The sequence below is a fragment of the Brevibacillus reuszeri genome (assembly GCF_001187725.1).
GTDB lineage: Bacteria > Bacillota > Bacilli > Brevibacillales > Brevibacillaceae > Brevibacillus > Brevibacillus reuszeri.
Map to the genome: position 1 here is coordinate 1,093,972 of NZ_LGIQ01000005.1, position 106,757 is coordinate 1,200,728.

Annotated in this window: 112 protein-coding genes, 1 rRNA gene, 1 pseudogene, 1 riboswitch and 1 other annotated feature (1 of these 116 running past the window's edge); of the genes and pseudogenes, 88 read left to right on the forward strand and 26 right to left on the reverse strand. The window is 47.2% G+C overall.

What is annotated here, in order from left to right; translation table 11 throughout:
• From ADS79_RS08855 to ADS79_RS08870, 4 genes are all read left to right on the forward strand, one after another.
• Positions 1–511: the 3' portion of a gamma-glutamyl-gamma-aminobutyrate hydrolase family protein gene (locus ADS79_RS08855; RefSeq protein ID WP_049738031.1), read on the forward strand. Its footprint begins 224 nt before the window's first position; 511 of the gene's 735 nt are visible here — the last part of the coding sequence; the start codon falls outside the window, past its left edge; the stop codon is at positions 509–511.
• Between the two features lie 132 nt (positions 512–643).
• Positions 644–1,084, forward strand: a complete 441-nt coding sequence (locus ADS79_RS08860; RefSeq protein WP_049738184.1) for a peroxiredoxin — start codon at positions 644–646, stop codon at positions 1,082–1,084.
• Positions 1,085–1,179: 95 nt separating this feature from the next.
• Entirely contained in the window at positions 1,180–2,232 is a 1,053-nt protein-coding gene (locus tag ADS79_RS08865) for a DNA polymerase IV (RefSeq protein WP_049738032.1), read from the forward strand.
• An 11-nt stretch (positions 2,233–2,243) separates the two neighbouring features.
• The gene (locus ADS79_RS08870) at positions 2,244–2,435 is read left to right on the forward strand and encodes a hypothetical protein (protein ID WP_049738033.1); all 192 of its coding nucleotides are present in this window, start codon (positions 2,244–2,246) and stop codon (positions 2,433–2,435) included.
• Between the two features lie 58 nt (positions 2,436–2,493).
• Here ADS79_RS08870 and ADS79_RS36615 read toward each other — a convergent pair whose 3' ends face one another.
• The 4 genes from ADS79_RS36615 to ADS79_RS08885 all read right to left on the reverse strand — a co-directional run bounded on the left by ADS79_RS36615 (position 2,494) and on the right by ADS79_RS08885 (position 4,735).
• Positions 2,494–2,667 carry a GNAT family protein gene (locus tag ADS79_RS36615; protein ID WP_328136133.1) on the reverse strand — a complete coding sequence of 58 codons (174 nt, stop codon included), beginning with the start codon at positions 2,665–2,667 and terminating at the stop codon, positions 2,494–2,496.
• Complete coding sequence (locus tag ADS79_RS08875) at positions 2,600–2,902, reverse strand: GNAT family N-acetyltransferase (protein ID WP_236699919.1); 303 nt, start codon at positions 2,900–2,902, stop codon at positions 2,600–2,602. The genes ADS79_RS36615 and ADS79_RS08875 overlap by 68 nt, the downstream gene beginning before the upstream one ends.
• A complete protein-coding gene (locus ADS79_RS08880; protein WP_049738034.1) occupies positions 2,899–4,116 on the reverse strand; it encodes an MFS transporter in 1,218 nt (405 codons plus the stop codon). The genes ADS79_RS08875 and ADS79_RS08880 overlap by 4 nt, the downstream gene beginning before the upstream one ends.
• Before the next feature lie 70 nt (positions 4,117–4,186).
• The gene (locus ADS79_RS08885) at positions 4,187–4,735 is read right to left on the reverse strand and encodes a TetR/AcrR family transcriptional regulator (RefSeq protein WP_236699920.1); all 549 of its coding nucleotides are present in this window, start codon (positions 4,733–4,735) and stop codon (positions 4,187–4,189) included.
• Positions 4,736–4,911: 176 nt separating this feature from the next.
• Here ADS79_RS08885 and ADS79_RS08890 point away from each other — a divergent pair, with 176 nt between their 5' ends.
• The 9 genes from ADS79_RS08890 to leuS all read left to right on the forward strand — a co-directional run bounded on the left by ADS79_RS08890 (position 4,912) and on the right by leuS (position 12,913).
• Entirely contained in the window at positions 4,912–5,475 is a 564-nt protein-coding gene (locus tag ADS79_RS08890; protein WP_255323692.1) for a YqeG family HAD IIIA-type phosphatase, read from the forward strand.
• The gene (gene yqeH, locus ADS79_RS08895) at positions 5,472–6,593 is read left to right on the forward strand and encodes a ribosome biogenesis GTPase YqeH (protein ID WP_049738036.1); all 1,122 of its coding nucleotides are present in this window, start codon (positions 5,472–5,474) and stop codon (positions 6,591–6,593) included. The genes ADS79_RS08890 and yqeH overlap by 4 nt, the downstream gene beginning before the upstream one ends.
• Positions 6,594–6,669: 76 nt before the next feature.
• Complete coding sequence (locus tag ADS79_RS08900) at positions 6,670–7,521, forward strand: shikimate dehydrogenase (RefSeq protein WP_049738037.1); 852 nt, start codon at positions 6,670–6,672, stop codon at positions 7,519–7,521.
• Positions 7,522–7,558: 37 nt separating this feature from the next.
• Positions 7,559–7,849: a ribosome assembly RNA-binding protein YhbY gene (yhbY, locus tag ADS79_RS08905; protein WP_049738038.1), complete on the forward strand. Its 291-nt coding sequence runs from the start codon at positions 7,559–7,561 to the stop codon at positions 7,847–7,849.
• Between the two features lie 16 nt (positions 7,850–7,865).
• Positions 7,866–8,462 (forward strand): nicotinate-nucleotide adenylyltransferase, encoded by a 597-nt coding sequence (locus ADS79_RS08910; RefSeq protein ID WP_049738039.1) that lies wholly within the window; start codon positions 7,866–7,868, stop codon positions 8,460–8,462.
• Positions 8,446–9,042 (forward strand): bis(5'-nucleosyl)-tetraphosphatase (symmetrical) YqeK, encoded by a 597-nt coding sequence (yqeK, locus tag ADS79_RS08915; protein ID WP_084765723.1) that lies wholly within the window; start codon positions 8,446–8,448, stop codon positions 9,040–9,042. Before ADS79_RS08910 ends, yqeK begins: the two co-directional genes overlap by 17 nt.
• A complete protein-coding gene (rsfS, locus tag ADS79_RS08920) occupies positions 9,035–9,391 on the forward strand; it encodes a ribosome silencing factor (RefSeq protein ID WP_049738040.1) in 357 nt (118 codons plus the stop codon). The genes yqeK and rsfS overlap by 8 nt, the downstream gene beginning before the upstream one ends.
• A 6-nt stretch (positions 9,392–9,397) precedes the next feature.
• Positions 9,398–10,147 carry a class I SAM-dependent DNA methyltransferase gene (locus ADS79_RS08925; protein WP_049738041.1) on the forward strand — a complete coding sequence of 250 codons (750 nt, stop codon included), beginning with the start codon at positions 9,398–9,400 and terminating at the stop codon, positions 10,145–10,147.
• A gap of 39 nt (positions 10,148–10,186) precedes the next feature.
• Positions 10,187–10,421 (forward strand) — a binding site (T-box leader).
• Positions 10,422–10,495: 74 nt separating this feature from the next.
• The gene (leuS, locus tag ADS79_RS08930; RefSeq protein ID WP_049738042.1) at positions 10,496–12,913 is read left to right on the forward strand and encodes a leucine--tRNA ligase; all 2,418 of its coding nucleotides are present in this window, start codon (positions 10,496–10,498) and stop codon (positions 12,911–12,913) included.
• A 118-nt stretch (positions 12,914–13,031) separates the two neighbouring features.
• Here leuS and comER read toward each other — a convergent pair whose 3' ends face one another.
• From comER to asnB, 3 genes are all read right to left on the reverse strand, one after another.
• Complete coding sequence (gene comER, locus ADS79_RS08935; RefSeq protein ID WP_049738043.1) at positions 13,032–13,871, reverse strand: late competence protein ComER; 840 nt, start codon at positions 13,869–13,871, stop codon at positions 13,032–13,034.
• 75 nt (positions 13,872–13,946) lie between these two features.
• Positions 13,947–14,657 carry a helix-hairpin-helix domain-containing protein gene (locus ADS79_RS08940; protein WP_049738044.1) on the reverse strand — a complete coding sequence of 237 codons (711 nt, stop codon included), beginning with the start codon at positions 14,655–14,657 and terminating at the stop codon, positions 13,947–13,949.
• A gap of 119 nt (positions 14,658–14,776) precedes the next feature.
• The gene (gene asnB, locus ADS79_RS08945) at positions 14,777–16,702 is read right to left on the reverse strand and encodes an asparagine synthase (glutamine-hydrolyzing) (protein WP_049738045.1); all 1,926 of its coding nucleotides are present in this window, start codon (positions 16,700–16,702) and stop codon (positions 14,777–14,779) included.
• 225 nt (positions 16,703–16,927) lie between these two features.
• On the opposite strand from asnB, the gene ADS79_RS08950 reads away from it, so the two are divergent.
• From ADS79_RS08950 to holA, 4 genes are all read left to right on the forward strand, one after another.
• Entirely contained in the window at positions 16,928–19,300 is a 2,373-nt protein-coding gene (locus tag ADS79_RS08950; protein WP_049738187.1) for a DNA internalization-related competence protein ComEC/Rec2, read from the forward strand.
• A 55-nt stretch (positions 19,301–19,355) separates the two neighbouring features.
• The gene (locus ADS79_RS08955; RefSeq protein ID WP_049738046.1) at positions 19,356–19,901 is read left to right on the forward strand and encodes an RNA polymerase sigma factor; all 546 of its coding nucleotides are present in this window, start codon (positions 19,356–19,358) and stop codon (positions 19,899–19,901) included.
• The gene (locus tag ADS79_RS08960; RefSeq protein WP_049738047.1) at positions 19,901–20,752 is read left to right on the forward strand and encodes an anti-sigma factor; all 852 of its coding nucleotides are present in this window, start codon (positions 19,901–19,903) and stop codon (positions 20,750–20,752) included. Before ADS79_RS08955 ends, ADS79_RS08960 begins: the two co-directional genes overlap by 1 nt.
• A gap of 269 nt (positions 20,753–21,021) precedes the next feature.
• A complete protein-coding gene (gene holA / locus ADS79_RS08965) occupies positions 21,022–22,062 on the forward strand; it encodes a DNA polymerase III subunit delta (RefSeq protein ID WP_049738048.1) in 1,041 nt (346 codons plus the stop codon).
• 51 nt (positions 22,063–22,113) lie between these two features.
• Here holA and rpsT read toward each other — a convergent pair whose 3' ends face one another.
• A complete protein-coding gene (rpsT, locus tag ADS79_RS08970; protein ID WP_049738049.1) occupies positions 22,114–22,389 on the reverse strand; it encodes a 30S ribosomal protein S20 in 276 nt (91 codons plus the stop codon).
• Between the two features lie 156 nt (positions 22,390–22,545).
• Between rpsT and gpr the strand changes: the two genes are divergently transcribed.
• From gpr to ADS79_RS09010, 8 genes are all read left to right on the forward strand, one after another.
• Positions 22,546–23,646: a GPR endopeptidase gene (gene gpr, locus ADS79_RS08975; RefSeq protein WP_049738050.1), complete on the forward strand. Its 1,101-nt coding sequence runs from the start codon at positions 22,546–22,548 to the stop codon at positions 23,644–23,646.
• A 154-nt stretch (positions 23,647–23,800) separates the two neighbouring features.
• The gene (gene spoIIP, locus ADS79_RS08980) at positions 23,801–24,976 is read left to right on the forward strand and encodes a stage II sporulation protein P (protein WP_049738051.1); all 1,176 of its coding nucleotides are present in this window, start codon (positions 23,801–23,803) and stop codon (positions 24,974–24,976) included.
• Positions 24,977–24,981: 5 nt separating this feature from the next.
• A complete protein-coding gene (locus ADS79_RS08985) occupies positions 24,982–25,290 on the forward strand; it encodes a DUF3679 domain-containing protein (protein ID WP_049738052.1) in 309 nt (102 codons plus the stop codon).
• A 313-nt stretch (positions 25,291–25,603) separates the two neighbouring features.
• Positions 25,604–26,572, forward strand: a complete 969-nt coding sequence (locus ADS79_RS08990) for an ABC transporter ATP-binding protein (protein ID WP_049738053.1) — start codon at positions 25,604–25,606, stop codon at positions 26,570–26,572.
• Between the two features lie 18 nt (positions 26,573–26,590).
• A complete protein-coding gene (locus ADS79_RS08995; protein WP_049738054.1) occupies positions 26,591–27,562 on the forward strand; it encodes an ABC transporter ATP-binding protein in 972 nt (323 codons plus the stop codon).
• 112 nt (positions 27,563–27,674) lie between these two features.
• The gene (locus ADS79_RS09000) at positions 27,675–29,342 is read left to right on the forward strand and encodes an ABC transporter substrate-binding protein (protein WP_049738055.1); all 1,668 of its coding nucleotides are present in this window, start codon (positions 27,675–27,677) and stop codon (positions 29,340–29,342) included.
• A 107-nt stretch (positions 29,343–29,449) separates the two neighbouring features.
• The gene (locus ADS79_RS09005) at positions 29,450–30,460 is read left to right on the forward strand and encodes an ABC transporter permease (protein WP_049738056.1); all 1,011 of its coding nucleotides are present in this window, start codon (positions 29,450–29,452) and stop codon (positions 30,458–30,460) included.
• Between the two features lie 15 nt (positions 30,461–30,475).
• Positions 30,476–31,369, forward strand: a complete 894-nt coding sequence (locus ADS79_RS09010) for an ABC transporter permease (protein WP_049738057.1) — start codon at positions 30,476–30,478, stop codon at positions 31,367–31,369.
• 50 nt (positions 31,370–31,419) lie between these two features.
• Here the strand turns inward: ADS79_RS09010 and ADS79_RS09015 are convergent, their stop codons facing one another.
• On the reverse strand, positions 31,420–32,184 hold the full coding sequence (locus ADS79_RS09015) for an alpha/beta fold hydrolase (protein WP_049738058.1): 765 nt from the start codon (positions 32,182–32,184) through the stop codon (positions 31,420–31,422).
• A gap of 126 nt (positions 32,185–32,310) precedes the next feature.
• On the opposite strand from ADS79_RS09015, the gene ADS79_RS09020 reads away from it, so the two are divergent.
• The 7 genes from ADS79_RS09020 to ADS79_RS09050 all read left to right on the forward strand — a co-directional run bounded on the left by ADS79_RS09020 (position 32,311) and on the right by ADS79_RS09050 (position 39,390).
• The gene (locus tag ADS79_RS09020; RefSeq protein ID WP_049738059.1) at positions 32,311–33,411 is read left to right on the forward strand and encodes a M24 family metallopeptidase; all 1,101 of its coding nucleotides are present in this window, start codon (positions 32,311–32,313) and stop codon (positions 33,409–33,411) included.
• A gap of 16 nt (positions 33,412–33,427) precedes the next feature.
• A riboswitch (cobalamin riboswitch) is annotated at positions 33,428–33,633 on the forward strand.
• Positions 33,634–33,903: 270 nt separating this feature from the next.
• Positions 33,904–34,932, forward strand: coding sequence for an ABC transporter substrate-binding protein (locus ADS79_RS09025; protein ID WP_049738060.1), 1,029 nt, complete (start codon positions 33,904–33,906; stop codon positions 34,930–34,932).
• A 42-nt stretch (positions 34,933–34,974) separates the two neighbouring features.
• Positions 34,975–36,012 carry a FecCD family ABC transporter permease gene (locus ADS79_RS09030; protein WP_049738188.1) on the forward strand — a complete coding sequence of 346 codons (1,038 nt, stop codon included), beginning with the start codon at positions 34,975–34,977 and terminating at the stop codon, positions 36,010–36,012.
• Positions 36,009–36,818: a heme ABC transporter ATP-binding protein gene (locus tag ADS79_RS09035; RefSeq protein ID WP_049738061.1), complete on the forward strand. Its 810-nt coding sequence runs from the start codon at positions 36,009–36,011 to the stop codon at positions 36,816–36,818. The genes ADS79_RS09030 and ADS79_RS09035 overlap by 4 nt, the downstream gene beginning before the upstream one ends.
• Complete coding sequence (locus tag ADS79_RS09040) at positions 36,815–37,807, forward strand: methyltransferase domain-containing protein (RefSeq protein WP_049738062.1); 993 nt, start codon at positions 36,815–36,817, stop codon at positions 37,805–37,807. The genes ADS79_RS09035 and ADS79_RS09040 overlap by 4 nt, the downstream gene beginning before the upstream one ends.
• Before the next feature lie 75 nt (positions 37,808–37,882).
• Positions 37,883–38,431, forward strand: coding sequence for a sigma-70 family RNA polymerase sigma factor (locus ADS79_RS09045; RefSeq protein ID WP_049738063.1), 549 nt, complete (start codon positions 37,883–37,885; stop codon positions 38,429–38,431).
• Positions 38,401–39,390 carry a hypothetical protein gene (locus tag ADS79_RS09050; RefSeq protein WP_049738064.1) on the forward strand — a complete coding sequence of 330 codons (990 nt, stop codon included), beginning with the start codon at positions 38,401–38,403 and terminating at the stop codon, positions 39,388–39,390. The genes ADS79_RS09045 and ADS79_RS09050 overlap by 31 nt, the downstream gene beginning before the upstream one ends.
• 76 nt (positions 39,391–39,466) lie before the next feature.
• Here ADS79_RS09050 and ADS79_RS09055 read toward each other — a convergent pair whose 3' ends face one another.
• Together ADS79_RS09055 and ADS79_RS09060 are read right to left on the reverse strand one after the other, a co-directional pair.
• Positions 39,467–40,333, reverse strand: a complete 867-nt coding sequence (locus tag ADS79_RS09055; RefSeq protein WP_049738065.1) for a GNAT family N-acetyltransferase — start codon at positions 40,331–40,333, stop codon at positions 39,467–39,469.
• Positions 40,330–40,776, reverse strand: coding sequence for an HIT family protein (locus tag ADS79_RS09060; protein ID WP_049738066.1), 447 nt, complete (start codon positions 40,774–40,776; stop codon positions 40,330–40,332). The genes ADS79_RS09055 and ADS79_RS09060 overlap by 4 nt, the downstream gene beginning before the upstream one ends.
• A 189-nt stretch (positions 40,777–40,965) precedes the next feature.
• Here ADS79_RS09060 and lepA point away from each other — a divergent pair, with 189 nt between their 5' ends.
• Positions 40,966–42,783 (forward strand): translation elongation factor 4, encoded by a 1,818-nt coding sequence (gene lepA, locus ADS79_RS09065; protein ID WP_049738067.1) that lies wholly within the window; start codon positions 40,966–40,968, stop codon positions 42,781–42,783.
• 686 nt (positions 42,784–43,469) lie between these two features.
• On the opposite strand, the gene ADS79_RS09070 is transcribed toward lepA, so the two are convergent.
• The 3 genes from ADS79_RS09070 to ADS79_RS35230 all read right to left on the reverse strand — a co-directional run bounded on the left by ADS79_RS09070 (position 43,470) and on the right by ADS79_RS35230 (position 45,362).
• Entirely contained in the window at positions 43,470–43,934 is a 465-nt protein-coding gene (locus tag ADS79_RS09070; protein WP_049738068.1) for a hypothetical protein, read from the reverse strand.
• Positions 43,935–44,620: 686 nt separating this feature from the next.
• Positions 44,621–44,914 (reverse strand): DUF3951 domain-containing protein, encoded by a 294-nt coding sequence (locus ADS79_RS09075; RefSeq protein WP_236699921.1) that lies wholly within the window; start codon positions 44,912–44,914, stop codon positions 44,621–44,623.
• Positions 44,915–45,014: 100 nt separating this feature from the next.
• Entirely contained in the window at positions 45,015–45,362 is a 348-nt protein-coding gene (locus tag ADS79_RS35230) for a BclA C-terminal domain-containing protein (protein WP_201783401.1), read from the reverse strand.
• 537 nt (positions 45,363–45,899) lie between these two features.
• On the opposite strand from ADS79_RS35230, the gene ADS79_RS36620 reads away from it, so the two are divergent.
• The 4 genes from ADS79_RS36620 (at position 45,900) to ADS79_RS09085 (ending at position 47,128) form a co-directional block, all read left to right on the forward strand.
• Positions 45,900–45,992, forward strand: coding sequence for an Imm53 family immunity protein (locus ADS79_RS36620; RefSeq protein WP_201783398.1), 93 nt, complete (start codon positions 45,900–45,902; stop codon positions 45,990–45,992).
• 16 nt (positions 45,993–46,008) lie between these two features.
• Positions 46,009–46,191, forward strand: a complete 183-nt coding sequence (locus tag ADS79_RS36625; protein WP_409362443.1) for an Imm53 family immunity protein — start codon at positions 46,009–46,011, stop codon at positions 46,189–46,191.
• A gap of 100 nt (positions 46,192–46,291) precedes the next feature.
• Positions 46,292–46,669 (forward strand): ASCH domain-containing protein, encoded by a 378-nt coding sequence (locus tag ADS79_RS09080; protein WP_049738069.1) that lies wholly within the window; start codon positions 46,292–46,294, stop codon positions 46,667–46,669.
• A gap of 120 nt (positions 46,670–46,789) precedes the next feature.
• Complete coding sequence (locus ADS79_RS09085; RefSeq protein ID WP_049738070.1) at positions 46,790–47,128, forward strand: DNA methyltransferase; 339 nt, start codon at positions 46,790–46,792, stop codon at positions 47,126–47,128.
• A gap of 79 nt (positions 47,129–47,207) precedes the next feature.
• Here ADS79_RS09085 and ADS79_RS36025 read toward each other — a convergent pair whose 3' ends face one another.
• Both ADS79_RS36025 and ADS79_RS09090 read right to left on the reverse strand, forming a co-directional pair.
• Positions 47,208–47,432 carry a hypothetical protein gene (locus ADS79_RS36025; RefSeq protein ID WP_141261215.1) on the reverse strand — a complete coding sequence of 75 codons (225 nt, stop codon included), beginning with the start codon at positions 47,430–47,432 and terminating at the stop codon, positions 47,208–47,210.
• Between the two features lie 107 nt (positions 47,433–47,539).
• Entirely contained in the window at positions 47,540–48,262 is a 723-nt protein-coding gene (locus tag ADS79_RS09090; protein WP_049738071.1) for a YheC/YheD family protein, read from the reverse strand.
• A gap of 1,161 nt (positions 48,263–49,423) precedes the next feature.
• Here ADS79_RS09090 and ADS79_RS09095 point away from each other — a divergent pair.
• Positions 49,424–50,320 (forward strand): annotated as a pseudogene (locus ADS79_RS09095) (IS110 family transposase).
• Between the two features lie 311 nt (positions 50,321–50,631).
• Here the strand turns inward: ADS79_RS09095 and ADS79_RS09100 are convergent.
• Positions 50,632–50,889, reverse strand: a complete 258-nt coding sequence (locus ADS79_RS09100) for a hypothetical protein (protein WP_049738072.1) — start codon at positions 50,887–50,889, stop codon at positions 50,632–50,634.
• Positions 50,890–51,514: 625 nt separating this feature from the next.
• Between ADS79_RS09100 and ADS79_RS34905 the strand changes: the two genes are divergently transcribed.
• Complete coding sequence (locus ADS79_RS34905; RefSeq protein ID WP_141261170.1) at positions 51,515–51,709, forward strand: hypothetical protein; 195 nt, start codon at positions 51,515–51,517, stop codon at positions 51,707–51,709.
• Between the two features lie 199 nt (positions 51,710–51,908).
• Here the strand turns inward: ADS79_RS34905 and ADS79_RS09105 are convergent, their stop codons facing one another.
• Positions 51,909–53,372, reverse strand: a complete 1,464-nt coding sequence (locus ADS79_RS09105) for an FMN-binding glutamate synthase family protein (protein ID WP_049738190.1) — start codon at positions 53,370–53,372, stop codon at positions 51,909–51,911.
• A 290-nt stretch (positions 53,373–53,662) separates the two neighbouring features.
• Between ADS79_RS09105 and ADS79_RS09110 the strand changes: the two genes are divergently transcribed.
• Positions 53,663–53,929 (forward strand): hypothetical protein, encoded by a 267-nt coding sequence (locus tag ADS79_RS09110; RefSeq protein ID WP_049738073.1) that lies wholly within the window; start codon positions 53,663–53,665, stop codon positions 53,927–53,929.
• A gap of 1,198 nt (positions 53,930–55,127) precedes the next feature.
• Here ADS79_RS09110 and ADS79_RS34210 read toward each other — a convergent pair.
• Both ADS79_RS34210 and ADS79_RS09120 read right to left on the reverse strand, forming a co-directional pair.
• Complete coding sequence (locus ADS79_RS34210; RefSeq protein WP_084765727.1) at positions 55,128–55,211, reverse strand: YjcZ family sporulation protein; 84 nt, start codon at positions 55,209–55,211, stop codon at positions 55,128–55,130.
• A 232-nt stretch (positions 55,212–55,443) separates the two neighbouring features.
• Positions 55,444–55,719: a hypothetical protein gene (locus ADS79_RS09120; protein WP_049738075.1), complete on the reverse strand. Its 276-nt coding sequence runs from the start codon at positions 55,717–55,719 to the stop codon at positions 55,444–55,446.
• Positions 55,720–56,170: 451 nt separating this feature from the next.
• On the opposite strand from ADS79_RS09120, the gene ADS79_RS34215 reads away from it, so the two are divergent.
• The 3 genes from ADS79_RS34215 to ADS79_RS09130 all read left to right on the forward strand — a co-directional run bounded on the left by ADS79_RS34215 (position 56,171) and on the right by ADS79_RS09130 (position 57,618).
• Positions 56,171–56,263 (forward strand): YjcZ family sporulation protein, encoded by a 93-nt coding sequence (locus tag ADS79_RS34215; RefSeq protein ID WP_084765729.1) that lies wholly within the window; start codon positions 56,171–56,173, stop codon positions 56,261–56,263.
• Between the two features lie 96 nt (positions 56,264–56,359).
• Positions 56,360–56,653, forward strand: a complete 294-nt coding sequence (locus tag ADS79_RS09125; protein WP_049738076.1) for a hypothetical protein — start codon at positions 56,360–56,362, stop codon at positions 56,651–56,653.
• A gap of 272 nt (positions 56,654–56,925) precedes the next feature.
• Positions 56,926–57,618, forward strand: coding sequence for a hypothetical protein (locus ADS79_RS09130; protein WP_049738077.1), 693 nt, complete (start codon positions 56,926–56,928; stop codon positions 57,616–57,618).
• A 94-nt stretch (positions 57,619–57,712) separates the two neighbouring features.
• On the opposite strand, the gene ADS79_RS09135 is transcribed toward ADS79_RS09130, so the two are convergent.
• Positions 57,713–58,108, reverse strand: coding sequence for a hypothetical protein (locus ADS79_RS09135; RefSeq protein ID WP_049738078.1), 396 nt, complete (start codon positions 58,106–58,108; stop codon positions 57,713–57,715).
• Positions 58,109–58,892: 784 nt separating this feature from the next.
• On the opposite strand from ADS79_RS09135, the gene hemW reads away from it, so the two are divergent.
• The 12 genes from hemW (at position 58,893) to ADS79_RS09195 (ending at position 70,430) form a co-directional block, all read left to right on the forward strand.
• Positions 58,893–60,035, forward strand: a complete 1,143-nt coding sequence (gene hemW / locus ADS79_RS09140; RefSeq protein WP_049738079.1) for a radical SAM family heme chaperone HemW — start codon at positions 58,893–58,895, stop codon at positions 60,033–60,035.
• A gap of 178 nt (positions 60,036–60,213) precedes the next feature.
• Positions 60,214–61,239, forward strand: coding sequence for a heat-inducible transcriptional repressor HrcA (gene hrcA / locus ADS79_RS09145; RefSeq protein WP_049738080.1), 1,026 nt, complete (start codon positions 60,214–60,216; stop codon positions 61,237–61,239).
• Between the two features lie 57 nt (positions 61,240–61,296).
• The gene (grpE, locus tag ADS79_RS09150; protein ID WP_084765732.1) at positions 61,297–61,839 is read left to right on the forward strand and encodes a nucleotide exchange factor GrpE; all 543 of its coding nucleotides are present in this window, start codon (positions 61,297–61,299) and stop codon (positions 61,837–61,839) included.
• A gap of 52 nt (positions 61,840–61,891) precedes the next feature.
• On the forward strand, positions 61,892–63,721 hold the full coding sequence (gene dnaK / locus ADS79_RS09155) for a molecular chaperone DnaK (RefSeq protein WP_049738082.1): 1,830 nt from the start codon (positions 61,892–61,894) through the stop codon (positions 63,719–63,721).
• Between the two features lie 155 nt (positions 63,722–63,876).
• Complete coding sequence (dnaJ, locus tag ADS79_RS09160; RefSeq protein WP_049738083.1) at positions 63,877–65,004, forward strand: molecular chaperone DnaJ; 1,128 nt, start codon at positions 63,877–63,879, stop codon at positions 65,002–65,004.
• A 68-nt stretch (positions 65,005–65,072) separates the two neighbouring features.
• Positions 65,073–66,014 carry a 50S ribosomal protein L11 methyltransferase gene (gene prmA, locus ADS79_RS09165; RefSeq protein WP_049738084.1) on the forward strand — a complete coding sequence of 314 codons (942 nt, stop codon included), beginning with the start codon at positions 65,073–65,075 and terminating at the stop codon, positions 66,012–66,014.
• A gap of 18 nt (positions 66,015–66,032) precedes the next feature.
• Positions 66,033–66,785 (forward strand): 16S rRNA (uracil(1498)-N(3))-methyltransferase, encoded by a 753-nt coding sequence (locus ADS79_RS09170; protein ID WP_049738085.1) that lies wholly within the window; start codon positions 66,033–66,035, stop codon positions 66,783–66,785.
• A 31-nt stretch (positions 66,786–66,816) separates the two neighbouring features.
• Positions 66,817–68,175 (forward strand): tRNA (N(6)-L-threonylcarbamoyladenosine(37)-C(2))-methylthiotransferase MtaB, encoded by a 1,359-nt coding sequence (mtaB, locus tag ADS79_RS09175; RefSeq protein ID WP_049738086.1) that lies wholly within the window; start codon positions 66,817–66,819, stop codon positions 68,173–68,175.
• Complete coding sequence (locus ADS79_RS09180) at positions 68,172–68,600, forward strand: NUDIX hydrolase (protein WP_049738087.1); 429 nt, start codon at positions 68,172–68,174, stop codon at positions 68,598–68,600. The genes mtaB and ADS79_RS09180 overlap by 4 nt, the downstream gene beginning before the upstream one ends.
• 3 nt (positions 68,601–68,603) lie before the next feature.
• Entirely contained in the window at positions 68,604–69,269 is a 666-nt protein-coding gene (gene deoC, locus ADS79_RS09185) for a deoxyribose-phosphate aldolase (RefSeq protein ID WP_049738088.1), read from the forward strand.
• Between the two features lie 107 nt (positions 69,270–69,376).
• Positions 69,377–69,772, forward strand: a complete 396-nt coding sequence (locus ADS79_RS09190) for a CidA/LrgA family protein (RefSeq protein WP_049738089.1) — start codon at positions 69,377–69,379, stop codon at positions 69,770–69,772.
• On the forward strand, positions 69,765–70,430 hold the full coding sequence (locus tag ADS79_RS09195; protein WP_049738090.1) for an LrgB family protein: 666 nt from the start codon (positions 69,765–69,767) through the stop codon (positions 70,428–70,430). The genes ADS79_RS09190 and ADS79_RS09195 overlap by 8 nt, the downstream gene beginning before the upstream one ends.
• A 7-nt stretch (positions 70,431–70,437) precedes the next feature.
• On the opposite strand, the gene ADS79_RS09200 is transcribed toward ADS79_RS09195, so the two are convergent.
• Positions 70,438–71,382 (reverse strand): Na/Pi cotransporter family protein, encoded by a 945-nt coding sequence (locus ADS79_RS09200; RefSeq protein WP_049738091.1) that lies wholly within the window; start codon positions 71,380–71,382, stop codon positions 70,438–70,440.
• A gap of 139 nt (positions 71,383–71,521) precedes the next feature.
• Here ADS79_RS09200 and ADS79_RS09205 point away from each other — a divergent pair, with 139 nt between their 5' ends.
• Entirely contained in the window at positions 71,522–72,817 is a 1,296-nt protein-coding gene (locus tag ADS79_RS09205) for a class I SAM-dependent rRNA methyltransferase (RefSeq protein WP_049738092.1), read from the forward strand.
• Between the two features lie 48 nt (positions 72,818–72,865).
• On the opposite strand, the gene ADS79_RS09210 is transcribed toward ADS79_RS09205, so the two are convergent.
• Together ADS79_RS09210 and ADS79_RS09215 are read right to left on the reverse strand one after the other, a co-directional pair.
• The gene (locus tag ADS79_RS09210) at positions 72,866–73,057 is read right to left on the reverse strand and encodes a DUF4177 domain-containing protein (protein ID WP_049738093.1); all 192 of its coding nucleotides are present in this window, start codon (positions 73,055–73,057) and stop codon (positions 72,866–72,868) included.
• 103 nt (positions 73,058–73,160) lie between these two features.
• Complete coding sequence (locus ADS79_RS09215) at positions 73,161–73,652, reverse strand: hypothetical protein (protein ID WP_049738094.1); 492 nt, start codon at positions 73,650–73,652, stop codon at positions 73,161–73,163.
• Positions 73,653–73,881: 229 nt separating this feature from the next.
• Here ADS79_RS09215 and ADS79_RS09220 point away from each other — a divergent pair, with 229 nt between their 5' ends.
• Positions 73,882–75,018, forward strand: coding sequence for a D-alanine--D-alanine ligase (locus ADS79_RS09220; protein WP_162839515.1), 1,137 nt, complete (start codon positions 73,882–73,884; stop codon positions 75,016–75,018).
• 221 nt (positions 75,019–75,239) lie between these two features.
• On the forward strand, positions 75,240–75,689 hold the full coding sequence (locus tag ADS79_RS09225; RefSeq protein ID WP_049738095.1) for a histidine phosphatase family protein: 450 nt from the start codon (positions 75,240–75,242) through the stop codon (positions 75,687–75,689).
• 44 nt (positions 75,690–75,733) lie between these two features.
• Here the strand turns inward: ADS79_RS09225 and ADS79_RS09230 are convergent, their stop codons facing one another.
• The gene (locus ADS79_RS09230; RefSeq protein ID WP_049738096.1) at positions 75,734–77,116 is read right to left on the reverse strand and encodes a UDP-N-acetylmuramoyl-tripeptide--D-alanyl-D-alanine ligase; all 1,383 of its coding nucleotides are present in this window, start codon (positions 77,114–77,116) and stop codon (positions 75,734–75,736) included.
• A 191-nt stretch (positions 77,117–77,307) separates the two neighbouring features.
• Between ADS79_RS09230 and ADS79_RS09235 the strand changes: the two genes are divergently transcribed.
• The 29 genes from ADS79_RS09235 (at position 77,308) to ADS79_RS09370 (ending at position 105,746) form a co-directional block, all read left to right on the forward strand.
• Positions 77,308–77,631 carry a histidine triad nucleotide-binding protein gene (locus ADS79_RS09235; protein WP_049738097.1) on the forward strand — a complete coding sequence of 108 codons (324 nt, stop codon included), beginning with the start codon at positions 77,308–77,310 and terminating at the stop codon, positions 77,629–77,631.
• 113 nt (positions 77,632–77,744) lie between these two features.
• Complete coding sequence (gene rpsU / locus ADS79_RS09240; RefSeq protein ID WP_007727630.1) at positions 77,745–77,918, forward strand: 30S ribosomal protein S21; 174 nt, start codon at positions 77,745–77,747, stop codon at positions 77,916–77,918.
• A 17-nt stretch (positions 77,919–77,935) separates the two neighbouring features.
• Positions 77,936–78,382, forward strand: coding sequence for a GatB/YqeY domain-containing protein (locus ADS79_RS09245; protein WP_049738098.1), 447 nt, complete (start codon positions 77,936–77,938; stop codon positions 78,380–78,382).
• Positions 78,383–78,538: 156 nt separating this feature from the next.
• Positions 78,539–79,885 carry an NfeD family protein gene (locus ADS79_RS09250; RefSeq protein WP_049738099.1) on the forward strand — a complete coding sequence of 449 codons (1,347 nt, stop codon included), beginning with the start codon at positions 78,539–78,541 and terminating at the stop codon, positions 79,883–79,885.
• Between the two features lie 7 nt (positions 79,886–79,892).
• Positions 79,893–80,897 carry a flotillin-like protein FloA gene (floA, locus tag ADS79_RS09255; RefSeq protein WP_049738100.1) on the forward strand — a complete coding sequence of 335 codons (1,005 nt, stop codon included), beginning with the start codon at positions 79,893–79,895 and terminating at the stop codon, positions 80,895–80,897.
• An 11-nt stretch (positions 80,898–80,908) separates the two neighbouring features.
• A complete protein-coding gene (locus tag ADS79_RS09260; RefSeq protein ID WP_049738101.1) occupies positions 80,909–81,409 on the forward strand; it encodes a hypothetical protein in 501 nt (166 codons plus the stop codon).
• 517 nt (positions 81,410–81,926) lie between these two features.
• Positions 81,927–82,223, forward strand: coding sequence for a sporulation protein YqfC (gene yqfC / locus ADS79_RS09270; protein WP_049738103.1), 297 nt, complete (start codon positions 81,927–81,929; stop codon positions 82,221–82,223).
• Positions 82,224–82,248: 25 nt separating this feature from the next.
• Positions 82,249–83,463, forward strand: coding sequence for a sporulation protein YqfD (gene yqfD, locus ADS79_RS09275; RefSeq protein WP_049738104.1), 1,215 nt, complete (start codon positions 82,249–82,251; stop codon positions 83,461–83,463).
• A gap of 38 nt (positions 83,464–83,501) precedes the next feature.
• On the forward strand, positions 83,502–84,473 hold the full coding sequence (locus ADS79_RS09280) for a PhoH family protein (protein ID WP_049738105.1): 972 nt from the start codon (positions 83,502–83,504) through the stop codon (positions 84,471–84,473).
• Positions 84,474–84,482: 9 nt separating this feature from the next.
• Positions 84,483–84,986: an rRNA maturation RNase YbeY gene (gene ybeY, locus ADS79_RS09285; RefSeq protein ID WP_174769654.1), complete on the forward strand. Its 504-nt coding sequence runs from the start codon at positions 84,483–84,485 to the stop codon at positions 84,984–84,986.
• Positions 84,987–84,995: 9 nt separating this feature from the next.
• Positions 84,996–85,373, forward strand: a complete 378-nt coding sequence (locus ADS79_RS09290; protein ID WP_049738107.1) for a diacylglycerol kinase family protein — start codon at positions 84,996–84,998, stop codon at positions 85,371–85,373.
• Between the two features lie 69 nt (positions 85,374–85,442).
• On the forward strand, positions 85,443–85,841 hold the full coding sequence (locus ADS79_RS09295; RefSeq protein WP_049738108.1) for a cytidine deaminase: 399 nt from the start codon (positions 85,443–85,445) through the stop codon (positions 85,839–85,841).
• On the forward strand, positions 85,834–86,751 hold the full coding sequence (gene era / locus ADS79_RS09300; protein ID WP_049738109.1) for a GTPase Era: 918 nt from the start codon (positions 85,834–85,836) through the stop codon (positions 86,749–86,751). The genes ADS79_RS09295 and era overlap by 8 nt, the downstream gene beginning before the upstream one ends.
• A 100-nt stretch (positions 86,752–86,851) precedes the next feature.
• On the forward strand, positions 86,852–87,007 hold the full coding sequence (locus tag ADS79_RS34220; protein WP_084765734.1) for a YqzL family protein: 156 nt from the start codon (positions 86,852–86,854) through the stop codon (positions 87,005–87,007).
• A complete protein-coding gene (gene recO / locus ADS79_RS09305; protein ID WP_049738110.1) occupies positions 86,998–87,774 on the forward strand; it encodes a DNA repair protein RecO in 777 nt (258 codons plus the stop codon). The genes ADS79_RS34220 and recO overlap by 10 nt, the downstream gene beginning before the upstream one ends.
• Before the next feature lie 435 nt (positions 87,775–88,209).
• Entirely contained in the window at positions 88,210–89,142 is a 933-nt protein-coding gene (gene glyQ / locus ADS79_RS09310; RefSeq protein ID WP_084765736.1) for a glycine--tRNA ligase subunit alpha, read from the forward strand.
• The gene (gene glyS, locus ADS79_RS09315; protein WP_049738111.1) at positions 89,135–91,204 is read left to right on the forward strand and encodes a glycine--tRNA ligase subunit beta; all 2,070 of its coding nucleotides are present in this window, start codon (positions 89,135–89,137) and stop codon (positions 91,202–91,204) included. The genes glyQ and glyS overlap by 8 nt, the downstream gene beginning before the upstream one ends.
• 121 nt (positions 91,205–91,325) lie before the next feature.
• Positions 91,326–91,970, forward strand: coding sequence for a transcriptional regulator CcpN (ccpN, locus tag ADS79_RS09320; protein WP_049738112.1), 645 nt, complete (start codon positions 91,326–91,328; stop codon positions 91,968–91,970).
• A gap of 11 nt (positions 91,971–91,981) precedes the next feature.
• Positions 91,982–92,818, forward strand: a complete 837-nt coding sequence (locus ADS79_RS09325) for a pyruvate, water dikinase regulatory protein (RefSeq protein WP_049738113.1) — start codon at positions 91,982–91,984, stop codon at positions 92,816–92,818.
• A gap of 201 nt (positions 92,819–93,019) precedes the next feature.
• Complete coding sequence (gene dnaG, locus ADS79_RS09330) at positions 93,020–94,882, forward strand: DNA primase (protein ID WP_049738114.1); 1,863 nt, start codon at positions 93,020–93,022, stop codon at positions 94,880–94,882.
• Between the two features lie 34 nt (positions 94,883–94,916).
• A complete protein-coding gene (rpoD, locus tag ADS79_RS09335; protein WP_049738115.1) occupies positions 94,917–96,047 on the forward strand; it encodes an RNA polymerase sigma factor RpoD in 1,131 nt (376 codons plus the stop codon).
• An 89-nt stretch (positions 96,048–96,136) separates the two neighbouring features.
• Entirely contained in the window at positions 96,137–97,060 is a 924-nt protein-coding gene (locus tag ADS79_RS09340) for a hypothetical protein (RefSeq protein ID WP_049738116.1), read from the forward strand.
• Positions 97,061–97,142: 82 nt separating this feature from the next.
• Positions 97,143–97,307, forward strand: a complete 165-nt coding sequence (locus ADS79_RS35600) for a hypothetical protein (protein ID WP_162839516.1) — start codon at positions 97,143–97,145, stop codon at positions 97,305–97,307.
• Between the two features lie 192 nt (positions 97,308–97,499).
• Positions 97,500–98,639 (forward strand): acyl-CoA dehydrogenase, encoded by a 1,140-nt coding sequence (locus tag ADS79_RS09345; protein ID WP_049738117.1) that lies wholly within the window; start codon positions 97,500–97,502, stop codon positions 98,637–98,639.
• A gap of 137 nt (positions 98,640–98,776) precedes the next feature.
• Positions 98,777–99,511, forward strand: coding sequence for a tRNA (adenine(22)-N(1))-methyltransferase (locus ADS79_RS09350; protein WP_049738118.1), 735 nt, complete (start codon positions 98,777–98,779; stop codon positions 99,509–99,511).
• Complete coding sequence (locus ADS79_RS09355; RefSeq protein ID WP_049738119.1) at positions 99,487–100,602, forward strand: Nif3-like dinuclear metal center hexameric protein; 1,116 nt, start codon at positions 99,487–99,489, stop codon at positions 100,600–100,602. Before ADS79_RS09350 ends, ADS79_RS09355 begins: the two co-directional genes overlap by 25 nt.
• A 46-nt stretch (positions 100,603–100,648) precedes the next feature.
• Positions 100,649–102,649: an S-layer homology domain-containing protein gene (locus tag ADS79_RS09360; protein ID WP_049738120.1), complete on the forward strand. Its 2,001-nt coding sequence runs from the start codon at positions 100,649–100,651 to the stop codon at positions 102,647–102,649.
• Positions 102,646–104,139 carry a S41 family peptidase gene (locus tag ADS79_RS09365; RefSeq protein WP_049738121.1) on the forward strand — a complete coding sequence of 498 codons (1,494 nt, stop codon included), beginning with the start codon at positions 102,646–102,648 and terminating at the stop codon, positions 104,137–104,139. Before ADS79_RS09360 ends, ADS79_RS09365 begins: the two co-directional genes overlap by 4 nt.
• 122 nt (positions 104,140–104,261) lie before the next feature.
• Positions 104,262–105,746: an alkaline phosphatase family protein gene (locus ADS79_RS09370; protein WP_049738122.1), complete on the forward strand. Its 1,485-nt coding sequence runs from the start codon at positions 104,262–104,264 to the stop codon at positions 105,744–105,746.
• Here ADS79_RS09370 and ADS79_RS09375 read toward each other — a convergent pair.
• Positions 105,700–106,389, reverse strand: a complete 690-nt coding sequence (locus ADS79_RS09375; RefSeq protein ID WP_307725647.1) for an endonuclease/exonuclease/phosphatase family protein — start codon at positions 106,387–106,389, stop codon at positions 105,700–105,702. The genes ADS79_RS09370 and ADS79_RS09375 overlap by 47 nt on opposite strands.
• 308 nt (positions 106,390–106,697) lie before the next feature.
• Here ADS79_RS09375 and ADS79_RS09380 point away from each other — a divergent pair.
• Positions 106,698–106,757, forward strand: a 16S ribosomal RNA gene (locus ADS79_RS09380); the annotation flags it as partial.

Genomic DNA, 106,757 nt, shown 5'->3' on the forward strand with positions numbered 1-106,757 from the left:
GTACGGTGAAGAACCGTTGCAGGGCTTGGGAGAGATTGAATACGAGCGAGACCTGGCAGAGCTTGAGATCATCAAGCTGGCAATGGAGCTGAAAAAGCCGATGTTAGGTATTTGTCGTGGTATGCAAATCATGAACGTTGCTTGTGGCGGCACGCTCGTTCAGGATATTCCGAGACAGGTTCCAGGGGCATTGCAGCATGCGCAAAAAGGATCGCGCCAATATGGGGCACACAAGATCGTGCTGCAGCCGGGCTTCGTGGCTGATGCACTCGGCAAGACTGAAGTGCTGGTCAATACTTCTCATCATCAATCTGTAAAAGATGTGGCACCAAGCTTTAAAATGACTGGATGCGCGGCTGACGGTGTGATCGAGGCGATCGAGAGCCTCGACGGGCTGCACGTAGGGTTGCAATGGCATCCAGAGCGTATGTGGGCGCATGACAGCGACATGTTGAGGATCGCGGAGGCATTCATTGCCCGTGTCAAACAGCAGAAGCTGCAGGCGACCTAGGCGGATAAATAGCGAATAGCGTAAAAGTGGAGAAACCGTTCTGTCATGAGCAGGACGGTTTTTTCGTCTTCTCAGCAACAGCCTGAGATTTTCGCGACTGTTCATGTATACTTGTGGAAAGAGGTGATTGACATGTTAAAAGTGGGAACGGAAGCTCCAGCATTTATAGCAACGAGCACCAAGGGACCGGTGGACCTCAAAAACTATTTGGGCAAGAACCACATTGTCCTGATTTTTTATCCGGGAGATGACACGCCTGTATGCACGAAGCAGCTGTGTGCCATCCAGGACAACTATGCCTCAATCGAGCAGGCTGACACGGTCGTGTTTGGAGTGAACCCGGGGGAAATGGGCAAGAAGCAGTCGTTTGCAGAGAGATTTGGTTATGACTTTCCGCTGATTGTGGATTCCAATGAATCCATTCGCTCCGCATATGATGTGGGCAAAATTTTTGGTCTGTTCTTTCAACAGCGCATCGTTTATATCATTGGAAAAGACAAGAAAATCATGTATGCGAAAAAGGGGAATCCACCTGTTTCGGAGCTTCTTTCCGTGATCGCACAGTATTCCTGAAAAAACAAGCTCAGCCGAGGCAGATCCATCGCTTGCAACCATGGCGAAAAACAGGGATAATACAAATGAGAATGTATGTTTGGTGGTTATCCGACATGAGAAAAATCCTTCACATGGATATTGACGCCTTTTTCGCAAGTGTAGAACAACTGGATCGACCGGAATTGCGGGGTAAACCGATTATTGTGGGAGGCACGGGAAACCGTGGCGTTGTCTCTACCTGTAGCTACGAGGCACGTAAATTCGGTGTCCGTTCGGCTATGCCCATTGCGATGGCGCGAAAAAAATGTCCACAAGGTGTTTATTTGCCCGTTCGTTACAGTCGCTATATAGAAAAATCTGCCGAGGTCCGAGAGATTTTTTCGGCCTACGCAGAGCGTTATCAAACAGTTGGATTGGACGAGGCGTATTTGGACGTCTCTCATTACGACAATGCGGTTCCTGTCGCTCGTGAAATAAAACGGCGGGTCAAGCGGGAGACTGGGCTGACCTGCAGTATTGGACTTTCGTATAATATGTCACTAGCCAAAATTGCCAGTGACCTGAAAAAACCGGATGCTTTTGTGATTATTCGCCCGGAGCAAGCGCTAGAGGTACTTCGAACACTCCCGATTGGCACACTGCACGGAGTCGGGAAAAAGTCGCAGGAGGTGCTCGCCAAGAAAGGGATTGTGACGGTAGAGGATTTTTGGCAGCTTTCATTGGATGAGGTAGTCGGCTTGTTCGGCAAGTTCGGAAAATCGCTCTACCATCGTGCACGTGGAGAAGATAGCCGGGAGATCGAAATGGATCGTACGCCTAAATCGACGAGCCGGGAAACGACGTTGCCGTTTGATCTGTATGATCGGGAATCGATTGAGCCGATTGCTACTTCACTGCTCCGCGAGGTAGAGGAGGACGTCCGCCAAGAAGGGGTAGAGCCGCAAACCATTACGTTGAAGATCAAGTACGCGGATTTTACCCAGCGGACCAAGCAGCATAAAGCCATGGCAGGAGCGAATTGGCAGGATCTGCTGGATGATCTGCTCGATGCCTTTGATTATTCTGCCGGGGTAAGGCTGGTCGGAGTTGGCTTTTCCAATTTTGCTGATCAACAGGTAGAGCGTTATGAGCAGCTTACGATGTTTTCGTGGAAGCTGCGGCAATAGGAGGGAGAGCGATGGAGGAAGCAGGTGCGTTTCATTGCTGTGCGACCTGTATTCATTTTCGCGTGGAAAAAGGGATGAGCGGGGTCAGCTATCGCTGCTCGCGTCTTACGTACGAGACACGTCCTGATTATCGCTTCCAATGCTGGACTCCGACAGAACGAGTCAAGCGGCTGATGGAGGCGAGACAGAAGCGAGCAGAATAAATGAATCTATGAATAAACAGCAGCACCCCCTTGCCGACGAGCGCAAAGGGGTGCTGTTTTACATACTTGGTTTCCTATCGAGAATCATCACTTCTTCAGCCCCATCCATCTCTTTGCTTGCATAAAAGCCCATTCTTGCGTAAAGGCCGCGAGCATGCTCGTTCTCAGGATGAATACTGAGATAAATTCGATTGCAGGCGTAGCGGATACCCTCTTCCCTGATGTCTGCCATCAATCATGAAGCGGTCCAACCAGACTTGGCCGTTCTCTAAATCGACACCGTGAATGGCATAACCGACCGCCGTATCGCCATCATACAATCCGACGGAGATCCATTCAGTCTCAAAGCCGGATTGTGCAAGCGAATAGGAATTATTCTCTACAAAAGACGTTTGGTTCTCGTTGACAGCCAGCATGGCAATTTGCCGCCAGTTGTCTCTTGTGATCGGACGCAGGTTTAATTTCAAAATTTCAGCTCGCTTTCTTTGCGCGAGATACGAACGGTTTTGCTTGCTCGCAATTGAACAAATAGCAGAATGCCAAAACCGAGCACAGCTGCTGCTACGACAGGAATGGCACTGGACACTGGCAACAGATCCGTCAAAATTCCGCCAAGCAATGGACCTGCTACCATGCCGACACCATGGAACATGTTAAAGAGCGAATACGCGGTACCATAAGCCCCGCTACCGCCTTCGTCAATGATTCCGCCTAATGTGGCAAGTGTCGGCGACAGAGTGAAGCCTACGCCTGCGCCAACGAGTGCCATGGCGATGGCTGCTTGCCAAAGCGATCCAGACCATACGAGGAAAGGCATGAAGATTGCTAGTGCGAGAATGCCGGCAAACATGAGTTTGTACGGATTATAGCGGCTGGAGAGCGAGCCTGCTACAGGAGCTATCATCCCGTATGCCAGAGTCATCACAGCAAATAAGAGACCAATTGTGGTTGGCGTGGTTCCCAGCTTTTCCGTAAAGAAGAGAGGGAGAGTCGGCTCCAGCAAGCAGAGGGATACTTCTGCCAAGAGCACGATCCCGGCAATAAAGACGACCTGCGGATTGCGGATAAAGCCACCCATCTCCAACTTTTTGCTGGCAGTCCGATTGGTTTCTTCTTTTAAAAACAAGAAAACTAGAACGATGTTGAGTAATGTAAATGCCGCAGCGGCGAGAAATGGCATCCGGTGGTCACTAATCTCAAACAGCCAGCCGCCAATGGGAGCTCCAAGCAGGGTACCAGTAGAAATGGCAGTCAAAGCCGTACCCATGACGGCTCCACGTTTTTGCGGAGGAAACAGGTCAGCGAGCAAGGCAAGAGCAGTAGGCCACGTCGCTGCTGCCGAGATCCCCTGTACAAATCGTGCAGTAATCAAAAGCGTCATGGACTCGGAGAAAGCAAACAGGAGCGTAGAGGCAGCGAGTCCAAGCAAACCGATCAAAAGCATGATGCGTCTGCCGATCCGGTCAGAGATCGGGCCGAAAATCGGAGTGGCCACGAGCATGGCAACCGCATAGCTGCTAAATAGGACCCCCATCATCGTAGAAGAAGGCTTCAGTGTTTCCGAAAAATAAGGAACAATCGGAATCAACAAGCTGTACAATAGCATGTCGATAAATAAAATCAGAATGACGAACAGAAGACCTGTTCGTTGTGGTTTTGTCATTTGTGTGAAGAACGACATGGTGAACACCTCATAACTGTGAAAACTATTTTTGTTTTATTGGTTTTATTAAAAAAAGGGAATAAAAGGGTTACCTTTTATCCACTGGTACCAGCCCGAACAAAAGCACATCGACAATGGCAGAAAGGGCTTGCGACACGGTAATTTGATTTTGCATGTAAAAACGTTGGTCAAGCGTCGAGTTTACGGCATCGATGATCAGCTTCATCAGGAGTGTGACGTTCATATTCACAATCTGACCTTCGCGAATTCCCTGCTCGATAAGCTCACGCAGTGTTTGCCAATCGTCTGACAGAGACGAGTCGACCATGACCCATTGCTCAGGGTAATAGCGCTTCATCTGTTCAAGTACACGTAAATCGTATAACTCATAATGTGTAGGTAAAACCATCATGACCCCTTTGATCTTATCGATGAGAGAGAGAGAGTCGTCATCAATGATTTGCTGAGCTTTTTCATCGCCTTCTGCAAATGTTTGCTTAATGATTGCTTCTAAAATTTCAACCTTGGATGAGAAGTGCTCATACAGTGTGCGCTTGCTGATTCCGAGTCGGTGAGCCAAATCATCCATAGAAAATTTCATGCCCTTGTCTCTGATCTCTTCAATAAAACCTTTCATGATCCGGTCTTTTATGTCAATCAACCCCCTGACAAAACTACTTGAGGGAAAACTGTTTAAACAAAAGTAGTTTTCTTAGTATCTCCATTTTACTCAAACGGTTTGCCGAACGCAAGGGGCCTCTGTGCTTTTTCTTTTGCAACAGAGTGGTCGATTATGGTATAGTAGGTGCCGAAATCGCGGTTGATTGCTTCACATCATTTGGAGGTGCCCCCGTGTTTTTAAAGAAGCTGATGCCCAGTCAGTTCGTGGATTCGATCCACCATATCGATATAGATCAATTGAAGCGAAATAAGGTACGGGCCATCATTACAGACCTTGACAATACCTTGGTTGAATGGGACAGGCCGCTGGCCACCCCCGAGGTAGAAAACTGGCTAAAACGCTTGCAAGAAGCGGAAATTCAGGTAACGGTAGTCTCTAACAACAACAAGGAACGTGTGGACCGTTTCTGTTCACCTCTCGATATCGAATTTATTTGCTCGGCTCGTAAGCCTACGAACCGGGCTTTCCTGCAAGCGGTACGGCAAATGAATGTAACGATTGCCGAGACCGTTGTTATTGGCGATCAATTGTTTACAGATGTGCTGGGCGGAAACCGGCTCGGGTTCCATACCATCTTGGTAGTACCTGTAGCCCAAACGGACGGTTTCTGGACGCGTTTCAATCGGCAGTTGGAGCGTGTGGCCCTTAATTGGATGGAGCGGAAAGGAATGGTTTCGTGGAGGAGAAAAGCATGACAGAACAAACGTCTGGTTCCTGCGCCGGCTGTGGGATCACGATTCAGACGGAGGATGCGAAACGGCCAGGCTATGCCCCGGCGTCTGCGCTCGGTAGAAAAGTCGTGATTTGCCAGCGCTGCTATCGCATCAAGCATTATAATGAAGTGGCGCCTGTAGGAATGGGCGACGATGATTTCCTGCGGATTTTGGATGGAATCGGATCGACTGAATCTCTGGTGGTTATGGTTGTTGATATTTTTGACTTCCAGGGGTCATGGCTGAGAGGCTTGCCTCGTTTTGTCGGAAAAAATCCCATCCTGCTCGTCGGAAACAAAGTCGATTTGCTTCCGCGCAACATCAATTTGAATCGCGTGCGCAACTGGATGCAGCACGAAGCAAAAGAACGCGGCTTGCGTCCAGAAGACGTCGTGTTGATCAGCGCCGCAAAAGGCGATCACATCGATGAACTGCTGAACCGGATCGGCGAGCTGCGCAAAGGGCGAGATGTTTATATCGTAGGAGTTACCAACGTAGGCAAGTCAACGATGATTAATCGGATTTTGCATGATTACGGCTCTACGGATATGGAAATTACTACATCGCCGTTTCCAGGAACGACTCTCGACAAGATTGAGATCCCACTGGAAGACGGTCGTTCCATTTTTGATACACCTGGAATTATTAACCGTGATCAGATCGGACATATGGTTTCTCCAGCTGACCTGCGAAAAATTACGCCAAGAAGTCGAATCAATTCCAAGGTATATCAATTAGATGATGGTCAATCGCTCTTTTTGGGTGGGCTTGCACGAATTGATTTTGTTCGTGGACCGCGTCAGCCCCTCGTTGTTTATGTTGACAATGATCTGTACATCCATCGGACGAAGCTGGAAAAAGCAGATGAAGTGCTGGCTAAGCATCACGGAACCCTTCTTGTGCCTCCAACGGGAGAAGAAGCGGTCAAAGCATTGCCTCCATTCGCCAAGCATTCCTTCAAAATTAAACCGACCGAGACGACAACCGATATTGTAATTTCCGGCTTGGGCTGGGTCAGTCTCCAAGGAAAGCATGAAGCGAGCATTGTGGTTCATGCGCCGAAGGGTGTCAGTGTCGGGATGCGCAAAGGGCTGATCTAGTCGCAATTCGAAGAAGAAAAATAGCACCTTTTTTCCGTGCCATACGCTAGAGAGACATAACGGGGAGGATATCTTCATGATTACAAGCAAAACACAACTGGTTGGTTTGTTTGGACATCCGGTTTCTCATTCGCAGTCGCCGATGATGCATAATGCGGCTTTTGCTGAGATGGGCTTGGGGTTCGCCTATGTTGCGTTTGATGTTGAGCCTGCCAATCTGGAAGACGCTGTTGCCGGCATTCGTGCCCTTGGGCTGAAAGGGATTAATGTAACGATCCCGCACAAGGTAGCTATTATGCCGATGCTGGACGAAATTGATCCACTTGCCAAACGAATTGGGGCTGTCAATACAGTCGTCATCAACGAAGGGCGATTGATCGGTTACAATACGGATGGAATGGGGTACGTCCGCTCGCTTGTAGAGGAGACAGGAATTGTTCTGGATCAACAAACCGTAACGATGGTCGGAGCGGGTGGAGCTGCCAGAGCAGTTGCGTTTACTCTAGCTGAAAAAGGTGTGAAAGAAATTCGAATCATCAACCGCTCAAGGGAAAGAGCTGCGGTTCTGGCAGAGCATGTAGGCACAATTGTCCCTACCAAAATCGTAGAGCAGGGGGAAGGGAAAGACGCGATTGCTGATTCTTCGCTCCTCATCAATACGACCTCTATCGGGATGCTCCCCCATGTACAGGAAACGCCTGTACCGACTGAGTGGCTGCATAACCAATTAACAGTAAGCGATCTCATCTACAATCCGTTAGAAACGCGCCTGCTTAGCGAAGCACGTGCGATTGGAGCCACTGTTCATTCCGGCGTAGGCATGTTCGTGAATCAAGGGGCATTGGCCTTCGAGCTGTGGACAGGTCAACTGGCTCCGACTGAGATCATGCGTGAGATCGTCTTGCAACAACTACAGAAAACAACCTGATCGATAACGATTGCAGGATAAAGAAGGAGGCATGCCGATGTTAACCGGCAAGCAAAAACGATTTTTACGTGCAGAAGCTCATCATCTCACCCCTATTTTCCAAGTAGGAAAAGGTGGAGTAAATGAAAACATGATTACCCAGATCAAAGAAGCGCTGGAAGTGCGCGAGCTGATCAAGGTATCCATCCTGCAAAACAACAGTGACGATAAACACGAAGTGGCAGAAGACCTGGCGGCAGGTGCTGGAGCGGAACTGGTGCAACTGATTGGACATACGGTTGTACTGTACAAAGAGTCCCGGGAGCACAAGACGATCAAGTTGCCGTAGATGGCAGGCGATCGCCATGGACGAACAACAAAAGCATATTGGCATCATGGGCGGTACATTTGATCCGATACACTGCGGTCATTTGCTGGCAGCTGAACAGGCGAGGGAACAGGCAGGACTGGACGAGGTGTGGTTTATGCCAACGCATATTCCCCCTCATAAAAAAAGAAACAGCCTTACCCTGGCAAAGCATCGCCTGCAAATGGTAGAGCTGGCTGTAGCTGATCACGAATCTTTTTTCGTGACGGATATAGAGCTTAGGCGTGAAGGCCCCTCATACACTTACGACACGATCGTTGATCTTGTTTCGCAGTATCCAAATTACCGATTCTCCTTTATTATTGGGGGAGACATGGTGCAGATTCTTTCCGAATGGTACCAGTACAAAGAACTGATTCGTATGATACACTTTATTGGTCTGGCTCGGCCGGGAGCTGAGCTGGACAAAGGCAATAACGATGAAGTCGTGACATTTGTCGAGATGCCGGTGTGGGATATTTCTTCTACACTCATCCGGAATAAAGCAGCTGCCGGCAAGAGTATTCGTTATCTTGTGCCCGATGCAGTCGAACGCTATATAAAGGAGAACCGATTCTATGAACATGTGGAGTAATCGGGAGGCTCTGCTCGAAAAGATACGGGCGCAAATGCACGACAAGCGTTACCAGCATACGCTCGGAGTAGCTGCGTCGGCAAAGCAGCTTGCAGAGCGATTTGGGGCAGATCCTGAAAAAGCAGAGCTGGCTGGATTCTTGCACGACTACTGCAAATGCTGGCCTGTTGAAAAAATGCTTGAGATTCTGGTTCGCCATGACATGCCTACTGAGCTTTTGGAAGGAGAAAAGGAGCTGTGGCACGCATTTGCCGCGGCGATCGTCATCCAAACGGAGCTGGGCGTCACCGACACGGAGATTTTGCAAGCCGTGCGCTACCATACGACGGGCCGGGCAGGTATGTCGATGTTAGAAAAAGTGGTTTGTGTGGCAGACTATATAGAACCGAACCGTAACTATCCAGGTGTGGAAGAAATTCGCACGCTGGCACAGCATGATTTGGATGCTGCCCTCGCCCATGCTTTGGGAGGGACGATCCGCTTCTTGATAGAAAAGCAGAAGACGGTTTTTCCGTTGACGCTGATTGCATACAACGATTTGGTATCCCAAAAAGGGAGAGCAGGAGGGTTTAATGGTTAATACAGTAGATGATTTGGCACGTTTGGTAGTGACGGCTGCAGCAGATAAAAAGGCAGAAAACTTCAAGGTTCTGGATATCAAGAAACTGTCCGTTATTGCAGACTACTTCATGATTTGCCACGGTAACAACGAACGTCAGGTGCAGGCGATCGTCAGAGAAATTCGGGATCAGGCACACAAAAATGGTTTTACGGTACGCGGCATCGAGGGTGCGGACGAAGGACGCTGGGTTCTCGTTGACCTCGGCGATATCGTAATCCATGTCTTCCACCGTGAAGATCGTGAATTTTATAATTTGGAGCGTCTGTGGAAGGATGCAGAGGAAGTTTCCTTCGCAGAGCAAGGGTAAATACAGATGGCGTATGCACATATGGCAGCTGTGTACGACAGGCTGATGGCGGACACTCCCTATGACCAATGGTTGGACTGGGTAGAGCGCATGTGGGCAAAGGGAGAGAAGCCGCAGCATGTCATAGATCTTGGCTGTGGTACGGGCACGATTGCCATCCCGCTTGCCAAGCGTGGATATCGTGTTACGGGAGTCGATTTGTCGGCGGAAATGCTGGCAATCGCATACGACAAGATGAGGCAAGCGCAGGCCGATGTTTCCTGGGTGGAGCAGGACATGCGCGAGCTGGAATTGCCTGTGGCAGACGCAGTCATCTCGCTATGTGATTCACTCAGCTATTTGACCGAGGAAGCTGATGTTCAGGAGACCTTTCAGCGTGTTTTTGCTCATCTGGCGCCCGGAGGAAGCTTTCTGTTTGACGTACACAGTCCTTATAAAATGCTGCATATTTTTGGCGACGAGACGTTCACACACGTGGAGGATGAAGTTTCGTACATTTGGCAATGTTTTTGCGACCCGCTCCGTTTGGAGGTAGAGCATCAGCTGACTTTCTTCCTTTTGCAGCCAAATGGCTTGTACGAGCGAATGGAGGAAGAGCACTGGCAGCGTGCCTACCAGCCGATTCAATTGATGCGCTGGCTCACGGAAGCAGGGTTCACGGATATTGTGATCACTGCTGATTACACGGATTTGCCTCCACAGGAATCAAGCGAACGCCTATTTTTTTCAGCACGCAAACCGAAAGATTTGACATGATTGGTTCTCATTTACTATAATCGTGTTATAACAGCAAATTTCGACGCGTCTATGAGGAATAGTAGGAAACGACTTCGTGAATCTAGAGAGTTGACGGCTGGTGCAAGTCAACCCGGAGCATTCTGAACTCACCTCCCAGCACTCACCCTGAATGCCTTCTGGCTGTGTAAGGGAGAGCGACTCATCCATGATACGGATGTAACAAGTGGGTGAATGTTTGACATTCGCCAATCTGGGTGGTACCGCGGGATAAACACAACCTCTCGTCCCTTTTTCGTTGAACGACAAGGGACGTGGGGTTTTTTTATTTTTTCACCTTTTACCTAGTGAAGATGGGAGTGCTCTACCATGGTTTTTAGTCATCGCAATATTGAAAAGAAGTGGCAGCAATACTGGGAGCAAAACAAAACATTCAAAACGTCTGAGGACGAAGGCAAAAAGAAATTTTATGCACTTGACATGTTCCCGTATCCATCTGGTGCAGGACTGCACGTAGGTCACCCGGAAGGCTACACGGCTACCGATATTTTGTCTCGCATGAAGCGGATGCAAGGATACAATGTTTTGCACCCAATGGGCTGGGACGCTTTCGGTTTGCCAGCAGAGCAGTACGCGCTGGATACAGGGAATGACCCTGCGGAATTTACGGAGCACAACATCAACAACTTCCGTCGCCAAATTAAGGCACTGGGCTTTTCTTATGACTGGGACAGAGAAATGAATACGACTGACCCGCACTACTACAAATGGACACAATGGATTTTCACCAAGCTGTATGAGCATGGCTTGGCTTACGTTGACGAGGTAGCTGTTAACTGGTGCCCGGCGCTAGGAACTGTACTGGCAAACGAAGAAGTCATCGATGGCAAAAGTGAGCGCGGAGGACATCCGGTTGAGCGTCGTCCAATGCGACAATGGGTACTGAAAATTACCGCCTACGCGGAAAGATTGCTGTCTGATCTGGAAGAGCTCGACTGGCCAGAGAGCATCAAGGAAATGCAGCGCAACTGGATCGGCCGTTCGGAAGGGGCAGAAGTGACTTTTGCCATTGACGGACATGACCAATCCTTTACCGTCTTCACCACACGTCCTGATACCTTGTATGGAGCAACGTATGCTGTATTGGCGCCAGAGCACAAGCTGGTTGACGTCATTACTGTACCTGCACAAAGAGAAGCAGTCGATGCCTATCTGGAGCAAGCAAAACGCAAGAGTGATTTGGAACGCACTGATCTGGCAAAAGAAAAAACGGGGGTATTTACAGGAGCCTATGCCATTAACCCAGTGAATGGCGAACGCCTGCCAATCTGGATCGCCGATTACGTACTCATCAGCTATGGAACAGGCTCGATCATGGCGGTTCCAGCACACGATGAGCGCGACTATGAGTTTGCCAAGACCTTTGATCTGCCAATCAAGCAAGTCATCGCAGGTGGCGACATCTCCAAGGAAGCGTACGCAGGTGATGGAGAGCATATCAACTCCGGCATTTTGGATGGCCTGAACAAAGAACAAGCGATCAGTAAAATGATCGAATGGCTGGAGTCAGAGGGCAAAGGCAATCGCAAGGTAACGTACCGTCTGCGTGACTGGTTGTTCAGTCGTCAACGCTACTGGGGTGAGCCGATTCCAATTCTGCATCTGGAGGATGGCACGATGAAGGTCGTTCCAGAATCCGAACTGCCGATCATCCTGCCAAAAACAAAAGAAATCAAGCCGTCCGGTACAGGTGAGTCACCGCTTGCTAATATCACTGACTGGGTTAACACCGTTGATTCGGAAACTGGCATGAAAGCACGTCGTGAAACGAACACCATGCCACAATGGGCGGGTAGCTGCTGGTACTTCCTGCGCTTTATTGATCCGCATAACGATAAAGCCATGGCGGATCCGGAAAAGCTGAAGGAATGGCTGCCGATCGATATTTACATCGGTGGAGCCGAGCATGCGGTTCTTCACTTGCTCTACTCCCGTTTCTGGCACAAATTCTTGTACGATATCGGCGTAGTTCCAACCAAAGAACCATTCCAAAAGCTGTTTAACCAAGGGATGATCCTGGGCGAGAACAATGAGAAAATGAGTAAATCCAAAGGGAATGTCGTAAACCCTGACGATATCGTGAACAGCCACGGTGCGGATACGCTTCGTATGTACGAAATGTTCATGGGACCTTTGGATGCTTCCATCGCTTGGTCCACAAAAGGTCTGGATGGATCACGCCGCTTTATAGATCGTGTATACCGCTTGTTCGTTAACGAAAGCGGAGAGCCAAGCGACAAAATCGTGGACACCGCCAAAGCTACCAGCATGGAACGCGTGTACCACCAAACTGTGAAAAAAGTAACAGAAGACTACGAAGGTCTGCGCTTCAACACGGGTATTTCCCAGCTGATGGTCTTCATCAACGAAGCGTACAAAGCTGACGTACTGCCGAAGAAATACATGGAAGACTTCGTGAAAATGCTCTCTCCAATCACACCGCATATCGCCGAAGAGCTGTGGGAGAAGCTCGGTCATAGCGAAACGATCGCGTACGAAGCATGGCCGACCTATGACGAATCCAAGCTGGTTGATGACGAGGTAGAAATCGTCCTCCAGATAAATGGAAAAAACAAAGAAAAGCTGCTCATCGCAGCTGATGCAACCAAAGAACAAATGGAAGAGCTAGCTTTGGCAAACGAGGTCATCAAAGAATTGATCGAGGGCAAGACCATTGTCAAAAAGATCGCGGTACCTGGCAAGCTGGTTAACATCGTTATTCGTTAAGAGAATAAAAGACAGTGAGAAAAGAAGTGGAGCCTGTATCTAACGGGTCTCCACTTCTTTTTATGCAATCGAAAAAGGGCTCAACGCGGATAGGCATCCCGAGTTTGTAATGATGACCTTACGTAGGTTTTTGGGTCTTCATCCAGGACCGCTCAAGCATATCCTGATCCTCAGCAAATTTGGCATGAGTCCGCCGAAACACCTCGGAGAACAGACCAGGAATGCCATTTTGCAACGGTATCAATCCTTCGCCGGTTACACCACCTGGGACGCAAACACGCTTTTGCAGGGAAGGAAGGGTAAAGGCCTCTTTTCGCAGTAGCTCTGCCATGCCGATAAACATTTGTGTCGTCAAATAAGTAGCGGCATCTTCAGAGATACCCGTTTCTGAAACCGCATCATGAATCATCTGCTGGAGGATATAGCTGAGAAAAGCAGGACCGCAGCTGACGAGATCAGAGGTGATCCGCAGGAATGGTTCCGTTACCTCGATTGGTGTGCTGATATGCGAAAATAAAGCACGGATGAATTGCCGCTGCTCCCCCTGGATTCGCGTCCCAAACTCGCACAGGCACACGCCACCTTGAGCGGCATTAGTAATGCTGGGAACGACGCGGGCAACTCTGCTTGGAACCGATGCTTCCAACTGTTCCAGCTTGATTGGGCTCGTGATCGTAATCAGTAGATGCTCAGCAGTTAAAGCAGGAGCAATTTGCTCTAGCATCACACGATATTCCATTGGCTTGACGCATAGCAGCAAGATTTTGGCGGTCTGAGCCAACTCCAGATTATTTTTGGCAACAACAAGACCGGGATGCCGATGAGCCAGCAGCTCCGCTTTGGCGGGAGTACGATTGCTAATAATGATGTGGCCGGGGGACAGGGCTTTGGCGGACAGCAGCGACTCAATCAAAATGCTGCCCATACTGCCCGTGCCGATAAACCCAATTTTATCCATGGGCATACCTCCCTCCAATATTCTTACCCCATTCTATGAGGAGGGAGAGAGGAACATGACCAAAGAAGTTCGCGTCTAACGAATACGGATACGGTCCTTGATACGCTCAAACATTTTGTCACCGATTCCTTCGATTTCTTTTAACTCATCAACTGTGCGGAACCCGCCTTTATCCGAGCGATACTGAAGAATGGCTCTAGCGCGTGCTTGGCCGATGCCGGGGAGCGTAGTGAGCTCTTCTGCGGATGCGGTGTTCACATTGATGCTGGATTCTATGCCACCCTGATTGGTTGACGAACCTGGGCTGACTCCCGAAGCAAGGGGAGAGATGGCCTGTTGTCCTGGAACCGTAGTCGCAATAGTCCCCTTAGTGGGGACGACAATAGCGCTGCCATCGGAGAGAGGCTGTGCGAGATTGATTTGCTCAAGGTCCGCCTCAGGCAATGTGCCGCCTGCTTTCGTAATGGCGTCTGCCACTCTCATTCCAGCATCAAATCGGTACATGCCGGGCTGTTTGACCTGTCCCTTCACATCGATATACAGTGGGGCAGCAGGAGGTTCTGTATTTTTCGTTATAGGAGCTTCTGCGGGTATGGCAGCCTCCTCTTTCCCAGCATTTTTTGTATTCGGCAACGGAGCTTTTGCAAAGGCTGGCGTTTCCAGCGGAAGCTCTGACCTCCCGTTTCCCCGGTCAGCCTGGTAGAGCCAGACGCTGCTGCCGACAAAGAGAATGGCACCTGCAAGTAATACATATCGGCGATAGTGTTCCCATAAATCCAACAGCATAGTAAAAAACCCTCCCTTACCTTGTACGCGAATCGTAATAGAGACGATGCGTTCTCTATCAACATGCTACGAAAAGTAAGAGAGGGCTTGCAAATTTTATTTTTGTTAGTCTACAAGACCTAGCCAATATGTTGCAGCGAATTTTTCTTGCGACGCACGTCTACATTTGGACTGACATACGGATCGAAGTTATAACGCTGCTCGATAAATATTTGATGCCACAGCATGAAGACCAAAATGGTCCAGATTTTACGGCTGTAATCGGCATTTCCTTCGCGGTGTTCATCAAGCATGTAGAGGACGTATGCCTTATTGATCAAATGATCGACCTTGGATTCAAAAATGATCTCTTTGGCCCATTTGTAGAACTCATTTTTCAACCAGTGACGAGTTGGAACCGGGAAGCCCAGTTTTTTACGCGTTTTGATTTCAGGCGGCAAAAAGTCTTTCATCGCTTCACGCAGCACATGCTTGGTAGTGCCATTGGCGATTTTGTACTTCGTTGGAATCGTAGCCGCAAACTCGAAAACCTTGGTATCAATGAAAGGAACGCGAAGCTCCAGTGAATTGGCCATGGTCATTTTGTCAGCCTTCATCAGGATATTTCCGCGCAGCCACGTGTGAATGTCCAGATACTGCATTTTTGTCACATCATCATACTGGGAAGCTCGTTTGTATATATCCTCCGTGATCGTAAAAGGAGAGACATAGGAGCTGGAGTGTGCAATATCTTCCATCACGACACGTTTTTTCATCTCTTCACTAAAGATCAGTGCATTTCCGAAAAAGCGTTCTTCAACGGTTTTGGAGCCACGAATTAGGAAGTTTTTTCCTTTAACCTGATCTGGGAGAAGCTGAGCCAGATTACCTATGGAGCTTCTCATCCATGATGGCATTCCCGAGAACATTTTCAAAGAGCTAGGCTCTCGGTAAATGTTGTAGCCCCCGAAAAATTCATCAGCACCTTCGCCAGAAAGGACCACTGTCACATGTTCACTTGCCATTTGGGCAACGAAATACAGCAGAATCGCTGAAGGGTCAGCGACGGGTTCATCCTGGTGCCAGATCAGGCGAGGCAGTTCATTCATATACTGCTGGGCATTGATGACACGCTCGTAGTGCTCAGAGCCTAAATATTCAGCGGTCCGTTTTGCGTAATCAAGCTCACTGTAACCGGGAATATCCGAACCTACTGAAAAGGTTTTGACAGGCTCAAACGTCCGCAGCATACCAACGATACTGCTCGAATCAACACCGCTGGAGAGGAATGCTCCGCGGGACACCTCGCTGATCCGGTGCTTCTCAACAGATTCCAAGAGCACACTACGAGTTCCCTCCACAAAATGGGAAAACGACTTGCTCTCGTCTGGCTTAAATTCTACGTCCCAGTAACGCTCCAGCTTGATCACATCGTTTTCGATGATAAAGGAATGGGCTGGAGGGATGCGATATATCCCACGGTACATGGTTTCAGGGTCTGGCACATACTGGAAAGTCAAGTAATGATAAAAGGCGTTTTCATTCACTTCTCTGGTCAAACCGGGAAGCTCTAAAAGGCTTTTGATTTCACTTGCCACCCCGATAGAGTCACCCGTTTCTACATAGTAGAGGGGCTTGATCCCGAAATGGTCACGGGCACCGAACATTCGCTTCTTGCGAGAGTCGTAAATCGTAAACCCGAACATGCCACGCAGATGCTTGGGCGCCTCTGTACCTACTTCCTCATAAAGATGAAGAATGGTTTCAATATCAGAATCGGTGTGAAAAACATGACCAATGTCCTTCAACCATTGCTGGAGCTCTTTGTAGTTGTAGATTTCTCCGTTACCGATAATCCAGATGTCTCGTGTTTCATTGAACAGCGGCTGGTGTCCGCCTTCCACGTCAATAATGCTTAAACGGCGAAAGCCCAGGGCGATGTTGTCTTCGAGATGAAAACCATCGTCATCTGGACCACGGTGCAGGATGACACCTGTCATCGCACTAATCGCTTCTTGCCCAACAGGCACTTGCCGTTTGTTGTAGAGTGATACGATTCCACACATATGAAATGACTCTTCCTCTCACTGGATTGCTCCTGCTAACTCTATCACGTATCGACAGTCAGCGCAATCTCTACTGAATGCCTATCCTTCCATCCCAAAACGTTGCTCCACCAACGAAAACGCTCACTTTCTCTCTTCTATTTTTGTCCGCAAGCTAAGAGATATACTCCCTGTTAATGAAGAAAGAGAACGCGACAAAATAGATTGGGGGAAATACACGTGACAATGCTTGGTGCCAGTATTTTGATGATGGCAGGCTATCTGCTTTCCGCCTATTTACATCCTGCCTGGCTTCTGGCTGCAGCTGGCCTGAGTGCGGCCCTCGCCGTAGTAATACCCCAAGCTTTGCGAAAACAATGCGTTTTTTATGCGCTTATTCTCATTCTAGCAGGTCTGTATTTTAATGGGTACGAGTTTCTCCATCGCTCTGAAATGAAGCAATTGGCAGAAACAGAGGAGACGATTCGGATCCGGGCAATGATAGCCTCTCCGGTTAAAAGAGATGGTGATGTAGCGCGATTTTTTGTGGATGTACAACAGATAGAGGACCGATATGGCGTTGAACAAAGGCTGCAACATACCGAGCGAATTGTCCTGCGTGTAAAGCTGGCGACGTTCGAGCAGGCAGGCTTAATCGAGAAGTGGAGGAGCGGTAGTGTGGTGACTGCAAAAATCAAGCTGTCACTCCCATCACCCGCCCGCAATCCTCATGCTTTCGATTATGCACAATACCTTTACTGGCAAGGCGTTCATGTGACAGGAGAAGCAGAGTTTAAAGGCATGGAGCATCAGACGCAAAATACGATTATGGCTCGATTTCAGGAGTGGCAAGGTGACGGAGCGAATCGGATCGAGCGGCTTTTTCCTGATCCTGAGGTAGCAGGATATATGAAATCGCTACTCCTTGGTCTGGGGCAGGAAGTGACTCCAGAGCTTTCTGACATGTACTCTTTTTTAGGGCTAAGCCATATACTCGCTATCTCAGGTCTCCATGTGACACTGGTCAGTAGCATGTTTATGTGGACACTGGAACGAACAGGAATCAGACGTAAAACAGCGTTAATCACTACGATCTGTATGTTGATTGGTTATGTGCTTCTTGTTGGAGCCAGTGCTTCAGCTGTGCGCTCAGGGATCATGGGAGGTGTGGGATTGGCTTGCCAAATCCTGGGGAAAAGGCTGGATGGCAGAGAGGTTTGGGCCGGTGCCTTGTTGGTCATGCTGCTATTTAATCCTTACCAGCTTTGGCATATCGGCTTTCAACTGTCTTTTGCAGTAACGCTCGGCCTTATTATTTATGTGCCTTTTAGCTTGCAAATGTGGAGTTGGGGACCAGTCTGGCTGCGTTCCCTGATCGCGGTTACTCTTGTGGCACAAGTGGTTTCATTCCCTTTTCTTATTTACCATTTCCATCAGTTCTCTCCTTTATCTTGGCTTGTTAATCTGCTTGTAACACCGCTCCTTTCCATTATTGTACTTCCTCTCGGCTATATTGCGATTATTTTGGGCATGGTCCATCCAGCATTAGCCATGTGGCCAGTAAAGCTGTCGAGCCTGATTTTAGACGGGGTTCATCAGCCCTTGTTCGGCTTGCAGAAGCTGGAAATTCCCTTCACTTATTGGCAGCATCCTCCGTGGTGGTTGTTATTTTTGTACACCATATTTTTGATTGTGATACCCTTTTTGTGGAAGAGGGGGTTTCATCGCAGGAGAGACACAATCCTGTATATAGCCATATTTTTTGCGCTATTGCTAGCGGCAAGGCAACCTTTTTCAGGTGAAAAGGAAGTGCGAATTACTTTCCTAGATGTCGGCCAGGGAGATTCCATCGTTGTCGAAATTGCTAATCAGAAGGTATACTTAATTGATGCTGGTGGGACGATTTCGTTCGCCGCACGTGAGCCATGGCGAGAAAAGAGGAACCCATTTGAAGTAGGAAAGGATGTCGTTCTTCCATTTTTGATGGCGCGTGGTATCGAGAAAATAGACAGAGTAGTAATGACCCATGGGGATATGGATCACATTGGAGGTCTTGCTGCACTGGTGCCGCGGTTTGCTATCGGAGAAGTAATTGTAAATGGTAGCACGCCTAAAGGGTATGAACAGGAGATTTTACAGCTTGTACGAGAAAAGCGTGTTCCGATCGTTACAGGCAGCCCAGGGCAAACATGGTCTGATGCTCCGGGAATCGAGTGGAAATGGCTTCATCCGGGACAAACATCGGCTTACACTGGTAACGATTCGTCAGTTGTGTTACAGTTGACAGCTTACGAGACAATCGTACTATTTACCGGAGATGTGGAACGTAATGGGGAGTTTAGGCTGGTGAAGGGTGGTTTGCCCCCTGTGGATGTGTTGAAGGTAGCGCATCATGGCAGTAAGACGTCTAGCACGGAGGCATTGCTTTCGGCGATTCAACCAAAAGCAGCTGTCATTTCGGCAGGAGCAAACAATCGCTACGGACATCCATCACCAGAAGTTTTGACACGCTTAAAAAATGCAGGCTCTAGCGTATACAGGACAGATCAGCAAGGAGCTGTTACGCTGATCATTACGACTTCAGGCATGAGCTGGAAGACGCAATTAACAGATACATAAATTATAATTGCAACCTTTTTATTGAGCGAACCGTCTGTAGGGGGGAGAGGAGCATATGCAGGAAGCAGACCTGATCAGGATGGCGCAATCAGGAGATCACGACGCATTAGTCGAACTGCTTCGATCCATCGAGACCTCCGTTTACCGCAGCGCTTATTATATTCTAGGGAACGAACAAGATGCGCTTGATGCAGCTCAGGAAGTGCTGATTCGTATCTATCGCAAATTGGACACGTATCAGGAAAAGGCGAAATTTTCCACGTGGGTCCAACGAATTGTGAGTAACGTCTGTATGGATAAATTTCGCGCGAAGAAGGAAACGGTCTCAATAGACGAGCATGAACTGATCATTCCTGATCGTAACAACGTAGAGGATGAGATTCTTCTCACTGGACTGTCGAATGACATCCAGGAAGCCATTGGAAGACTGCCCAAGCAGTATCGAATGGTAGTAATACTCCGTTATCTGGAGGATTTATCCTACCAGGAAATTGCGGAAGCTTTGGATTTGCCACTGAACACGGTCAAGTCGTATTTGTTTCGGGCGAGACAGCAGCTTCAGGAACTACTGTACGACTACCAGAAAGGGGGGATCGGTTGATGACCAATGATGAGATTTGGGAATGGATGCAGCGGGATCTGGATGGAGATCTGTCTTCGGGAGAGCAGCAAATGCTATACAGTCTCCTGCAAAAGGATCCTGATCTGCAGCTAAAGTACAACCGTTTGAAACATGTTTCAGAGCAGCTAGAAAAGCTACCCCCTGTCGTACCCTCATTCAGTATTGTAGATTCCATACTGCCTAGACTGGAATCTGCGGCATCAAAGCCTGCAGCCATGTCGAGTCAAAATGAGGAAATCTTGCCCACTCTGGAAGTAAAGCACAAGTCGTCTTCACCGGTTACATCGAAAAAATGGAAGCGGACAAAAGTCTGGCTTGCAAGCATTGGAAGCACAGCAGCAGCAGCCTGCTTGATGATTGGGTTGTTGTATACTGGCAGTGACGGGAAAAATCATGAAATCGTTGATTCGAACCAAGGCGCTGTAGTTGCCCCTCCGATCGAAGAGGAGGAGACTACTGGATTTATTGGACCACCTGCTCCGACTCCAAGCACTAATACATCCCAATCCATTAATGCGGAGGAAGAGAAGAAGCCTGCTAAGCAGCCGCCGGCCAAAAAGCATAGCACAAAACCGCCTGCAAATCCAGTTACGCAAAAACAACAACAGGATTCCAAGCCGATTGTGAATGCGACCGATAACAAGCCGAAAGCTCCTCCAACGCCTGTACGCCAAGAGGAAAAACCACCAGCATTCCCTATCGGGCTGAAAGATAACCCGGACCGCGAAGAGAAGACATCTGCTAACGAGAAGGACAACGACGGGGACAAGAGCAAAAGCAACAAAAACAAAAAACAGAAAAATGACGATGACGATGATGATAACGAATAAACCGCTACTTGCCACGTGACAAATGCGGCTTTTTCGAAAAGGACTGGCACCGAGCAGGAGCTTCATGCGTATTGTACAGTATCAAGCACCCCCTGCTTACCGTTTGGGGAGGAGGAATCCCGGGGCTTTTCCCTGAACGTTTACATAGAGGTGCCGTTGTATAGAGAAACCGCTGCTGATTATGGTAGCGGTTTTTTTCTTTTCAAACGCGCTTTGGAACATGTGCTATAATAACGCAGGTAAGGAAAGGGAAAGGGAGAGAGTAACTCATGCCACTACTGTCGGCCATTAGGGAAATACGTCAAAAACAATTTTCGCCGATCTATGTCCTCTACGGTCCGGAGAGCTTTCGTGCAGAAGAGTTCTTGGCATTGGCGAGAAGAGAAATGATCGCTCCCGAGTTTAGTGATCTTAACTTGAGTGTGTATGATTGCACAGAAACGGGGCTTGCCGATATTTTGCAGGATGCGGAGACATTGCCGTTTCTCGGAGAGCATCGGCTGGTTATTGCCAGACAAGCCTATTTTTTAACAGGGAGCAAGCCTACAGCAAAGGTGGAAAGCGATCCTGATGCCTTACTTACTTATCTGCAGAACCCGCCGGATTATACGACATTGATTTTACATACAGAGTCCGATAAGCTCGACGAACGAAAAAAACTCGTTAAGACGCTGCAGCAAACCGCAAAGGTCATTTCGTTCCCGCTTTTAAAAGATGCAGATCTGTATGGGTGGGTAGAACGTCAGGCAGACAAATACAAGGCAACGATTGATCGACAGCAGGCGATGAAGCTCGTGGAGCGTGTGGGTGGTGAGCTTCGTCTTCTTGATAAGGAAATAGAGAAAATGGCGTTATACGTGGGCGAGGGAGCGGCTATTACCGATGAGGTTATTGTGATGCTCGGAGCACGTACATTGGAGCAGGACGTATTCGCCTTGATCGAGCAAGTCGCGTCAGGACGACTAGATCGAGCACTGCGCATGATGTACGACAGCATGAAGACGGGAGAGGAGCCAATCAAGCTCTTGGCCCTACTGGCAAGACAATTTCGCATGCTGCTTCATGTCAAACAGCTCGCACCTCGCGGATATTCACAACAGCAGATGGCTGGCATGATCAAAATGCACCCGTATGCAGTGAAAAAGGCGATGGAGCAAGCGCGATTCTTTTCGGAGAATTCCTTGAAAAAACTGCTGGGTATGCTGGCGGAAGATGATTTTCGGATGAAGTCTGGGCAGGTGGACAAACGTCTTGCCTTAGAGCTTTTCATTACACACGCATATGCGGAGCGTCAGCATACTCCCGGTTAATGAAAAAACCCCATGAACATAAAGTTCGCGGGGTTTTTTGCGGTTGGTCTCTTACGCTACAGGAGCGCTCAGAACGTTAAGCTTTTTCATCAAACGAGACTTTTGACGGTTTGCTGCGTTTTTATGAATGAGACCTTTCGAAGCGGCCTTGTCCAGCTTTTTCACAGCCACCAGAAGAGTAGATTTCGCCAATGCTACATCGGAAGCGGCGACAGCTTTCTCAAAGCTTCTTACGGAAGTACGCAGATCAGACTTTTGAGAAGCACGTTGTGCGCGGCGCTTTTCGATTGTTTTGGTGCGTTTAATCGCAGATTTAATATTTGGCATGTGTGTCACCTCCTTAGACGACCATCGACATACAGTCATACAACAAAGTAATTCTAGCATGCACAAAGCCCATTTGCAAGAAAGGATTCGGAATAAAAATGGAGGATTCAAGCAAGATAGTAGCAGGAACAAAATGGAGAAGGGAGTCAAGGCAAAATGGAACATAACATTGATTTGTCGGGATATTCGATTCGTACTGATTTGGCAGTGGAAGCACATGAGCTCGCACAACAGCAAAATGAAAGCAGTATTCCGGGTATATGGCTCCAGGCTGACGATAGCGAAGCGGATATAAAAGTAACTCGCCTGCATGTACAAAACGAAGAAGCCGCCAAGCAAATCGGAAAAATGCCCGGTCACTATCTCACGATTGAAGTGCCCAAGCTGCGCGATAATGATACATCTATCGAAGAAAAGGTCGCTCAGCGCTTCTCGGTTGAATTTGCGAATTTCTTGCAGCAGCTCGGGATCACCGAAGATAAAAAAGCATTAGTGGTGGGACTAGGCAACTGGAATGTAACGCCTGATGCTCTCGGACCCATGGTTGTGGAAAATTTACTCGTTACGAGACATCTCTATAAGCTGGCACCTGAAACAGTAGGAGAAGGCTACCGTGATGTAAGTGCCCTATCGCCGGGAGTGCTTGGGATAACCGGAATAGAAACGAGTGAGATCGTCTTTGGCGTCGTGGAAAAAAGCAAGCCTGATTTCGTGATCTGTATTGATGCCCTCGCGTCACGTGCTCTACACCGTGTAAATACGACGATCCAGATTTCGGATACGGGTATCCACCCTGGCTCGGGAGTGGGCAACAAGCGCAAGGCCATCGATCAGTCTACGCTTGGAATTCCTGTCATTGCAATCGGTGTCCCGACAGTCGTTTTTGCTTCCACGATTGTGAATGATGCCATCACGTATTTGCTCGGTCATTTTGGCCAATCGATGGTAGAGAGCAAGCGGGCGTACAACAAGCTGTCCCTCAGTTCATTGCCTGAGCGCAAAGAACCATACTCAGAAGACGATCTACCGGATATGGAGTCGCGCAAGACGTTTATGGGATTAGTAGGATCTTTGCCAGAAGAAGAGAAGCGGCAACTGATTCACGAAGTCCTGCGCCCGCTTGGACAAGACCTGGTGGTTACGCCAAAGGAAGTAGACGACTTCATTGAAGGAGTGGCGAACGTGATCGCAACTGGCTTGAACCGCTCCCTGCACAGGGCTGTAGATGAAGGAAACAGCGCATCATATACCCACTAAAGGGTGTCCAAAGCAATCCGCTAGATTTGCGAGACAAAAAGCTAGAAAGGGGTTCTATCGTCTCTATGACGCTCATAGTCTAAAGCATAGACAAGCGTGAACGGCAAATTTCCTGTCATGCGAAGTCAATGGCTCAGCTAGAGGAGTGAGACAGATGGCGACCCTCATTCAACGCCAATTCGTTGTACTTTCATTTATAACGGCGGTTCTCTTTGTTTTAACCGGGGTACTTTCGCTTGGGAACAATCGCTTTATTGTTGCTTCCTCCACCATACAGCAGGCAGCTTCCCATGTTTCCAGTCTGGCGATACTGAATTGGATGGGACGAGAAATCCCCATATTGACAGACACCGTACAGGTTAATTCCGATCGACGGGCTAATAGCGTGTCAGGCTTTCTTTTTCAGCTCGCGACCAGCATTCAACCAGGAGATCTGCGGAGTTTGTTGGGAAGAGAGCTGCCTGGCATGGTAACGACCGAAGATGCCCGGTATGTCGTAGCTGGTAAAGGCGCCACGCTTGCTGATTTTTACGTAGAGTACCCACCGCATCCAAGGCAGGTCATCGACGCTTCCCAGTCCATACCCACACAGCCTACGGACACTGCAGAGCCTGATCCACACGAAGAAAAACCGGCACCGATCGCCAAGCCAAATACTGAAGGCAAGAAAATCGTCTTTGTGTATAACTCTCACAATCGAGAATCCTGGTACAGCGAAACCAAAGCGGTAGGAAGTGCTGTTGACCACCCGACCCAAAATATATCGCTAGTAAGCAAGCGTTTGGCTGAAGCGTTGAACGAAAGTGGCATCGGAGCAGACGTGAGCACAGAGGACATTTATCAGCAGCTCTTGAACAACAACTTGAATTACGCCCTTTCCTACGCACAATCTCTCAAGGTTTTGAAGGCAGCAACAGAAAAAAACAGAGAGCTGCACTATTTCTTTGATCTCCATCGCGACACAGCACCGAGAGATCGGACCACTGTGACAATCAAGGGCAAAACCTATGCCCGAGTCATGTTTGTGATCGGAAAAATGAACAAGAACCATGAGAAAAACGAAGCCTTTGCGACCGAGCTGCATCAGTTGATGGAGAAAATGTATCCAGAACTCTCACGCGGCGTTATGGAAAAAGGAGCAAAAACTGGTCACGCCGAGTATAACCAGTCCATCTCACCGGGAAGCCTGTTAATGGAAGTAGGTGGAACGGAAAATACCTTGCAGGAAAGCTTGAATACAGCAGAAGCTCTGGCAGATGTCTTCGCTGCGTATTATTTACAAGCTGAGAAAGTAGGAAAACCGGTGGCTGAAGAGCCGGCGAAGAGGTGACGGGTATGAGTGTAACAGTAAGGCTGACGGGGCTCTTGGTAGTGCTTCTCATCGGTGTAGTGCTCGGCTTGCAGACAGCGGAGCGGGGAATATCCAAGGTAAGCGGGATACCCGAAGAAAAGGCGCAGGCATTCTATATAAAAAAAGTAGAGCAGGGGCAAATGGAGATTGCGGTCATGGGCAAGCAGGTGCAAACGGCTGACCCGAATAAGATGGTGAACTACGTCAGTCGGATGGGCTTGACTCTTGGTGGCACTGTCAAGAGTGGAGCCAAGACATTTGTCGATTGGATTGGCGGATTTTTTGAACCGTAGAGATAGTTTACCTGCAAAAAGATGGGATGTAAAAAGCCTCAGTGACAAAAGACCCGTTGCGACGGGTTTTTTTCATGCATTCCAATCTCGATCCAGATATTGTAAAATACTAGGCGGCATAGGCTTGGCCTGAGCTTACAACTGTTGAAAAGGAGTTTTTCCTATGCAAAGCGTTAATGTAAGCAAGGATAAATATTGTCAGTGAAAATATAATTATCTGAATTTATTGTGTTGCCAAAAAATTGAATTAATGTAATAATATCTACTGATAGATCTTTTTCTACTTCATATTTCGGTGTGAGAGGTGAGCCACGTGTCACATCCTGTCCTTCAAATTGAAAACCTGCAGACACACTTTTTTACGGACCGCGGCCAAATCCCAGCCGTTGACGGTGTTTCGATCACGGTAAACAAAGGGGAAGTAGTTGGTATAGTAGGGGAATCCGGCTGTGGAAAAAGTGTTACCTCCCTCTCTGTAATGAAATTGGTGCCCAATCCTCCTGGAAAAATTGTCGGAGGCGCAATCAAGTTCAAAGGAGAAGACCTCGTATCCGTGGATGAAAAACGGATGAGGGCCATACGCGGCAATGAAATCGCCATGATTTTTCAGGAACCGATGACATCGCTTAATCCGGTGTTTACGATAGGCGATCAAATCGGTGAAGCGGTCCGATTACATACGAAAGCTAGCAAGAAGGAAGCGAAGCAACGAGCCGTTGAGATGCTAAAAAAAGTAGGGATTCCCAGAGCGGAGGCAATCGTGGATGAATACCCTCATCAGCTCTCGGGCGGGATGCGTCAGCGTGTCATGATTGCGATGGCGATGGCCTGTAACCCAGAGCTGTTGATCGCGGACGAGCCCACAACAGCACTCGATGTAACCATTCAAGCGCAAATTCTTGACCTGATGCGTCAGCTCAACCATGAAGCGCATACCGCCATTTTATTGATTACGCACGATCTTGGTGTCGTAGCAGAGATGTGTGACCGTGTCGTAGTTATGTATGCGGGCAACGTGATTGAGGAAGGTAATGTTCGGAGTATTTTGAAAAATCCGAAACATCCGTATACAATCGGCCTGCTTCATTCGCTACCCAGGCTGGAAGAGTCACAGGAACGCCTGTATTCCATCCCAGGAAATGTACCGATTCCGGGCTCGCTTTCTGTCGGTTGTCGATTTGCGCCCAGGTGTGAACAGGTAACAGACAAGTGCCGCCAGGAGATGCCTGAGCTGACGGTCGTTGGGGAGAATCATCGTTCCCGATGCTGGCTGGGCGAATAACCCGAGAGGAGCATGCAGGTGACTGAAGAACTTCTTGTTGTAAAAAACTTAAAAAAATACTATCCCATCACAGGCGGTGTTCTTGGAGGGGAGGTAGGTCTGGTTAAGGCCGTCGACGATGTGTCGTTTACCGTGAAGCGTGGAGAAACGTTGGGGCTGGTCGGTGAGAGTGGATGCGGAAAGTCCACGACAGGGCGCTCCTTGCTGCGATTGATCGAGCCCACTGAAGGCGAGGTTACCTTCGATGGAGTAAACGTCATGTCGCTCTCCGCAGATGAGATGCGCAAAATGCGTCGCGACATGCAAATCGTTTTCCAAGATCCGTTTGCTTCTCTAAATCCTCGTCACAATGTTGAGAAAATTCTGGAAGAACCATTGATCGTTCATCATATCGGAACGGCTGCCGAGCGTAAAAAACGGGTACAGGAAATGCTGGAGGTCGTTGGGTTGAGCAGCTATCACGCCAGACGATATCCACACCAGTTCAGCGGAGGTCAAAGGCAGCGGGTTGGGATCGCACGTGCGCTTATGCTGAATCCGAAGCTGATCGTCGCGGATGAACCAGTTTCCGCACTCGATGTGTCTATCCAGTCCCAGGTGTTGAACCTGATGCAGGATTTGCAGAGGGAATTAGGTCTCACTTATTTATTCATCGCTCATGATTTGAGCGTAGTACGACACATCAGCGATCGAGTCGGTGTGATGTACCTGGGTAGAATCGTTGAGCTTAGCACGAGCAGTCAGTTATATAGTAATCCGCTTCATCCATATACACAAGCGCTACTGTCAGCAGTACCTACTCCAGACCCTGATGCCGTCAGGGAACGAGTAATCCTCCAGGGTGATGTTCCAAGTCCTGCAAAACCTCCAAGTGGATGTACCTTCCATACGCGTTGTCCGCATGTGACCGATGAGTGCCGCAATGTTCGTCCAGCTTTCCAAGATGTAGGTGACGGCCATTTTGTTGCCTGCCATTTATACAAGGCATAGACAGCCAAGCATGCCGAGCGATCTGGAAGCGCTTTAAAGGGGGGATGCGCGGGAGATTCTACTCTATCTACCATATGGTACTAGCTGTCATTTTAGAAGAGGGGGTTATTTCATGAGGAAGAGAGTACTCTCCGGAGCCATGACCAGTCTGTTAGCATTGTCCATGCTGCTTGCTGGTTGCGGCGGAGCTCAAACAACAACACAGGCGCCGGCAGAACAACCAAAGACAGAAGCGCCGGCAACTACGCCAGCACCAGAACCGGCTAAAGCTGGACCGAAGCAGTTGATCATTGGTCGTGGCGGCGATACGGTTGGTCTGGACCCAATCGCACAGACAGACGGCGAATCCTTCAAGGTAACAGAAAACGTATTTGATACGCTGGTCGGTTACGCAGAAGAGACGACTGAAGTCGTACCATCCCTTGCAGAAAAATGGGAGATCGCTCCGGATGGTTTGACGTATACGTTCCATTTGCGCAGCGGTATCAAATTCCACGATGGAACTGATTTCAATGCGGAAGCCGTTAAATGGAACTTCGAGCGTTGGAGCGACAAGAACCATCCGCAACACAACAAGGAAGGCTTTGAGTACTACAACGACATGTTCGGTGGCTACAAGGGCGACGAGACCCATGTCATCAAATCTGTTGAGGCTGTGGACGCACAGACTGTGAAATTTACGTTGAACCGTCCGTTGGCACCATTTATCCAAAACCTCGGCATGTCCTGCTTCGCGATTGCTTCTCCAAAAGCAGTACAAGAAGCGGGTCCTGAGAAATTCAATGAAAAGCCTGTCGGTACTGGCCCATTCAAATTCGTAGAGTGGAAGCGTAACGACACGATCACATTGGAAAAGAACCCGGATTACTGGAATGCTGGCTTCCCGAAACTGGATAAGCTCGTATTCAAAGTGATTCCTGAGAACACGGCACGTTTGACTGCTCTGACTTCCGGAGAGATCGACATGATGGATGGTCTGAATCCAGACGATGCACAAACGGTCAAAGACAATAAAGATCTTCAACTCATTCTGCGTCCTTCCATGAACCTTGGCTTCGTTGGCTTCAACGTTGAGAAAAAGCCACTCGACAATCCAAAAGTTCGTGAAGCGCTAGCCTACGCAATCAACAAGCCAGCAATCATCGAAGCATTCTTCGCAGGTTTGGGTCAACCAGCAGTTAACCCAATGCCACCTTCCATTTGGGGACATAACAACGAAATCAAGGATCGTGAGTTCAGCATTGACAAAGCGAAGCAATTGCTGAGTGAAGCAGGCTTCCCGAACGGCTTCAAGATCAAGTTCTGGGCAATGCCAGTGGCTCGCCCATACATGCCAGATGGTGTGAAAATTGCGGAAGCGATTCAGCAAGACTTGAAAAAAATTGGCGTAGAAGCCGAGATCGTAACGATGGAATGGGCTACGTACCTCGAAAAAACCAAAAAAGGCGAGCAAGAAATGTTCATGCTCGGCTGGACTGGTGACAACGGAGACCCGGATAACTTCCTCGCAACCTTGCTTGACAAAAATAACATTGGCGGTAACAACCGTACACGTTGGGCAAATGAAGACGCGCACAAGCTGTTGATGGCTGCTCAGTCTGCAACCACAAAAGAAGAGCGTGAAAAGCTGTACTACCAGGTTCAAGAAATCATCTTCAAGGATGTGCCAATGGTACCACTGGCTCACTCCACACCAGCTCTGGCTGCAAAAGCAAACATCATCAACTACAAGCCACATCCAAAAGGATCGGAAAGCCTGGAAAAAGTGGATTTCCAATAAGAAGTTTGATGTAGCGAATCAGGTTTGGAGGGTAAGAGGAGAAATTCCCTCTTCTTACCCTTCTTTCATTCACCCAGCACTTATTTTTTCGCAAGGAAAGCGAGGAGATGGCATTGCTATCCTACAGCATCCGAAGAGTTCTTATGCTCATCCCCGTTCTACTGGGCATGTCCATCGTCGTATTTTCCATCATCCGTGCGATTCCTGGCGATCCGGCCCTGACGATTTTGGGAGAAAAAGCTAGTCCCAAGGCAATTGAAGACTTACGTGAAGTACTCGGCTTGAACAATCCGTGGTATATCCAATATTTTGACTATCTCAAGCAAATCATTACGGGCGATTTGGGAGTGTCTCTGCACTCCGGTGCAAGTATTACACAGGAAATCGGTCCTTATTTGGCGGCGACGACAGAACTGACAATCGTCAGCATGTTGTTCGCGGTAATCATCGGAGTAAATGCGGGCATTCTCTCCGCTTGGAAACAAAACTCCTGGTTTGACTACTGTGCGATGTTGATCGCCTTGATAGGTGTATCCATGCCAATTTTCTGGCTGGGTCTGATGGAGCAATGGTTCTTTGCGCAAGAATTGAAATGGCTGCCATCAGTTGGTCGTGACAATTCGCGTAATCCTGTGGAGGCAATTACGCAGTTTTATATACTGGATACGTTAGTCGCGGGGCAATGGGATCAGCTGTGGGAAGTAATCAAACACTTGATTCTGCCGGGCATCGCACTGGGTACGATCCCAATGGCGATCATTGCACGGATTACACGTTCCAGCATGCTCGAGGTCATGCGTGCGGACTACGTACGTACAGCACGTGCAAAAGGCTTAGCACAATTTTGGGTGGTGTACAAGCATGCTCTGAAAAATGCATTGATTCCTGTCTTGACCGTTATTGGCTTACAAACGGGCTTGCTATTGGGAGGTGCCGTGTTGACCGAAACCATTTTCGGCTGGCCGGGAGTTGGTCGCTACATTTTCACAGCGATTGGGAATCGTGATTATCCCGTCATTCAGTCGGGAATTCTCGTCATCGCTGCCATTTTTGTGCTCATCAATCTGGTAGTCGACCTTTTGTATGCCTATGTAGATCCGCGAATCAAATACCGCTAAGGAGGTGGAGGAGACATGGCAGAAACCCAAGTACAGACCTTACCTTTACAAGTAAAAGAAGAACAAGTAATCTCTCCTTGGCGGGAAGCATGGAGAACGCTGCGAAAAAATAAGCTAGCCATGGTTGGACTGGGGATTATCATCTTTTTCGTTGTCATCGCAGTATTAGCCCCGGCAATCGCTCCTTATCCATACGATGAGGGTGAGCTGGTAATGAAAAACAAGCCACCTTCAGAGGAACACTGGTTTGGTACTGATTATAATGGGCGTGACGTATTGAGCCGGGTTGTTTACGGTGCGAGAATCTCTTTGTGGGTAGGTACCTTTTCCGTTATCGGTTCAGTAGTAGCAGGTACGATTCTTGGTCTTTTAGCTGGATATTACGGCAGATGGATCGACATGATCATTTCACGTGTCTTTGATATTATGCTGGCATTCCCAAGTATCCTGCTTGCGATTGCGATCGTTGCAATTTTGGGACCTTCCCTGCAAAATGCGCTGTTAGCGATTGCGATCATTAATATCCCGACCTTTGGGCGATTGGTTCGGTCGCGTGTACTCAGTTTGAAAGAGGAAGAATTTATCGTGGCTGCACGGGCGATTGGTATGAAGGATTCGCGTATCTTGATGCAGCACATTTTGCCTAATAGCCTGGCTCCAATTATCGTTACAGGTACGATGGGAATTGCGACAGCTATTATTGAGGCAGCGGCGCTTGGGTTTTTGGGGCTGGGTGCTCAAGCTCCTGAACCAGAATGGGGGAAAATGCTCTCCGATTCGCGGCAGTACATTCAAAAAGCTCCGTGGACGGTTATTTTTCCGGGTCTGTCCATTATGCTGACGGTACTCGGCTTTAACCTAATCGGTGATGGACTGCGGGATGCGCTTGATCCACGCATGAAAAATTAAGGGAACCTCAAAAAGACAGAAGGGCATCGGCTCTCCTGTCTTTTTTGTTTTCAATGCATGAAATCGCGACATAGCTGGTTAAAGACGGGTGCGGCACGAGTGACGACCTGATGATGGGCATGGGGAACCATAACGAAACTGGCCATAGGCAACTGCTTCTGCAATAGCTGAGCATATGGCTGCATTTGGGTGTCTTCTTTGCCGTATACGAGCAGCACTGGCTTTCCTAGCTCGTTCAAGCGTTTCGTACAGCTGTAACGATGACCAGCGGTATACAGCGAGGTAAGACAGCCGGCATCTGTTCGGCTAGCATGTGCGACCCATTTGGCTTGCATATCCGGGTCGGCAAGATGTGACGATGCGATGGAACGCGCCAGGAGAGGGACTCCATGAAGCCAGGACATTGTCTGTGCCATGTAGAAGCGAGCGTGCAAATAGAAATCCTTTACTTCAGAAAAAGCACTGACCAGAATGACTCCTTTTACTTTCTCAGGAAAACGTAAAGAGTATTCCAAGGCGATGGAAGCTCCCTGGGAATAACCCATTATGTAAGCTTCAGCAAGATTTAGCTTTTGCATGAGTTGATTGAGGTATTCTGCAAGATCGTCGATCGAAAACCGCCCGCCAAATGAGGAGCTATCTCCATGCCCTGGCAAGTCAGGCACGATGAGCTGATAAGAATCGGAGAGAGCGTACTGATAGCAGAAATTGATAGAGCCGATGCAAGGGGCGTGAATGCACAAGACGGGAGTACCTTGGCCAGAGATGGAGCATGCGACGTGTTCATTGTTTAGCTGTACCATAACTTGTTCCACAGTTTATATTCACCTCTTTCATAGGTTGTCCCGGACATGGCAAAATTTTTAATAGAACCCTTCTTTTTTTGATGAGGAAATGTTATCCTCGCAATAGAATATTAGGCGAAAGCAAGGTGACGTAGGGTGACAAAAGTATTTCAAGAGCGCATTTCGAAGCTTCATGATTTTCTAACAAAACAAGAGCTAGACGCGGTGCTAATCACCTCTCCCAAGCATGTATATTATTTGACAGGCTTCTTTACAGATCCACATGAGCGCTTTTTGGGTTTGGTCATTCCAGCACAAGGCGAACCATCGGTGATTGTCCCTGCACTTGATCGTCAGGCAGCTGCGGAGGCATCCTCCGTCCAATCGATTTACACACATACAGACACACAAAATCCATACGATGTTTTAAAGCAAGCACTGCCAAGTGGTTTGACAAAGCTCGGTATCGAAAAAAGCCATATGACAGTAGAACGATTTGAAGCCATGGGGCAAGTTATCGCGGCTTCCAGCTTCGTAGATGTAGAAGAGCCGCTTCGGGAAATGCGTTTGATCAAATCTGCGGATGAAGTCGCGCGTTTGAAGCATGCTGTAGTGCTTATTGAAAACGCACTCACAGAAACGCTGAAAACAGTGAAGATCGGCATGACAGAGATGGAAATCGTAGCCGACCTGGAATACCAGATGAAGCGCGTAGGTGCAGAGGGTCCTTCCTTCTCTACGATGGTTTTGGCTGGAGAAAAATCCGCTTTGCCACATGGAACGCCAGGAACCCGCCAGGTTCAAGCTGGAGATTTGCTCTTGTTTGATATTGGGGTAGAAGCAGATGGATACGTCTCTGATATTACTCGCACGTTTGCAGTTGGAGAAATCAGCGCGCAGCTTCGGGAAATTTATGAAACGGTATTGGCAGCGAATGAAGCAGCGATTGCTGAGGTTCGCCCTGGTGTGACGTTTGCTCATCTCGACAAGACTGCCCGTAATATCATCGCTGAAAAAGGCTATGGCGAGTACTTCATGCACCGTTTGGGACATGGCCTCGGTATGGATGTTCATGAATATCCTTCCGTCCACGATCAAAATGAAGAGACACTCCGCCCGGGAATGGTCTTTACGATTGAGCCGGGAATTTATGTGCCTGGTGTAGGTGGCGTCCGTATCGAAGACGATGTGGTAGTAACCGAGACGGGCGTAGAAGTGCTGTCCAGCTTCCCGAAAAAACTGACTGTGATTGGCTAATTTTACGCAATGAATAATTTCATAAGCATTTCATGGTGCTGATTAGACGTAACCAAACGTCCCTCAGCTTAAAAGGGAAGACCGGTGAAAAGCCGGCGCGGTCCCGCCACTGTAACGAGGAGTGCCTAGCAAAAATCCACTGTTCTGCTTAGTAGGAACGGGAAGGGAGCTAAGGTGTGATGATCCGTAAGCCAGGAGACCTGCCATGAAATCATATACAATCGACCCACGAGGATGGGGCAGATGTGGTAGGCAGAAGCTTAGAAGCAGGCATGAATAAAGCCAGTTCTATAGCTGTGTCCACGTTTGTCATACACCTCCCGATTGAAAATAAGGGGGGTGTTTTTTTGTGTGGAAAGGGAGGCAGGGAGAAAAAGCATTGCCAAAGTGTTGACGTGCAAGTATAGTGATATAGATCAATAAAACGTAATGATTACGATTTATTCAATATGCAGCTCTTGACCTTGAAATGAAGAAGAGGGGTAATCAAACATGAAAAGAATTTTCGGAGGATTTTGGATCGCAACAATCATGGCGGTTATGCTAATCGTTTCCGCTTGTGGTTCCGCTGCACCAAATAACACTGATTCAAAGACCGGAGCAGAGCAGACAGCAAAGCCGGATGCGACAAAGACTGAGCAGCCAGCAGATAATAAACCAGTAACGATTACGACAAACGGAATTGAAATGACCTATCCGGAAGCACCAAAGCGTGCTGTTTCTTTGAACCAACACGTAACCGAAATCATGCTTGCACTGGGGCTTGCAGATAAAATGGTAGGAACAGCGTATCTGGACGATCAGATATTGCCTGAGCTCAAGGAAGCATACGACAAGGTGCCAGTTTTGTCCGATAAATATCCAAATAAAGAAGTGCTGATGGCAGCAAACCCTGACTTTGTCTATTCTGGCTGGAAAAGCGGCTTTGGTGATAAAGGTGTAGGGTCTATGGAGGACTTGGAAAAGGCAGGAATCAAATCATACCTGCAAGAGTCTTCCAATAAGCCAGGCCCAACCGTAGATGATGTATTCGCAGATATTCAGAACATCGGTAAGATTTTCCGTGTCGAGGATAAAGCAAATGAAGTGATTGGGAAAATGAAGCAAGAAATGGATCAAACCGTGAGCAAGCTCGGCAATGTGGACAAGCCGCTCCAAGTTTTTGTGTATGACAGTGGAGAAGACAATCCATTCACAGCAGCAAACAATTACATGACGTCGTTGATTAAAATGGCTGGTGGTAAAAACGTATTTGATGATATTCAAAAGGGTTGGGCTGAAGTGAGCTGGGAAGAGGTTGTCAATCGCAAGCCAGATGTGATTGTGGTTGTGGATTACGGCGATAAAACGGTCGATCAGAAAAAGAATCTGTTGCTGACCAAGCGTGAGCTGGCTGATATTCCGGCGATTCAAAATAAACGATTGATCATATTGCCACTATCCGCAGCATCAGAGGGTGTTCGTGCACCTATCGCTTTGAAAATCCTGGCAGAAGGATTCTACCCGGACAAATTCAAGTAAAGAAGTCTTCATGAGGAGGGAATGACTCTGCATCGGATCAAAATGCCTCTCATCATCATCAGCCTGCTAGTCGGGCTGGTGCTATCCATCACACTCGCAGTCACCATGGGATCTGTAGATATCAAGCCCGCAACCGTATGGAAAATTGCCTTGTCGCAAGTCCCAGGGTTCAGTGGGTGGATTCCCGTTGATTGGTCCAAGGGTGAGCAAACCATCATCTGGGATATTCGCTTTCCGCGTGTACTTCTAGGGGCGATTGTTGGAGCAGGTCTTTCGGTAGTGGGGGTAGCCATTCAGTCTCTGGTACGAAATTCGCTCGCAGACCCGTACATACTTGGTGTTTCTTCCGGTGCATCTGTAGGAGCTACGCTGGTCATTCTGTTTGGAGCCTTCAGCATCTTCGGGCAATTTGCGCTTTCATTGGGTGCTTTTGCAGGAGCGCTTTTGTCGATTCTGCTTATCTTTACGCTATCGCGGATCGGTGGACAAAACTCGACGGTACGCTTGCTCATGTCAGGTATCGCCATATCGGCAATCCTGTCAGCAATAACCAGCTTAATCATCTTTTCTGCTCCGAACGAACATGGCATTCGTTCCGTTCTGTTCTGGATGAGCGGTAGCCTGGCGGGAGGAAAATGGGAGTACCTCACGATTCCAACAATCATTGTGCTCATCTGTCTTTTTGTGCTGATGGCACAATATCGCTCGCTCAATGCGATGCTGATGGGGGAAGAGTCTGCGGGTACACTTGGAGTCAATACGACCCAATTCCGCAAGCTGCTCTTGATGATTACGGCTTTGCTGACCGGAGTAATCGTGGCGATTAGTGGCGCAATCGGCTTCGTAGGCTTGATGATGCCGCATATCGTGAGGGTGATGGTTGGATCGGATCATCGCCGTGTGCTGCCTGTTAGCGCATTGCTTGGAGCCATCTTTCTGATTTGGGCGGATACGATAGCGAGGTTAGTTTTTGCACCCGAAGAACTGCCGATTGGTATTATTACGGCTCTTTGTGGCGGACCGTTTTTTATCTGGTTGATGCTGGGCAATTCATATTCCTTTGGAGGTAGCGGACGATGAAGCTGGTTGCGGATAACATATCGGTCGGGCTAGAGAAGAAAACGATTCTGTCCGACGTAGGGCTTGAAGTGGCTGCTGGTGAGTTTGTTGGACTAATCGGGCCAAACGGCAGTGGAAAATCCACGCTGCTAAAAAGCATCTATCGCACGATGAAGCCATATGCAGGATGGATTTCGCTGGACGGGGACGATGTGTACAAGCTGTCAGCCAAGGAAAATGCCCAGCGTATGGCAGTTGTCCGCCAAGAGTCGTCGATCGAATTTGATTTTACTGTGATGGAAATTGTCTTGATGGGACGTGCACCTCACAAGCGGCTGTTTCAGCAGGATACAGAGGCAGACCACGATATTTGTGAGGAAGCGCTTGTGCGTGTTGGCATGGAGACCTATGCAAGTCGAAGCTTTTTTAGCTTGTCTGGGGGAGAAAAGCAGCGTGTATTAATTGCCAGAGCGCTAGTACAGCAGGCCAAATTTCTCGTCCTGGACGAGCCAACTAATCATCTGGATGTTCGCTATCAGCTACAGGTGATGGATTTGGTCAGGGCACTTGGCATCACCGTTTTGGCAGCCCTGCATGATCTGAATATCGCAGCTATGTACTGTGATCGCTTGTATGTGACTAAGAAAGGGCAAATGGTCGCCAATGGAACCCCTGAACAAATTTTGAATCCGCAATTAATCCGTGATGTATTCGGCGTCGAAACGGAAGTAACGACTCATCCAATTACGGGGAAAAAACACGTATACTTTTTCTCGGAATCTTGTAGAATCAAGCAGTCACCACAGGAGGTGTCCAAAGCACAATGAGTGTGTATAGCTGCACGGTATGTAAGTTTCGTTACGATGAATGGCTTGGAGATACAAAAAATGGCGTCCCTCCTGGGGTGCCTTTTCCGCATTTAGCTGGGTCTGTTTGCACGACCTGTGGCATGGAGGGGGAGGAGCGACATCAACCTCTCGTTGAAACGAAGTACGCTGGACTGGAGGCAACGTACTACGACCAGTTTGCGGGCAAGGCTGGGATTGCCTTCTATCGCGACTGGCTGCTTCAGGAAAACGAAAAAGGTCCTGTTTCCGTATTGGAGCTCGGTGTAGGAACCGGGCGAATTGCAATCGAGCTGGCTCGAAATGATTTGCCAACGTGTGGAGTGGATTGGAGTCCAGATATGCTCGAGCTGGCTGAGAAAAAGATGCGGCGCATGTTAAAGAAGAAAGAGGAGCTCTTGGAGCTGATCGAGCAGGATATACACCAGCTTGAATTGGGACGGAGATTTTCTCATGTCTTGGTGCCAGAAGGGCTTTTTCAGCAAGCGACCTGTAGAGACGAGCAGCGAAAATTATTGGGACGAATCAACGAGCATTTAGCAGAAGACGGTGTGGTGGCAATTGATTTGCTGCTGCCACCCTTGCAAGAAAAATGGTCATTTCTACAGCGTAAATATGTATTTCCTGATCGAATGGTTTATCAGCGTGTGGAAGGAGAAACCTCGCTGTCCAGGCAGCAGTTTCGTTATACGCTAACGTATGAAACCTTTTTGGAACAATTGGAACAGCCTCGCTATCGTGTGGACCGGGAGTTGGCATTCCTGATGCCCGGAGAGCTCCAATTGCTATTGGAATCAGAAGGATTTCATATCCTCAACAGCTTTGAGAACGTTCCGCGCAGTCAGCAAAAGGCTGTCGAGCAACCAGCAGATGGATATGACATGGATCGCTGGCAATATGGAGGCTATCCTTTTGCTGAAATTGCTGCTGCGGGGACAGCTAGGCGCTGGACCCTCATCGCAAAAAAATAAATCGGTTCTCCCTGTAACAAAATGAAATCTGCCGCATCTAACCAGTAAAGAACCATGAGAAGGAGGACGCATCCTGTGGAGAAATTGCAGCCCACGCTAGATGCTGCATTTGAGCAAATTATGCGGGAGTACGGGACGCGTGTGCTTCGACTGGTCACCTTTCTGGTCAAGGATAAGAATCTGGCAGAAGACATAACCCAAGATGTGTTCGTGAAGGTATACCGGCATCTTCCGAGGTTTCGGCAGGAGAGCAGTATTCATACATGGCTGTATCGCATTGCTGTGAATGAATGCAAAGGCCTTTTACGCTCATGGACATTTCGCAATCTCCTGTACAGTGCCTGGATCAAAAAGGACGGAGACGTGTCTACCGAGCACCTCGTACTAGATCAGGTTGAACGAGATCAGTTAGTCGCGCACGTACTGGGATTATCCCCACCCTATCGCCAAATCATCGCCTTGCACTACTACGCAGATTTGTCTATTAGCGAAGTAGCCGAAGTGCTTTCTGTATCAGAAGGCACAGTCAGAACAAGGCTGCATCGCGCGAGACAACTGCTAAAAAAGCGAATGGGAGAGGGGAGGGACTGGGAGTGGACGAGACCAAATGGCTCGAGCAATTAAGGGGACGAGTGGACCAAATCGTCATGCGTGACGTACAGTTTACAGCCGCTATGGAAGATCAAGTCTGGCAAAAAATCGCGAGAAAGGCAGGCTGGCAACCAAGCTGGAGAAAGCTGCTGGTACCCATCATCGCTTTATCCCTTTGCCTTTTCATCTGGAAAGCTTTGCCGAAAGAGCTTGGAATTGAACAGGGTGCGAAGCCAGGGAACATGGTAAATTCAGTACCCAGCTTGTTGCCAGGCGGGGTGTTGGAAACGCCTGTCCTTTGGAAGCCATCTACGCCTATTAAGTCTACGTATCAAGATCAGTCCTTCACCTATTTAGGGGAGAAGCCTGTTCGGATGATTACCGATGAGAATGGCTTTTATGAAGGCCAAGTTCAGCGCGTGACATGGTTGATCGATGACAGCACGGTATCTACGGTAGAGGTCGTTGCCTACAGTAGTGAAGGCAGCCGCGTATCATTGGGCACCTTTCAAGTAATGGATTCATTGTTTGATGCAAAAGGACATTTTCCCTCGGGAATTGTCCTGCCTGATCTAGGAATATGGAAGCTGCAGGTTTTAGCAGAAGGGAAGCATTTGGGGCAAGTGTTTGTACAAGTGCAGGAGGGAATCTCGCCCGCCAATCGAGCTTTAGTTGAGCCGCTTATCTACGACTGGATTAATGGGGAAGGGAAGAAGCTGGGGTGGATCGGGCCTGACCGAAAAATCGAGGTAGAATTGCTCGGCGTGGAAGCACCTAATGCCGAGAGCAGAAAGGTGTATGCCTGGGTAAAAATCCTCGGAGAAGCTCATTTATCCTCGGGTGTCAACGCTCCAATGGTCTTCCCGATTGCCTATACTGGCGAAAAGTACCGTGTAACGGGCTTCCAAATGCCAGGCGATGGAAGTGATTATCCAAGCAGCATGAAGGAATTGTTCCCTCCAAAGATACTGGAGAAGCTGCAAAAAAGATAGAAGCGAATCACCCATGAACCGAAGAAACGGACCTTTCTCAAAGGGTCCGTTTTTTCTTTTTCTGCAATGCATTTTTCTAGCCAAAAATTTGTGCGGCTATGCCGTAATAAGTGCCGTTGCGTTGGGGGAGTTGATTCGCATTTGCGATCATGACAGGCGGCTCAGAGACCTTCGTAAATCCGTTCTGCTCTAAAAAGTCGAGAAAAGCCGCTTGTCCATTCGGAACATCAACGCGGAGCTTCCCTGTATGTCCCTGAGTCAGGCGGCAAAAAATGCGTATCGCGGTGGCAAAGTCAGGAGCGACGAGAGGACCTATGATCAGATTGACAGGTCCTTGGATAGAAAAGCCATAGCCAACCGTTTTGCCAGCAGCATCTTTCGCTACGAGACATGAGGCAGCCTGTTTCATCCGTGCTTGCACAAAAAGGGAGCGTTTACTTCCGATTGCTTGTCCGTCCAGCTCAATAATCGCTGCTACATCTTCCAGTTGCATCGGGAGAATGACCGGATCGTCTGCGTTCATAGAAGGAATGGTTGGTGGAGAAAAATGATCACGCAAGCATTTGTGAAGCGGCTCTGCTGTCGTAAATCCCAAGCTTTCATATAAAGGCTTTCCAGCAGGGGTGGAAACAAGCATGATTGTCGTTTCTTTAGAAACAAAGGACAGGCATGCCTGCATAAGCTCGCGACCAAGTCCATACCCTCTGCATGAATCGTGTACGATCACCATTCCGATCGACGCTAGCTGATCTTCGTAGCAAATAATTGCCGAGCAGGAAACTAGCTGTCCGTCTTCATCTTTGTGTCCAAACATGCTGCCTGCTGATAAAACGGTGCGAAGCTCTGCCTCATCATAGTCCCAGCCTACAGAGTCCGAGAGTGCGATCAGTGGAGGAATATCTTGCTGTGTCAAAGTATGGAGAAGGTAAGTGGTGTTTTTCAAGAGAAACGGGCCTCCTTTAATGCTTCAATAAATCGAGTGCGTGTAGCAGCCAACCGAGTTTCGGTTTCATGTGCATGTAGCGGCTCACTCCAAGAAAAGCCGTCGCCCTCGAAGCGGGGAATGACATGCATGTGGAAATGGGTAAGCTCATTAAAAATACCACCATTTTGGCATATCGTTATCCCTGCCGGCATGTACATCTGTTTGAGCGCTTCCGAAAGTAGGGAAGCGGCATTGGTTACCCGTTCCATGGTGTATTTGTCCAAATCTGTCCATTCCTCATAATGCCGCTTGGGTAGGATCAGTGTATGCCCTGCGTTAAAGGGATTGATATCAAGCAGACATGTGACCCAGTCGTTTTCATAAACGATGTGGATGGGCTCAAGGGCATGGGCTAAACGGCATCCAAGACAATTTGCCTGTTTCCGAGGTTGATGCTCCATATCGTCGCCCCCTTATTCATTCACTCTAGCATAGGAATGAATAGGTGACGAGGAAAAATGCTGATAAGCGCCCTCTTCTCTTTTGTTGCTCCTGTTTCCCGCGTTTGTTATAATTACCGTTAGTGTATTTTTTGCGAGACGCAATCTGAAACGTTTGTATGGATTCGCGTGGGAGGGAACGAACAACACATGGATCGCCGTGAAAGACAAAAAAGGATTCGAAATTTTTCCATCATCGCCCACATTGACCATGGCAAGTCGACGCTGGCAGACCGGATTTTGGAACTGACCGGAGCGTTGACCGCACGTGAGATGGAAGCCCAGTTTCTGGATACGATGGAGCTGGAAAAAGAGCGCGGGATTACAATCAAGTTGAATGCCGTGCGTTTGAACTATAAAGCAGATGACGGGGAGGAATACATTCTCCACCTCATCGACACACCTGGTCACGTCGACTTTACGTATGAAGTATCCCGTAGTCTTGCCGCCTGTGAAGGGGCCATTCTCGTCGTGGATGCAGCGCAAGGTATCGAAGCGCAGACACTTGCCAACGTTTATTTGGCACTGGATAGCAATCTGGAGATCATCCCGGTCATCAACAAAATCGATTTGCCAAGCGCAGAGCCTGAACGCGTGAAGCAAGAGGTTGAGGATGTTATCGGCCTGGATGCCAGCGATGCGGTTCTAACCTCCGCTAAAGCAGGAATCGGAATTAAAGAAGTGCTGGAAGCGGTTGTACAAAAAGTGCCAGCACCAGAAGGCGATCCGGATGCACCACTGCAAGCCCTTATTTTTGACTCGTATTTTGATGCGTACAGAGGCGTTATCGCTTCTATTCGCGTTATTAACGGCACGCTGAAAAAAGGCATGAAAATCAAAATGATGGCGACAGGCAAGTCGTTTGAAGTCACAGAAATCGGTACTTCGATGCCGCGTCAGACGCAGGTGGAAGAATTGACAGTAGGGGATGTAGGCTATGTAGCTGCATCGATTAAAACGGTAGGGGATACGAGTGTCGGTGACACGATCACAGATGCAAGTCGTCCTGCTACTGAACCTCTTCCTGGCTACCGCAAGATCAACCCGATGGTATTCTGCGGTTTGTATCCGATTGAGACGAATGAGTACAATGATCTGCGTGATGCATTGGAAAAACTGCAATTAAACGATGCTTCCTTGCAGTTTGAACCGGAGACGTCTCAAGCACTTGGGTTTGGTTTCCGTTGCGGGTTCCTTGGGTTGCTGCACATGGAGATTATCCAGGAGCGCATCGAACGTGAATTTGACATTAATCTAATTACGACTGCTCCAAGTGTTATTTACCGCATTACCAAAACAAATGGCGAGGTTATCGAAATTGACAACCCGTCCAAAATGCCAGATGCCCAAAAGATCGATATGGTTGAAGAGCCGTACGTGACCGCTACTGTAATGGTACCGAAAGAATATGTGGGCGACGTAATGCAGCTATGTCAGGGCAAGCGTGGCGATTTTCTCGATATGCAGTACCTTGGAGAGAATCGCGTGCAGCTAAAGTATGACATGCCATTGTCCGAGATCGTCTATGACTTCTTTGATTTATTGAAGTCTGGTACAAAAGGATATGCATCTTTTGACTACGAGCTGGGTGGCTACAAAGCTTCCAAGCTGGTGAAAATGGATATTCTCTTAAACAGCGAAGTAGTCGACGCGCTGTCGTTCATCGTTCACAAGGACACTGCTTATGCGCGTGGTAAGGTCATTTGCGAAAAGCTGAAGGAACTGATTCCTCGTCAGCAATTCGAAGTGCCAATCCAGGCAACTATCGGGCAAAAGGTTGTTGCTCGTGAAACGATCAGCGCCTTGCGTAAAAACGTACTTGCTAAATGTTACGGTGGGGATATCTCACGTAAACGCAAGCTGCTTGAAAAGCAAAAAGAAGGTAAGAAGCGCATGAAGTCCGTTGGTTCCGTAGAGGTACCACAAGAGGCATTTATGGCTGTATTGCGTATGGATGACAAGAAGTAACTGATGGAAAGGCTCCCTCACCGGATTGGTAAAAAGGTGGGGGAGTTTTTTCTTATCGTTCATGAGCCTCTCGAAAATATCGACAGTTTGATTTTTCAATTTGTCAGTCAAATGGGAATAGGTTATCGAGGGTAATTCCTGATCGACTATGGTTTAATCGAGCTTGGATGTTCCGTCCGCTCCACTTGCAGCTTGATGAGGTGACATGTTCTCGATTCTCCTTGGTACATACAAACTCGCTGGCATGGTAAAACTTGCCATATTTCAACCTGTTTTCTTTTTGACGGACTTTATGTTCTTTGAGTATTTTAATAAGTGTACCTCCTATGTGGATCGTCCTGTACGATGATACTGTTTTGGGAGTGCTGAATACCCATTCTTTATTGACAGTAACCATGATCTTATCAAGGAAAAGTGAAATCTTCTTTATGGACGACAAGGGCAGGATTTTTAAATCTGCTTCGGTCGTTTTTTTGTTTTCTTTTTTGGTAACTTAACGAACTGCATGGGGTTTTCATTAATCAGTTTGTATGCGTAAACAGCTTATTTCGACTTCTGCGAGGTAAGGGGACGAAATCGGCGGCGGGATCAGAAACAAGGGTCGAATTGACACAATGCTCAATTTGTAAATTCAAGAAAATCAATGTGGTAGTGAGTCCTGTAAAAGAGAGAGTTTAGTTTTTATTCTATCTAGATCCATAATTTTGTAAGTCATCACGAGTGAGAGTTTCGGTAATTAAACGAAGAGCTTCTCCATGGATCAGCAATTTATCTTTGGATTTTTGAGTATCAAAGCCTAATGAATCTTGGTGAATGTAATTGCTAATATCTGCTGCCGCTAATGAAAGCTCATTCGTAATGATACTGAAATCAGCATCACTGCCTATTAGGGTACTTATATTACTCAAGGAAACGTTTATAATTTCGACATTTCGAAGTAAATACAATGAATTCTTGATTCGATCACCTTTCGCATCGTCCGATAAGATTTCTTGTATATCCGCATTAACATTATTTAATGGAACGTAATTAGACAAAATGCTAATTGATTGGTGCAGCGATTCAGATTTGCCTTTTTGATAAAAATAACTCCCACTAAGCAAAGAGCTTAGGAGAATCGCTGAAACTATTAAAAATAACTGTTTTTTCAAATTGAGACCCCATTTTTGGAAATATATGGAAATAGTAGCGCATATCTTAGAATGGTGGATGATCGAATGGTTGTATTACACAATGTGTAATTTGAAAACCAGCCATTAAGACTGGTCTCGATTGATCAAGTATTCAATTAGCGTTTACGTGATGAAATACTAATTACGAAGTAGGCAACGACAACAACGATAAAAGCGACAGTCGCTATCAGTATTAATCCAGGATAACCAACGCTAGACACGGAGATCACCACCCTTAAGCTTGAACCGATTTTGGCTAATGATAGCGAAATTCACCAATAATTTCAAGTTTTTGGCAACTTTACTTAGTAGTTAATGAAAAAAGCCCTTTAATAAAAGGGCCGGTAAATTCGATGAGTATCCGTGTGGAAAACAACATCAACTTTAATGTCAGGTGCGTATGGGATGAATTCGAAGTCAAAAAGCTTACAAAAAACATGGGGGAAATCACTTGTTCGTTCACTCTGCTCTAACGCAAATGTGAACATATGCTTCAATTCTATAATTTCGTGTTTCTTCCCATGAAGGATAATCTCATCAGTAAAATGACCTGTCACTTCAATCAGCATCTAATCATGACCGAGTGCTAATCAGTCAGTATAGCAACAAATGTATAATTCCATTTTACAACATGTTGAAGTTTACACAACGGTAACTATGTTCCATTAAATATGAGTGGATGACTTTTTAAAAGTTTTGTCTTTGTCATCACCTTCATCATCCTCTGTTTCTTTCTTTTCAATTTTTTGTTCATGATGTTCAACTTGAGTTTGACCAAAGACCCTGTCTAATGGAGTGTAGTAGTGTTCAACGGTCTGCTTCTTAACGAATGATTTGTATATAACCAACCCAACCGTAGTGATCAAAAGAGCAGCAATTAAAAAACTCAAACCTGACATAATCAGCACAGTATCAAGTCCTATCTGTTGGAGTTTCCTTGTAAATACGATTTCAATCATTAAAAGTTTCTCATAAACACAACACACGATTTGTAAAATCGTAGTCCCGACGTTAAAAATAACCCCCGGGTTATCCCGAGGGCCGCTGATGGAAGATCATTTAATTCTTCTTAGTAATGTCCATTTTGGCTCCTTTTGTTGGTGCTAAAGCCAAAGTAAGTGGAGCAAAGAAGGTATTGCGTAGTGTAATAACATCTCCGGCATTTAGATTCAAAATAGCGGTGCCAGTAACTTCACCCACAGGGGTAACGATTGACTTAGACGCCTCTGGAACACCATTAATTGTAATCGACACCGTACCACCGATCAAAGCGTTAGTATAGTTAATACTGTAATCAATCTGGTAATCGCCTGAATCACTAACTATAATCGCTGCAGTTCCTGGTAAATGAGTAGCACCATTTAACGTATCGTTGGAACTGAAAGGTATATCTGCTCCTCCAATAATTGTTGCATCGCCAGGAGTGGCAAGATGATATACACTTCCTACTGCTACTTCGCTATTCTCGGCTTATCCCCTTCTGTTAATGAGGGTTTTCGTTCGAGCCTACACCGTGCGGGCGACTTTCATCGCACACGGCGTTCCATCAACGGATAAAAAGGTAGTAATGTACAATGGGCGATTAGATTATATCAAATCTTTCATTTTTTATGACCTAACTAAAGTTAGGGAGTTATTCTTTCGACATGAAGACAGAGATTAACAAAGCAATCGATGTGATAAGTGTATACAACGATATTTTTAAACAAGACGGTAATTGTCAAGCTTACAGACCTGATAAAAAAATACCTCACCTATGCAGGTGAGGTAAGAAAGTCACTTTAANAAGAAACTCGCAATTGTTATAGAGTGCTAAACAGCATCAAAGCAGCATTTTACAAAACATTACCTTTGTAAAGCAGGAAAAATGCCAAGTGACAAAAAGACAGAAAAATGCCATCACGGTTTAATGTGTGAAATATCTTGGAAGGGATGGATTTAAAAATGGAGATAATAAAGTGGTTAGAAAATTATTACTCATCCAATTGCGATGGAGACTGGGAGCATGGTTATGGAATAAGGGTTTTGTACTATTGATAATCCGGGGTGGTCAATAAAGGTCAACCTACAAGAGACACCCCTAGAGAACAAAAGACCCTTTGAGAATTATGTTGTAGAAAGAAACGAGAATGATTGGGTACATTGCAGATTGAAAGACGGATATTTTGAGGCATTTGGTCGCCCAAAGAACCTGAATGAAATGCTCGAGTATTTTAAACAATGGGCAGAGAGCTAACAAACGTCAGACTGATTCGATTTAACAAAAGAGAAAGTATGTACTGTAAGTTAAGCTTAGATTACTATGAAACTACAAGACACATGGGGAGGCCTAACGAATGAAACGAACAACATTTTGGGGACGAGATGAGAACGATGAACGCTTGGTTGAACAAATTATTGAGGGAAAGAAAACAGCTACCTGCACACCTAAATGTTGGTACGACGCTCTTCCAGAGGAAGCGACAGAGGTAGGAGAAATGCTAGAGGTCTTCAGTAAAAAGGGCAATTACATGTGTACAATCGAAATAACAAAAAAATATGAAGTTCCATTTGGTCAAATTGATGATGAAACAGTAAGAGGAGAAAACTGTGTATCTTATGAAGAATTTCGCAAGGACCATATATTTGCATGGGAAAATGATCTGAAAAGAGAAGGGAAAAAATTAAATGACCACACAATCATTGTTGTGGAGCACTTTAGACTGGTCAAGTAATTCGTTGATAAAATTAACTTAATACTTCAGGAATCAAAAAGTAAAGCCCCCAAAGGGAGCCCAAATATGCGTTCGTCAAACCATATTACACCACGGGCAACCGGACAGGGGGAACGTAAGATGAGCGTAGTTATAGAGAAAAGCATGTTGATTGAAAAGGTATGCGAGAAATGCCTTGCATGGCAGTACAAATTCCAACACGAGTTCATCATATTTGTTGTAAAAGGTAATAAACAAACTAGAAGGATCTCCACTAGAAAAGCCAGGGATATTTTGAGTGTACCTCGGATATCTGGAAACAAAACAATTCATCCAACTGAAAAGCCACCTGAACTAATTACCCCGCTGATACTGAACAGCAATGAACCGGGAGAAGTGGTGGTGGACTGCTTTCTTGGTTCTGGACCAGTTGCAGCAGCCGCGATAAAGAACGGCAGAGAGCTTTTTTTATTTGAATAGCTCCAGTAGCATTCAACAAACGATACCCGTTAGCGCAACGATCTAGATTGTTGAGAAGGCCATCTTTTGCGGGATGGTATTAACTGTCTTCCGAATCACGATCCAGACGGACGATAGATCGACGGTCGCCGGGATCGCGGAATCGTTCACGGCTGAGCGAGTCAAGATCCGTCATGCCGATGGAGTTTTGTTTGTTCCGATTCGAGAGATCGAGACAATGTCTATGAATGAGAACTAGTCTGACGAGGCCGCGCGGATATGATCCGGCGGTCTTTTTCGTTGCTCTCAGATTCGCTGAGATCAATGGAACTTCCTATTAATCGCGGCGATGCAGTGAGCCGGATCGGTCGGCAAAAGATCACCATAAAGTTTGCACGCAAAAAGCAGCGAACCTGAAACTGGTCCGCTGCTTTAATGTTTTTGATACCATAGTATTCTGCGATACATCGAGGAATCCTTCAAGGACCGGAAAGGGAGCAAATCCGGCCAATAATTGCCCTCGATGATCCAAATTCTTCGGTTTCTATCGATGCCTATATCAAACCCGACTTGCCTAAGCTTAGGGTAACGCTCCCTAAGCCGTTCGGCAGCCAACAGCGCGATCTGTTTGATTTTGACAATCAAGCTACGATCCTCGATGCGGGCCAGTTTCAGCGCCTCAGGAACTGGAATGATGTGACTAGGGACATTCGTGATAAGATATCCCTTCGCCGCTACTTTCGCGTATGAGCCTGTCACTTTCCAAGAGGACGAAGCGCCTTTTCTTCGCTGCACCATTATCCGAATGTCGAACGGCTTGTGTTGAATTTGAGCAAGCTGTAGGTGTCGTTGAACAATATATCTACGTCCTCTGGTTTTTTTACCGATCCATTTGAGTAGTTGCTCGGTGCCTTTCATGGTGACCGTTTTCTTTTCATTATGAATACGATAGGAGTTCGCTCCGTTACGGGTAATAAACAGGATGTCCCGTCCGAATCTCCCATCGCGCGGCTTCAGAACAAGGCTTTGATGTTGAAACAGCAGTTTTGCTAACCTGTTCGGGTTCAGCAGCCGAGTTTTAGGCAAACGAGCGGCGAGCGAGGACGTATCGTTCAGGATACGATTTTGAATCCATTTGTCTCGTTTGATCGACATTGGAGTCACATGCCTTCATATCTCATCCAGATACAGCTATCACATCTAACTCCCATGCGATAACCTCCTTATAAATTATCTAGCTCTATATCCTTATAATATTTTCGCGCGTTTCCTTGACGATGGGCCGGATAATTACGATATACGTACGAAACGAAGCAAGTTCGGCGTTCTCTCCTCGATTCGAAAACCATTTCTCAACAGACAAATTCTGGCGTTACTAACCCTTAAACCTACTTTAATTAGTGGCGTGCATGGTTCTGCGCTACCTATGATTTGGAAATTGGTAATCTCTGCAGCTACATTATTGAAGAAAAGAGTAACAATATCGCTTCTTATTCCCATGGATTCCTCACCTCATTTTCATTTTGATAATTTTATACTATTACACAACTGAGGGTTTTGATTGAGTCAAACCACGGGGGCTACTCGTCCATTTTTATGATGGAAGCAAGCAAGGATAGGCCGAACTAATCGGATATAAAACAGTAAACATTTATAAGCTCTGAGCGTACCAAGCGCCGAAGTTTTATTGTCCCGATTTATTCCTCGAATCTCAAAAATGCTACGTAAATTGTCGAGCCGCTTGCCACTGGGCAGTAAGGGGTGGATCGGGGGTGGATCAGGGGTGTGCCGGGGTCGGGTCAGCCAACGAAAAAAGACTCGACAGCGATGAGCTGCCGAGCCTGTGATATTATATCGCTTTCCGTCTCCTGACTTCACGGATCAGCGTCTACTTGCTGATTCCAGTTATCGCCCAGTATATCCCATTTGAATGATGGCCTTAAATATTTATTTTAATTCAAACAGTTCCAAAGTCGAGAATAATGATAATTTTCATAATGTCATTATAGTATTCTGCCCGTAGCGTAACGCGCTGCCGTTTCTTCTTCGTAACCAAGCTATCCTGCCAAGCCATTCATGCAGCGCTGCTGCACCAAAGATGATGAAAATGGTTTGAATTCGTCCATACTGCTACTACGGCTGGAGAGGAAGGTCGTTTCAAGTTGGTGCTATGAGCCCATCCGTTAGTCTGACTCCAACGATCATGGTGCATCACAGATTGTCGCTCCTCTTCGGGAAACACTCATGGGAGATTAGTCCTTTTATGATTGTTGCACCAGCCTCCATAATGGTAGTGCCGTAGGAAGGATGTTTTCAATGAAGGTCATCATTGAACGAGCATGGTATGGATGTTCATAAGGACAGTATTACTGCATGCATCATTACACCAGAAAGAAAGGAGATTCAAACGTTTTCTACTAAAACTGTTTTCTTATTAAAGCTAATCGACTGGATTAAGGAACAAGGTTGTACCCATGTCGCAATGGAAAGTACAGGAGTTTTTTGGAAGCCAATCGTCAATTTATTGGAAGCAGAATCAATCGAGTTTTTAGTGGTTAATGCTACTCATATGAAAGTAGTCCCTGGAAGAAAAACAGATGTCAAAGATGCCGAATGGATCGCTGAACTTCTTCGCCATGGATTACTTACAGCTAGTTATATTCCCAATCGAAATCAACGGGAGTTGAGAGAACTAGTTCGAAGGTCTCTCAGCGGGTCATTTCTTTCCAAGAAGATGTTGAACGATTAGATTCCATACCTGGAATTGCGACTCGGATGGCTGAACAAATCCTATCTGAAATTGGAACAGATATTGAGAAACAATTTCCCAGCGCAGCACATTTATGTTCATGGGCAGGACTTGTACCTGGGCACAATGAAAGCGCAGGCAAAAGAAAGTCGTCTAAAACAAAAAAAGGGAACAAATATTTAAAATCCGCATTAACGGAAGCAGCTCATTCAATAAGAGGCTCGAAAAATTACCTTGGTGCTTTGTATAGGCGAACAGCAGCACGCAAAGGTAAAAAACGGGCTGCAATTTCTGTAGCCCATGCCATGTTAAGAATCTCCTACTATCTACTTACCCGCAAAGAAATGTACGTCGATTTAGGAGAAGATTATTTTGAGAAGCAAAAACAACAGTTCCTAGTAAGGCATTCGATAAAGAGATTAGAAAAGCTAGGCTATACCGTTACTATTACTGAGGCCTCTTAATCTAAGAGAAATATACACAACATAGAACTCAGACGTTGCTGTTATTAAAAAGTGAATAAGCTACGTCTTTTTTAGTGTTGCCATTTTTCGTTATACATAGATATTAATTTTCATGGGAGAAGATCGTAGCGGACAAGCCTGAATGGATCCTGGTAAGTAAGAAGCCATCCGTTGAGCACTTCTGCTGCCTGGCAATGGAGGAAGAAGAGAAAACTGGTTTGGTCAGTTGAACATGGTTGGGACAAATATAGTAACTAAACACAAGAGAAATTAAGTAAAGAGCCTAAGACGTCATAATGGTGAGAAGTCATCTAAAGTTTATCCACATACTGTTTTGCTTCCAGTAACGACATACCAAAAACTACTCTAGCTGTTTTAACCGCCTCAACATATTTTCCTTCAGCGATAAGAAGACGCAACTCATGATTGATTTTTTCAGTCCATTCGGTGTGTGTTGCTATTTGAGAAATAAAGTAGTCTATGCTTTTTAAGCGAGATTGCATTTCGTTAATTCGGAAGTAAAGATACAGAATAACTAGAATAAGCAATCCAATAATCGTATATTCCATAGTTAAGCTCCTCCTCATTATGTAAAACGTATCCACATGGGAGATACGGGGCAGGTCCTCTTCGAAAGTATAGTACGAAAAACGTTAAAAAAAGTTGCAATAAGCTAGGATATAAAACACGCGATTTTTAAAGGAGGAGGGTGTAGAGAAGAAAAGTTGAATTGTACGTGATTTAACACAATATTTCATGTGGTGCCAAGCTCCTAATCAAAAGAAACTACGTGATGAAGTGAAGAGTCAGCTTGAGGTACTCGGATTTCCAGAATCGGCAAAGTAAAGCACAATGGGGAGCCGCTAATGTGGCTGGCTCCCTGATAAAATGCATTAACTTTGGATAGGTTCTCAACGCGTGTTGCTATGTTAACCTGAAGGTGCCCGTTGTAAAAGCCTTCTTATCGGTTGATGGAACGCCGTGTGCGATGAAAGTCGCCCGTACGGTGTAGGCTCGAGCGAAAACCGACCATTTAAAAAGGTATAAGTCGAGAATAGCGATACAACGCCTGCAATCGCAAAAGTTGCACCTGAGAGCACTATTTCCAAGATCGTGATTCATTTTAATAAGGCTCTATCCAGTGAGTCATTCGACTACACGGATGTAACGCTAGTAATTAACAGCTTTAGGGCGATGGATCGCCAGTGGCCGGCCGCATGGAATGGTGACCAACATGCCGTTTCTTTGGCCTGGGACCGTTCTGATGAGAACAACCCGATTTTAACGGTCTATACGGATGTGATTGGTGACTTTACAGATATTCACGTCTTTTTTACTAGCAATCTAATAGACATCCATGGAAATGCAATCACGGAAACAACTCCTTAAAAATGCAGTCCATCAACCAGCCCTCGAGGGTAATCCCGGGGGTATTTTTTATCATCCAGACCATGAGCCAGTCCCGAATCGATTGGGGCTTTTTTATTGCCTGATGAGGCGGAGAGGGTGCATATGGAGAGATTTTACAAGATAGCGTTCGCAGGTGGAAGTGCAGCAGAACGTTGCTTTAGGTGACCAATTTTCTGTTCTAAGAACGAGAGATTGATGCATCCCTTTCGTCATTGCCGGAGGCCCATAGTGATTCTGTAAATTCTTTTGTTGGTATATAAGGTTCAGATACGAGTGGAATTCTTGTTACTTTACTTGTCTCGTCATCAAGAGCAGCAAGATCCTCAACTCCGATTTGACAAAGAGAGGTTTTTCCTAGTGCAAGAATTGCGATCTTCATTTCTTCCACAAACGATGTGAAGAAGTTTTTTAAATTTATTGCTGCTTCTTGTTCATGAAATTCTTCCGTTAAGCTTCCCGGATAAAAAAGAAGCTCTGTAGGAGGTTCCCAGGGAACTGCCTTTGTTACTTGATCATGTGTCATAGCCCATAGAATGGCCGTCCCCATGTAAACACCGTCTGCACCTAATGCAATTGCTTTCAGGCAATCAGATGGGGTGAAAAATCCTCCACCACTTAAAAGGGTAATTTGTTCCTTCACCTGGCGTTTTTCCAGGTATTGTACAGCTCGTGATAAAGCGTATATGGTGGGAAGTCCAAAATCGTCTTCTAAGATGGGAGGGCTGCCCTTGTACCCTGCCTGTCCTCCATCAATGCTGATAAAATCGACCCCTGAAAAAATGGCAACTTCCAAATCGGCTTCCATTTTTGCGCTTGCACATATTTTAACTCCAATAGGGACTCCATCAGTGAGGGCACGGAGTTTATCGACTAACTTGCGAAGATCTTGCGGCTTTTGAATTTCCTCATGTCTTGAAGGGATCACTACATACTCTTCGTTTTGCAACTTCATGATCTTTCGTGCCCTTCCCTGAATGTACTCAGCAGGCGTGAAATTGGCGGCACCCGCAGTAGCTCCTTGCCCTATTCGAATTTCAATGGCATCTGCTTGTCTAAGAATATTCGGTTCCTTTGACCATTCGCCCGAGTGATATTGTACGATCAAATATTTCGCATTTTGTCTCTCTTCAGGTAGAAATCCTCCTTCTCCCGTGTTTGTTAACGTGCCAACTGCAGCTGTTCCTTTTGCAATAGCTATCTTCGTTTTTTCGGAGACTCCAACTCCGTAACCCATTCCGCCTGCCATAATGGGAATTTCTAACGACAAAGGTTTTTTAGCCTTAGGTCCAATGGTTATACGCATATCTACTTCTGCAAACTCTGGAGCTGGTAAGACTGCCAGTTGAGCAGGTGAAAAAATAAGTCCGTCGAAATTAAGAAATTTACGAGGGCTCCCAAATGGTCTTTCAATGACATCTCCTTCTGAGGACCTCAAACTATTTTCTATGGCTGTTCTTGGAGGGACACGCGTCAAAGCAGTTACCATTTCCCAAATATTTTCGGGGTAACGTTCATTCATAAGTCTTTTCGTGAAACGACCAACGATCCATTGTATCAGCGTCCTAGAAAAAACAAGGATGAGAACTCCTGAAAATACAATAGCTATCAACGCTCCCATAAATGATCCAATCAAAAAGGTCATCCATTTAGTCACCGATTACATTCCCCTTCGATAAATCATAGTAATAGCTATATAATGATAAAAAATATTCTGCTCATGGAATCTTGTTCCTATGCTTCTTGGTGTAAGTGGCAGCAGTAAGCTCTCTAAGAAATTTCAGATTTCTCCTGTGATGTTTTACGATACAGCTAATCGACAAATACAGGTATTTTTTTGGAATCCAAACCATTCTCGTTGGGCAAAATATGCCCTGGGACTGTCGCTTAAAAAGTAGAAGCGCTTCCCAATCACAAAACGAGGGAGTGAGTAGCATGTCTGAAAACAACGAGCGCAATCAGAACGATGCTGATGACGTTAACACTACCAGCGACACAGGTGAAACTGTAGGAACCATTGGCGGTACTGCAGTAGGAGCAGCATTGGGTTCTGTTTTTGGGCCACTTGGCACCGTTGCAGGTGCCGTTGCTGGCGGTGCATTGGGTAACAAGATGGGTGAGGGTGCAGGGCGTGCCAACTACGATACCAAAAACGTACGGGATGCTGATGGCAACGGCGTTGAAACGGATCGAACAGAATAATGAAAGCGAATCCCATCTATAAGTGAGGAATAGCGGGGTGCAGGGGAGATCTTGCACCCCATTAACTTGTGAAGGCAGAAACTTCGTTGAGGAACTAGTGTAGCGATCAAAAGCTGATAGGGGTACCATCAACAGATAGTGATTCAAACAAACCCACCTGAGAAACGGCATTTTAGGAGTTAAAGCACATTCTCGTTCTAGCTTTCAATGTTTACGGTTTACCTATCAAGAGACGATTGAGCAAATTGTATTGGTAACCTTGTGGGGGAGTTTTTACATATCGTTCATGAGCTTCTCGAAAAATCGATGCTTTGATTTTTCATTTTGTCGGTCAGATGGGAAGGTAGATTACTGCAAGGTAAAGGAAAAAATCGGTGGGGGTATGTAAAAGCCCCGTTGAGCTGGGGCCATAAACCTAGTATCTCGTCAATTGCAAGGGAAGGGAAAGAGGTTTATAACGAAATTTAATGGAATGGTGATGATGGTGAACGTTTCATTGCTACCCGTGTAGACCCGAACGCGAAAACCATTTGGTCCGACACTGAGCAGGCAACCGGTAAATGTATCGAATATCGTTTTTACTACAACAATTCGGTTGATTAATCGGACCGCTTTTCTACGATTCTTTCTTTGTATAGCTAAGGACACTCTTCTTGACGTAGTTGTAATACCTTTTTGTGCCGCCAATTCCGACACCTCCTTTTAAACGATCTTTCCTATTCAATTCGATATTTTTGCGAAAGAGATAAAAGTAGCTGTCGTTTTCATACGGCCCCAATTATCTAACTAGGATAAACACCAAAACATTATCTCTTGATAACGCACGTTGGAACCCGTTATTCAAGAGACAACGTTCAGCACGACTTACTCGTCTTCCGACCCTTAAAAATTGATTGCAGGGTGCGGCACTTCCAATGATGCGAACGTCACGTATAATTCGCCTCCGTACGCCAGCCACTCTGATACGTTTGAATCGAATCACTACCACATCAGTTCTCGACATACTAATCATCTCGCTTCTCTCTGCATGGTATAGAGGCAAATGGGGGAAGCTTGGCAACTGATACGAGCCGATAGTAAACGCAAATGTGCGAATTGATGCACAAATTCATTTAATAAAGTCTTATCCAAATTAACGAAAGTTTAAAGGGCTTATGTAAAAAGGCAGCTTATAAAGCCGCCCTTTACTCATTGAAAATTAATCGCAACTGCAAGCAACAATTACTAACAGGACGAAGAGTACCAAAATTAAAGAAAAGTCATCAAAAAAGCCAGCGCTCATTAATGTCACTCCTTAATTGTGATTGAGGATAACCCCCAAATTAAGGTATGTCATAAAACGAACGATGTATGGGCGTTTGCACAAGAAAAATAAAATGGGTGTAAAAAATGCGTTTTTTGTGGAGATTCACACCATGCTTATTTGGAATACCTAGAGGGGCAGAATGCGGAAAAATCTTAAGCTAGCCTGATATCTTTGCTGGGGTTAGTGGGTCCTATGCGTGATCCGGTACTTAACAAAGCGGTAATTTACGTAACTTTCTAAACAAAACAAACACCCCTGCTGTTGCTGGAATAGAAAAGATGAAGTAATGATAAATATCGCCCTCATCTTCAGAAGGATTGAAAAGTGAAGCTGCGTCAGGATTCTCTTTTTTAATTGCTTCAACATGCTTTTTAACTTTTTGAACCATCAGATATTCGTCATGCTTTTCTACAACGAAAATGCAAACTAAAAACATGAGATGAATAGCTAATGAAAAAATGAGGGCACTATGAAAGTTTTTCAACAAGCTCATCCCCAAACCTACGTTGAGTGGTTTTATGTCATCGAGTAAAAATTTTCCTAAATGCGAAAACGGGCAAGTTTACTCTACGTCACAATCTTTATTAAGTATACTAACTAAAGTTAGCTCTTTTTTTGAGTAGTAGGGAACTTATATACAATGCACGATTGGTCCGATATGAACAGAATTAGTATTTGCGTGAGCATCTATCTTGGCAGCGACGGCCAGATAACGCAGCGCAAATTCCGACCGTTAAAGATCAATGGTGAGAGCTTGAAAGCACTTCTTCCTTTCTGTGAAACAAAAAGGGCACAGGCAAATGCTTGAGTCCTTTTTATTTTTCCCATATTTTCAAAGGACTTCACCCATAGTTCCTTTTCATCTTTTACTTTTTGGGTGATGATACAGGCAAAAATGAGCGAAGCACATATTGTAGGACTATGGAAAGGGGGGAGTGAAATTGGGAATCTTTAATGGTTTTGATGACTTTGCTCTGATCCTAGTGCTTTTCATTTTGTTGGTAATTGTTGGCTGTGATTGTAATTAATTAATAGTTGTGAGAAGAAAGAATAATGCGAAGGGAGATTGCGTATGTTTTCTTCCTTTGCATTATTCATTTACGAATCGAGGTGAGGTTGAAAATTTGGGTAAACAATCAATTAAAAAAAGTAACCGCTATACACCTGAATTTTTGGATTGGCTCAAGTTAAAAAAGCTCTCAATAAAAAGGCTGCAAAAAAATCCTGTAAAATTGGAACAGTATTATCAAGAATGGACGAAAACACAAGATAGACCAAAGAAAAAGCCGCTTTTGTCGCTCTCTAACTTAAACATTGATTTTGATGCAATTGTAAACGGTATACGAATAGCAAATGAGGTTTTGAGAAGATTCCAAGGCCCTGATGGTCTCCCTCCACCATCTAAAATTAATTCATAGGTTAAATAATGTATAATGATGAATACCTTTTTCATGATCAGAGACAGTTGAGCAAGTCAGACCTTTTCATAAGCATCATTAGTATTCAAATGGGCAACTCAAAAATGTGTTACTTAAAATAGCCAACCCGTCCCTGATTTGAGGAGACGGGTTTTTCTCTGGGCTAATCAGACGTTTTCTTGTTTATTATTTGTTGACTGTAGTTTGATATGATGACTGAGCCCATTGTAAATTCTAACGGAAGGAAAACCTTTTTCTGTTGATAGCACGCCGTGTGCGATGAAAGTCGCTCGCACGGTGTAGGCTCGACCGAAAACCTGAAAAGGTTAGGCGAGAATAGCGATCCAGGAGTAACAGCAACTTTAGGAAGCATTACACAAGGGGAGCAAGGTGGTGTAGCCGCTAAAGCGGAGAACCAAGGAGTTACCTATACGGCAAGGACACCAGGAGCTGCCGGGAACGGTATTGAGATTGAGCTCGAGGAAAATAGGAATCAGATTGAAACCACTGTTACTGAGAATGTAGCGAATAGAACAGTGTTGATTCGTCTTGCGGGAGACCCTGTGAACAACATTGTGAGTGTTACTACCGTGACAGATGTTGTTTCCGCAGTAAACGATGCCAATTTGACATTAATCACTGCATCTGGCTCAGGTTCTATGATCGTGAGAGGGGTATCGTGGTCTACAAGTGGAGGTACAGGTGTGACGGAATCAGTTGATTTGACGATTGATACTGGGGCGAATGCAACAGGCACGATCACGGTAAAAGTTGCAGGGGTAGATCATACTGTCGCTGTAACTGCGGGACAAACAGCTGCTCAGGTAGCGGCCGCAATTGCTGCTCAGTTGACAGCAGATGGAGTGCTAGGATATTCGGTTAACAACCCATCTGGTGCTATCGTAAGATTCACATCAACCACGCAATTTATGGATGTTCCCGATTTAACCGTATCTGTAAACTAAAAAAAGACGCGAGTGGAAAACAGAAAGGCCGCAGGCAGTATGCTTGCGGTCTTTTCCTTCGTTCGGGTTTTACGAATCAGAAATAGAAGGTGCATTAGGAAAGTGGATTTGTATGTAAACCTACTATTTCAATTACTTCTGCGATGGCTACCTTCCTAGGTCCTTCCATGAAGTACCCGATGATACCAGGCTTAATTCTAGCGGAATGCACCAATTTTCGCATTTCAGGAAAAAGAATCCACATACGTGCAGTTCCTTCTAGTGGAACAGGGGAGTCCCTAACTAGAATAACATTTCCGTTCTCGTCTTCGAACTCAGGATGTATGGCAAAGAGGTCGATTTTCTCCATGTCATCATCGTCATAAGAAAAGTCGCTTCGGTATCCTTGTGATGGTGGCATCTTCCTTCCGTTCTCGGTCTCAGAGTAAAACTTATATTTTACTCTAAAATCAGGTGGATGTTTTCTTACCTCTTCATATGGTCTCCACAAAACGGTGTCCTCCGTTCCAATCATGCGTATTAAAATGAAAATACCACAAACGGGAGTCATGAGAAAGCGATGACGGAATCGGTAATAGGCACCATGAAATAAAATATTTCCAACACTATACATTAGTTGCATTTATACATGAGATCATTAACAACAATTATCCTTATGTCGCGTAGCCCACTATACTGAGAATAAGATGATAATAGCTAAGGAGGCCTGTTCAGTTTGACAAAAGAACAAAACAACTACTGCTGATCATTTTGTTTTTTACGTTTGCCAACTCTTCGAATTCGTTTTTATTACTACGTGCGACTGAGCTGGGAGTGTCAACGGAGAATACATTGCTTTTGTACCTGGTTTTCACCTTGTCTCTTCACTGTTAGCCTATGCTTCCGGTTCGCTTTCTGATCGTTTTGGAGGATATGATTACAGCCATACTCATTTATTGGGTTTTATCACCACAAAGAGGACAACAATCAACGAACTAAGCAGAAACGAAACCAAAGGCTTCCTATATAATAGCCCAGAAACCTGTTCCTTCACTTCTCGGCCACAGACGAGCCAGCGCTTTGGGTGGGGAGAACTCTTGTTTGACGCGATTTAATCAAATACAATAGGATAATCAAGCCATCATAAATGCTACATGTATCAACGTTTGCAGACGTTTCTCTGCTTTGATGTGATACAATAAAATTACCGAGGGCTATTAGAAGCGTGAGTAGGCCTGACCTTGTGTCAGGTTTTTTCCGTTCTATCATTTGATTAAATAAGGAGGGAAAGGGACATGATGCCACAATCAGTTTACATCCACATTCCCTTTTGCACAAATAAATGCTATTACTGTGACTTTAATTCGTTTGTGACGAACAATCCCCAGCTGATCTGGGATTACCTCGAAGCGCTGAAGCGCGAGATGGAACTGACTTTTAGCCAGCAGCCTGTCTCGCAGGTGAAAACGATCTTCGTCGGTGGAGGGACGCCAACCTTTTTAGACCATGAACAGATGAAAGCTTTTCTGGCAAACGTACAGGATCAGCTCGGCAAGTACTGGACTGCCGATATTGAATTTACGATGGAAGCCAACCCGGGTACTACCGATGTGGAAAAGCTCCGCATCATGCGCGAGATGGGGGTCAACAGGCTAAGCTTTGGCGTACAGTCGTTTGATAATGCGCTCTTGAAGCGGCTGGGGCGCATCCATGATCGTGATGATGTGTATCGCAGCATCGATAACGCCAAGAAAGTCGGCTTTGACAATTTCAGCATCGATTTAATGTTCGGCTTGCCTGACCAGACCGTTGAAATTTTCCGTGAGACATTGAACAAGGCGTTTGACCTTGGCACGACTCATTTTTCTGCTTATAGCTTGAAAGTAGAAGAAAACACCCTTTTCCATACCCTCTATCAAAAAGACCAGCTTCCTTTACCTTCCGAAGACGCTGAGCTTCTCATGTACATGATTTTGATTGAAGAAATGGAGAAGCACGGCTACCAGCAGTATGAAATCAGCAATTTTGCCAAATCGGGCTTTGAAAGCAAACATAATAAAACGTATTGGCTCAATGATGAATACTATGGCTTGGGGGCAGGTGCCCACGGATATGTCAGTGGAGAAAGACATGTGAATGCGGGTCCGCTGGCTATCTATTTGCAAAAGTGCAAGGAAGGCTTGCCTCGTGTTGAGCAGTTCCCGGTTCCTCGTGAGGATGCAATGGAGGAGCAAATGATTTTAGGCTTGCGCCTGCGTGAAGGGGTAGACCTTGAGCGTTTTGCAAAACGCTTCGGTAGGACTGTAGAGGATGTATTTGGGCAAATTGTTAAAGAAGAGATTGCCAAAGGAATGCTGCAAGAGCAAGACGGCTTCCTGAAGCTGACAAAACAAGGCCTCCCTCTAGGAAATGAGGTATTTGCCCGTTTCTTACGCTAATATTTGCATAAAACTGGCGAAATTTGTTTCATTTTGACCCTCTAACTTACGCAAGTCCGTTGACAAATCCTTCTACTATTGATACCTTAGTAAATAGATTTAGCACTCGCTAGCATGGAGTGCTAACAAAGGTACTTCGAGTATCAAAGTGCACACCACAGGGAGGCGAGCGACATCCATGTTATCAGACCGTCAACAATTAATTCTTAATGCGATCGTCGATAATTACATTCATTCAGCCGAACCTGTTGGCTCCAGAACCATCTCGAAAAGGGAAGGCATCGGCTTTTCTTCGGCAACGATACGTAATGAGATGTCTGATTTGGAAGAGCTGGGATACTTAGAGCAACCACATACGTCGGCAGGACGAGTTCCTTCTACAAAAGGATATCGCTTTTACGTCGACAATCTGATTCAGCCTCATCTTTTGGAAGAAGGCGAATTGGGTAAACTGAAACAGCTGTTTGCCGAACGTATTCTCCATTCTGAACAAGTGGTAGAATACACTGCTCAGATTCTTTCTCAGTTAACCAATTACACTGCGATTGTACTGGGGCCAGAAATCTTTGAGCATCGGTTAAAACATATACAAATCGTTCCTCTCAATGAACAGCAGGCAGTAGCGATTGTGGTGACACATACAGGTCGCGTGGAAAACAAGCTGATAGATTTGCCGGAAGGAATCGGCTCCGGTGAAATCGAGCGTCTGGTCAATCTCTTGAACAGCAGACTTGCCGATGTGCCACTATGGCAGCTCAGGCAGCGCCTCTATCAGGAAATTTCAGGCGAGATGCGCCGTCACGCAGAACAGTATGAGGAAATGCTTCATGTCCTCGACCAGTCGCTGACACAAGAAGAGGATCGAGTGTACCTTAGGGGTGCGACCAAAATCATGAATCAACCTGAATTCCGTGATGTTGACAAGGTAAAGGATATTTTGGAGCTTTTGGAGCAAAACGACCAATTGCTTCATCTATTCGGGATGCCAGCGGATGGGCTTACGGTACGCATCGGTCAGGAAAACCAGCTGGACGCGATCAAGCAATGCAGTATTATCACGACATCCTATTCACTAGGCGGTAAGCCGGTAGGGATGGTGGGGATACTTGGGCCAACGCGGATGGAATACGGCAAAGTTATTACTGTGCTCAACTATCTGGCAGAAGGCTTATCGCGCATGCTGACTTCGCAGTTTGAGAAATAAATGGATGGAAAGGCTGCCGGCACGATAAGCCGGAGGTGAGCCGCAGGAGGTATCGACTTGAGCGACGAAAAATTGACGAAAGATTTGTCTGCCGATGAGGAGCAAGCGACTGCAGCGGGTGAGCAGCAGGAAACGGTCGACGTAAACTGGGAAGAGGAAGCAGCCCAGTGGAAGGCACAGGCAGAGGAGCACCAAAACCGGATGCTTCGTGCTATGGCCGACATGGATAACCTCAGAAGACGTGTGCGCAAGGAACAGGAAGATCTGGCTAAATACGCTTCCCAAAAAATCGTGGAAGAGCTCTTGCCGGTTCTCGATAACTTTGAGCGGGCGCTTGCAGCTGACAAAGAATCGATGACGGTTGAATCCCTGTTGACTGGCGTTGACATGGTGTACCGTCAGATGGTGCAGGCATTCCAAAAAGAAGGCTTGAATGCCATTGAAGCAAAAGGTCAGCCATTTGATCCACATTATCATCAAGCAGTTATGCAAACACAAGATCCGGAATTCGATTCGGGTGTCGTAGTGAGTGAGCTGCAAAAAGGGTACATTTTTAAAGACCGCGTCATTCGTCCGGCGATGGTTCAAGTAAACGAATAACCATTTTTTCATATCTATAATCAGACAGTGAAGTGTTAGGAGGACATATTGTATGAGTCGCGTAATCGGAATTGACCTTGGAACAACAAACTCTTGTGTAGCTGTAATGGAAGGCGGAGAGCCTGTCGTTATTGCCAACGCAGAAGGAAACCGTACGACCCCATCCGTCGTTGCCTTCAAAAACGGTGAGCGAATTGTCGGGGAAGCAGCAAAGCGTCAAGCAATCACTAACCCGGATAATACCGTAATCTCCATCAAGCGCCACATGGGTTCTACTCATAAGGAAACGCTGGAAGGAAATCAATACACGCCAGAGCAGCTTTCTGCTATGATTCTGCAAAAGCTGAAAGCTGATGCTGAGGCTTATCTGGGCCAACCAGTGACGCAGGCAGTGATTACGGTTCCGGCATACTTCAACGACAGCCAGCGTCAAGCAACCAAAGATGCTGGTAAAATCGCTGGTCTGGAAGTACTTCGTATCGTGAACGAACCAACTGCTGCAGCACTTGCATACGGTATGGAAAAAACAGAAGACCAAACCGTCCTTGTATTTGACTTGGGTGGCGGTACCTTTGACGTTTCCATTCTAGAATTGTCCGAAGGCTTCTTCGAAGTAAAAGCAACCTCCGGTGACAACAAACTGGGTGGAGACGACTTTGACCAAGTTGTTATGGATTACCTTGTGAGCGAGTTCAAAAAAGAGCATGGCATCGACTTGTCCAAAGATCGCATGGCGCAACAGCGCTTGAAAGATGCAGCAGAAAAAGCGAAAAAAGACCTCTCCGGCGTATTGACTACCACGATCTCTCTGCCGTTCATCACAGCAGATGCGACTGGACCAAAACACATGGAGATGAACCTGACTCGCGCGAAATTCGAAGAGCTGACTGCTGAGCTGGTTGAGCGTACAATGGGCCCAACTCGTCAAGCGCTTAAAGATGCTGGATTGACTCCAAGCGAACTCAACCGCGTAATCCTGGTTGGTGGTTCCACACGTATTCCAGCGGTACAAGAAGCAATCAAGAAATTCACAGGCAAAGAGCCTCATAAAGGTGTTAACCCGGATGAAGTAGTAGCATTGGGTGCTGCTGTTCAAGCAGGCGTACTGACTGGTGATGTGAAGGACGTTGTTCTTCTCGACGTTACTCCACTGTCTCTCGGTATCGAAACATTGGGTGGCGTATTCACCAAGCTGATCGATCGCAACACGACGATCCCAACTAGCAAATCCCAAGTGTTCTCTACAGCAGCTGATAACCAAACATCCGTAGAAATTCACGTGCTGCAAGGTGAGCGTCAAATGGCGAATGACAACAAATCGCTCGGACGCTTTACATTGTCTGATATCCCACCAGCTCCACGTGGCATCCCTCAAATCGAAGTTTCCTTCGACCTTGATGCCAATGGTATCGTGAACGTACGTGCAAAAGACCTGGGTACAGGTAAAGAGCAGCGCATCACGATCACGTCCAACTCTGGCCTGTCCGACGATGAAATCGATCGTATGGTAAAAGAAGCAGAGTTGAATGCTGAAGCTGACAAACAGCGCAAAGAGCAAGTAGAAATTCGCAACGAAGCTGACCAGCTCGTATTCACTACCGAGAAAACACTGAAAGAAGTGGAAGGCAAAATCGATCAAGCTGAGATCGATCGTGCGAATGAAGCTAAAGATACAGTGAAAAAGGCGCTGGAAGGCGGCAATATCGAGGAAATCAAGTCTGCAAAAGACGCGTTGTCCGAGATCATTCAACAAATTTCTGTGAAGCTGTATGAGCAAGCTGCTCAAGCACAGCAAAATGCGCAAGGCGCAGCAGAAGGCCAAGAGCCGAAGAAGGACAATGTAGTGGATGCTGACTATGAAGTGGTAGACGACAAAAAATAATCTCGTTGGAAACGGTGAGGGAGGGATTATCCCCTCCCTTGCTTTGTACGATGTGACCCATGGAAGTCAAAGTCACTTAAATGCTGACTTTGACTTTTTTTCAAGTCTGTCACATGCTATGATAACAGTTGACTGTCATGGGAGTGATATAGGAGATGAAACGCGATTTTTACGAGGTACTCGGAGTCTCCAAGGAAGCGGACGCTGAGGAAATTAAAAAAGCGTATCGCAAGCTTGCGCGCCAGTACCATCCGGATGTAAATAAAGCCGCTGATGCGGAAGAAAAGTTCAAAGAAGTAAAGGAAGCGTATGACGTCCTTTCCGAGCCACAAAAGCGTGCACAATACGACCGTTTTGGTCATCAGGACCCGAATCAGGGCTTTGGCGGCGGTGGTTTTGATGCTTCTGGTATGGGTGGCTTCGGTGACATTTTTGACATGTTCTTCGGTGGCGGTGGCAGAAGAGCGAATCCAAACGCGCCTCGCAAAGGTGCCGATTTGCAATTTGGATTGAGCATAGATTTTACAGATGCTATCTTTGGAAAAGAAACCGATGTGGAAATTCCGAAAGAAGCAGAGTGTGATACGTGTCTTGGTTCTGGGGCAAAACCTGGAACGAGTGTAGACACTTGTAAAACTTGTAACGGTACAGGACAACAAGAGGTCGCAGCCAATACACCATTTGGTCGTATCGTAAATCGCCGCGTTTGTACGGCTTGTGAAGGAAAAGGGAAAGTTTACAAAGAGAAGTGCCCTACCTGCCGTGGAAATGGACGCGTCAAAGTACGCCGCAAAATTCACCTCAATATTCCAGCAGGAGTGGATGACGGTGCGCAGCTGCGTGTATCTGGCGAAGGCGAGCCCGGAGAAAATGGTGGACCTCCAGGTGACCTGTATGTTGTCTTGCGTGTGAAGAGCCATGAGTTTTTTGAGCGAGAAGGCAATGATATCTACTGTGAGGTTCCACTCACCTATGCACAGGCAGCGATTGGGGATGAGATCGAGGTACCGACAGTCGATGGCCGTGTGAAGCTGAAAATCCCGGCTGGAACACAGACAGAAACCTTCTTCCGCTTGCGGGGAAAAGGTGTACCTCACCTCCGTGGCAGTGGTCGCGGGGATCAGCATGTAAAAGTGCGGGTAGTGACTCCGACCAAGCTCAGCGACAAACAAAAGGAGCTTTTGCGTGAGCTTGCTGAGTTGTCAGGTGAAAAGCCTGGGCAACACGGTGGAGAAGACGAAGGCTTTTTCGAAAAAATGAAACGGGCATTCCGCGGCGAATAAGTCGCGGATTTTGTCCGATTACTTGATGAAAATCCCGATTGGGAGCTTACGTGGGGAGTGGTAGATTCGTGAAATGGTCAGAAGTGAGTATCCATACAACGGCGGAGGCTACGGAGGCGGTGTCCAACCTCTTGTATGAAATGGGTGCCAATGGCGTCGTGATTGAAGACCCAGAGGTGCTTTATCGCGAGTGGGATACACCGTTTGGTGAAATCTACCAGTTATCTCCTGATGATTTTCCGGCCGAGGGCGTATTCGTCAAAGCTTACTTGCCCGTAGACAGCAGTGAACTGCTTGATGTGGTGGAAGAGCTGAAGGAACAATTGACGCAGCTGACAGAGTATGGCCTTGATATCGGTAAAGCCACGATTGCGGTAAACGATGTACACGAAGACGAGTGGGCCCACGCCTGGAAAAAGTATTACAAGCCGGTTCATGTTTCTGACCGGATGACAATCAAGCCAGTCTGGGAAGAGTATGAGCCGAAAACAGCGGACGAAATTATTATTGAGATGGACCCAGGAATGGCTTTTGGTACCGGCACGCATCCAACGACGATCCTGTGTCTGCGTGCCTTGGAAAAGTATATGGAAAAAGGCGACCGCGTGTATGACGTAGGTACAGGAACAGCGATCTTGAGTATTGCGGCAATCAAGCTGGGTGCAGCAAATGTTTTGGCGATGGACTTGGATGAGGTTGCTGTCCGTTCAGCTCAGGCCAATACGGAATTAAACGGGGTGCACGAGCACATCGTTGTCAGACAAAACAACCTCCTGGATGGCATCGAAGAGCAGGTTGAGGTAGTCATTGCCAACATTCTTGCTGAAGTGATCCTGCGCTTTACCGATGATGTTTTCCGGGTGCTGGGGCCAGGTGGGACCTTCATCGCTTCAGGGATCATCGAAGCACGCGCGGCTGACGTAAAAGCAGCATTGACAGCCTCCGGTCTTGAGATCGTGGAAACCATTTTCATCGATGACTGGGTAGCAATTGTAGCAAAAAAACAGTAGAATAGTGAGGTTGGCGAGATGCAACGATATTTTGCCGAGCCACATCTCTTTACCGAACAGGAGATAACCATTATTGGAGACGATGTTCATCATATCGTTAACGTAATGCGAGCTCGCGTCGGCGAAGAAATTTTTGTTTCAGATGGAGCAGGTAAAACGGTAAGAGCCAAGCTTGTCTCCCTTTCTCCAAAAGAAGTGAAGGCGAACGTGGTAGAGGTGCTCGCAGAAGAGTGCGAACTCCCAATTCGTGTAACAATTGGACAAGGGCTACCAAAAGGCGAGAAGATGGAGTGGATCTTGCAAAAGGGGACGGAACTTGGGGCGTACTCTTTTTTTCCGTTTTCCTCCGAGCGTACCATTGTGAAGCTGGATGCAAAAAAAGAGGCAAAAAAGCTGGAGCGCTGGCGCAAAATTGTTAAAGAAGCAGCAGAACAGTCCCATAGGGCGGTTTTGCCAGAGCTGCTGTCACCTGTTTCCTTTCGAGAAGCACTGCAAGCAGCGAAGAGCTACACAAAATGTGCCATTGCTTATGAAAAAGAAGGCAGCACGACTCTTCATCACGTGCTGGGGGATATGTCTGCAGATGATTCCTTGCTCGTCTTAGTCGGACCAGAAGGCGGTTTTTCTGTGGACGAAGTAGCACAAGCGGAAAAGATGGGGTTTCTTACCGTCTCACTGGGGCCACGCATTTTGCGTACCGAAACAGCCAGCCAGTATATCCTGGCCTGCGCTTCCTATCAGTTTGAACGGAAAGGCACATCACTTCGCTAAGTTCCAAGCAGGAACGAAAGGAGGAATCGCAATGGCTACCGTTGCTTTTCATACATTAGGTTGCAAAGTAAACAGCTATGAAACAGAGGCTATTTGGCAGCTGTTCAAAGCAGACGGCTATGAGAGAGTCGACTTTGAGCAGGACGAAGCAGATGTCTATGTCATTAATACTTGTACCGTTACCAATACAGGTGATAAAAAGAGTCGCCAGGTTATTCGTCGTGCGATTCGCCGAAATCCTGAAGCGATTGTTGCAGTAACTGGGTGTTATGCACAAACTTCCCCGAGTGAAATTGCTCAAATTCCGGGAGTCGATATCGTTGTAGGGACACAAGGCCGCGAAAAGCTCATCGAATATGTGGATCAAATTCGTCTGGAGCGCACGCCGATCAATGCAGTCGGCAACATCATGAAAGCTCGTGAGTTTGAGGAGCTGGACGTACCGAATTTTATGGACCGTACGCGTGCCTCCCTGAAAATTCAGGAAGGCTGCAACAACTTCTGTACATTCTGCATTATTCCGTGGGCGCGTGGCTTGATGCGCTCCCGCAAGCCGGAGAGTGTTATTGAGCAAGCTCAAAAGCTGGTTGACGCAGGCTATTTGGAGATCGTTCTGACCGGAATTCACACTGGTGGATACGGGGAAGACCTGGAGGATTACAACCTCGCGAAGCTTTTGGTTGACCTTCATCAAGTAGAAGGACTGAAGCGCATCCGGATCAGCTCGATCGAAGCGAGCCAGATTACCGACGAAGTCATTGAGGTTATCAATCAATCAGACCGCGTCGTTCGCCATCTGCACGTACCTCTGCAGGCGGGGGATGACGATGTTCTCAAGCGCATGCGCCGCAAGTACACAACTGCTGAATTCTACGAAAAAATGGTCAAGGTTCGTGAAGCGCTGCCAGGCGCAGCAATTACAACAGATGTGATTGTAGGCTTCCCGGGCGAAACGGAAGAGCAGTTTATGAACGGTTACGACTTTATTAAAAAAATCGGTTTCGCTGAGCTGCATGTATTCCCATACTCCATGCGAACAGGAACACCGGCTGCGCGTATGACCGATCAAATTCCTGAAGAAGAAAAACATCGTCGTGTAACCCAATTGCTGGAGCTGAACCAAGAGTTGACCATGACGTACTCTAAGCAATTTGTTGGCGAGGTATTGGAAGTCATTCCAGAACGTCCATTTAAGGATGCTCCAGAAAGTGGCCTTCTGATGGGTTATTCCGATAACTACCTCAATGTGATTTTCCCGGGTGATGAGAGCATGATCGGAAAAATCTGCAAGGTACGCCTTGACGAGCCAGGATCTGAATACTGCAAAGGAACCTTCGTCCGTGTAGTTGAAAACGATATGCTACCGTACTTGAAGGAGCGGGCTATATGAAAGAAATTTCAGCTGGAGGCGTAGTGTATCGCGAGCAGGATTCTGCATACATGCTTCTGTTGATCGAAGACCGCTATGGCAAGGTAACGCTCGCAAAAGGCAAGCAGGAGCTGGGCGAGACGATTGAGGAGACAGCACTTCGAGAAGTGCTGGAGGAAACCGGAGTGGCTGGCCGTTTGGACAAAAAGCTGGATGTGATCACGTATGAATATCATCATCCGGTAACAGGCGAGACCGTGAACAAGGAAGTCCATTATTATTTGGTTGAGGCTTACAACACAGAAATTACCGTTCAGCTGGAAGAAATCAATGATGTGCATTGGCACACGGCTGCAGAGGCGTGGGACCTCCAGCGTAAGCGAGGATACCGTAACAATGATAATGTTTTCCGCCTTGCCTTCCAACAATTAGGGATTGAGGTGTAATTCATGAAAATGAATAAATATATTGATCACACTCTTTTGAAGCCAGAAGCGACACAAGCGATGATTGACAAATTGTGTGCAGAGGCAAAAGAGCACGACTTTGCTTCTGTTTGTGTAAATCCATACTGGGTGAAGCGTTCTGCTGAGCTTTTGGCAGGAACTGATGTAAAGGTGTGCACGGTTATCGGTTTCCCTCTCGGTGCCAGTACATCAGAAGTAAAGGCAGCAGAAACAAGTGATGCGATTAGAAACGGAGCTACTGAGGTAGATATGGTACTCAACGTGGGTGCCTTGAAATCCGGCGATCTGGAAACGGTGAAAGCGGATGTTGCAGCTGTGAAAAAAGCCGCAGGAGATGTTCTGCTCAAAGTGATTCTGGAAACAGGTCTTTTGACAGACGAAGAAAAAGAAACGGCGTGCAAGCTCTGCGTAGAAGCAGGTGCGGACTACGTCAAAACATCTACTGGCTTTGGTCCTGGTGGTGCAACCGTAGAAGATATTGCTCTCATGCGCAAGACAGTAGGCGCAGATGTAGGCGTAAAAGCTTCTGGCGGAGTGCGGGATGGCGAAGCAGCTTTGGCGATGATTGAAGCGGGTGCGAGCCGGATCGGGACTAGCTCTGGAGTTTCGATCGTCACTGGTGCCAAACCGGCAGGAAGCGGATACTAGTAAGGGAGAAAAGCCTGGCCAAGGAAAGGCCGGGCTTTTTCCGTCATCTAGGAAATAAAACGGCGAAAGCGTAGAGAGACAGGGAAAAGGGAGAAGGAGGAGCAGCAATGAAGATCGTTAGAGGGATCGTGATCTTGCTGGTCTTTTACGGAGTGGGAATGGCTGCGAGCAAATGGCTGCACATCCCCTTGCCAGGAAACCTGCTGGGAATGCTGATATTGACACTTGGGCTTTGTATGGGCTGGATACGAATGGATTGGGTTGAGCAGGCAAGCTCCTTTCTTGTGCGACACATGATGCTTTTTTTCGTGCCGATCATCGTTGGCGTGGCTTCCTATATGAACCTGATTTCACAAGATCCGTGGCCGATCCTGGTTGCCCTCGTTGTTGGTCCGATGCTTGTCATGCTTGTCACCGGGCGAGTGGTGCAATGGTATCTGAAGCGTTACCGGCAAAAAAAGGAACCCTCTGTCCAGCAAGAAGGGGGAGCTTTCGATGCTTAGTCAGCTGTTTGCGATCCTGGTTACGCTCGCAGGCTATAAGGGGGCTACAGCGATCTCAGCACGTTTGCCTCGCTTGCAGCCCCTGATTGTTGCGGTTGTTCTTGTATGGGTGCTCTGGTGGGTGCTGAGCGGCGACTGGGAGGCATTTTCCGCAGGCGGTCAGTGGATCTCGTTTTGGTTAGGACCTGCTACGGTGGCCTTGGCTGTTCCTCTCGCAAAACAAATCAGAGAGTTCGCGCATATTTGGCGTGGTGTGGTGCTTGGCATCTGCGTTGGGTGTGCGGTGGCGATTCTCACGGTTTATGCGGTTCATTGGTGCTTTGGATCAGATGAGGCTCTCCTTAAAAGTATGCTCAGCAAGTCGGTGACTACGCCGATCGCTCTGGAGCTAGCCCGCTCAATCGGTGGGGTTCCAGCTCTGGCAGCCTTTTTTACTGCGCTTACAGGAATGATCGGAGTTCTCATTGCCCGTCCTGTTCTGAAATGGGGAGGCATAACCGACGATTGGGCGATCGGGATTGCGGTTGGGACGAGTGCTCATGCGATTGGTACGGCCAGCTTGAACCGGATTTCCCCTGTCCAGACGGCTGCGTCCAGTGTGGCCATGATTGTTGCGGGTATCATTACCTCTCTATATTTGATTCCGTTTACTTTGTAAGGAAGAACTATCTGCTTGTTCTACGTTTGTCTGGAACTAACCACTGGATAAAGCGACCGATTTGCGCCGCAAAGGGCAGAGCAACCAGAGAACAAACCAAATTAAAGATCGTTTGGGAATGAGCGATCTGCATCGAAGGATTATCCGTTAAAAAGGCACTTACCAGGGCAAGCTGGGGAAGAATGGGTAAAAAGACAAGGGCGCCTGCGACATTAAATAAAGTATGGCACCAGGCCACTTGCTTTGAGGCCACATTGGTTCCGATGCTCGCAATAACTGCGGTAAAGCAGGTGCCGATGTTTGCCCCCAGGACGATGGCAAGGGCCGTTTCCATCGACAGGACTTGATGGGTCAACAGGCCCATGGTAATCACCGTCGTAGCTGAACCGCTGTGAATCAGAGCAGTAAAGACGATGCCGGTAATGAGACCTACCCAGATGGAATGACTGCTCTCCATAAATAGGGAACGGAATGTTTCCGATTGCTCCAGCGGCTTGGCCATGATCTTCATGGTGTCGATTCCGAGAAAAATGAGTCCAAACCCAGCCACAACAAGTCCAATGCAACGGAGGTTTCGACGTGGCATGAGCCAGAGTGCCACACCGACGAGTAGCATGGGAATGGCAAAAGACTCCAGCTTGAGAGCGATCAGCTCAGTGGTAACAGTCGTACCCAAATTTGTACCCAGTATGATTCCGACTGTCTGCGAGAATTGGATCAATCCCGCGTTGGTCAGCCCGATGGTCAAGACGGTAACAGCACTGGAGCTTTGCAAGACAAAAGTGGTTAATAGCCCAATCCAAAAGCTATGAACGGGTGTTCGGGTAAAGCGTGACATCCATTCTTCCATTTTCTTGCCTGCGAGATTTTGAAAGCCAGTCCGCATGGCGTACATACCGAACAGAAAGAAACTAAGCCCGAACGTAAAAGGAGCGAGGATGGAAACGATCACTGCAATGGGTCCTCCTTCTTTACAGGGTCAAAAGAGATACTATAACGCTATGCCTGTACGAGGGCAGGCATGACAATTGCCTGTACAACGTCAACCAGGAAACGGCAAAGGACAGTAGAATCAGAGGAGGAACAACTGCATGGCAAAAGTTTTATTGAATCAACATCGAAAAAAGCGTCTGGAAACAGGTCATCCGTGGGTTTTCAAGTCAGAAGTACTGGAAATTCAAGGTGACGTTACACCGGGAGAAATCGTCGAGGTCGCCAACCACAAGGGGAGCTTTCTGGCAAAGGGTTATATCAATCCAGCTTCGCAAATGATTGTGCGCATCCTTAGCTACGATCAAAAAGAAACGATTGATTATGATTTCTTCCTGAAAAAAGTCAAACAGGCAGCCGAGTTTCGTACCCGTTTTGTGGACAATCCTCGGGCGTGCCGTGTTATCTATGGCGAGGCTGACTTTTTGCCAGGACTCATTGTGGATCGCTACGAGGACATCTTGGTCGTTCAGGTGTTGTCGCTTGGCATGGAGCAACGTATGGAATGGATTCGCGATGCTCTGGTGGAGGTTTTTCAGCCAACAGGGATTTACTTGCGCAATGACGTTCCGGTTCGTGAGCTAGAGGGATTGACGCAAAGCAAAGAAGTGCTCTACGGGGAGTGCCCGCGAGAGGTCCTGATTGAGGAAAACGGACTCAAATACTTCGTGGACATCGTCGAGGGACAAAAAACAGGCTTCTTCTACGATCAACGGGAAAATCGCGCCTCGATCGCGCCACTTATGAAGGGCTGGGGTGAAAAGCACGGTATCACGCTCTCAAACGTAGAGGTAGATGGAGAACAGAAGCTGCTTCCTGTCGACAAGCGTGGAAAAGTCGTTAAAAACCCGTTTTGGGACGGCGCGGAAGTTCTGGAATGCTTCACACACACTGGCTCCTTCACATTGAATGCATGCAAGCACGGTGCAAAAAAAGTGACCGCGCTGGACATTTCCGAGCATGCGGTTGAAACGGCGAAACGCAATATCACGCTGAACGGATTTTTGCATCGGGTCGATTTCGTCGTAGCCAATGCTTTTGATTACTTGCGTGAAAATGTTGAGGCGGAGAAAAGCTGGGATGTCGTAATTCTGGACCCGCCAGCCTTTGCAAAATCCCGTGGAGCAGTAAAAGGAGCGGTCCGTGGCTACAAGGATATTAACCTGCACGGCATGAAACTGGTTCGCCCAGGCGGGTTCCTCGTAACCGCATCTTGCTCCTATCATATGTCACCAGAGCTGTTCCTCGATACGATTCAAGAGGCCGCTGTGGATGCCAAGAAAATTTTGCGTCTGATTGAATGGCGTGGAGCGGGCAAGGATCACCCACAAATCAGTGGTGCTGACGAAGCTCATTACCTCAAGTTTGCCATTTTTGAAGTACGTGACCGTCGATAGCTAGATGATTGATAAGAAAAAGCGCCTCTTGCCGGGGCGCTTTCTTTGTTAACCTGCTTTGGGCTTTTCAAAAATCAGTTCAAAGTAATTGGCCAGCCCGTCACCGCCGATACTGGGTGCGAAGATTTGAACAAGCCGCCAGCCTTCTTCTGCATGCTGGGTGACGATGGCTTGGTAATCTTCCTTAGGTCGTCTGCGAAACGAGGATAACTCCACCCGCACAAATTTGTATTCGTACATAAACGTACCCTCCCGAGGATTTTAGTCTCCTTCTCTTATACGGGATTTTTGTCAGAAGGGTTGCAAAAGAAACCCCGTTGAAATCAACGGGGAGAGGTCAATCTTATTCAAATTGCTTGTCGTTCATCACGCGATGCACCAAATCCAGGGACTGTTTCATCCCTAGTTCTTTCCCAAGAATAACTTGTCCTTCTGCCGGGGTAGTCGCCCGTACCTGATTCAGCACCTGCAGCTCATGGGAAAGCAAATGCTCGATGAGATAAAGCTGCACCTGACCGATTTCCCGCTCGCTTTTCCGATCTCGCTCATTGTACTTAGCCCGGTCACGGCTTTCTTCGACGTATTTATCGATGTCGTTTTCTAAAAAGTGGGAAGCGTTGCAAATGATCTCACGGTAATCGTCCGTTTGAGAGGGAATGCTTCGGATCGTATGGCCGAGGTGGGCGAGTAAGAACTTGTTCAGCACGATACTATTTCGCGTGTAATCGTTGTGCAAAAGGGAATACTCCCCCAAAAATGCCCCATTTTCTTTATCGTAGCTGTGCAAGAGCGTATAAGAAGAACAATACGAACAAAACAGTAAATAATCTCTCATGGACATTCCCCCAAATCAAGTGCTCCATGACAGGAAGTTTATAAGCCATATTATGATAAAGGACGTCGTGGGGTGATACTTGTGTCTCTTGTATTTGACCTTTTGTTTGTGTATGCTAAATGACGTACTTTTGCCTGATAAAAGAGCAGATGTTGGGCTTTTGCATAGCATAGGAGAGAAACCGAAACAGGATAGACTCTTTTGTGTGTCCGTGGAAGAGGAAAGGAGCATGGCACAAGTGGGAAACGAAAAGATTCGCCTTGGCATCATTTATGGAGGAAAATCCTCGGAGCACGAGGTTTCATTGCGTACGGCCTTGTCGATTATGAAGGCGGTAGATGCAAATAGATATGAGGTTACTCCCATATACGTACAACTGGATGGTTCGTGGGTAAAGGGAGAGGCAATTGCGGGTCAGTTGCCAGAAAAGATCGAAGCGTTGCGCTTGTCTGCTGGTGAACCAACAGCTACAGGTACCGCGGAGAGCGGACAAGAAGTGCTCGCTTCAAGCAAACCGGCTTCCTTGTTTGCCATCGGTCAACAGGTCGATGTCATTTTCCCTGTCGTTCATGGACCAAATGGCGAGGACGGGACGATTCAGGGAATGCTGGAGCTCGCGAACCTGCCGTACGTAGGGACTGGTGTTATGGCTTCTGCAGTCGGAATGGACAAATGGATGATGAAAACCGTTTTTGCCCAAACCGGATTGCCACAAGTCAAATACGTGGGCCTGTTGCGTTCCCAATGGGAAAAAAATCAGGATGAAGTGATGGATAAAATCGAGCGTGAACTGGGCTATCCGTGCTTTGTGAAACCAGCCAATATGGGCTCAAGTGTAGGGATTAGCAAAGCAAAGAATCGCAGTGAGCTGGCGCATGCCCTGGGGGTTGCAGCGAAGTTTGACCGTCGCTTGATCGTTGAGGAATTCGTTGTGGCACGTGAAGTGGAAATCGGGGTTCTCGGAAACGAGGAGCTGGTTACCTCAGTTGTGGGTGAAGTGATTGCGGCCAAGGAATTTTACGATTATGAAGCCAAGTACAAAGGGGCGGGAACAGAGCTGTCCATCCCTGCAATCATTCCAGATCGTGTCGCAGGCGAAATTGCCGAGCTCGCCAAGACAGCGTTTCAGGCATTGGATGGCTCCGGATTATCACGAGTTGACTTTTTCTGGGATGAAAAAAATGATCAGCTCTACATCAACGAAGTGAACACGATGCCAGGCTTTACACCATTTAGCATGTATCCGATGCTTTTTCAGGCTGCTGGCGTGGGCTACAGTGAGCTGATTGACCGACTGGTGCAACTGGCGTTTGAACGCCATGCGGATAAGCAGCGCAACGTTGTCGATGCAGAAGAATTGGAGTAAAAAAGCGTTGTGTGAGAACGAGGGTGCCATTTATTGGCATCCTTTTTTGATGTATGGTAGGTAAGAGATAAACATTTTTTGAATGAATAGAAGGGGGTGGAGTAGATCTTTACACAAATTTACATGGTACGCCATGCAGAATCGCCGTTTACACCAGACCAGGAGGAAGAACGTGGTTTATCGGAAAAGGATGGGCAGATGCACGAAAGGTAGCTGATCGATTGAAGCATGAGCAAATCGACGTATTCATCTCCAGTCATTACGCGCGGGCTGTACAAACGATTGAGGAGGCAGCACGTCAGCAAAATAAAACAATCATGACGGATGCCAGACTTCGTGAACGTGAACTGGCTTCGTGGGACTATCGGTTTGATGATTTTGAACAAGGAATTAAACACGTCTTTGACAATCCGGATTTTGCTTACCCGGGTGGTGAATCCAATGAGTTGGCTCGCAAGCGAGGAATAGCTGCGCTGGCGGAAGTGCTTCAGCATCACCGGGGGAAAAAGGTTGCAATCGGAACTCATGGGAATATCATGACGCTTATGATGAATCATTACGACAAGCAGTATCATTTTGCGTTTTGGAAACAGACCACCAAGCCTGATATTTACAAGCTGAGCTTTGAGGACGATACGCTGGTGCATGTCGAGAGATTGTGGGAAGAATAGCAAAAGACGCCGTCTCTTTCGTAGGAGAGCGGCGTCTTCTGCTTTTAGTCGTGGTTCTCCAAGTCAGTCAGCATGGTCCATAATTCCATCCCGCGTGATGCCTTGAACAAAAAGGCGTGACTGGCATCGCGCAGAGGAAGTAGAGCAGTCAGGGCCTCTGCTTTTGTGAGAAAATGCAGCTTTTCTCCATGGTAGGCATCATGGATATTGCGGCTCTCATCTCCGATTGTGACCAGCAGCTCGAAGTGATCAACGAGGTCATTGATATTTGTTCCGACCTGGGCGTGCATCTCTATACTCTCCGGTCCCATTTCATACATGTCCCCAAGCACAAGTACCTTTTTCCGATCGGAGAACAGGTCTGCAAATGTGCGAATCGCAGCTTCCATGGTGGTAGGACTTGCATTGTATGCATCGCTGATATACAGACTGCCATGGCGGGACGGCACTTGTTCAAAGCGCATAGCAGATAGCTTGATGGTCGCAAGCGCAGCTACGATCTGTTCGATACTTATGCCCAATCGTTTTGCAATCGCAACAGACGGCAGCGAGTTGAGTACGCTATGTGTCCCGAACAAAGGGATAAATGCTGGGGTGCGTTCTCCAGATGCGAAGCAAATATCAAATTGTGTGCCATCCTCTACAGGTGTAATCCGCTCTGCCCATAAATCAGTTGGCCCCGTTACGGAATAATACATGATCTCACCAGCAAACAAATGAGCCACCATAGGCAAATACTCGGAGTCCTTGTTTAGCAAAACAAGTCCATCAGGAGCGGTATGAGGTAACAGCTCTGCCTTGGCAAGAGCAATTTTTTCACGCGTTCCAAAAAATTCGAGATGCGACTCGCCGATATACGTAATCACACTGATATCCGGTTTAGCGAGGGAAGCAATGAGATCAATTTCTCCTGTATGATTCATTCCCAGCTCCAGTACAGCAGCTTCGTGCTGCTCTTCAATCTGCAGGAGTGACAATGGGACCCCGAGATGATTGTTCAAATTTTTGTACGTCTTGTATACAGGGACTTGACTCGCCAAAACGTGAGCTACGATATCTTTAACGGTTGTCTTGCCGATGCTTCCTGTAATCGCGACATAGGGAATTGAAAAATCTTTGCGATATGCGCCTGCCAGTTTTTGAAAAGCGCGTTCTGTATCATTGACCAGAATCAGACCGAAGTCATTTGGCAGCTGTGCAGGAATTTTCTCTTGGTTGGAAATAATCGCAGCAGCAGCGCCTTGCTCAGCGGCTTGCAAAAGAAAATCATGTCCATCGCGAACACCACCCGTCAGCGCTACGAACAAAGATCCTGTTGTAAGCTGCCTTGTATCAAAGTGAACGGACGATATGGCAAGATTCGGCGAGCCTGCGAGTAGCAGCCCTTCTGCTCGTTTCACTGCCAAATCCAATGTAATTGGTTTCATGTCCAAGGACTCCTTTTTTTCTTCGTTTCAAACCAACCTCGAAGTCATGCTACCATGCACTTTGTACAGTCGCAAGATAAAAGTGGCAGGAGAAGGATTGCTTTTCCCCGAGGTTGTCCGCTATCATTGTACTATCTTTGCATACATAGGTGTTTCAAGATGGATATACAGAAATGTAAGGGGGGTTAATCATGGAAAAAAGCATTTTTACCAGAATCATGGAGGGTGAAATCCCTGCAAAAGTGGAATACGAAGACGAGCAGGTCATCGTCATTCACGATATTGCACCAAAAGCACGCGTTCACTTGCTCATTATCCCACGCAAGCCGATCCCGACACTCATGGATGTGACACCGGAGGATTTGCCTTTGATTGGTCATATTCATCAAGTAGCGCAGACACTCGCGAAAAAGCTCGAAGTACCAGGATTTCGCCTGATAAATAACTGCGGCAAAGAGGGCGGACAAGAGGTTTTCCATATTCATTATCACTTTTTGGCAGGGTTTACCGAATAAAAATGAACTAAAGGTTGACCTTCGTTGGGTCTGTATCCTATAATGAAGTGTGACAGTCTGTTCGTACGATCGACTCAGGCGTCCCACGGTTTTAGCGGAGGGAGGGAAGACAAATGGCAGAAATTCGAGTCAAGAAAAACGAGTCTTTGGATAGCGCACTTCGCCGCTTCAAGCGTGAAAGCGCAAAATCCGGGGTGATGGCAGAACTGCGTAAACGTCGTCACTTTGAGAAGCCTAGCATTAAGCGCAAGAAGAAATCCGAAGCAGCTCGTAAACGTAAGTTTTAATTGACGGAGGGCTCATCATGAGTGTAATGGAGCGACTCGATCAAGATATGAAGCAAGCAATGAAGGACAGAGCTGTTCTAAAACTCTCTGTTATTCGCATGGTGAAAGCCGCGTTAAAGAATGAAGAGATTAACAAAGGCAGACTTTTGTCTGAAGACGAAGTGCTGACCATCTTGACTCGTGAGTTAAAACAACGCCGTGAATCCCTCCATGAATTTGAGAAGGCAGGCCGCGTGGAACTTGCCTCGAAATCGCGCGAAGAGATCGACGTGCTCTCCGCCTACTTACCCGCTCAGCTTAGCGAAGATGAAATTCGTGATATAGTTCGGGAAGGTATCGCAGCTACGAACGCCTCCTCCAAAAAGGAGATGGGCAAAGTAATGGGTGCGATCATGCCGAAAGTGAAAGGCAGAGCAGACGGAAACCTCGTGCAAAAGATTGTATCTGAGGAACTACCATCGTAGACGAGTAACACCTCATATAGATACGAACAGAGAAACTCAACCAGATGAAGGTTGAGTTTCTCTTTTTTTCTGGAATTAGTGAAACAAATTTCTTCCACCTTCGTATACCCTATTAGGCATTCGTTGAATCTGATAGGAGGAAAGGAGGGAATAGCGATGAGTTCAACATGGCCAACCATCCGCAGAGTACGATTGCTGTTTTCGCTTCTATGCCTGATTATGGCAATGACGATGTTCATTTCCACGCCTGCTACAACATCTGCCCAGTCATATCAAAAAGCAGTCTGGATTCCGGTCGACAATACAATCGAGCGCGGATTGGAGAGCTTTTTGCGCCGAGCATTTGCGGATGCAGAAAAGCTTCAGGCAGACCTCGTCATCCTGCATATCAACACACCGGGTGGTGAAGTGGGAGCTGCAGAAAATATCGGACAGTTGATCCGGCAATCTCCGTTGCATACGATTGCCTACATCGACAATCAGGCATTCTCGGCAGGGACATATATTGCCCTGAATGCAAATGAGATCGTCATGACTCCGGGTAGTACCATAGGGGCAGCCACACCGATTGATATGGCAGGAAATGCTGCAGACATCAAGTTTATTTCCGGCTGGAGCGAGCAAATGAAGGCCGCTGCCAAGCTGAATAACCGCAATCCGGATGTTGCACGGGCGATGGTGGAGATCGATAATGAATTCCCGGGTTTAAAGCCAAAGGGTACCGTATTGTCTCTCGATGCTCATAGAGCCAAGGAATTGGGTTATGCTGATCAAGTAGTTGCAGGTAAGGATCAGCTGCTGGCACATCTAGGCGTCAGCTCGGATACGCTTGAAGCGATTGAACCAACAGGAGGAGAACTGGTAGCTCGCTGGGTTACAAGTCCCGTTATCATGAGCTTGCTGCTTGTTATTGGCCTCGTGGGGATCGTAGTGGAACTGTTCGCGCCGGGATTTGGGGTGGCAGGCACGATCTCATTGGTATCATTTGGCCTGTATTTCTTTGGGCATTATTTAGCTGGATTTGCCAACTGGCTGCATATTGGACTGTTTGTTATTGGTATCTTACTAATGATTCTCGAGATTTTTCTCCCGGGTGGTATTGTCGGGGCTATCGGGTTTATCAGTATCGTTACGGGATTGGTGATGGCAGCCTATGACACCAAGCAAGGGCTTGCCTCGCTCGGTGTAGCTGCTCTAGTGACCGCGATTGTGGCCTTCCTGCTCATCAAGCGATACGGTGTGAAGGGCCTGTTTAACAGGTTTATCTTAGGGGACGCACAGCACAACGAGGAAGGTTATGTTGCTCCAAAAGATCAGCGCGACCTATTAGGAAAAACGGGTATTGCACTCACTGCACTGCGCCCTGCTGGTGTAGTGAAAGTAGATGGCAATCGCGTAGATGCTGTATCTGTTGGAGGGTTTATTGCGTCAGGAACAACGGTTACTGTCGTGCAGGTAGAAGGCACGCGGGTAGTCGTTGCGGAACAAGAACAAAAGGAGTGATTGACTAATGTTAGAAAGTGGCTTGATTCCTCTCATATTTATGGTGGCAGTAGCGATTGTCGCCCTCTCGATTTTCTTCTCGTTTGTTCCAGTGATGCTCTGGATTTCCGCCCTTGCATCAGGTGTGAACATTGGGATTATCACGCTGGTTGCGATGCGTCTGCGTCGCGTTGTACCATCCCGGATCGTGAATCCGTTGATCAAAGCTCGCAAAGCAGGCTTGCAGCTGGATACCAATCAGCTTGAAAGCCATTACCTCGCTGGTGGTAACGTAGACCGCGTTGTAGATGCACTCGTTGCTGCTCAACGTGCAGACATTCCACTCGGCTTTGAGCGTGCGGCAGCGATTGACCTCGCAGGTCGTGATGTATTACAGGCAGTACAAATGAGCGTTAACCCGAAAGTGATCGAAACACCAGTCGTAGCTGCTATGGCGAAAGACGGGATTGAGCTTCGTACAAAGGCAAAAGTAACCGTGCGTGCAAATATTGACCGACTGGTCGGTGGTGCCGGTGAAGAAACGATTATTGCCCGTGTAGGGGAAGGGATTGTCTCTACAATTGGTTCGTCCAATAGTCATAAGGATGTATTGGAAAATCCGGATTCCATTTCGAAAACTGTATTGAACAAAGGGTTGGATGCAGGAACTGCCTTTGAAATTCTCTCAATCGATATCGCTGACGTAGATGTAGGAAAAAACATCGGTGCACAGCTGCAAACGGACCAAGCGGAAGCAGACAAACGCATTGCGCAAGCGAAAGCAGAAGAGCGTCGTGCGATGGCAGTTGCAACGGAACAAGAGATGAAAGCCCGCGTACAAGAAATGAAAGCGAAAGTTGTGGAAGCCGAAGCACAAGTACCGTTGGCACTAGCAGAAGCATTGACATCCGGGAAAATGGGTGTAATGGATTACTACAACATGCAAAACATCGCGGCGGATACCCAAATGCGTCAAACCTTCGGGCATACAGGTGAGAAACAAGATCCTGTAACGCCAGACGACAAGGAATAAAGGTAATCTCTATGGATGATCTCCTAGATCTTATCTTTGACCTGATTGGTTGGGTATTGCCGCTGATTGGAAAGTTTTGGTTTGTAATCTTAGCGTATTTGGGCTATAAGGCGTTTGGGAAAGCGAGCAAGAAGGTTACCCAAGGCAAAGTCTCACCCACGCTCACACCGGTGAGTGACCCTACGAGCTTTCCAATGACGCCTACGTTTGATGAGGAAGTACGCAAGCCAGTGCGTGCCTCCGCCAAATATGAGCCGATTGAACCCGAATCTATGGAAGGAGTAGGAGTCGAGCAAGAATGGGCATTTACAGAGCCTGCTCGGGCTTCTACAGGGCCTTCACTACGATTAAACAGTGACTCCAATCAACAAGTGCTAGCAGAATCCAAACGCACTGAATCGAGTCCGCTAACTGTCGATCCCCGCGAAGGGATGAAATGGGCGCTTATTTTCGGAGAGCCGCGCTCCAAAGCACCTTATGTTTCTCCGGCTTCACGCAAAAGAAACGCATAAGATACGAAGCAAGCAGATGGACAGTTGTTCATCTGCTTTTCTTTTTGTCGAAACTTAGCGAATCTCTTGGCTTGTTCTTTGTACAGGGGTTTACTATCCTGATTATATAGAAAATTCTCCCAACAATGGGTGAAGGGTAGTGAACGAATATTGAGTCAGCAACTGTATGAGCAAATGGGTCGTTTCCGTCAAAAGGTGATTCGTCTTGTCATTTTCGAAAACAAATCGATTTATGAGACAGCAATTGCTTGCGGTTGTTCGGCGGAAAAAGTAAAACGAGTGATTAAAAAATGGAAAGCCCTTTCAAAATACAAGAGCCCAGCCTCGGCTGAGGTTATAAACAAATGATGATCGCCCTTGACGATTTCCAAAGCGTCAGGGGTCTTTTTTTGGAGTAATGCCTCTTTGTTCCGTCGCATACGCATAGGTAAGAATGGTTTTGTTCGCAGTATTTACGAAAGCGTAGCTGAATGTTAAGAGACCAGGCGCCATGCGCCGATAGAGGGGGGGCTTATCCATGAAGCGTTGGAGCCGCCGTCTGCGCCAACTGGCGGGAGGGGTGCTGGATCTGCCGCAAGATGTGGTCCTGGAAGTCCCGCGCATTACCATGATCGGTCATTTGCAAATGTATATAGAGAACCACCGGGGAGTCCTCCACTTTAGTGAAAAAGAGCTCCGCTTGCTGCTCACGAATGGTCAAATGATTGTCTCGGGTGAACAGTTGGTCATCAGGGCGATTTTGCCGGAGGAAGTGCTTTTGGAAGGAAGAATTGGCGGAGTGAAGTTTCTGGAAACTGGGCCTCAAGGCTCCTAAAACCGGGGAAGGTGGAATCATACAGATGCGAAATGGTCTGAGAGAATGGGTGGACGGACATATTACGATCACTGTGCGTGGAAAACGGTTTGAGCGATTGCTGAATATGGCTGTACGTGACGGCATCCGGATTTGGAACATTCGTAGGGTTGGCTTGGAGGTGAGCCGCTGCGACATCCTGATTCGGGATTATTTCCGTTTACGGCCGCTTTTAAAAGAGACAGGCTGCCGAAGCCATGTTGAGCATCGGGATGGTTTGCCTTTCTGGCTTCTGCGTTTGCGCAGACGTTCGGGACTAGCCATCGGTGCCGCTCTTTTTTTCATTGGATTGTACATGCTCTCTACGTTTGTGTGGAGTGTTGAAGTTAGTGGAACCAAAATGATGGATCCGCAAAGAGTGCTCCGTGCTGCAGCGGAGATTGGGATTAAAGAAGGGGCATGGAAGGTCAAACTAAAGGAACCACTGCTACTGCAAAAAGAGCTCATGAGTCTGCTGCCCGAAACGACCTGGATTGGAATCGAGATGAAAGGGACCAAAGTCAAGCTACAGGTCGTAGAAAAGGATGAGCCTGTTCTCCCGCAACCTACAAGCCCCCGTCATCTTGTTGCGAAAAAGCGGGCAGTCATTCACAAAATCCTGCCAGAAGTAGGGCGAAGTCAGGTGACGAATAATCAGGTTGTCGAAAAAGGACAGGTCCTCATTTCCGGAATTATCGGCAACGAAGCACGCCAGCAGGCGGTGTCGGCACGAGGGAAAGTACAAGGAGAAGTATGGTATATTAGCAATGCCTCTGTTCCACTTAACCAGAAGCATTATCAGCTCACGGGTGCAAAGCTGCAGCAGCAATATTTGCTGATCGGTTCCTACGCAGTGCAGATGTGGCCTTTCAAAAAGCAGTCCTTTGCGCTCTCAGAAGTCGCTGAAGAACGCTTCGTCCCCTCCTATGCTGGCTTTACTTCTCCGGTTGGCTGGAAGACGGTCACCCAAATGGAAACAGAGCCAATAACCAAACAAATGAGCGTTGAGGAAGCGACAGCATTGGCAAAAAAATTCGCCAGAGAGGATGTCTTAAAAAAGGCAGGCACAGATGCGTTCATTCAGGACGAAAAAGTTTTGCACGTCACATCAGAGAATGGTAAAGTTTACGTAAGCATTCATTTTTCCGTCATAGAAGATATTGCCGTTGAACAACCTCTAGTGGGATTACCCCAAACACCAGCGAATAACGGCAATCCATGACGAATTGCTGATAACCGTTGCAAGGAGATGGAAGCCTGTTGCACGTACAAGATGAGGTAAGAATCCCGTTTTCAGACGCATCTGAGGCCTTGCTGTTGTTTGGACCACATGACGCGTACTTGAAGCTGATTGAGGAAAAGTACTCCGCCAAAATCATGACACGAGAAGGCGAACTGGTCATTAGTGGGGACAAACCAGAGGTAGACCTGCTCACCGAGCTCATTACGATCCTGCTCCAGTTGATTCGCAGAGGAATTGCTCTGTCTGAGCGTGATATTTCTTATGCGATTATGCTGATTGACCGGGGCGAAGCGGCAGCGCTTTTGGATGTGTATGACGAAGAGGTTGCCCGCACCCAGCGAGGCAAGCTGATTCGTGCCAAGACATTGGGGCAGCGCCATTACCTGTCCGCGATCAAAAAGCACGATATCGTTTTTGGAATCGGGCCTGCGGGAACAGGGAAAACGTATTTGGCGGTCGTTACGGCAGTAGTCGCTCTGAAAAGCGGACGAGTCAAACGAATCGTTCTCACCAGACCAGCGGTAGAAGCAGGGGAGAGCCTCGGTTTTTTACCAGGGGATTTGCAGGAAAAAGTAGATCCGTATCTGCGTCCACTCTATGACGCCTTGTACGACATGCTTGGCAATGAGCAAGTTGCGAAAATGATGGAACGAGGTCTGATTGAGGTGGCTCCGCTCGCTTACATGCGCGGTCGTACACTGGAAGACTCCTTTGTCATTTTGGACGAAGCGCAAAATACCACTCCCGAGCAAATGAAAATGTTTTTGACTCGTCTCGGATTCGGTTCAAAAATGGTAATCACTGGAGATGTCACCCAGGTTGACTTGCCCAAAGGCAAAAAATCCGGCCTGCGTGAAGCTGAGCGCATCTTGAACAAGATTTCCGATGTTGCCTTTATTCATTTCCAAGAAGGAGACGTCGTGCGCCACAGTCTCGTACAAAAAATCATTTCTGCTTATGCCAAAGAAGAAGCCGATCACGGGTATTGATAAATCGCAATGAAAAAAGGAGATCGTTCATCTGTGTTAGCTGTAGAAATTCTTCATGAAGAAATCGAGCCGATTGATGAAAGCCTGCAAAATCTGTTAGTACGGTGCCTCGAAGCAGCAGCGGTTCGGGAAGAAGTGAGCGGTGAGGTCGTGGTTACACTCGTTACGAATGAGCGGATTCATGAGCTGAATCGTGATTATCGTGGCGTAGATCGCCCGACAGACGTTTTATCCTTTGCCATGAATGAGCCTGGCGAAGGAGAAATGGAGATTTTCTTCGACGAGAGCGAAGCGGACGAGGTCCCGAATATGCTGGGAGATATCATCATTTCCTTGCCAAAGGCACATGAGCAGGCAGAGGACTACGGTCATTCATTTGAGCGTGAGCTCGGTTTTCTCGTTGTCCACGGTTTCCTTCATCTTTTGGGCTACGATCATGGTACCCCCGAAGAAGAAAAAGAAATGTTTTCCCGTCAAGAAGCGGTTTTGGAGCAAATTGGCTTGACGAGGTAGGAGATTACATTGAAAGAATGGCGCCGTCTGGTGCGTAGCTTCTCCTATGCACTGCAAGGAATCGTTCATACCGTAAAGACACAGCGAAACATGCAAATCCACGTTGCCGCTGCCACACTCGTGTTGGCGGCGGCTTGGTGGCTGCAGATACCCCGCAGCGATGTTTTGCTGGTCTTTTTTTCTATCGGGCTGGTATTCTCGCTAGAGCTATTGAATACTGCGGTGGAAGCTGTTGTTGATCTCGTTTCCCCAAAGTGGCACGCCAAGGCCAAAATAGCCAAGGATGCCAGTGCTGGTGCTGTCTTGGTTGCCGCTATTTTGTCTTCAGGTATCGGAATCACGATTTTCGGTCCTCCCCTACTGAAAAAGATAGCGGACTGGATGTAGCACGGATGAACCTCCTGTAAAGGCAAACGCTCGCTATGATAGAGAATAACGATATGAGGAATGATGAGAATGGATAAACAAGCATTAATGGCTCAGGCTATTGAAGCGAGAAAGCTGGCATATGTGCCTTATTCCAACTTTCAGGTGGGAGCTGCCCTCTTGACCGACAGTGGTAAAGTATATTTGGGCGGCAATATTGAAAATGCTGCGTATTCGTTGTGTAACTGTGCAGAGCGAACAGCGTTGTTCAAAGCTTTTTCTGAAGGAGATAAAGTGTACAAGGCTATCGCCGTCGCAGCGGATACTCCGCAGGCAGTGTCTCCGTGCGGAGCGTGCCGTCAAGTCATGGCTGAGCTGTGTCCACCAGACATGGTGGTCATTTTAACGAACCTAAAGGGAGATGTTTGGGAAACGACAGTATCCGAACTGCTCCCAGGGGCTTTTACCAAGGAGGATTTACGTGGATAATCGCAAGACCAAAAAAGCATTTAAATCGGGCTTTGTTTCTATTGTGGGCAGACCCAACGTCGGTAAATCAACGTTGTTAAATCATATCGTCGGACATAAGATCGCGATCATGTCCAATAAGCCACAGACGACTCGCAATAAAATTACTGCTGTTCACACGTCCGAGGACGGACAAGTCATTTTCATCGACACACCAGGAATCCACAAGCCCCAATCGAAGTTGGGCAACTATATGGTATCCGTAGCGGAAAATACGCTCAATGAGGTTGACCTCGTCTTGTTTGTCGTAGACGCGACAGAAAAACGGGGCGCTGGTGATGAGTACATCATTGAACGACTCAAGCAAGTAAAAACACCAGTATTTTTGGTCATCAACAAGATCGACAAGGTTCATCCAGAGGCATTGTTGCCAATTATTGACGATTACCGCAAGTTGTATGATTTCAAGCAGATCGTTCCAATTTCTGCGTTGGAGGGCAATAATACAGGCTCGCTTACCGAAGCCATCATGGGTGAAATGGAAGAAGGGCCGATGTACTATCCGGCAGATCAGGTTACCGATCATCCGGAACGTTTTGTCGTTGCCGAATTGGTTCGGGAAAAAGTTCTGCATTTGACTCGTGAAGAGGTCCCTCACTCAATTGCTGTTGTAGTGGAGGAGATGAAGCGCGGAGAAAATGGGAAAACCCTTTATATTTACGCTGCAATCTATGTGGAGCGGGATTCGCAACGCGGTATTTTGATCGGAGAAAAAGGCCAGATGCTCAAAGAGATCGGACGCCGGGCTCGAAAAGATATCGAGCGTCTCATGGGAGATCAAGTCTTCCTGGAGCTGTGGATCAAAGTGAAAAAAGATTGGCGAAATCAAGAGCGGATGCTTCGCAATTTTGGTTTCTACAACGAAGAATAAGTTTTTTATTACCGTTAAAATTTCCAAGGGATAGAATAACGGGCACAGGTGATTCTAAGAAGGAAGTGGATAGACCCGATGTAGGAAAGGATGATGCTCCATGCTTCGTGACTTTTCTTGGAGAGTTTTCGCTTCAACCGGTGACATCCATGCGTATCTTCTTTACCGGGATCACCATCAAGCGGATGGGATCACTGAAGATACCTCGCTTGAGTTTGCCCAGGAAGAATTGGGTGACACGCAGGCATGCTTGTAAAGTGGGAAGGAATCGTCATCCGCAGTGTGGACTATGGTGAGTCCAGCAAAGTGGTGACATTGTTTACCCGGGAGAACGGCAAACTAGGCTTGATGGCCCGTGGCGCCAAAAAGACAAAGAGCCGTCTTGCTGCCGTCTCCCAGTTGTTTTCACATGGCTACTACTTATGCAAGGCGGGACCCGGTACGGGGATGCCTGATCTCTCCCAGGGAGATATCATGAATTCGTTCCGGGAATTGCGGCAAAGCTTGAGTACGACAGCTTATGCCGCATACATAGCAGAACTACTGGATCGCTTGACGCATGAGCGGGAACCGAATCCTTTTTTATTTCAGTTATTGCTGCAAACCTTTGGTCATCTGGACGAAGGGCGGGACCCGGAGATTCTTTGCCGAATTTTCGAGACCAAGATGCTGATGGTGGCGGGGATTTCCCCTCAGCTATCTGCATGTGTAAACTGTGGTGCGCAGCGCGAGCCCTATGCGATCAGTGTGACGCAGGGCGGATTGCTGTGCCCCGTTTGCTTGCCTTCTGATCCGTATGCGCTCGCGGTAACTGCTTCCACCTGGAAGCTGCTCAGGCTTTTCCAGGTATTTGATTTGGAACGTCTCGGTGATATTGAGGTGAAGCCAGCCACACGCAATCAACTCAAGCATGTGATACGCAGCTTCATGGATGAGCATCTGGATATCCGGCTGAAAAGTCGCGCATTTTTGGAGCAGCTGGAGAGAATGGAAAGATTGACGCAGCCTGGGCAAAGTGATTAATTGACATCCGAAAATGTTTTCGATATGATAAATACCAACTTGATATGAGAAGGATGCTATGAAGGAAAAGAGTAGTCAGTCGATGGCTGTAAGAAGCGAACCAGGGACAGTGAAAGCCTGGTCACCAAGCTGATGAAGGGCGTTCTGGAGCGTTTTGTTTGAATGGAAGGTGGGCGAACATTTGATTCGCCAAGTAGGGTGGAACCGCGAGAATCCTCTCGTCCCTACACTGTCGCTACGAGGCAGTGTAGAGGGCGGGAGGTTTTTTTACGTGTAAGAAAGTTTAAATAAGCTTGCTTAAACTTTCTGGAACGCATAACAAGGTGCCTCAGCGTCCGCATCCGGCATTACTTCGGTAAATCCTTCCGCAAAACGCGGTCGCTCCTCTTTGAGGAGGCATCGGTAAAGGTTTTTTTACTTGGAGGAGGAAAAAGCATGAAAATGACATTTCAAGACATCATTTTGACGCTGCAAAACTTTTGGGCAAAGCAAAATTGCCTGATTGTCCAGCCGTACGACGTAGAAAAAGGAGCGGGGACACTAAACCCGATGACATTCCTGCGATCGATCGGACCTGAGCCGTGGAACGTGGCATACGTAGAGCCTTCCCGTCGTCCGGCAGATGGCCGTTACGGAGAAAACCCAAACCGTTTGTACCAGCATCACCAGTTCCAGGTCATCATGAAACCATCGCCTGACAATATTCAGGAGTTGTACCTTGAAAGCTTGCGCCAGTTGGGCATTGACCCATTGGAGCATGATATTCGCTTTGTTGAGGATAACTGGGAGCATCCAGGCCTTGGTGCATGGGGACTTGGCTGGGAAGTATGGCTGGATGGAATGGAAATTACGCAGTTCACTTACTTCCAGCAAGTCGGTGGTCTGGAGTGCAAGCCGGTAGCAGTAGAGCTGACATACGGTCTGGAGCGTCTGGCTTCGTACATTCAGGAAAAAGAAAATGTGTTCGATCTGGAATGGGTGAACGGTTTTACTTACGGCGACGTGTTCCTGCAGCCAGAATACGAGCACTCCAAATACACGTTCGAGCTGTCAGATGTAGACATGCTATTTTCTCTTTACAACACTTATGAAGCCGAAGCCAAGCGCCTGATGAAAGAGCGTCTCGTATACCCGGCTTATGATTATGTATTGAAATGCTCCCATACCTTCAACCTGCTGGATGCGCGTGGTGCGATCAGCGTGACGGAGCGTACAGGCTACATTGCCCGTGTTCGCAATCTGTCCCGTGAGGTAGCGCAAACCTATTATGCAGAACGTGAGCGTCTCGGCTTCCCGCTTTTGCAAAAAGAAAACGCAAAAACGGATGATCGAGTGGTAGCAGCGAAGGGAGAGGATACGAATGAGTAAACGCGATTTGCTTGTAGAGGTCGGATTAGAGGAAATGCCTGCGCGTTTTGTTGCGCAGACTGCGGCTCAATTCAAAGAAAAAGTGGAAAAATGGCTCGCTGCTGAACGGATCCCGTTTGATCAAATTACAGCGTTGGAAACTCCTCGTCGTTTTGCTGTCCTGATCAATGGTTTGGCAGAAAAACAGCCTGACCGTAACGAAGAAGCAAAAGGGCCGGCTCGTAAAATCGCTCAGGATGAAGCAGGGAACTGGTCTAAAGCAGCACTCGGCTTTGCACGCAGCAACCATGTAGATGCTGATCAGCTCTACTTCAAAGAAGTAAACGGTATTGAATATGTCCATGCACGCAAATCAGAAGCGGGCAAAGCAACGACTGACCTGCTGCCACAGCTTGGCGATGTGATTACAAGCATGAACTTCCCGAAAAATATGCGCTGGGGAGCAAGGGATTTAAAATACGTACGTCCGATTCGTTGGCTGGTAGCCCTGTTTGGCGAAGAGCTGATTTCGTTGGAGGTGGCAGGTGTACAGAGCGGTCGCATCTCTCGCGGACACCGTTTCCTGGGTATGGAGGTTGAAATTAGCCACCCTGGCGAATATGTAAGCAAGCTTGCTGAGCAGCATGTGCTCGTGAACCCGGAAGAGCGCCGTGCGATCATCGTAGAACAGATCAAGCGGATGGAACAGGAAAATGGCTGGAATATCCCGATGGACGAAGGTCTGCTCGATGAGGTTGTTCATCTGGTTGAATACCCGACGGCTCTCTACGGAACATTCGAGGAAGAGTTCCTCACAATTCCGCGTGAGGTGCTGGTGACCTCCATGCGTGAGCATCAGCGCTACTTCCCGGTGGAGAATGCAAGTGGCCAGCTGCTGAATCATTTTGTCACTGTCCGTAATGGTGACAGCCGTGCATTGGAAAACGTAGCAAAAGGAAACGAGAAAGTGCTCCGTGCACGTCTCTCTGATGCTCGCTTCTTCTATGTCGAAGATCAAAAGCTGACGATTGAGAGCTGCCTGAAGCGCTTGGAAACCATTGTTTTCCATGAGGAATTGGGTACGATCGGAGATAAAGTACGCCGCGTGCGCAAGACAGCGGAGCAAATTGGAGCCAAGCTGGGAATCAGTCAGGAAGAAGCGAAGCAAGTGGATCGAATCGCTGAAATCTCCAAATTTGACCTGGTAACCAATATGGTTGGCGAGTTCCCTGAGCTGCAAGGTATTATGGGTGAAGACTACGCCCGCAAGGCTGGCGAGAACGAGCTCGTAGCAAGTGGAGTATTCGATCATTACCTGCCGCGTTTTGCCGGTGACAAGATGCCGCTATCTGCACAAGGCGCCATTGTCAGCATGGCTGACAAGCTGGACACGATCATTGGCTGCTTCTCGATCGGGATCGTACCGACGGGTTCTCAGGACCCTTACGGACTTCGCCGGATGGCAGCAGCGATCGTATCCATTCTGGTGGAGCGTGATTGGCAGCTATCCTTGGAACAGCTGTGGGATGCAGCATTGGAAACATACGCAGCCCAAGGTGTCACGAAACGATCGGCAGATGAAGTGAAGAAAGATCTGGTTGATTTCTTCGCACTGCGCCTGAAAAACGTTTTGCAAGACAATCATGTACGTTATGATGTGATCGATGCCGTACTGTCTGCTGATCTGACACTCGTACCAGAAGTTCTGGCAAAAGCAAAGGCACTGATGACGGCTGTTCAGGATGAAGAATTCAAGCTGATTGTCGAACAATTCAATCGCGTGAACAACTTGGCGCAAAAAGCGGAAGCGGATCATGTCGATGAAGCTTTGTTCGCAGAGGAAGTAGAACGTGCACTGTACCAGGCGTACTTGTCCGTCTCCCAAGAAGTTAATGGTCTTGCCGATCAGGAAAAGGTACTGCACACCTTGTCTACCTTGCGTGAACCGATCAAGGCGTTCTTTGATCAAGTAATGGTAATGGCAGAAGACCAAGCAGTTCGAGCGAACAGATTGGGACTTTTGCTCCGACTCTCCCGCCTCATTTTTGGCTATGCAGACTTTGCAAAGGTTGTATTCGCGTAACTGAAATCGTTGGTGCCCCTCGTCTAAATTAGGCGGTGGCACCTTTTTTCCGCGCGAAAGAAGGAATATCCGGTCGAATAGAGTAATACTAGGAAGAGGAAAAGACTAAAGGCCGGGGTGATTGGTCATCGAGCTTACTAAAAGACAAGAGCAAATCTTACAGATAGTGAAGGATGATGGACCGATAACCGGGGAACACATCGCAGAAAGGCTGCATTTAACCAGAGCCACACTGCGCCCCGATCTCTCCATCCTCACTATGTCAGGATATTTAGAAGCCAGACCTCGGGTCGGGTATTTTTATGCCGGCAGACCCGCGAGTTCAGTGATTAGTGAACGGCTTCACAAGCTTCTCGTAAACGACTACAAGGCGGTACCCATCGTGGTCTCCGAATCCGCTTCCGCCTATGATGCGATTGTTACCCTCTTCCTGGAGGATGTCGGCACGTTGTTCGTCGTTAATCAAAAAGGCTACTTGGCTGGCGTCATATCACGAAAAGACCTTTTGCGTGCCTCACTGGGCAACAAGACGCTTGAAGATGTGCCGGTTGGTATCATCATGTCTCGAATGCCCAATATCATTACATGCGCGCCAGAGGAAAGCTTGTATGCAGCAGCGAAAAAGCTGATTGATTTTCAAATTGACTCACTGCCTGTAGTTCGGCCAAGCGAGGAAGATCCCAAGTTTATGGAACTAACTGGGAGAGTCACCAAGACGACGATAGCCAAAGCGTTTGTGGAATTGGGCAGCGAACCGAAAGTGTAGGAGGAGAAGCGATGCAAGTAAATCAACAAGGACAGCTCATCTACGTAGTCTCAGACTCCATCGGTGAAACGGCCGAGCTTGTTGTCCGGGCAGGAGCTAGTCAATTCGATCGCTTTATGATCGATGTACAAAAATATCCTTACATAGAAGACAAGGATTCTATTGACGAAATCATTGCCTCTGCCAAGGAATCAAAGGCCATGATCGTCTTTACGCTGGTCATCCCTGAGTTGAATGCGTATATCACCAAACAGGCTGCGCTCCACGGGATTCCGGCAATTGATGTGATGGGACCCCTCATGCAAACGCTTCAAGGCATGCTGAAGGAGCCACCAACCGGCAAACCGGGGCTGGTTCGCCGCCTAGACGAAGAATATTTCCGCAAGGTAGATGCGATTGAGTTTGCCGTTAAATACGACGATGGACGTGATCCGCGAGGCCTTTTGCGGGCGGATGTTGTTTTGATCGGTGTATCACGTACATCCAAGACGCCATTGTCCATGTATTTGGCAAACAAGCGTCTAAAGGTAGCCAACGTCCCGCTCGTTCCAGAGGTTGAGCCACCGGAAGAGTTGTTCCAGCTGCCCGTGGAGCGTTGTATCGGACTGACGATCAATCCGGAGCAGCTGAACGGAATTCGCACCGAACGGCTAAAAGCACTCGGGTTGACCGCACAAGCCAATTACGCCAATCTCGACCGAATTACGGAAGAGCTGGCGTATTCGAAAAAAATTATCGACCGATTGGGATGTACAGTGATTGACGTTTCCAACAAGGCGGTAGAAGAAACGGCGAATATCATTTTGGAGATGATTCGCAAAAACAACCTTCGCAGCGAAAGAAAATAGGTCAAAAGAAGGAATTTGCCGTTTTTTGTAGAAAACGTGTAGCAAGGATCAACGAACACGAGAGTCCACCCGCGTTTATTGCTCGCGGAAATGTGGAAAAGTAGAAAAGAAGAAAAGAAGTTTGATCTAAAGAAGGAAATTGACGAATTTTGACGAACTAAATAATCTCATCGTGCGATTCTCCTTAAAAGGTGGATAGACATGACTGGTCCCACTTCAGATGAATTTGTAAATCAAGTGCGTGCCGCTGTCGACATCGTAGACGTTGTAGGAGAGTACGTTCAACTGAGAAAAAGCGGTCGTGCCTTTGTTGGGCTTTGTCCGTTTCACTCTGAAAAGAGCCCTTCCTTCAACGTAAATGCAGAGCGACAGTTTTTTCATTGCTTTGGCTGTGGAGCAGGTGGGGATATCTTTTCCTTTTTAATGAAGCTGGAGCAATTGTCTTTTCCCGAAGCACTTCATAAATTGGCGGATCGTGCCGGGATCGCAGTGCCTCAGACACAGCAAGAAGAAGATACTCCGGAAAAGCGCGCGAAGCAGGCCATGCAGGAAGCACATCAGCTTGTTTCAAAGCTTTACCACTATGTTCTGACAAAAACCCCCTACGGTGTAGAAGCGATGAAGTACCTCGCCAATCGCGGGATGTCAGAGCAGACCCTTGTGGAGTATCAAATAGGGTTTGCCCCGGATTCATGGGATTTTGTTACGCAGTTTTTGAAAAAGAGGCGGTTTTCCCAGGAATTGATGGTGGAGGCAGGACTCTTGGCAAAAAGCGAGGCGGGGAAAATTTTTGACCGTTTTCGCGGCCGTGTCATGTTCCCGATCCAGGATTCCCAAGGAAATGTCATCGGATTTGGTGGGCGATTATTAGGCGGGTCACAGCCCAAATCACAACCGAAGTACCTCAACAGCCCGGAAAGCCTTCTGTTCAATAAAAGTGCAACCCTTTTCAATTTGCATCGTGCCCGCCCATACATAAGAAAGAGAAAGCAGGCACTGCTGTTTGAAGGGTATGTCGATGTGATCTCGACATGGCAGGCAGGCTTTACGCAAGGCATTGCTACTTTGGGAACTGCCTTGACTGAACAGCAAGCACGAATCATACGACGAAACGTGGATTCAGTTGTTCTCTGCTACGATGGAGACGCTGCCGGTCAAGAAGCAACCAGTAAGGCCATACATGTTTTGCAGCAGGCTGGTTTGACTGTACGGGTCGCTCCATTGCCACAAGGCTCAGACCCGGATGATTACATTCGCCAGCATGGAGCTGAAGCGTTTTCGCAGCAAGTATTGTTACAAGCGATGCCGGTTACCGCATTTCGTTTGAAACAATTGCGAAGCCAGTACGTAATAAAAGATGAGACAGATAAAACACGCTTGATCGCAAAAGCGGTAGAAATCATCAACGAACTGGACAGCCCAGTGGAACGGGATTTGTATCAACGGCAATTGGCAGAAGAATATTCCCTGACTCTCGGTGATCTCAAATGGGAGTCCAAGCGTGTCTATAATCAGCAAAAAAGTGAGCGCCAAAGGGATAAAGTATCGCCAGCATGGAATAATAGTATAAATAATGGCAAAGTTACGCTCGCAAAATCACTGCCGCCCGCTTACCATACGGCTGAGCGCATGCTGCTATACTACATGATGCGTGATGAAGAAATTGCTCTGCGCGTCCAAACAGAATGCAGCGCCCACTTCCAAGTGGACGAACATGATGCGCTGGCTGCCTACCTGTACGCCTACTACGCAGAGGGAAACCCGGAAGACCCTGGAAAGTTTATACATTTTGTGCAAGACGATTCGTTAAAGCAATTAGCCTCGGGATTGGCCATGATGGAGTGCAAGGAAGACGTATCTGAGTTAGAGATCGGTGACTACATCAAACAAGTGAATAACTACCCGAAGCGTGCCGAGTTGGAACGATTGCGCGAAGAGCAGCGGAGCTTACACCTCCAAGCGGCCGCAGCGGACAGCGAGGATGCGCGCAAACAACTGGAAATTCAAGCAGCCGTCACAGGGATGAAGATTCTTGAATTGGAAAATGCTTTAAAAGAAGGGTAGCTTCAGATCATTCCCGGGGAAGGAGGGATAGTAGATGAACAAGCAAAATATCACTTCTGACATGGAAGCAATGTCCATCGAACAAGTGAAGGAACAGTTGGTCGAATTAGGCAAGAAACGCGGCGTTTTGTCGTATAAGGAAATTACTGATCGCCTCTCTGGATTCGAGCAGGATTCAGATCAAATGGATGAGTTCTTTGAATACCTGGGTGATCAAGGCATTGAGATAAACAACAATGAAAACGATGATGACGACGATGAGGTCGATCAAATGGTCATCAAAGACGACGACAACGAGGAATTCGACTTTGACGATCTCTCCGTTCCACCAGGAATCAAGATCAATGACCCCGTAAGAATGTATCTGAAAGAAATCGGTCGTGTTCCTCTGCTCTCCGCTGAAGAGGAGATTAAACTTGCCCAGCGCATTGAGCAGGGCGATGAGGAAGCGAAACGACGTCTTGCAGAAGCTAACCTCCGATTGGTGGTTTCCATTGCCAAGCGCTATGTTGGTCGCGGTATGCTGTTCCTTGACTTGATCCAGGAAGGGAATATGGGTCTGATTAAAGCGGTAGAAAAATTTGACTACCGTAAAGGCTACAAGTTCAGTACGTACGCTACATGGTGGATTCGTCAGGCCATTACTCGTGCGATTGCTGACCAGGCACGGACGATTCGGATTCCTGTTCACATGGTAGAAACCATTAACAAATTGATACGTGTATCGCGCCAGCTTCTCCAAGAGCTCGGTCGTGAACCGATGCCGGAAGAGATTGCTGAAAAAATGGATCTGACTCCGGAAAAAGTACGTGAAATCATGAAAATTGCTCAAGAGCCTGTATCGTTGGAGACGCCGATCGGGGAAGAAGATGATTCCCATTTGGGAGACTTTATCGAGGATCAGGATGCTCTGGAACCATCCGATGCTGCGGCTTATGAGCTGTTAAAAGAACAATTGGAAGACGTTCTGGATACATTGACAGACCGTGAAGAAAACGTATTGCGTCTTCGTTTTGGTCTTGATGATGGGCGCACGCGTACGTTGGAAGAAGTGGGGAAAGTATTTGGCGTGACCCGTGAACGGATTCGTCAAATCGAGGCAAAAGCCCTGCGTAAACTTCGTCATCCAAGCAGAAGCAAGCGCTTAAAAGATTTCTTGGAATAACCGATATATAGTATGTGGCCTACGTTAGCCGACGTAGGCTTTTCTTTTTGATACCCGACAGTAGCTGTCGATAGTAAGGAGGGGCCGCGTTGGACGACCAGCGCAAACGAACCATCATAGCCGAAATTGAAAATTGGCGACGCAATAACTTGCTGCCTGAACATTACTGCATCTTCCTGTTAAACCTGTATACAGAAGGTGATCGTCCACAAACTCCAGCTCCTGCAGCACGGGGAGATAGAAGAGGATCAAGCTCCGATACAGGAGCAGGTACAGCTACCGGAAAGGGAAGTGCAGCATCAACAGCTTACGCCTACGAATCAAGACCTATTTCTCCTGTCACGGGGAAAATGGTGTTAGCATGGCTCCTCGGCGCATTTGTGATTGCAGGATTGATCTTGCTTGCTTTTCATTTTAACCGTTTTCAAACCCCAATGCAAATTACCATCTTTGCCTGCTTTGCTCTTGTTTTCTATATTCTGGGATTTGCATTTCGCAGATCAGCGCCTCCTTTGACCCATTTATTTCTGGGTCTTTCGTTCCTGATATTGATTGCAGGTGGCATTTATTGCATCAAGCAGCTCAATGGTTCTCTACCTTTGATCCTCGTATATTTAGGGATCATTTGCATTCTGCTTAGCATGAGTGCATTCGTCTTCGGGTTCTCCTATTTGCTGTACTGTGGCATGTTTGGGCTCGCCATCTTGTATGGGGTAGCGACTGTCCACCGTGTGGGTGAAGACTATTCGTGGTGGAAGTCTGAGCTGTATTGGGTTCCATTGGCATGTCTCTTGACAGGGATGGGGTTTTTGATGAATGCGGGGAATCCCAAATGGGCTGGCGTATTCGCTGTTTGCGGTCTGATGGCATTTTTTGGTGCGGAAATTCAGTCGCTATACATTCCAGAAGTCAAACGCGATGTGATTCAGCTGCTTTTGTTTATCAAAGTGTTTATTGCATCGGCTTTCTTTTTCGTCACGAGAGGCTATTGGTACAAATGGCTTCGTCTTTAAAATCGATGCAGCGTAGACAAGATTCGTTTTCCTTCACCCTCTGGTCTGGTAAAATGAGAAATGAGAAAAATGGGGGGATTGGATGAACAGCAACATAAAGGTATTGATGGGAATTTTGCTCGCAGCCGTTTTTCTCGGGGGAGAAGGAGCAGCGCAGCTGATGGGTGTTCATACGTATTATATCGGATACATATTGGGAGCCGTTTCGTTTTTGGGAGCGGTTTTGCTAGGAGCACGCCGACGCTAGGCGTGCTTTTTTGCGCTTAAAAAGATGCATTTTTCTATTTGCTTCTGTGATAACTAAAGTTTTTCGAAAAGAAAACAGACAGAATAGCAAAACGTGGTGTATAATGGTAAGAGAATTCTGAACAAACGCTCAGTCATAATTGTGCGAATCTTGTTAAATCTAAACTAAAGCGTTTTCAAGGGGGCTTTATTCATGAACTTCGATTTGACTTCCGAACAGCAAATGCTTAAGAAAATGATGCGGGAATTTGCCGATGAAGTAGTAGCGCCTGGAGCAGATGAACGTGATCAAACCAAACAATTTCCTGTCGAAATATTCAAGCAGATGGCAGAGCTGAATCTGATGGGACTTCCATTCTCTGAAGAGTACGGAGGTGCCGGTGCTGACTCTGCCAGCTTTGCGATTGTAGTAGAAGAGCTGAGCCGTGCATGCGGATCTACCGGGATTACTTACTCCGCTCATATTTCCCTGGGAGGAGCGCCTTTGTCTCTATTTGGTACCGAAGAGCAGAAGCATAAATATTTGAGCAAAGTTTGTTCTGGTGAGAGCCTCGGTGCATTCGGATTAACAGAGCCTAATGCAGGGTCGGATGCAGGCGGAACTCGGACAAATGCTGTGCTGCAAGATGGGGGATGGGTGATCAATGGCTCCAAATGCTTTATCACGAATGCTTCCCATGCTTCGTTTCTTGCCTTGACAGCCGTTACCGATAAAGAAAAAGGCTCACGCGGTATTACGGCGTTTATCGTACCTACCGATGCACCTGGTTTTACTGTAGTAGACAATTACGAAAAGCTGGGCTTGCATAGCTCCAACACGACCGAGCTTATTTTAGAAAATGTACGTGTACCTGAGGAAAACATGCTCGGAAAAGAAGGGGAAGGCTTCAAGCAATTCCTGATCACGCTCGATGGTGGGCGTATCGGGATCGGTGCTATGGCAGTCGGGATTGCCCAGGCAGCTCACGATAAAGCACTGCAATATGCCAAGCAGCGGACAGCTTTTGGCAATTCATTAAGTCAATTCCAGGCGATTCAACACAAACTGGCTGACATGGCGATGCAAATTGAGCTTGCCCGCAACATGGTCTACAAAGCAGCATGGTTAAAAGATAACGGAAGAAAGTTTACAAAAGAAGCTGCGATGGCAAAGCTTTATGCGTCCGAGGTTGCCATGTCCGCTACACACCAGGCAATCCAGATTCATGGAGGCTACGGCTATATGCGTGAATATCAAGTGGAGCGCTTTTTCCGTGATGCCCGTCTCTTGGAAATTGGTGAGGGGACGTCTGAGATTTTGCGCAATGTCATCGCCCGTGAGATAGGTTGCTAATCAACGATTATAAGAGATCCCCGCTGATGGATGAGGCGGGGATTTTGTCGTTCTTTGCTGCTGTGTTGTCATGTATTTTGCATTTCGCAATTGCTGGGTAATAGGGTAAAATAGAGAAACGGAAGGTGAAGATACAGATGACATCAGTAACAATATCCAAGCGGCTGCAAACGATTGCCCGCTATTGCCCGGAGGGAGCACGTGTTGCCGATATCGGCTCAGACCATGCGTTGCTGGCTTCTTATTTACTAGTAAAAGGGATTGCCTCCCATGTTATTGCTGGGGAGCTGAATGAGGGTCCTTACCAGGCGGCTCTCAAACAAATACATACGTTACAGGAAGGACATCGTGCTTCTGTCAGAAAAGGTGACGGACTGGCAGTGCTTCGTTCCGGAGAAGTCGATGTGATTTGTATTGCGGGCATGGGGGGACAGCTCATCTCTTCTATATTAGAAGCAGGTGCAGACAAGCTGTCTGGTGTAAAACGGCTGATTTTGCAACCAAACGTAGGTGAAGAAGTCGTTCGTCGCTGGTTCATGGACAACGGCTGGAGACTGATTGCGGAGACGATCATGGAGGAAGACGGCATCATTTACGAAATTCTCGTGGCCGAGCCTGGACACGTCACGCTTCCTTACGACGAGAAAGATCGGACGTTGGAAGAGCTTTTACGGATTGGACCGTTTTTGTGGGAAGAAAAATCTCCTGTCCTAGAGCAAAAATGGTTGAATGAACGGGAAAAGTGGCACAAGGTTCTTGCCCAGCTGCAGAAGTCTGACAAACCGGAAGCTGCTGAGCGAATCAAGCAGATACAAGCAGAAGTGAAATGGATCGATGAGGTGATTGCATGCTTGCACACGGACAAACAGTAATTCAGTATGTGGAACGTCTTGCCCCCAAGTCCTTGGCAATGGAAGGGGACAAAATTGGTCTTCATGTAGGCACCTTGCAAAAAAAGGTGAAGAAAGTGATGATCGCACTGGATGTGCTGGAATCGGTTGTCGATGAGGCAATTGCAGAAGGTGTAGACCTGATTGTTGCTCACCACGCTGTTATTTTTCGACCGCTCAAGCATATTCGTACAGACATGGCAGCAGGTCGTGTATATGAAAAGCTGATTAAGCATGATATTGCTGTCTATACAGCCCATACGAATTTGGACATTGCGGCTGGCGGGATGAATGATTGGTTGGCAGAAGCGATTGGCCTGATTGGGGTAGATGTTCTGGATGTTACCCAGCGGGACGCATGGAAAAAGCTTGTGGTCTTCGTTCCTGCTACGCATCGCGATGCTGTTTTTACGGCGGTCAGTGAAGCAGGGGCAGGTCATGTAGGCAATTATAGCCACTGTTCGTTTCAAACGGAGGGGACAGGCACCTTTGTGCCGGGGGATGGAACCACTCCTTTTATCGGTGCACAGGGGAAATTGGAAAAGGTGGAAGAGGTACGCATAGAAATGGTCGTACCAGCTTCCAGGCAATCTGCGGTAGTTAAGGCGATGCTTGCGGCTCATCCGTATGAAGAAGTTGCCTATGACATTATCCCACTTGAGCAGTCAGGTACTACATATGGTCTTGGACGAATCGGTTCTCTCCCAGAGCCGATGACTCTTCGTGAAATGGCGGAGCTGGTAAAAGAGCGCTTCTCCTTAAAAGGAGTTCGTGTAGTCGGTGATCTGGATGCGACAGTGAAGAAGGTAGCTGTGGTTGGTGGAGACGGCAGCTCGTATGTATCCAAGGCAATTTTTAAAGGAGCCGATGTCTTTTTAACAGGCGATATTGGCTACCACGTTGCCCACGATGCTCAGGCAGACGGCTTATCCATCATTGACGCCGGTCACAATATCGAAAAGATCATGAAAGAAAAGCTGGCTTCGTTTTTACAACAGCAGCTCAAAGAGAATGGCTATGAAACGGAAGTTATCGCATCTTTGCTGCACACTGATCCGTTCCAATTTGTGTAGAAGGCAGAGATACTTATCTGCCAGTTGAAGTCTAGGAGGATTTCATGTGCAAAAACTAATTCGAACTCTTACCTGTGGTCTTCTTGTTGCCACTTTGGTTACCCCCGGCTTTGCATCTGCAGCTGGGGGCTTTATGCCATACGGAGATATTAGCAAGCATTTTGCGAGAGATTCGATCATCCGCGGGGTACAAGCGGGACTTTTTGCCGCTGGACCTAATGCTCCTCTGTTTTATCCGAAGCGTGATATGACAAGAGCAGAATTTTTGGCATTAATTGATCGTCTTTACTACGGTGGACAATATCAGCTTTATCCGTTGACTTTTTTTTCTGAGCATTCCGAATGGACCAGCGCTGAAGGCTTTGATAAGCCTTATCTTCCGTATAAAGACGTCGATCGCCTGACCTGGATGTACAATCCGATTTTGCGTATTTCGTATGTTATGGACAGATTGTATGGACCGAATGCAATCCAACGAGTGTTTCCAGGGGAAAAAATGCTTCCGAACCAGCCGATTACGCAAGAAGAAGCTGCGAAAATCTTGCAAATGTTCGTGATGTCAAATGACGGTCAGCATGCCTGGGAGGATATAAAAGAATGGGGCTGGCTGGAAGGGGAAAGAACGGATCGTTTGAAGCGTGGTGAAGCAGCCGTGGCTGCTGATCGCCTGATGACCTATCTCGTCCAAGATTCGATCATGCCACTTCTCGATTACGATGGTCAAAAGTTTCCGATGGTTCCAGAGATTCAGGAGATATTTCCTCTTTTTGCAGGCTATACCAAACTGAGAACGGCAGACGAGGACAAGTATATAAATGCGGTCGAAGCGATACGTGATCATGAGGATACCGACGAAACGTTTGTTGATTTACGAAAATTGGCCAGCAACTCCTTTTCCAATCAGGTAGGTACCCATTTTTATTTGAGCTGGGACCCGAGCACGACGCTGGACGATAATTTGGATGAAGCGTTTAAAGCGATCGATGCTTATTTTGCGGACAAGATCATTTTACCTGACACTCTGCAGCTACTCGGAGCGAATGTTTATGATATTGCCTTGCAACTTGGGGGCAAAGACCAGCGTCAGTATAAGAAAGTGCTTGATCGCTTGCGTGCATATGAAACAAAGGTGAAGCCGGATTCAAAAGAGTGGGAAGCTATCAGCATTTATATGGCTGCGTTGGAGATCAAGGATGGACAGATCGAAACCGCACTGGAGCAGTACCGATTGTTCCATACATTCGAAGCAGAGGCCCTGCTAAATACGACTTACTATTTGGTTCAGGAGGGGCGAATCCAAGAAGCGGAGCAGCTGGTTGCCAATCAAAAGCCCAAAGCTTCAGATATTCGAATGGTCCAGCTGGTTCGCCTGCTCAAGCAGGATATTGAATCGTTGAAGCAGCAATCCAAAATCGCTACGGATTTGGCGTTTACCTTAAGACGTCTCGATAATTCCGATTCCTATCAGGTGAAGGGCGAAGCGGTTCTGAGCGGCTTTACCTTCAAATATACACAAGATATTGATCAGCGTAACAACACCAGCAGGGTCTCAGGGTTTTATCAGTCACCGCAAAAGCTTGTTTCAGACAAGCTCGAGACCTATACCGACGGAAAAGAGCAGATTCAATATTCATATGATTCCAGTCGCGAGTCGTGGGATAAATATAAGACGAATTCACTTGATTTCTTGCACGAGTGGGTTGCCAAGCAAAGCGCAAAAGATCGTCAGAAAAATTTGCAGGCGCGCTATTACAAGCAAACGTTTGGAAACTACGACATCATTACAGAGTGGATTCCGGGACAAGTACTGGAAGAAAAGGCAAAGCAAGTATCGTTTGGCAGAGGAAAAATCAAAAATGTTCCGTTGTTTATGAATAAGTACTACATTGATCGTGACACGGATAAGCTCGTTTCGCATATATGGCGCTACGAGGAAATCTATGACAGCGATGAATATGTTGCATACTCGGGTACGGAGAACTTTGACTTTAAAACAACGGTTAAAGTTTCAATTCCAGATGAGGTTCGGAAAGGAGTGACTCCATGAAGCGCTTAACTCATTGGCTGCTTGCCGCTTTTTTACTGCTCACAGCAATTCCGGTACAGGCAGCTAGCAGTCCTTATTCGGAAGCAGAAGAAGTGTACTGGTATATCATGGATAGTCATTTAAGCAAACCGCAAGCAGGGAAGGTCGTACAGGGTGCCCTCGAAGCGATAAGCAAGCAAGCTGAACAAAAGAATATGAAGCTAACCGTTTCGCCTGAGGATGACACATGGCCAGAATTGGAACAGCGTCTCATCGAGTGGCAAAAAAAGGGTGGCTGGGATACTACAACTGTCGGTATCTGGGCTATTGATGGCATGCTATCGACCCTGGATGATCCGCATAGCATCTTCTTCACGGCTGATGAATTGCGCATGTTTCAGTCGGATGTAGAAAATCAGTTCGTTGGATTTGGCTTTCGTCTCCGTATTCAAAACGATGCGTTGATCATTCGAGAAATCATCCCGAATTCTCCGGCAGCTGCGTCTGTTTTGAAGCGTGGGGATCAACTGCTTAAGGTAGATCAGCAATCATTGGTTGGAAAAAGCTTTGAGGAAGCCTATGCCTATTTGAAAGGGAAAGAAGAAAGCGAAGCAACCCTTACTGTTTATCGTCCTTCTGAATCACGCGAATTCGTGGTCAAGCTCAAACGAGCACTGATGTCCCTTCCAGAGGCAGAAGGTCAGTTATTCACAAAAGGATCAGTGGGCTACATCAGCCTTGAAACCTTTGGCTCAGAGGGGGCCATCCAATTCCGCGACAAGCTGGAGGAGTTTAAGCGATCGGGCAAGCCGATGAATGGTTTGATTGTCGATCTTCGAGACAATGGTGGAGGATATTTGTCCACCGCTCGCGATATTGCCAGTCTGTTCATGGAGGACGGACTGTTGATGTATACTACGAATCGAAACGGTGTCGAGGTAGAGACGTGGGTACATAATGGGCGGGATATCGGAGTTCCGGTCATCATCCTGGTGAATAGTGGTACGGCTTCGGCTTCTGAGCTTTTGTCGGGTGCTTTGCGCGATCATGGTATCGCGAAGCTGGTTGGTACGAAGACGTATGGAAAAGGAAGCGCTCAGCAGGTGATTCCTCTGTCGGAAGGGGACGCCCTCAAGCTGACACTTAACGAGTATTTTACACCGAAGCATACGGTTGTAAACCACATTGGGCTTGAACCAGACATGCTTGTAGAGGACTATGCTGCACAGGTTGTCGAAGCTCTGCATGCCCTAAAGGTACGAGCATGGGAATTGAGTGACGAAGATGGAGATACCATGATCAATGGTATTCCTTTCCCAACAGTGGATCCGTTGTTTAAACAAACAGAGAGCGGCTTACAAATCCGGGCACAGGTATTGGCTCACCTCTTGGGTGACCAAACGATCAGTGAAAAGGAATATATTGCGCTGACACCATATTTGGAAAAGCATAAAGCCTTAAAGCTTACGATTGCAAATGGCGTGCGCACTCTGACATACAGCACTCCATAATAGATGAATGCCCCTTTTGCATTTTATTGCACAAGGGGCATTTCGCTTTTGTGCATAACGGGCTTCCATCCATCGAACACTAAAAGGTGCGATGACCATGACGGACGAAGGATGGCAAACGGATGAAAAAGGTAATTCTTTTCCTGATCGACTCCATGATGCCAGACGTGCTGGAGCGATGCATTGCTGCAAAGAAAGCCCCAGGCTTGCAATTTTTGATGGAAAGAAGTCAATACATCCCGGATTGTGTAACAGTTTTTCCGACGATGACGGCATCGATTGATTGCTCTTTAATTACCGGTGTCTATCCGGACGTCCATAAGATTCCGGGCCTTGTGTGGTATGACACAGAAACCAGGCAAATGATCAATTATATTAACGGGGCAATCCCGGTGCAGAAAATGGGGATTGCTCACTGTGCAAGCAATGTGCTTTTTGATCTGAATGAGCGGCATTTGAGCAGGTCGGTGAAAACGATCCATGAAGTGGTGGAAGAGAATCATCTCGTGTCTGGTTCGATTAACGTGATCGCCCACCGCGGACATAAAAAACATAAGGTTCATATGCCTCCTATGCTTGATGCGCTCACTTCTTTTCAATTGCGAGAAAAGGTAAGCGGTCCTACGATCATGAGTATGGGCACATTAGTGCGACCGGATTTGTTTCGCTCAGTTGCGTGGGACATGTCCCAAAGCGTACTCAAAGGGTATGGAATCAACGATGCATTTGCGATCGATCAGTTGATAGAGGTTATTCGTAGTGGAAAACAGCCGCACTTTACCCTGGTATATTTGCCAGAGAATGATCATAAGCTGCACAAGTCGCCGCAGGATGCAATACAGCATCTGGCTGAGGTAGACAAGGAGCTGGTGCGTTTTTTAGACAGTTTTTCCTCTTGGGAGCAGATGCTGGAGAGAAATGTTTGTATCCTGATCAGCGACCATGGTCAAACCGTTATCGGTGAAGGAGAGGAACATAATATTCCTCTGGAGCGTCTGTTGTCTGGTTTTTCTATACATGCAATAGGCAAGGTTGTGGCCCCAGAAGTAGATGTGGTGATCTGCAATAATGAAAGAATGGCGTATTTGTACGCCAAGGACCCAGATACGTTGAAAGGTATTGTAGAAGCGCTGGTTGTGGATGATCGGATTGATGTGATTGCTTGGAGAGAAAACGAAAAAATCATCGTGCGCAAAGGTGGCACGACAGAGGTGCTGCGCTTTTGGCGTGACGGAACATATCCGGATGCCTACGGGGTGAAGTGGGGAATAGAGGGTGACGTATCTGTACTAGATGTGCAGTTCGACGGAGAGCAGCTTCTCTTTGATACGTATCCAGATGCGTTTTCCCGACTATATGGTTCGTTGTTTTCGCAAAGTGGCCATGTCATTGCGATCACAGCTGCAAAGGGCTACGAAATGTTATCGGAGTATTTTCCTACCCATTTGGGAGGAGGGAGTCATGGATCTTTGCATAAGCAGGACTCTCTCATCCCGCTACTGATCGCAGGAGCGAAACATAAAATCGGTCTCCCAGCCAGGCTTGTTGATGTTAAAGACTTCATTCTGTGTGAATTGGGGATTGCAACAGCTCCAGGTCAGCAATAATCGGTACGTGATCAGACCAAGGAACGTTCGAAGTGAAGTAGCTTTTGACATGCCAATGGGGTGAAGCGAAAATATAGTCGAGTCGGCGCCGAAAAGCTGGAAGAGTGGGAAGCTGTTGCTTGCCTTGGGATGCGGCGCAATCCATCAAAATCGGTTGAAATGAAATAAGGGAAGCGTTGAAATCTCCGATGAGCAGGAGAGGGAGATTTGATTGCTGCCTGGCGAGCTTGGTTAGCAGATTCAGCTGTACGGATCGACTCGTTTGGTTGAGGCTGCAATGTGTCACCCAGACAGCAATTTCCTTTTCTCTCCAGTTGAGCGATGCCTGAAGCAAGGTCCGCTTCTCTTTTTTTGCGGGTAAGTGAATGGTTGCTGTTGTTGATGGTGTACAGGGGAGCCTGGTTAACAGCGCATTCCCATATTCGCCGTCACTGATTGGAATGGAAGGAGAGAAGGCTAGGTGATAACCGAGACTGTCCGCTAAAAAGCTGGCCTGATATCCATACTTGCTGTTTTGATGGACTTCTTGCAAGCCGATCACGTCAGGATTTAGCGCTTTTAATGTTTCTGCCATCTGGGGCAATCTTTTTCTCCACCATAAATCTCGTCCACTGTGGATGTTGTAGGTTACAATTCTTATCATGGCTCGCCCTTTTCTTTTTTCCTGATATGATTATGCTGTATTAGTATGGTCGAGCTTTCCAGTTGCCTAATCGCAGCGACCTATGCTGTATTTCAAAGTCCCGGCGATTTCTCCGGAATAAATGATCCTTTTAAAGAGTAAATTATTTATAATTTCCTGTTGCAATAGATTTTAGTCTATGCTATATTAAAAAACGTCGCCTCTGCTTGAAGCGACTCTAACTTGAAGAAATGTTCCTTGAAAACCGGATAGAAACAATCTGTGAAAATAAGCTTGTGTTTTACTTGAAGTCAGATTCATTTTCCACTTTATTGGAGAGTTTGATCCTGGCTCAGGACGAACGCTGGCGGCGTGCCTAATACATGCAA

What these genes read in the sequence shown, in the direction of transcription:
- ADS79_RS08860 (WP_049738184.1), top strand. Translation starts at nt 644, where the DNA reads ATGTTAAAAGTGGGAACGGAAGCTCCAGCATTTATAGCAACGAGCACC.
- ADS79_RS08865 (WP_049738032.1), top strand. Translation starts at nt 1,180, where the DNA reads ATGAGAAAAATCCTTCACATGGATATTGACGCCTTTTTCGCAAGTGTA.
- ADS79_RS08870 (WP_049738033.1), top strand. Translation starts at nt 2,244, where the DNA reads ATGGAGGAAGCAGGTGCGTTTCATTGCTGTGCGACCTGTATTCATTTT.
- ADS79_RS36615 (WP_328136133.1), bottom strand. Translation starts at nt 2,667, where the DNA reads ATGGCAGACATCAGGGAAGAGGGTATCCGCTACGCCTGCAATCGAATT.
- ADS79_RS08880 (WP_049738034.1), bottom strand. Translation starts at nt 4,116, where the DNA reads ATGTCGTTCTTCACACAAATGACAAAACCACAACGAACAGGTCTTCTG.
- ADS79_RS08885 (WP_236699920.1), bottom strand. Translation starts at nt 4,735, where the DNA reads ATGAAAGGTTTTATTGAAGAGATCAGAGACAAGGGCATGAAATTTTCT.
- yqeH (WP_049738036.1), top strand. Translation starts at nt 5,472, where the DNA reads ATGACAGAACAAACGTCTGGTTCCTGCGCCGGCTGTGGGATCACGATT.
- ADS79_RS08900 (WP_049738037.1), top strand. Translation starts at nt 6,670, where the DNA reads ATGATTACAAGCAAAACACAACTGGTTGGTTTGTTTGGACATCCGGTT.
- yhbY (WP_049738038.1), top strand. Translation starts at nt 7,559, where the DNA reads ATGTTAACCGGCAAGCAAAAACGATTTTTACGTGCAGAAGCTCATCAT.
- ADS79_RS08910 (WP_049738039.1), top strand. Translation starts at nt 7,866, where the DNA reads ATGGACGAACAACAAAAGCATATTGGCATCATGGGCGGTACATTTGAT.
- yqeK (WP_084765723.1), top strand. Translation starts at nt 8,446, where the DNA reads ATGAACATGTGGAGTAATCGGGAGGCTCTGCTCGAAAAGATACGGGCG.
- rsfS (WP_049738040.1), top strand. Translation starts at nt 9,035, where the DNA reads ATGGTTAATACAGTAGATGATTTGGCACGTTTGGTAGTGACGGCTGCA.
- ADS79_RS08925 (WP_049738041.1), top strand. Translation starts at nt 9,398, where the DNA reads ATGGCGTATGCACATATGGCAGCTGTGTACGACAGGCTGATGGCGGAC.
- leuS (WP_049738042.1), top strand. Translation starts at nt 10,496, where the DNA reads ATGGTTTTTAGTCATCGCAATATTGAAAAGAAGTGGCAGCAATACTGG.
- comER (WP_049738043.1), bottom strand. Translation starts at nt 13,871, where the DNA reads ATGGATAAAATTGGGTTTATCGGCACGGGCAGTATGGGCAGCATTTTG.
- ADS79_RS08940 (WP_049738044.1), bottom strand. Translation starts at nt 14,657, where the DNA reads ATGCTGTTGGATTTATGGGAACACTATCGCCGATATGTATTACTTGCA.
- asnB (WP_049738045.1), bottom strand. Translation starts at nt 16,702, where the DNA reads ATGTGTGGAATCGTATCACTCTACAACAAACGGCAAGTGCCTGTTGGG.
- ADS79_RS08950 (WP_049738187.1), top strand. Translation starts at nt 16,928, where the DNA reads ATGCTTGGTGCCAGTATTTTGATGATGGCAGGCTATCTGCTTTCCGCC.
- ADS79_RS08955 (WP_049738046.1), top strand. Translation starts at nt 19,356, where the DNA reads ATGCAGGAAGCAGACCTGATCAGGATGGCGCAATCAGGAGATCACGAC.
- ADS79_RS08960 (WP_049738047.1), top strand. Translation starts at nt 19,901, where the DNA reads ATGACCAATGATGAGATTTGGGAATGGATGCAGCGGGATCTGGATGGA.
- holA (WP_049738048.1), top strand. Translation starts at nt 21,022, where the DNA reads ATGCCACTACTGTCGGCCATTAGGGAAATACGTCAAAAACAATTTTCG.
- rpsT (WP_049738049.1), bottom strand. Translation starts at nt 22,389, where the DNA reads ATGCCAAATATTAAATCTGCGATTAAACGCACCAAAACAATCGAAAAG.
- gpr (WP_049738050.1), top strand. Translation starts at nt 22,546, where the DNA reads ATGGAACATAACATTGATTTGTCGGGATATTCGATTCGTACTGATTTG.
- spoIIP (WP_049738051.1), top strand. Translation starts at nt 23,801, where the DNA reads ATGGCGACCCTCATTCAACGCCAATTCGTTGTACTTTCATTTATAACG.
- ADS79_RS08985 (WP_049738052.1), top strand. Translation starts at nt 24,982, where the DNA reads ATGAGTGTAACAGTAAGGCTGACGGGGCTCTTGGTAGTGCTTCTCATC.
- ADS79_RS09000 (WP_049738055.1), top strand. Translation starts at nt 27,675, where the DNA reads ATGAGGAAGAGAGTACTCTCCGGAGCCATGACCAGTCTGTTAGCATTG.
- ADS79_RS09005 (WP_049738056.1), top strand. Translation starts at nt 29,450, where the DNA reads ATGGCATTGCTATCCTACAGCATCCGAAGAGTTCTTATGCTCATCCCC.
- ADS79_RS09010 (WP_049738057.1), top strand. Translation starts at nt 30,476, where the DNA reads ATGGCAGAAACCCAAGTACAGACCTTACCTTTACAAGTAAAAGAAGAA.
- ADS79_RS09025 (WP_049738060.1), top strand. Translation starts at nt 33,904, where the DNA reads ATGAAAAGAATTTTCGGAGGATTTTGGATCGCAACAATCATGGCGGTT.
- ADS79_RS09030 (WP_049738188.1), top strand. Translation starts at nt 34,975, where the DNA reads ATGCCTCTCATCATCATCAGCCTGCTAGTCGGGCTGGTGCTATCCATC.
- ADS79_RS09035 (WP_049738061.1), top strand. Translation starts at nt 36,009, where the DNA reads ATGAAGCTGGTTGCGGATAACATATCGGTCGGGCTAGAGAAGAAAACG.
- ADS79_RS09040 (WP_049738062.1), top strand. Translation starts at nt 36,815, where the DNA reads ATGAGTGTGTATAGCTGCACGGTATGTAAGTTTCGTTACGATGAATGG.
- ADS79_RS09060 (WP_049738066.1), bottom strand. Translation starts at nt 40,776, where the DNA reads ATGGAGCATCAACCTCGGAAACAGGCAAATTGTCTTGGATGCCGTTTA.
- lepA (WP_049738067.1), top strand. Translation starts at nt 40,966, where the DNA reads ATGGATCGCCGTGAAAGACAAAAAAGGATTCGAAATTTTTCCATCATC.
- ADS79_RS09075 (WP_236699921.1), bottom strand. Translation starts at nt 44,914, where the DNA reads ATGATTGAAATCGTATTTACAAGGAAACTCCAACAGATAGGACTTGAT.
- ADS79_RS36620 (WP_201783398.1), top strand. Translation starts at nt 45,900, where the DNA reads ATGGAGATAATAAAGTGGTTAGAAAATTATTACTCATCCAATTGCGAT.
- ADS79_RS09080 (WP_049738069.1), top strand. Translation starts at nt 46,292, where the DNA reads ATGAAACGAACAACATTTTGGGGACGAGATGAGAACGATGAACGCTTG.
- ADS79_RS09085 (WP_049738070.1), top strand. Translation starts at nt 46,790, where the DNA reads ATGAGCGTAGTTATAGAGAAAAGCATGTTGATTGAAAAGGTATGCGAG.
- ADS79_RS09090 (WP_049738071.1), bottom strand. Translation starts at nt 48,262, where the DNA reads ATGTCGATCAAACGAGACAAATGGATTCAAAATCGTATCCTGAACGAT.
- ADS79_RS09100 (WP_049738072.1), bottom strand. Translation starts at nt 50,889, where the DNA reads ATGGAATATACGATTATTGGATTGCTTATTCTAGTTATTCTGTATCTT.
- ADS79_RS34905 (WP_141261170.1), top strand. Translation starts at nt 51,515, where the DNA reads ATGGATCGCCAGTGGCCGGCCGCATGGAATGGTGACCAACATGCCGTT.
- ADS79_RS09105 (WP_049738190.1), bottom strand. Translation starts at nt 53,372, where the DNA reads ATGACCTTTTTGATTGGATCATTTATGGGAGCGTTGATAGCTATTGTA.
- ADS79_RS09110 (WP_049738073.1), top strand. Translation starts at nt 53,663, where the DNA reads ATGTCTGAAAACAACGAGCGCAATCAGAACGATGCTGATGACGTTAAC.
- ADS79_RS34210 (WP_084765727.1), bottom strand. Translation starts at nt 55,211, where the DNA reads ATGAGCGCTGGCTTTTTTGATGACTTTTCTTTAATTTTGGTACTCTTC.
- hemW (WP_049738079.1), top strand. Translation starts at nt 58,893, where the DNA reads ATGATGCCACAATCAGTTTACATCCACATTCCCTTTTGCACAAATAAA.
- hrcA (WP_049738080.1), top strand. Translation starts at nt 60,214, where the DNA reads ATGTTATCAGACCGTCAACAATTAATTCTTAATGCGATCGTCGATAAT.
- dnaK (WP_049738082.1), top strand. Translation starts at nt 61,892, where the DNA reads ATGAGTCGCGTAATCGGAATTGACCTTGGAACAACAAACTCTTGTGTA.
- dnaJ (WP_049738083.1), top strand. Translation starts at nt 63,877, where the DNA reads ATGAAACGCGATTTTTACGAGGTACTCGGAGTCTCCAAGGAAGCGGAC.
- ADS79_RS09170 (WP_049738085.1), top strand. Translation starts at nt 66,033, where the DNA reads ATGCAACGATATTTTGCCGAGCCACATCTCTTTACCGAACAGGAGATA.
- mtaB (WP_049738086.1), top strand. Translation starts at nt 66,817, where the DNA reads ATGGCTACCGTTGCTTTTCATACATTAGGTTGCAAAGTAAACAGCTAT.
- ADS79_RS09180 (WP_049738087.1), top strand. Translation starts at nt 68,172, where the DNA reads ATGAAAGAAATTTCAGCTGGAGGCGTAGTGTATCGCGAGCAGGATTCT.
- deoC (WP_049738088.1), top strand. Translation starts at nt 68,604, where the DNA reads ATGAAAATGAATAAATATATTGATCACACTCTTTTGAAGCCAGAAGCG.
- ADS79_RS09190 (WP_049738089.1), top strand. Translation starts at nt 69,377, where the DNA reads ATGAAGATCGTTAGAGGGATCGTGATCTTGCTGGTCTTTTACGGAGTG.
- ADS79_RS09195 (WP_049738090.1), top strand. Translation starts at nt 69,765, where the DNA reads ATGCTTAGTCAGCTGTTTGCGATCCTGGTTACGCTCGCAGGCTATAAG.
- ADS79_RS09205 (WP_049738092.1), top strand. Translation starts at nt 71,522, where the DNA reads ATGGCAAAAGTTTTATTGAATCAACATCGAAAAAAGCGTCTGGAAACA.
- ADS79_RS09210 (WP_049738093.1), bottom strand. Translation starts at nt 73,057, where the DNA reads ATGTACGAATACAAATTTGTGCGGGTGGAGTTATCCTCGTTTCGCAGA.
- ADS79_RS09215 (WP_049738094.1), bottom strand. Translation starts at nt 73,652, where the DNA reads ATGAGAGATTATTTACTGTTTTGTTCGTATTGTTCTTCTTATACGCTC.
- ADS79_RS09220 (WP_162839515.1), top strand. Translation starts at nt 73,882, where the DNA reads ATGGCACAAGTGGGAAACGAAAAGATTCGCCTTGGCATCATTTATGGA.
- ADS79_RS09230 (WP_049738096.1), bottom strand. Translation starts at nt 77,116, where the DNA reads ATGAAACCAATTACATTGGATTTGGCAGTGAAACGAGCAGAAGGGCTG.
- ADS79_RS09235 (WP_049738097.1), top strand. Translation starts at nt 77,308, where the DNA reads ATGGAAAAAAGCATTTTTACCAGAATCATGGAGGGTGAAATCCCTGCA.
- rpsU (WP_007727630.1), top strand. Translation starts at nt 77,745, where the DNA reads ATGGCAGAAATTCGAGTCAAGAAAAACGAGTCTTTGGATAGCGCACTT.
- ADS79_RS09245 (WP_049738098.1), top strand. Translation starts at nt 77,936, where the DNA reads ATGAGTGTAATGGAGCGACTCGATCAAGATATGAAGCAAGCAATGAAG.
- ADS79_RS09250 (WP_049738099.1), top strand. Translation starts at nt 78,539, where the DNA reads ATGAGTTCAACATGGCCAACCATCCGCAGAGTACGATTGCTGTTTTCG.
- floA (WP_049738100.1), top strand. Translation starts at nt 79,893, where the DNA reads ATGTTAGAAAGTGGCTTGATTCCTCTCATATTTATGGTGGCAGTAGCG.
- ADS79_RS09260 (WP_049738101.1), top strand. Translation starts at nt 80,909, where the DNA reads ATGGATGATCTCCTAGATCTTATCTTTGACCTGATTGGTTGGGTATTG.
- yqfC (WP_049738103.1), top strand. Translation starts at nt 81,927, where the DNA reads ATGAAGCGTTGGAGCCGCCGTCTGCGCCAACTGGCGGGAGGGGTGCTG.
- yqfD (WP_049738104.1), top strand. Translation starts at nt 82,249, where the DNA reads ATGCGAAATGGTCTGAGAGAATGGGTGGACGGACATATTACGATCACT.
- ybeY (WP_174769654.1), top strand. Translation starts at nt 84,483, where the DNA reads ATGAAAAAAGGAGATCGTTCATCTGTGTTAGCTGTAGAAATTCTTCAT.
- ADS79_RS09295 (WP_049738108.1), top strand. Translation starts at nt 85,443, where the DNA reads ATGGATAAACAAGCATTAATGGCTCAGGCTATTGAAGCGAGAAAGCTG.
- ADS79_RS34220 (WP_084765734.1), top strand. Translation starts at nt 86,852, where the DNA reads ATGCTTCGTGACTTTTCTTGGAGAGTTTTCGCTTCAACCGGTGACATC.
- recO (WP_049738110.1), top strand. Translation starts at nt 86,998, where the DNA reads ATGCTTGTAAAGTGGGAAGGAATCGTCATCCGCAGTGTGGACTATGGT.
- glyQ (WP_084765736.1), top strand. Translation starts at nt 88,210, where the DNA reads ATGAAAATGACATTTCAAGACATCATTTTGACGCTGCAAAACTTTTGG.
- glyS (WP_049738111.1), top strand. Translation starts at nt 89,135, where the DNA reads ATGAGTAAACGCGATTTGCTTGTAGAGGTCGGATTAGAGGAAATGCCT.
- ADS79_RS09325 (WP_049738113.1), top strand. Translation starts at nt 91,982, where the DNA reads ATGCAAGTAAATCAACAAGGACAGCTCATCTACGTAGTCTCAGACTCC.
- dnaG (WP_049738114.1), top strand. Translation starts at nt 93,020, where the DNA reads ATGACTGGTCCCACTTCAGATGAATTTGTAAATCAAGTGCGTGCCGCT.
- rpoD (WP_049738115.1), top strand. Translation starts at nt 94,917, where the DNA reads ATGAACAAGCAAAATATCACTTCTGACATGGAAGCAATGTCCATCGAA.
- ADS79_RS35600 (WP_162839516.1), top strand. Translation starts at nt 97,143, where the DNA reads ATGAACAGCAACATAAAGGTATTGATGGGAATTTTGCTCGCAGCCGTT.
- ADS79_RS09345 (WP_049738117.1), top strand. Translation starts at nt 97,500, where the DNA reads ATGAACTTCGATTTGACTTCCGAACAGCAAATGCTTAAGAAAATGATG.
- ADS79_RS09350 (WP_049738118.1), top strand. Translation starts at nt 98,777, where the DNA reads ATGACATCAGTAACAATATCCAAGCGGCTGCAAACGATTGCCCGCTAT.
- ADS79_RS09355 (WP_049738119.1), top strand. Translation starts at nt 99,487, where the DNA reads ATGCTTGCACACGGACAAACAGTAATTCAGTATGTGGAACGTCTTGCC.
- ADS79_RS09365 (WP_049738121.1), top strand. Translation starts at nt 102,646, where the DNA reads ATGAAGCGCTTAACTCATTGGCTGCTTGCCGCTTTTTTACTGCTCACA.
- ADS79_RS09370 (WP_049738122.1), top strand. Translation starts at nt 104,262, where the DNA reads ATGAAAAAGGTAATTCTTTTCCTGATCGACTCCATGATGCCAGACGTG.
- ADS79_RS09375 (WP_307725647.1), bottom strand. Translation starts at nt 106,389, where the DNA reads ATGATAAGAATTGTAACCTACAACATCCACAGTGGACGAGATTTATGG.